Annotated in this window: 96 protein-coding genes and 6 pseudogenes (1 of these 102 running past the window's edge); 46 read left to right on the top strand and 56 right to left on the bottom strand. The window is 65.5% G+C overall.

What is annotated here, in order from left to right; all coding sequences use genetic code 11:
- A protein-coding gene (gene pta, locus AC3IT0_RS17560; RefSeq protein WP_489320955.1) for a phosphate acetyltransferase crosses the window boundary here: on the bottom strand, window positions 1–1,225 show its 5' portion. The gene continues 860 nt to the left of window position 1, outside the view; the window shows 1,225 of its 2,085 coding nt (coding positions 1–1,225); it begins with the start codon at window positions 1,223–1,225; its stop codon lies beyond the left edge, outside the window.
- 273 nt (window positions 1,226–1,498) lie between these two features.
- Between pta and AC3IT0_RS17565 the strand changes: the two genes are divergently transcribed.
- Together AC3IT0_RS17565 and AC3IT0_RS17570 are read left to right on the top strand one after the other, a co-directional pair.
- A complete protein-coding gene (locus AC3IT0_RS17565; protein WP_489320956.1) occupies window positions 1,499–2,836 on the top strand; it encodes an MFS transporter in 1,338 nt (445 codons plus the stop codon).
- Window positions 2,837–3,015: 179 nt separating this feature from the next.
- A pseudogene (locus tag AC3IT0_RS17570) lies at window positions 3,016–3,171 on the top strand (TetR-type transcription factor C-terminal domain-containing protein); the annotation flags it as partial.
- 38 nt (window positions 3,172–3,209) lie between these two features.
- On the opposite strand, the gene AC3IT0_RS17575 reads toward AC3IT0_RS17570, so the two are convergent.
- From AC3IT0_RS17575 to AC3IT0_RS17585, 3 genes are all read right to left on the bottom strand, one after another.
- Complete coding sequence (locus AC3IT0_RS17575) at window positions 3,210–3,605, bottom strand: VOC family protein (RefSeq protein ID WP_489320957.1); 396 nt, start codon at window positions 3,603–3,605, stop codon at window positions 3,210–3,212.
- Window positions 3,606–3,747: 142 nt separating this feature from the next.
- Window positions 3,748–5,802 carry a S1 family peptidase gene (locus AC3IT0_RS17580; RefSeq protein WP_489320958.1) on the bottom strand — a complete coding sequence of 685 codons (2,055 nt, stop codon included), beginning with the start codon at window positions 5,800–5,802 and terminating at the stop codon, window positions 3,748–3,750.
- A gap of 90 nt (window positions 5,803–5,892) precedes the next feature.
- Window positions 5,893–6,588 (bottom strand): tyrosine-protein phosphatase, encoded by a 696-nt coding sequence (locus AC3IT0_RS17585; protein ID WP_489323835.1) that lies wholly within the window; start codon window positions 6,586–6,588, stop codon window positions 5,893–5,895.
- 187 nt (window positions 6,589–6,775) lie between these two features.
- On the opposite strand from AC3IT0_RS17585, the gene AC3IT0_RS17590 reads away from it, so the two are divergent.
- Window positions 6,776–7,594, top strand: a complete 819-nt coding sequence (locus AC3IT0_RS17590) for an SGNH/GDSL hydrolase family protein (protein WP_489320959.1) — start codon at window positions 6,776–6,778, stop codon at window positions 7,592–7,594.
- 33 nt (window positions 7,595–7,627) lie between these two features.
- Here the strand turns inward: AC3IT0_RS17590 and AC3IT0_RS17595 are convergent, their stop codons facing one another.
- From AC3IT0_RS17595 to AC3IT0_RS17625, 7 genes and pseudogenes are all read right to left on the bottom strand, one after another.
- On the bottom strand, window positions 7,628–8,236 hold the full coding sequence (locus AC3IT0_RS17595) for a GNAT family N-acetyltransferase (RefSeq protein WP_489320960.1): 609 nt from the start codon (window positions 8,234–8,236) through the stop codon (window positions 7,628–7,630).
- 171 nt (window positions 8,237–8,407) lie between these two features.
- A pseudogene (locus AC3IT0_RS17600) lies at window positions 8,408–8,701 on the bottom strand (enoyl-CoA hydratase/isomerase family protein); the annotation flags it as partial.
- Window positions 8,702–8,823: 122 nt separating this feature from the next.
- Entirely contained in the window at window positions 8,824–9,582 is a 759-nt protein-coding gene (locus AC3IT0_RS17605) for a GolD/DthD family dehydrogenase (protein WP_489320961.1), read from the bottom strand.
- A gap of 15 nt (window positions 9,583–9,597) precedes the next feature.
- Complete coding sequence (locus tag AC3IT0_RS17610) at window positions 9,598–10,056, bottom strand: ribose-5-phosphate isomerase (protein ID WP_489320962.1); 459 nt, start codon at window positions 10,054–10,056, stop codon at window positions 9,598–9,600.
- A gap of 23 nt (window positions 10,057–10,079) precedes the next feature.
- Window positions 10,080–11,807: a dihydroxyacetone kinase family protein gene (locus tag AC3IT0_RS17615; protein ID WP_489320963.1), complete on the bottom strand. Its 1,728-nt coding sequence runs from the start codon at window positions 11,805–11,807 to the stop codon at window positions 10,080–10,082.
- A gap of 42 nt (window positions 11,808–11,849) precedes the next feature.
- A complete protein-coding gene (locus AC3IT0_RS17620; RefSeq protein WP_489320964.1) occupies window positions 11,850–13,172 on the bottom strand; it encodes an MFS transporter in 1,323 nt (440 codons plus the stop codon).
- Between the two features lie 82 nt (window positions 13,173–13,254).
- Window positions 13,255–14,382 carry a zinc-binding dehydrogenase gene (locus AC3IT0_RS17625; protein WP_489320965.1) on the bottom strand — a complete coding sequence of 376 codons (1,128 nt, stop codon included), beginning with the start codon at window positions 14,380–14,382 and terminating at the stop codon, window positions 13,255–13,257.
- Window positions 14,383–14,541: 159 nt separating this feature from the next.
- Between AC3IT0_RS17625 and AC3IT0_RS17630 the strand changes: the two genes are divergently transcribed.
- Window positions 14,542–15,546, top strand: a complete 1,005-nt coding sequence (locus tag AC3IT0_RS17630) for a sugar-binding transcriptional regulator (protein WP_489320966.1) — start codon at window positions 14,542–14,544, stop codon at window positions 15,544–15,546.
- Here AC3IT0_RS17630 and AC3IT0_RS17635 read toward each other — a convergent pair.
- Complete coding sequence (locus AC3IT0_RS17635; RefSeq protein ID WP_489320967.1) at window positions 15,511–16,173, bottom strand: pentapeptide repeat-containing protein; 663 nt, start codon at window positions 16,171–16,173, stop codon at window positions 15,511–15,513. The genes AC3IT0_RS17630 and AC3IT0_RS17635 overlap by 36 nt on opposite strands.
- Complete coding sequence (locus tag AC3IT0_RS17640) at window positions 16,173–16,631, bottom strand: SRPBCC family protein (RefSeq protein WP_489320968.1); 459 nt, start codon at window positions 16,629–16,631, stop codon at window positions 16,173–16,175. Before AC3IT0_RS17640 ends, AC3IT0_RS17635 begins: the two co-directional genes overlap by 1 nt.
- A gap of 134 nt (window positions 16,632–16,765) precedes the next feature.
- Between AC3IT0_RS17640 and AC3IT0_RS17645 the strand changes: the two genes are divergently transcribed.
- Window positions 16,766–16,939: a CsbD family protein gene (locus tag AC3IT0_RS17645; protein WP_058931408.1), complete on the top strand. Its 174-nt coding sequence runs from the start codon at window positions 16,766–16,768 to the stop codon at window positions 16,937–16,939.
- 151 nt (window positions 16,940–17,090) lie between these two features.
- Complete coding sequence (locus AC3IT0_RS17650; RefSeq protein WP_489320969.1) at window positions 17,091–17,849, top strand: dienelactone hydrolase family protein; 759 nt, start codon at window positions 17,091–17,093, stop codon at window positions 17,847–17,849.
- Between the two features lie 147 nt (window positions 17,850–17,996).
- Here AC3IT0_RS17650 and AC3IT0_RS17655 read toward each other — a convergent pair whose 3' ends face one another.
- The 8 genes and pseudogenes from AC3IT0_RS17655 to AC3IT0_RS17690 all read right to left on the bottom strand — a co-directional run bounded on the left by AC3IT0_RS17655 (window position 17,997) and on the right by AC3IT0_RS17690 (window position 27,595).
- A complete protein-coding gene (locus AC3IT0_RS17655; protein ID WP_489320970.1) occupies window positions 17,997–19,457 on the bottom strand; it encodes an amino acid permease in 1,461 nt (486 codons plus the stop codon).
- Between the two features lie 189 nt (window positions 19,458–19,646).
- Window positions 19,647–19,967: a Rieske (2Fe-2S) protein gene (locus AC3IT0_RS17660; protein ID WP_489323836.1), complete on the bottom strand. Its 321-nt coding sequence runs from the start codon at window positions 19,965–19,967 to the stop codon at window positions 19,647–19,649.
- Window positions 19,968–20,026: 59 nt separating this feature from the next.
- Window positions 20,027–22,323 (bottom strand): annotated as a pseudogene (locus tag AC3IT0_RS17665) (FAD-dependent oxidoreductase).
- Window positions 22,323–22,670, bottom strand: coding sequence for a molybdopterin oxidoreductase (locus AC3IT0_RS17670; RefSeq protein ID WP_489320971.1), 348 nt, complete (start codon window positions 22,668–22,670; stop codon window positions 22,323–22,325). Before AC3IT0_RS17670 ends, AC3IT0_RS17665 begins: the two are co-directional and overlap by 1 nt.
- 239 nt (window positions 22,671–22,909) lie before the next feature.
- On the bottom strand, window positions 22,910–24,646 hold the full coding sequence (locus AC3IT0_RS17675; protein ID WP_489320972.1) for an ABC-F family ATP-binding cassette domain-containing protein: 1,737 nt from the start codon (window positions 24,644–24,646) through the stop codon (window positions 22,910–22,912).
- Between the two features lie 301 nt (window positions 24,647–24,947).
- On the bottom strand, window positions 24,948–25,823 hold the full coding sequence (locus AC3IT0_RS17680) for a metal ABC transporter permease (RefSeq protein WP_489320973.1): 876 nt from the start codon (window positions 25,821–25,823) through the stop codon (window positions 24,948–24,950).
- A gap of 3 nt (window positions 25,824–25,826) precedes the next feature.
- A complete protein-coding gene (locus AC3IT0_RS17685; protein WP_489320974.1) occupies window positions 25,827–26,597 on the bottom strand; it encodes a metal ABC transporter ATP-binding protein in 771 nt (256 codons plus the stop codon).
- The gene (locus AC3IT0_RS17690) at window positions 26,597–27,595 is read right to left on the bottom strand and encodes a metal ABC transporter substrate-binding protein (protein ID WP_489320975.1); all 999 of its coding nucleotides are present in this window, start codon (window positions 27,593–27,595) and stop codon (window positions 26,597–26,599) included. Before AC3IT0_RS17690 ends, AC3IT0_RS17685 begins: the two co-directional genes overlap by 1 nt.
- 133 nt (window positions 27,596–27,728) lie before the next feature.
- On the opposite strand from AC3IT0_RS17690, the gene AC3IT0_RS17695 reads away from it, so the two are divergent.
- The 4 genes from AC3IT0_RS17695 to AC3IT0_RS17710 all read left to right on the top strand — a co-directional run bounded on the left by AC3IT0_RS17695 (window position 27,729) and on the right by AC3IT0_RS17710 (window position 31,652).
- A complete protein-coding gene (locus AC3IT0_RS17695) occupies window positions 27,729–28,490 on the top strand; it encodes a CPBP family intramembrane glutamic endopeptidase (RefSeq protein WP_489320976.1) in 762 nt (253 codons plus the stop codon).
- A gap of 62 nt (window positions 28,491–28,552) precedes the next feature.
- Window positions 28,553–29,518, top strand: coding sequence for a 1,4-dihydroxy-2-naphthoyl-CoA synthase (locus AC3IT0_RS17700; protein WP_489320977.1), 966 nt, complete (start codon window positions 28,553–28,555; stop codon window positions 29,516–29,518).
- Between the two features lie 12 nt (window positions 29,519–29,530).
- The gene (locus AC3IT0_RS17705; protein ID WP_489320978.1) at window positions 29,531–30,694 is read left to right on the top strand and encodes an AMP-binding protein; all 1,164 of its coding nucleotides are present in this window, start codon (window positions 29,531–29,533) and stop codon (window positions 30,692–30,694) included.
- Window positions 30,695–30,770: 76 nt separating this feature from the next.
- Window positions 30,771–31,652: a 1,4-dihydroxy-2-naphthoate polyprenyltransferase gene (locus AC3IT0_RS17710; RefSeq protein WP_489320979.1), complete on the top strand. Its 882-nt coding sequence runs from the start codon at window positions 30,771–30,773 to the stop codon at window positions 31,650–31,652.
- A gap of 18 nt (window positions 31,653–31,670) precedes the next feature.
- Here AC3IT0_RS17710 and AC3IT0_RS17715 read toward each other — a convergent pair whose 3' ends face one another.
- A complete protein-coding gene (locus tag AC3IT0_RS17715; protein WP_489320980.1) occupies window positions 31,671–31,997 on the bottom strand; it encodes a DUF4229 domain-containing protein in 327 nt (108 codons plus the stop codon).
- Window positions 31,998–32,057: 60 nt separating this feature from the next.
- On the opposite strand from AC3IT0_RS17715, the gene AC3IT0_RS17720 reads away from it, so the two are divergent.
- Together AC3IT0_RS17720 and AC3IT0_RS17725 are read left to right on the top strand one after the other, a co-directional pair.
- On the top strand, window positions 32,058–32,504 hold the full coding sequence (locus tag AC3IT0_RS17720) for a PLD nuclease N-terminal domain-containing protein (RefSeq protein ID WP_489320981.1): 447 nt from the start codon (window positions 32,058–32,060) through the stop codon (window positions 32,502–32,504).
- Between the two features lie 6 nt (window positions 32,505–32,510).
- Window positions 32,511–33,134 carry a hypothetical protein gene (locus tag AC3IT0_RS17725; protein ID WP_489320982.1) on the top strand — a complete coding sequence of 208 codons (624 nt, stop codon included), beginning with the start codon at window positions 32,511–32,513 and terminating at the stop codon, window positions 33,132–33,134.
- 24 nt (window positions 33,135–33,158) lie between these two features.
- Here AC3IT0_RS17725 and AC3IT0_RS17730 read toward each other — a convergent pair whose 3' ends face one another.
- The 10 genes from AC3IT0_RS17730 to AC3IT0_RS17775 form a co-directional block, all read right to left on the bottom strand.
- Window positions 33,159–34,652, bottom strand: a complete 1,494-nt coding sequence (locus tag AC3IT0_RS17730; protein WP_489320983.1) for a dynamin family protein — start codon at window positions 34,650–34,652, stop codon at window positions 33,159–33,161.
- The gene (locus AC3IT0_RS17735; protein ID WP_489323837.1) at window positions 34,649–36,595 is read right to left on the bottom strand and encodes a dynamin family protein; all 1,947 of its coding nucleotides are present in this window, start codon (window positions 36,593–36,595) and stop codon (window positions 34,649–34,651) included. The genes AC3IT0_RS17730 and AC3IT0_RS17735 overlap by 4 nt, the downstream gene beginning before the upstream one ends.
- 156 nt (window positions 36,596–36,751) lie before the next feature.
- The gene (locus AC3IT0_RS17740) at window positions 36,752–37,924 is read right to left on the bottom strand and encodes an IniB N-terminal domain-containing protein (RefSeq protein WP_489320984.1); all 1,173 of its coding nucleotides are present in this window, start codon (window positions 37,922–37,924) and stop codon (window positions 36,752–36,754) included.
- A gap of 164 nt (window positions 37,925–38,088) precedes the next feature.
- Window positions 38,089–40,143 (bottom strand): LuxR C-terminal-related transcriptional regulator, encoded by a 2,055-nt coding sequence (locus AC3IT0_RS17745; RefSeq protein ID WP_489320985.1) that lies wholly within the window; start codon window positions 40,141–40,143, stop codon window positions 38,089–38,091.
- Between the two features lie 3 nt (window positions 40,144–40,146).
- On the bottom strand, window positions 40,147–42,225 hold the full coding sequence (locus AC3IT0_RS17750) for an Hsp70 family protein (RefSeq protein ID WP_489320986.1): 2,079 nt from the start codon (window positions 42,223–42,225) through the stop codon (window positions 40,147–40,149).
- Window positions 42,226–42,379: 154 nt separating this feature from the next.
- A complete protein-coding gene (gene ccsB, locus AC3IT0_RS17755; RefSeq protein ID WP_489320987.1) occupies window positions 42,380–43,516 on the bottom strand; it encodes a c-type cytochrome biogenesis protein CcsB in 1,137 nt (378 codons plus the stop codon).
- A complete protein-coding gene (gene resB / locus AC3IT0_RS17760) occupies window positions 43,516–45,252 on the bottom strand; it encodes a cytochrome c biogenesis protein ResB (protein WP_489320988.1) in 1,737 nt (578 codons plus the stop codon). Before resB ends, ccsB begins: the two co-directional genes overlap by 1 nt.
- Window positions 45,252–46,007 carry a cytochrome c biogenesis CcdA family protein gene (locus AC3IT0_RS17765; RefSeq protein ID WP_489320989.1) on the bottom strand — a complete coding sequence of 252 codons (756 nt, stop codon included), beginning with the start codon at window positions 46,005–46,007 and terminating at the stop codon, window positions 45,252–45,254. The genes resB and AC3IT0_RS17765 overlap by 1 nt, the downstream gene beginning before the upstream one ends.
- 15 nt (window positions 46,008–46,022) lie before the next feature.
- Window positions 46,023–46,649: a TlpA family protein disulfide reductase gene (locus tag AC3IT0_RS17770; RefSeq protein WP_489320990.1), complete on the bottom strand. Its 627-nt coding sequence runs from the start codon at window positions 46,647–46,649 to the stop codon at window positions 46,023–46,025.
- Between the two features lies 1 nt (window position 46,650).
- Window positions 46,651–47,331 (bottom strand): histidine phosphatase family protein, encoded by a 681-nt coding sequence (locus AC3IT0_RS17775; RefSeq protein WP_489320991.1) that lies wholly within the window; start codon window positions 47,329–47,331, stop codon window positions 46,651–46,653.
- A gap of 202 nt (window positions 47,332–47,533) precedes the next feature.
- On the opposite strand from AC3IT0_RS17775, the gene AC3IT0_RS17780 reads away from it, so the two are divergent.
- From AC3IT0_RS17780 to AC3IT0_RS17790, 3 genes are all read left to right on the top strand, one after another.
- Window positions 47,534–48,082 (top strand): YceI family protein, encoded by a 549-nt coding sequence (locus tag AC3IT0_RS17780; protein WP_489320992.1) that lies wholly within the window; start codon window positions 47,534–47,536, stop codon window positions 48,080–48,082.
- A 107-nt stretch (window positions 48,083–48,189) separates the two neighbouring features.
- The gene (locus AC3IT0_RS17785; RefSeq protein WP_489320993.1) at window positions 48,190–49,005 is read left to right on the top strand and encodes a hypothetical protein; all 816 of its coding nucleotides are present in this window, start codon (window positions 48,190–48,192) and stop codon (window positions 49,003–49,005) included.
- Window positions 49,006–49,154: 149 nt separating this feature from the next.
- Window positions 49,155–49,952: an AI-2E family transporter gene (locus AC3IT0_RS17790; protein WP_489320994.1), complete on the top strand. Its 798-nt coding sequence runs from the start codon at window positions 49,155–49,157 to the stop codon at window positions 49,950–49,952.
- Between the two features lie 59 nt (window positions 49,953–50,011).
- Here the strand turns inward: AC3IT0_RS17790 and AC3IT0_RS17795 are convergent, their stop codons facing one another.
- Window positions 50,012–50,737, bottom strand: coding sequence for a redox-sensing transcriptional repressor Rex (locus AC3IT0_RS17795; protein WP_489320995.1), 726 nt, complete (start codon window positions 50,735–50,737; stop codon window positions 50,012–50,014).
- A gap of 88 nt (window positions 50,738–50,825) precedes the next feature.
- Window positions 50,826–51,080: a glutaredoxin family protein gene (locus AC3IT0_RS17800; RefSeq protein WP_489320996.1), complete on the bottom strand. Its 255-nt coding sequence runs from the start codon at window positions 51,078–51,080 to the stop codon at window positions 50,826–50,828.
- A gap of 143 nt (window positions 51,081–51,223) precedes the next feature.
- Between AC3IT0_RS17800 and AC3IT0_RS17805 the strand changes: the two genes are divergently transcribed.
- Window positions 51,224–52,042 (top strand): HAD family hydrolase, encoded by an 819-nt coding sequence (locus AC3IT0_RS17805; RefSeq protein ID WP_489320997.1) that lies wholly within the window; start codon window positions 51,224–51,226, stop codon window positions 52,040–52,042.
- A 64-nt stretch (window positions 52,043–52,106) separates the two neighbouring features.
- Here the strand turns inward: AC3IT0_RS17805 and AC3IT0_RS17810 are convergent, their stop codons facing one another.
- The 8 genes from AC3IT0_RS17810 to AC3IT0_RS17845 form a co-directional block, all read right to left on the bottom strand.
- Window positions 52,107–52,205, bottom strand: coding sequence for a 30S ribosomal protein bS22 (locus tag AC3IT0_RS17810; RefSeq protein ID WP_003792170.1), 99 nt, complete (start codon window positions 52,203–52,205; stop codon window positions 52,107–52,109).
- 157 nt (window positions 52,206–52,362) lie between these two features.
- Complete coding sequence (locus AC3IT0_RS17815) at window positions 52,363–52,575, bottom strand: helix-turn-helix domain-containing protein (RefSeq protein WP_058931377.1); 213 nt, start codon at window positions 52,573–52,575, stop codon at window positions 52,363–52,365.
- 144 nt (window positions 52,576–52,719) lie between these two features.
- Window positions 52,720–53,826, bottom strand: coding sequence for a 3-deoxy-7-phosphoheptulonate synthase (locus AC3IT0_RS17820; protein ID WP_489320998.1), 1,107 nt, complete (start codon window positions 53,824–53,826; stop codon window positions 52,720–52,722).
- Window positions 53,827–54,112: 286 nt separating this feature from the next.
- Entirely contained in the window at window positions 54,113–55,114 is a 1,002-nt protein-coding gene (locus AC3IT0_RS17825) for an acetylxylan esterase (protein WP_489320999.1), read from the bottom strand.
- Window positions 55,115–55,523: 409 nt separating this feature from the next.
- Window positions 55,524–57,002 carry a rhamnulokinase gene (locus tag AC3IT0_RS17830; RefSeq protein ID WP_489321000.1) on the bottom strand — a complete coding sequence of 493 codons (1,479 nt, stop codon included), beginning with the start codon at window positions 57,000–57,002 and terminating at the stop codon, window positions 55,524–55,526.
- Window positions 56,999–59,050 (bottom strand): bifunctional aldolase/short-chain dehydrogenase, encoded by a 2,052-nt coding sequence (locus AC3IT0_RS17835; RefSeq protein WP_489321001.1) that lies wholly within the window; start codon window positions 59,048–59,050, stop codon window positions 56,999–57,001. The genes AC3IT0_RS17830 and AC3IT0_RS17835 overlap by 4 nt, the downstream gene beginning before the upstream one ends.
- Window positions 59,051–59,053: 3 nt before the next feature.
- Window positions 59,054–60,220 (bottom strand): L-rhamnose isomerase, encoded by a 1,167-nt coding sequence (gene rhaI, locus AC3IT0_RS17840; protein ID WP_489321002.1) that lies wholly within the window; start codon window positions 60,218–60,220, stop codon window positions 59,054–59,056.
- Between the two features lie 95 nt (window positions 60,221–60,315).
- The gene (locus tag AC3IT0_RS17845) at window positions 60,316–60,672 is read right to left on the bottom strand and encodes an L-rhamnose mutarotase (RefSeq protein ID WP_489321003.1); all 357 of its coding nucleotides are present in this window, start codon (window positions 60,670–60,672) and stop codon (window positions 60,316–60,318) included.
- Window positions 60,673–60,901: 229 nt separating this feature from the next.
- Between AC3IT0_RS17845 and AC3IT0_RS17850 the strand changes: the two genes are divergently transcribed.
- The 5 genes from AC3IT0_RS17850 (at window position 60,902) to AC3IT0_RS17870 (ending at window position 65,575) form a co-directional block, all read left to right on the top strand.
- Window positions 60,902–61,927, top strand: a complete 1,026-nt coding sequence (locus AC3IT0_RS17850; protein WP_489321004.1) for a LacI family DNA-binding transcriptional regulator — start codon at window positions 60,902–60,904, stop codon at window positions 61,925–61,927.
- 107 nt (window positions 61,928–62,034) lie between these two features.
- The gene (locus AC3IT0_RS17855; RefSeq protein WP_489321005.1) at window positions 62,035–62,499 is read left to right on the top strand and encodes an iron chaperone; all 465 of its coding nucleotides are present in this window, start codon (window positions 62,035–62,037) and stop codon (window positions 62,497–62,499) included.
- Window positions 62,500–62,606: 107 nt separating this feature from the next.
- Window positions 62,607–64,004, top strand: coding sequence for an FAD-binding oxidoreductase (locus tag AC3IT0_RS17860; protein ID WP_489321006.1), 1,398 nt, complete (start codon window positions 62,607–62,609; stop codon window positions 64,002–64,004).
- Window positions 64,005–64,029: 25 nt separating this feature from the next.
- A complete protein-coding gene (locus AC3IT0_RS17865; protein ID WP_167349835.1) occupies window positions 64,030–64,191 on the top strand; it encodes a hypothetical protein in 162 nt (53 codons plus the stop codon).
- Window positions 64,192–64,324: 133 nt separating this feature from the next.
- Window positions 64,325–65,575 (top strand): Gfo/Idh/MocA family protein, encoded by a 1,251-nt coding sequence (locus tag AC3IT0_RS17870; RefSeq protein ID WP_489321007.1) that lies wholly within the window; start codon window positions 64,325–64,327, stop codon window positions 65,573–65,575.
- Between the two features lie 69 nt (window positions 65,576–65,644).
- Here the strand turns inward: AC3IT0_RS17870 and AC3IT0_RS17875 are convergent, their stop codons facing one another.
- Genes AC3IT0_RS17875 through AC3IT0_RS17895 form a run of 5 tightly spaced genes read right to left on the bottom strand, consistent with a single transcriptional unit; the run spans window position 65,645 to window position 70,756 of the window.
- Complete coding sequence (locus tag AC3IT0_RS17875; RefSeq protein WP_489321008.1) at window positions 65,645–66,904, bottom strand: MFS transporter; 1,260 nt, start codon at window positions 66,902–66,904, stop codon at window positions 65,645–65,647.
- A gap of 42 nt (window positions 66,905–66,946) precedes the next feature.
- Entirely contained in the window at window positions 66,947–67,549 is a 603-nt protein-coding gene (locus AC3IT0_RS17880) for a Poxvirus protein I5 (RefSeq protein ID WP_489321009.1), read from the bottom strand.
- A gap of 12 nt (window positions 67,550–67,561) precedes the next feature.
- A complete protein-coding gene (locus AC3IT0_RS17885; protein ID WP_489321010.1) occupies window positions 67,562–68,479 on the bottom strand; it encodes a carbohydrate ABC transporter permease in 918 nt (305 codons plus the stop codon).
- Window positions 68,476–69,444, bottom strand: coding sequence for a carbohydrate ABC transporter permease (locus tag AC3IT0_RS17890; protein ID WP_489321011.1), 969 nt, complete (start codon window positions 69,442–69,444; stop codon window positions 68,476–68,478). Before AC3IT0_RS17890 ends, AC3IT0_RS17885 begins: the two co-directional genes overlap by 4 nt.
- A 28-nt stretch (window positions 69,445–69,472) precedes the next feature.
- On the bottom strand, window positions 69,473–70,756 hold the full coding sequence (locus AC3IT0_RS17895; RefSeq protein ID WP_489321012.1) for an ABC transporter substrate-binding protein: 1,284 nt from the start codon (window positions 70,754–70,756) through the stop codon (window positions 69,473–69,475).
- A gap of 179 nt (window positions 70,757–70,935) precedes the next feature.
- Between AC3IT0_RS17895 and AC3IT0_RS17900 the strand changes: the two genes are divergently transcribed.
- On the top strand, window positions 70,936–72,957 hold the full coding sequence (locus tag AC3IT0_RS17900; RefSeq protein WP_489321013.1) for a beta-galactosidase: 2,022 nt from the start codon (window positions 70,936–70,938) through the stop codon (window positions 72,955–72,957).
- A gap of 355 nt (window positions 72,958–73,312) precedes the next feature.
- Window positions 73,313–75,022, top strand: coding sequence for an HNH endonuclease signature motif containing protein (locus tag AC3IT0_RS17905; protein WP_489321014.1), 1,710 nt, complete (start codon window positions 73,313–73,315; stop codon window positions 75,020–75,022).
- A 68-nt stretch (window positions 75,023–75,090) separates the two neighbouring features.
- Here the strand turns inward: AC3IT0_RS17905 and AC3IT0_RS17910 are convergent, their stop codons facing one another.
- The 4 genes from AC3IT0_RS17910 to AC3IT0_RS17925 form a co-directional block, all read right to left on the bottom strand.
- Window positions 75,091–75,549 (bottom strand): hypothetical protein, encoded by a 459-nt coding sequence (locus AC3IT0_RS17910; protein ID WP_489321015.1) that lies wholly within the window; start codon window positions 75,547–75,549, stop codon window positions 75,091–75,093.
- Window positions 75,550–76,077: 528 nt separating this feature from the next.
- Window positions 76,078–77,385, bottom strand: a complete 1,308-nt coding sequence (locus tag AC3IT0_RS17915; RefSeq protein WP_489321016.1) for an ABC transporter substrate-binding protein — start codon at window positions 77,383–77,385, stop codon at window positions 76,078–76,080.
- A gap of 249 nt (window positions 77,386–77,634) precedes the next feature.
- A complete protein-coding gene (locus AC3IT0_RS17920) occupies window positions 77,635–78,585 on the bottom strand; it encodes a carbohydrate ABC transporter permease (RefSeq protein ID WP_489321017.1) in 951 nt (316 codons plus the stop codon).
- Complete coding sequence (locus AC3IT0_RS17925) at window positions 78,575–79,519, bottom strand: carbohydrate ABC transporter permease (RefSeq protein ID WP_489321018.1); 945 nt, start codon at window positions 79,517–79,519, stop codon at window positions 78,575–78,577. Before AC3IT0_RS17925 ends, AC3IT0_RS17920 begins: the two co-directional genes overlap by 11 nt.
- 322 nt (window positions 79,520–79,841) lie before the next feature.
- On the opposite strand from AC3IT0_RS17925, the gene AC3IT0_RS17930 reads away from it, so the two are divergent.
- The 6 genes from AC3IT0_RS17930 to AC3IT0_RS17955 all read left to right on the top strand — a co-directional run bounded on the left by AC3IT0_RS17930 (window position 79,842) and on the right by AC3IT0_RS17955 (window position 86,630).
- Entirely contained in the window at window positions 79,842–81,002 is a 1,161-nt protein-coding gene (locus AC3IT0_RS17930; protein WP_489321019.1) for an acetylxylan esterase, read from the top strand.
- Between the two features lie 16 nt (window positions 81,003–81,018).
- Window positions 81,019–83,118, top strand: coding sequence for a DUF6807 family protein (locus tag AC3IT0_RS17935; protein WP_489321020.1), 2,100 nt, complete (start codon window positions 81,019–81,021; stop codon window positions 83,116–83,118).
- Entirely contained in the window at window positions 83,115–84,275 is a 1,161-nt protein-coding gene (locus tag AC3IT0_RS17940) for a M24 family metallopeptidase (RefSeq protein ID WP_489321021.1), read from the top strand. The genes AC3IT0_RS17935 and AC3IT0_RS17940 overlap by 4 nt, the downstream gene beginning before the upstream one ends.
- Before the next feature lie 216 nt (window positions 84,276–84,491).
- Entirely contained in the window at window positions 84,492–84,818 is a 327-nt protein-coding gene (locus tag AC3IT0_RS17945) for a YegP family protein (RefSeq protein ID WP_489321022.1), read from the top strand.
- 377 nt (window positions 84,819–85,195) lie between these two features.
- On the top strand, window positions 85,196–85,330 hold the full coding sequence (locus AC3IT0_RS17950; RefSeq protein ID WP_489323838.1) for a hypothetical protein: 135 nt from the start codon (window positions 85,196–85,198) through the stop codon (window positions 85,328–85,330).
- A gap of 4 nt (window positions 85,331–85,334) precedes the next feature.
- On the top strand, window positions 85,335–86,630 hold the full coding sequence (locus AC3IT0_RS17955; RefSeq protein WP_489321023.1) for an N-acetylglucosamine-6-phosphate deacetylase: 1,296 nt from the start codon (window positions 85,335–85,337) through the stop codon (window positions 86,628–86,630).
- Here the strand turns inward: AC3IT0_RS17955 and AC3IT0_RS17960 are convergent.
- Window positions 86,586–87,542, bottom strand: coding sequence for a formylglycine-generating enzyme family protein (locus AC3IT0_RS17960; protein WP_489321024.1), 957 nt, complete (start codon window positions 87,540–87,542; stop codon window positions 86,586–86,588). The two genes, AC3IT0_RS17955 and AC3IT0_RS17960, sit on opposite strands and share 45 nt — an antisense overlap.
- 3 nt (window positions 87,543–87,545) lie before the next feature.
- Entirely contained in the window at window positions 87,546–89,003 is a 1,458-nt protein-coding gene (locus tag AC3IT0_RS17965; protein ID WP_489321025.1) for an arylsulfatase, read from the bottom strand.
- Between the two features lie 107 nt (window positions 89,004–89,110).
- Here AC3IT0_RS17965 and AC3IT0_RS17970 point away from each other — a divergent pair, with 107 nt between their 5' ends.
- Window positions 89,111–89,905, top strand: a complete 795-nt coding sequence (locus AC3IT0_RS17970; protein WP_489321026.1) for a DeoR/GlpR family DNA-binding transcription regulator — start codon at window positions 89,111–89,113, stop codon at window positions 89,903–89,905.
- Window positions 89,906–89,950: 45 nt separating this feature from the next.
- Here the strand turns inward: AC3IT0_RS17970 and AC3IT0_RS17975 are convergent, their stop codons facing one another.
- On the bottom strand, window positions 89,951–93,832 hold the full coding sequence (locus AC3IT0_RS17975) for an endo-alpha-N-acetylgalactosaminidase family protein (RefSeq protein ID WP_489321027.1): 3,882 nt from the start codon (window positions 93,830–93,832) through the stop codon (window positions 89,951–89,953).
- Between the two features lie 299 nt (window positions 93,833–94,131).
- On the opposite strand from AC3IT0_RS17975, the gene AC3IT0_RS17980 reads away from it, so the two are divergent.
- The 10 genes from AC3IT0_RS17980 (at window position 94,132) to AC3IT0_RS18025 (ending at window position 104,362) form a co-directional block, all read left to right on the top strand.
- Window positions 94,132–95,157, top strand: coding sequence for an ABC transporter permease (locus AC3IT0_RS17980; protein ID WP_489321028.1), 1,026 nt, complete (start codon window positions 94,132–94,134; stop codon window positions 95,155–95,157).
- A gap of 15 nt (window positions 95,158–95,172) precedes the next feature.
- Window positions 95,173–96,096 (top strand): carbohydrate ABC transporter permease, encoded by a 924-nt coding sequence (locus AC3IT0_RS17985; RefSeq protein ID WP_489321029.1) that lies wholly within the window; start codon window positions 95,173–95,175, stop codon window positions 96,094–96,096.
- Window positions 96,097–96,120: 24 nt separating this feature from the next.
- Window positions 96,121–97,779 (top strand): type 2 periplasmic-binding domain-containing protein, encoded by a 1,659-nt coding sequence (locus tag AC3IT0_RS17990; RefSeq protein ID WP_489321030.1) that lies wholly within the window; start codon window positions 96,121–96,123, stop codon window positions 97,777–97,779.
- Between the two features lie 20 nt (window positions 97,780–97,799).
- Window positions 97,800–98,810: a LacI family DNA-binding transcriptional regulator gene (locus AC3IT0_RS17995; RefSeq protein ID WP_489321031.1), complete on the top strand. Its 1,011-nt coding sequence runs from the start codon at window positions 97,800–97,802 to the stop codon at window positions 98,808–98,810.
- Window positions 98,811–98,922: 112 nt separating this feature from the next.
- Window positions 98,923–100,113 carry a Gfo/Idh/MocA family protein gene (locus AC3IT0_RS18000; protein ID WP_489321032.1) on the top strand — a complete coding sequence of 397 codons (1,191 nt, stop codon included), beginning with the start codon at window positions 98,923–98,925 and terminating at the stop codon, window positions 100,111–100,113.
- Window positions 100,114–100,216: 103 nt separating this feature from the next.
- Window positions 100,217–101,125, top strand: a complete 909-nt coding sequence (locus tag AC3IT0_RS18005; RefSeq protein WP_489321033.1) for an SIS domain-containing protein — start codon at window positions 100,217–100,219, stop codon at window positions 101,123–101,125.
- A gap of 4 nt (window positions 101,126–101,129) precedes the next feature.
- Window positions 101,130–102,050 (top strand): ROK family protein, encoded by a 921-nt coding sequence (locus AC3IT0_RS18010; RefSeq protein ID WP_489321034.1) that lies wholly within the window; start codon window positions 101,130–101,132, stop codon window positions 102,048–102,050.
- Window positions 102,047–103,003 carry a 1-phosphofructokinase family hexose kinase gene (locus tag AC3IT0_RS18015; RefSeq protein WP_489321035.1) on the top strand — a complete coding sequence of 319 codons (957 nt, stop codon included), beginning with the start codon at window positions 102,047–102,049 and terminating at the stop codon, window positions 103,001–103,003. Before AC3IT0_RS18010 ends, AC3IT0_RS18015 begins: the two co-directional genes overlap by 4 nt.
- Window positions 103,003–103,869, top strand: a complete 867-nt coding sequence (locus tag AC3IT0_RS18020) for a class II fructose-bisphosphate aldolase (protein WP_489321036.1) — start codon at window positions 103,003–103,005, stop codon at window positions 103,867–103,869. The genes AC3IT0_RS18015 and AC3IT0_RS18020 overlap by 1 nt, the downstream gene beginning before the upstream one ends.
- A gap of 325 nt (window positions 103,870–104,194) precedes the next feature.
- The gene (locus AC3IT0_RS18025; RefSeq protein WP_489321037.1) at window positions 104,195–104,362 is read left to right on the top strand and encodes a hypothetical protein; all 168 of its coding nucleotides are present in this window, start codon (window positions 104,195–104,197) and stop codon (window positions 104,360–104,362) included.
- Window positions 104,363–104,589: 227 nt separating this feature from the next.
- On the opposite strand, the gene AC3IT0_RS18030 is transcribed toward AC3IT0_RS18025, so the two are convergent.
- Window positions 104,590–106,392 carry a glycoside hydrolase family 35 protein gene (locus AC3IT0_RS18030; RefSeq protein WP_489321038.1) on the bottom strand — a complete coding sequence of 601 codons (1,803 nt, stop codon included), beginning with the start codon at window positions 106,390–106,392 and terminating at the stop codon, window positions 104,590–104,592.
- Between the two features lie 146 nt (window positions 106,393–106,538).
- Between AC3IT0_RS18030 and ngcE the strand changes: the two genes are divergently transcribed.
- The 5 genes and pseudogenes from ngcE (at window position 106,539) to AC3IT0_RS18055 (ending at window position 111,157) form a co-directional block, all read left to right on the top strand.
- Window positions 106,539–107,957: an N-acetylglucosamine/diacetylchitobiose ABC transporter substrate-binding protein gene (gene ngcE / locus AC3IT0_RS18035; RefSeq protein ID WP_489321039.1), complete on the top strand. Its 1,419-nt coding sequence runs from the start codon at window positions 106,539–106,541 to the stop codon at window positions 107,955–107,957.
- Complete coding sequence (locus AC3IT0_RS18040; protein WP_489321040.1) at window positions 107,954–108,958, top strand: carbohydrate ABC transporter permease; 1,005 nt, start codon at window positions 107,954–107,956, stop codon at window positions 108,956–108,958. Before ngcE ends, AC3IT0_RS18040 begins: the two co-directional genes overlap by 4 nt.
- 45 nt (window positions 108,959–109,003) lie before the next feature.
- Complete coding sequence (locus AC3IT0_RS18045; RefSeq protein WP_489321041.1) at window positions 109,004–109,885, top strand: carbohydrate ABC transporter permease; 882 nt, start codon at window positions 109,004–109,006, stop codon at window positions 109,883–109,885.
- Window positions 109,886–110,072: 187 nt separating this feature from the next.
- On the top strand, window positions 110,073–110,294 hold the full coding sequence (locus tag AC3IT0_RS18050) for a hypothetical protein (protein ID WP_489321042.1): 222 nt from the start codon (window positions 110,073–110,075) through the stop codon (window positions 110,292–110,294).
- Window positions 110,295–110,592: 298 nt separating this feature from the next.
- A pseudogene (locus tag AC3IT0_RS18055) lies at window positions 110,593–111,157 on the top strand (recombinase family protein).
- A 208-nt stretch (window positions 111,158–111,365) separates the two neighbouring features.
- Here the strand turns inward: AC3IT0_RS18055 and AC3IT0_RS18060 are convergent.
- Window positions 111,366–112,349, bottom strand: a pseudogene (locus tag AC3IT0_RS18060) (IS110 family RNA-guided transposase); the annotation flags it as partial.
- A 440-nt stretch (window positions 112,350–112,789) separates the two neighbouring features.
- On the opposite strand from AC3IT0_RS18060, the pseudogene AC3IT0_RS18065 reads away from it, so the two are divergent.
- Window positions 112,790–114,231, top strand: a pseudogene (locus tag AC3IT0_RS18065) (IS1380 family transposase).
- The last annotated feature ends 112 nt before the right edge of the window (window positions 114,232–114,343 follow it).

Genomic DNA, 114,343 nt, shown 5'->3' on the forward strand with positions numbered 1-114,343 from the left:
TGAGATCGCAGACGTCGCGGCGGTGCAGGATTTCGGCGGCCTGCAGGATCCGGACGTCCGTTCCTTCCGGCAGCACCACGTGGCGGCGCTGCCCCCGTGCCCGTTCGATGAGGTCGTGCAGGAACCGGAGCGGGGTCATCCGTTCCAGCCGCGGCAGGTGGAGGCGCTCCACAAGTTCGGCCTCGTCCACCCGTTTGGACCACAGGCCCAGCGCGGAAGCCACCTTGCGGCGGTGCCCGGACCAGATTTCGCTGCGGACCTCGGCGACCCTCTTGGCCGTGGTGTATGTGTCCTGGCTGGCGGCAAACACCGGGAACGGCGCCTGCGCCAGGAGCGGGTAGATGTTGGCGTCCGGGGCCAGGCCACCGGTCAGGATCAGCGCGGACGGAACGGGGAATTCCGGCGAGAACGACGACGCCAGGCAGGCCACCATCACATCCGCGCGGTCGCCGGGAACGATCACCAGGGCGCCCTCGTCGAGCACGTTCAGGAAGTTGCCCACGTTCATGGCCGCCACCTTGATGTCCCGGACGTCGCGTTCCATGTCCGCGAGACCCGCGATCTGGCGCACGCCCAGCGCCGCGGCAACCTCGCCCGTGGTGGGCCGGGCGATCTCCTCCAGTTCCGGCAGGACGTACACGGGCCGATTGGAGGCGCCGGGCTTGATCTCGGCAGCAATGTCCTCCACCAGCTCCGGGTCCGCGCGGTTCACCATGATGGCCAGTAGCGTGCACTTCTCCGCCGCCAGTTCCTTGCGGGCAACCTCGACGGCGGCCGCAGCCTCGGCCACGCTGAGGCCCTTGGCGCCCACCACAGCAACCACCGGCGCGGCCAGGTTGTTGGCCAGCCGGGCGTTGAGGTCAAACTCGACGGCGGCGTCCTGGCCGGTGAGGTCCGTCCCCTCCACGATCACCACGTCGCAGTGCTTGGCGATCTCGGCGAAGATCTCCACGCAGCGGGCATCGATGTCGGCGCGTTTTCCGTCTGCCAGGAGAGCACGCACTTCGGCGGACGTCAGACCGCCACGGCAACGGTCGCCGTCGAGCGCGAAGCGTGATTTCATCAGCGCCACCATGGGGTCGTTGGCGGCGTCCGGGCCGTGGACCACCGGCTTGAAGAACCCGATCCGGTCCGCATGTCGGTGGAGCGTGTCCGCGAGGCCCAGGGCCACGAGCGATTTGCCCGAGCCGGGAGTGGTCGCGCTGACGTAGATGCCTTTGGCCATGGTCCGCCCTTTGCTGTGCTGGTGCCGGTACCAACCATCCTTGCACTTCCCTCCTGCGCGAGAGGACACTTAAGCCCCTCACCCCAGCGCGGGAGCGGGCGACCCAAGGGCCTCAAGTGTCCGTTCGCGCCGCCCGGCGGCACACAAGTGGCAATTTGTTGCCAATCTTGGCAACCGATTGTCATCTGGTTGCTTTTCCAGCTAAGGTTGTGTGCGCGCCAACGAAGCCGTGGGCGCTGTCTCAGAACAGGAAAAGCAATGACGCATAGCCCCTTGCCTACGGGTACTCAGACACATGGCGCGCTCCACCCGCCCGCCGTCTCCAAGACCGAACTGCGGCGCGCCGGCTGGGCCGGGTTCATCGGCACAGTCCTGGAAAACTACGACATGGTTGTTTACGGTGTTGGCACTGCCATCATCTTCAACACCCTGTTCTTCCCCAACGTCTCCCCCGCGGTGGGTTTCATCGCCAGCTTCGGTGCGTACGCCGTCGGCTTCGTTGCCCGGCCACTGGGTGGCCTGTTCTTCTCCCGCTACGGTGACAAGATCGGCCGCAAGTTCGTCCTCGTGGCCACTCTGGCCCTGATGGGCACCGCCACCTTCGCCATGGGCCTGCTTCCCACCTACGAATCCGTGGGCATCCTGGCCCCGATCCTGCTGACCGTGCTGCGGTTCATCCAGGGCTTCGGCGCAGGCGCGGAAATGGCCAGCGCCGTGGTGCTGCTGGCTGAATATGCACCGAAAGGCAAACGCGGAGCCATGACCTCGCTGGTCTGGGCCGGTGCTGCCGTGGGCTCCGTGTTCGGCTCCGGCGCCTGGATCCTGGTCCAGATGATGCCGCGCGAAGACCTCGAGTCCTGGGGCTGGCGCCTTGTGTTCCTGTCCAGCGCACTGGTCACAGTCGCCGCGTACCTGATCCGCCGGAACATGAAGGAATCCCCGGTCTTCGCCGAACTCAAGAAGGAACACGTCGAAGCCGCTTCCCCGGTCTCGGAAGTGCTCAAAAAGGGCCGCCGCCCGCTGCGCCAAGTGTTCCTCATCAACATGGGCACACACGCACACTCCTACATCTACCAGGCGTTCCTGGGCACATTCCTGATCTCCGTGGTCAACATCGACAAGGCCCTCATCCCCCAGATGCTGGCCATGGGCGGGCTCTTCGCCATCCCCGCCGCGCTGATCGCAGGACGCGCCACCGACCGCTGGGGCCGCAAGCCCGTCAACGTCTTCATCCTGGGCTTCCTGTTCCTGTTCTCCTTCCCGGCGTTCTGGCTCAGCAGCACCGGCAACGTCTGGCTGATCGCCCTGGTGTACGCCGTGGGCTTCACCTTCGCCGTAGAGGGCGGTATCGCGGCGCAATCCGCCATGTACGCCGAACTGTTCGGTTCCAAGTACCGCTACGCCGGCGTGGCCATTGCCCGTGAGTTCTCGGCGATCTTCGGCGGCGGCATTGCCCCGATCATCTGCTCGGCCCTGCTGGCGTGGGCCACCAACTCGTACTGGCCCATCGCGGTCTACATGATGATCATCGTGGGCATCTCGCTCTTCCAGGCCATCAAGACCCCGGAGACCAAGGACCGCGACCTCACTCTCGAAGAAAACGCCAGCTAAGCGCGAACGGACACTTGCGGCCCGCCCCCTTGAAGCGCGAACCGGCAGCTGATGACCTCAAATCCGCGATTTGACGTCATCAGCTGCCGGTTCGCGCTGCGTATGTGGGGCGCGGCGCGGGCGACTCAATGGCCTCAAGTGTCCGTTCGCGCCAAGGTGCTGGGCCGCCGGCGCTACAGGAGCGCGACGCCCTGGAACGCCGTCGCGCGTTTGATCACGAGGTGGCCGCCCTGATTTCCGCGGCCCGCGACGAAGGCTCGCTGGGCCGGGACATCGATCCGCACACCGTCACACGCTTGCTGTTCGGCACCATCAATTCAATCGTGGAATGGTACACGCGCAGCACTAGGGGAATGCGCGGCCTGCCGATGCGTCAGAGCTGATATTCGACCTGCGTGCCCAACGTCTCGTGAACGCAGAGGATGTTGTGCTCCGTGTCCATGAACCAGGCGCACTTCTCCGAGTCCGTGGTGCAGATGTGGTTCTCGGTCTTCAGGTTGGGCAGGTCGTAATCCTGGAACCGGACGCCCTTGGCCTCCATGTCCTGCACGGTCCGCTCAATGTCACGCACCTCGAAACTGAGGGCGGTATGCTCGGAGTGCTTCCCGTCCGAGACCGGCATCAACTGCAGCATCGGGCCGCCGTCGCTACCGAGTAATTCGCTTCCATCGTCTGTCATTCCATGGTGCGGGAGGCCCAGTTTTTCGGTATAGAAACTGCGGGCGCGCGCCGCGTCATCGACGGGCAGGATGGTTGTGGCTGTGTTCATGGCTAGGTTCATTTGGCCACCTCCTACGGTGGAAATTTTACGCCGCGGCGGCCCGGAAAGACCCCCAAACCCTCTCTCATATATTGCGGGAAAAACCCCGACGCTCTCTCACCAGTGAGAGAGCGTTGCCGGAAAACGTACATTAAGTGAGAGAGGGTCCGGGGTGATCTTCTTGGCGCTGCCGCTTCCGCCGCCGGGACAACGCCAGCAACACACCGCCGACGGCGAGCGCACCAGCCGCTATTCCCGCGGCCAGGATGAGTCCGGACACGCCGGTGTTGGCCAGGCTCGCCGGCCGGGGGTCGCCCAGCGGACGTACGACGGCGGCGCTCTCATCTGCCGGGGGCACCGCACCGGTCGCGGCCGGTACCTCAGCCGGGGGCGGGGATTGCGGGGCCTGCTCGGAGGGCCGGCTGGCTGGGGCGAAGTCGAAGGCCGCGGCACCGGATGTGCTGAAGCCATTGACCGTTTCGGCCGTGAAACGCAGCGGACCGGCCACAGGCGGGGCAGTAAAGGACCACGCGCCGCCGGCGTCCACGGGGACTTCAAGAGGCGCCTGTCCGCTCACCGTGATCCTGACCTTCGAACCAGCCGCGACGGCCGACGCCGGAGCAGCGGCAACCGTCCCGGTGACGATCTGGCCGGCGTCGAACGTTGCACCCGGAGCGGGCGACGTCACCGTCGGCCTGTTGAGGAAGAGTTCCAGCTGGTAGCCGGGGAGAACGGCCATCGCGTCCTGCAGCGTGGCCGCGATGGCGAAGTTCTTGACGAAGTTGCCATTCTCATCGGGAGTGTCCCCGGCCGAGTGTGTGCCCACCGCGTAGTTCCCGCTGACCCAGGGCCCGCCGGAATCTCCGCCGCTGGACTGGACGTCGAAGGACAGGAATCCGTTGAAGGCCCGCAGGTCCGCGGGCGCCGCGGTGATGCCCTGGACCACGTAGATCCCCACCTCGTCGATGGTTCCGCAGGACCATGCTGATGTGCGGCCGGAGCGGCAGACCGGCATGCCCACAACCGGGGCGGCCGTTCCGATGATCTTGACGTCCGGACCCGGCTCGGACGGATGCCCCCACGTACTGGCGGCGGGCAGTGGGTCAACGTCTGCGCGAAGTTGATCAATAACAGCGATGTCCGTGCCGACGTTGCCGGGGTCATTATCGTTGCCAGGGCGCAGGACTGTGGTGTTCCCGGGTCCCCCGAACTGGCTGAAACCGAACTTTCCGAGCAGCCCGGCAGGCACTCCCTGGAATTGAAGCGTGGCCGACTCCGCGGCGCCGTCAGTGCTGCAGTGGCCGGCGGTGAGGACTGCGGACAGCCCGGCGGGGTCAAAGGCCGAGAAACCTGTGGAACAGATAATGCCGTTGTCAGCGGCGTAGCCCAAACCTCCAGGGACGTCCGCCTCGGGCGCCAGCGGCGCTCCGGCGTCGAGCTCCACGTTGGCGTAGCGGGCCACAAACTCGGCGGGCGAGATCTTGCCGTCCGAGCTTGGGCTGGTGTGGCTCGGAGCGGCGGAGTTCGGGCCGGCGGAGTTCGGGCCGGCGCTGTCGGCCGGATCCGGCACCGTCGCCTCGGTCCCGTTGGTTCCGCCCATGCGGACAACGAACCTGCTGCCCCTGTGCGCCACGGCCTGCAACCCCTCCGCGCCCACGTCGCGGAGGTACGCCTGGTACAACTCCTGCGTGCTCCGGGCCAGCTCGGTCCCGGTCGCCTGAGTGCTGGTTGCCGTCTGGGTGCCGCTTGCGGCCGGCTTGTCGGTTCCGTCTGTAGGAGCGTCCGACGGCGGCGCGGCGGGTGCGGGGTCAAGGGCCACAGCCGGGAGAACCGCGCTGAGCCGGGCCACCTCCGCCTCCAACTCGGCCCCGGTGCCGGCAACCAGAATCCTGCCGGGGTGGAGCCGCGTTCCGAGGTAGCCGGGGATGTCCTGCAGAGCGGCCACAACGTCCGCGGCCTGCCTGCCCAGCTGGCCCGCGGCGGCGAACTCGTCGGGGGTGAGGCCAAGATCGCGCACGGCAGCGTCGTGAAGGCCGGCGTCGCTGGGCTGCGCGCCGCCCGGCTGCACGTCGCTGGCTCCGGAACCTCCCGCCGTCGGGCTTTCCACAGTGTCCGGCGACGCGACGACCGGCTGTTCAGCCGCCCAAGCCGGCACGGCCCCGAGCCCCACGGATAGTGCCACTCCGGCAGCCGCTGCTGCTGCCAATACCCGTCTCAAACTGTTTGCCGTCGCTTTCGTTCTATTCATCGGTATCGCCCCGCCGTGCCAGATACGCGGCCACATACGTCATCGGATTCATGGCGCTACCCGGCTGCCGAGCAGGTTCAGGACCGCGCCGAGTTCAACCCCGGACAGGCCGTTGCGCAGCAGGAAGGCACGCGTGTCCAGCTCCCGGACAAACTCCACCACTGTCCGGCCGCGATGCTCCAGCAGGGGTGCCAGTTCGGCGTCGTCGAGGTAGCGTTCGCCCGCGTGCGGCGGGCCGTGCGTCCGGAAGCGTTCGTTGATGCCGCGGGCGGCTTGGGCGTAGCCGTCGGCGATGAGCTCGTCGGAGTCGCCGGCCAGGTCCTGCAGCATGGCCGCCACCATCCCGCTCCGGTCCCGGCCCGCCGCGCAGTGAACGACGACGGCGCCAGCTTCGGCCGCGGCAACGGCGCGGAACACCGCCACGAACTTCTTCGGATAGAGCCGGACGTTGTGCAAATAGTGGGCAGGATCGTTGAGGTACGGACCGCAGACAGTGGTGAGCCGGGGATCATCGGGGTCCTCAGTGGGCGCCGAGATGATCCTGACGCCGGACCAGGCCGATTCGGCCACGGCGGGGTCGGTGTCCCGGCGCTGCGCTTCACGGGAGTTACGCAGATCCACCACGGTGCGGACGCCGTCGTCGTACGCCTGCCGCCAGCCTGCCTCGGTGAGCCATTCGCGGCGGCCCATCCGGTAAACGCGGCCGGCAACATGCCAGGCATTCACGGCCCCGTCCCAGCCCACAGCCCCGCCTGTCGTCTCCACCCGGACAGCTAACCACAAATTCCTGCATGCGCGTGGCAGGTAGTGGGGCAGGTAGCCGCGCGGAAAATCGAGTACCCCGGGTCCGTGACGGGCTTATGTGTGTGGCGTACGGTGGCTGTTACATGCCTGTCTCACATGTCCAATTGATAGTCAAAAGGGGAAATCGATGGCAACTTCAGCAGCACGACGGCGGCGCTCGGCTTTTGCGGCAGGGCTCGCCACGATGGCAATGGCACTGGGTTTCACAGCCATCCCGGCCGAAGCGGCGCCGCCGCCCCAGACCGACTATGTGGCGCTGGGCGATTCCTACGCCGCGGGAGTAGGCGCGGCCCCTTATACGGACCCCACCTGCGATCAAAGCCGTAAGGGATACCCTGTGATAGCTGACAATCTCCGCAACGTAGAACTTACGGCAAACGCAGCTTGTTCGGGTTGGAAAACTTTCCAGGTCAGGGATGCTGCGCTCCTGAAGGTCACTGGTGACACCGACATTGTGACGGTGACGGCCGGCGGGAACGATCTTGAGTCCATCGCCATCCTGATGGCCTGCGTGCCTGCACCGGAATCGGTGGAGTGCGCCACCGCTCAAGGGGTCGCGATAGCAAAACTGACTGACGGCAGCCTCGCCACGGGCCTGGGAGAAATCGTGGCGGCCATCAAGTCCAAGTCGCCTACTGCCAAGGTGGTCTTCACCGGATACCCCCTGCTGTTCGACCCTGCCCACCCGTTCGCCGGGGTGGCAAATCCCTTGGCCGGAGTACTGAATCAGGTCATCGCAGGCGTGGCAGGAGGGACCGGGTCCACATACGTCAACGTCGCGCCCGCTTTCACCGGCCACGGCATTGGCTCGGCGGATCCCTGGATCAACTACAACCCGGCAAATCCGCTCGATAGTGCCAACTTCCACCCCAACGGTGAAGGCTATCGACACGGATACTTTGCATCGTTGGCCAGCCAGGATGCCTTCGTTGTGACGGCGCCTTAGCTCCACCCCGTACGATCTGCTCGCCAAGCATCGCTAGCGGTGCTTGGCGAGCCTGTGCTCCAGCCCGTTCCGGACCATGGGCCACTCGTGCTCCAGGATTGAAAACACCACAGTGTCGCGCAGGACGCCGTCGCTGGTCCGGCGGTGGCTGCGCAGCACGCCGTCCTGCTTCGCACCCAGCCGGGCGATCGCTTCCCGCGACTGGTGGTTCAGCCAATGCGTACAGAACTCCACGGCCACGCAGCCCAGTGTTTCGAACGCGTGCCGCAACAGCAGCAGTTTGGAGTCGGGGTTGGTGCCGGTGCCGTGGACGGACGCGGCGTTCCACGTGTAACCGACCTCCACCCGGGGCGTGCCGGCGTCGATATTGCAGTACGTGGTCATCCCAATGATCCGGTCCGGGTCGCCGGTGGCGGGATCGATCAGCCGCGTGGTGAACGGCAGCATGGACCCCTGCTCCTGCATCGCCAGCCTGCGGTCGATCTCCGCGGCCATCCCGTCCGGCGCGGGCACGGATGTGTACCAGAGCTTCCACAGCTCGCCATCCTGCGCGGCCGCCACCAGACCATCATAGTGTTCTCGCTTCAGCGGCTCAAGAATCACGTGCAGGCCGGTCAGGGTGAGGGGTTCAAAGAGGGTCACCCGGAAATCCTACTCAGCCCAGTCGAAGAATCCCTTGCCGGTCTTTCGGCCCAGCTCGCCGCGGGGCACCGAGGAAGTTCTGCCGGCGTTTGAGTTCGCAGGCCAGGCCGTTGACGGACAGGGGCGACGTGTTGGAGGCCAGGTACGCGTCCTCGGCCAGCCGCTCCTCGATATGGTGGAGTTGATGCCCTGCACGGCGTCGTCCCGGCGCCGCTCGCGCAACTGAGCGATGTCGGCACCCGAGGCGAAAACGCCGTCGACCCCGGCGATGATCAGGACTTTGGGATTCTGCTCCAGGGCCGCGCAGACCACGTGCAGTTCGTCCACCATCTGCTGGTCGATGGCGTTCCGGACCTCCGGGCGGTTGAGCAGGACCACCACCCGGTCATCCCGCTCCTCGACCAGGAGGGTGCTGAAGTCACGGGTGCTTAAGTGTCCGTTCGCGCCGTCTGAGGGGGTGGGCATCAGACACAAATTCTTTACGCCCAGGGAGCCGGGGCCGGACAAGAATTAGTTTCCGACCGATCGTTTTGCAACCACTGCACGGCAGCGCAACGTCTCCCAATGCCCACCCTCCGGGAGGCCGCTCAGATACTTGAGTAGCCGCCGTCGATCAGGATATTCTCTCCGGTGATCATCCCGGCCTGGCTGCCGGCGAGGTACGCGATCAGGGAAGCGACTTCCTCGGGCTGCGCAAAGCGACCCACAGGAATCTGCTTCTTCAAGGCCTCCCCCTTCTCGCCCGCCCAGGCGAGCTTGCCCAGCGGGGTCTCGACGACGGTGGGCGATACCGAGTTGACCGTCACGCCCATCGGCGCCCATTCCATCGACAGCACCCTGCTCATGCCCACCACGGCGGCCTTGCTGGCGCAGTACGCAACGTGGGAGTCGAGGCCGATCACGCTGGCCTGGGAGGCCAGGTTGATGATCCGCCCGTAGCCCTTGGCGGTCATCACGCGGCCGGCGGCCTGGGCCATCTTGAACGTGGCGCCCAGGTTGACGTTTATGGTGGCGTCCCACATTTTCTCGCTGAGTGTGAGCGCCTTGTCCAACAGCGCGATGCCTGCGGAGTTCACCAGGATGTCCACGGTGCCCGCCACGGATACGGCTTCGTCGATCACCTGGGTGGCGGCGCCCGGCGCGGTCAGGTCCTTCGCGATGCCGTGGTGGCCCGCGCCCGGGAGCCCGGCCATGGCTTCCGCCACGGACTCGCTGAGGTCAACTCCCACCACGCGGGCTCCGCGTGCGGCGAAGTAGTGCGCTACGGAGTGTCCGATGCCGCTGGCGGCGCCGGTGATGACGGCCACCTGTCCGGCAAATTCCTGTGTTGCGGTGTTCGTGGTCATAAGTTCAGTCCCTTCTCAGTTCTCGTAGCCGCAGATGGCGGCTACTTTGTCAGCCGAGGCGCCGCTTTCGTCAAATGTGTACTCCACCCACTCGCGGGCGAGCCGGCGGGCCAGTTCCAGGCCGATGACGCGCTGGCCCAGGCAGAGAATCTGGGCGTTGTTGCTCAGGACAGCACGTTCCACGGAGAAGGAATCGTGGGCCGTTACGGCACGCACACCCTTGACCTTGTTGGCCGAAATAGCCACGCCCAGACCGGTGCCGCAAACCAGCAGGGCCCGGTCCGCGCGGCCGTCGGCCACCATGCGGGCTGCCTCGACGGCGATGTGCGGGTACGCGGTGTGGCCGTCTGTACCGACGCCCACGTCCACCACGTCCGCAACCAGCCCATTGGCGGCGAGGTCCTGCTTGAGGGCTTCCTTGTATTCGAATCCGGCGTCATCGCAGCCCACAACGATCCTCAGTTTGTCGCTCATGTCAGGTGTTCCTTTCAAGGGGTTTAAGGTCGGTTGCCGGCGGGCGCGGGCAGTTCGGCGAGTCCGCTGACGAGCATGCCCATCGAGGTTGCCCCGGCGTCCGGGGTGCCCACGGACTTTTCCGCCAGCGGCCGGGCCCGGCCCAGCTTGGGCGTCAGGGCAGCGGTGTCGGCGGCCTTCTGCACGGCAACCGCCGCGGCAGCCTGCCACGAGGCCGGGAACCCGAGGCCGCGTCCGACGCCGGACTTGAGTTCAGCGACGAACGGCAGCAAGGCGTCCACCAGGGTCTTGTCCCCGATGGTTGCCCGGCCCAGGTCCAGGATGGCGCCGGTGAATGCCTCCGCCGCCGCGACATAATCCGCCTCGGAGTACGCGGCGCTGTTATCGCCAAGCGACGCTCCGGCGCCTTCCAGGGCGGCACCCCACAGGACGCCGGAGGTCCCGCCGGCGTATTCCGCCCAGGCCTGGCCCGCTTCCTGCAGCAGGAACGCGACGCCCGCGCCGTCGTCGTACGCTTTTTTCCCCGCCTTCACGGCGGCATCGATGCCTTTGACCATACCCCGGCCGTGGTCGCCGTCGCCGGCAACGGCGTCGATTTCGCCCAGGGTCTGCTCGTTGGCGTGCAGGATCCGGGACATGGTTGCCAAGCCGTCGACGGCGGTGCGCGCCAGGACACGGGCGGCCGGGCTGGCCTCCGGGATAACCCGTTCCTCGAGGACGCTGGTTCCGCTGTCCTGAGCGAAGCCGCCGATCGCAGCAATCGGCGCGCGCTGCTTGCGGTAGGCCGGCGTGTAGGCGTCCGCGGTCCAGAATGTCTCCAGCTCCTCGTCCAGCCACATCAGCGTCAGCGAGGCTCCGCCCATGTCCAGGCTGGTGACGAGCTCGCCCACCTCGACCTCCACCACTTCCAGTCCGGCTTGGCGCAGGAGCCGTGCCACGGTGCCCCACAGGAGGAACAGCTCCTCATATTTGGTGGTGCCCAGGCCGTTGAGGATGGGTGCCACGCGCTTGGTGGCGCCGGCCGGCGCGGCCGCCAGGACGGACCTGACCAGCAGTTCGGCCAGTTCCGCGGCCGGCGGCATGGCCTGGTCGCGGATGCCCGGTTCGCCGTGGATGCCCAGGCCGAGGCCCAGGTGCCCCTCCGGTACTGCGAACAGCGGCTTTTCCGCGCCCGGCATGGTGCAGCCGGAAAAGGCGACGCCGATGGTCCGGGTTGCGGAGTTCGCGGCCCGCCCGGCGCGCTCGACGCCGTCGAGGTCCAGGCCTGCCGCCGCGGCGGCACCCATCACCTTGAAAACGGAGAAGTCGCCGGCGATGCCACGGCGCTTCTCTTCCTCGGGGGCCGAAGCGATGTCATCGGTGACCACCACGATGCGGGTGTCGATGCCTTCCTTGCGGAGACGCTCGGCGGCAATGCCGAAGTTCATGTTGTCCCCGGCGTAGTTGCCGAAGCTGAGGATTACGCCACGGCCCTGGTTGGCGGCCTTGGCCACCGAGTAGACCTGCGCGGCGGACGGTGAGGTGAAGATGTTCCCCACCACGGCGCCGGTGGCGAAGCCGCTGCCTACCAGACCGGCGAAGGCCGGGTAGTGCCCGGAACCGCCGCCGATGACAATGGCCACCTGCGGTTCGCCGGAACGCAGTGTCACCGCGCCGCCGGGCACACCACGCAGGCGGTCGGCGTAGACGTCCAGGAAACCGGTGAACTGGTCCTCGGAGAATTCGGCGGGGTCGTTGTAGATCTTGGTCATGGCAGTGGCTCCAAAGCTTTCATAGTTCTGGTGTTTCTTGGGTCAGTGCTGGCGGCGGCCGGCAGTGTCTTCGGGGACTTTGAGGAAGGAGACCAGCACAAACGCTGCTGCGTACAGGGCTACGAAGGCCCAGACGACGCCCTCGCCCCCGCCCCACGGCAGGACAACAGCGACGACGGCGGCTCCCAGGAAGGCAGCACCCCCGGCGGCGGTGGTGTACATGGCCATGGCGGCGCCCTTGTGGTCCGGGGTGAGCGCGGGCATGATGGCGCCCATCGGGACGAAGCCGGCCAGCATGATGCCAAAGAACATACCGGCGGCACAGCTGAGCGCAAAGCCCAGGTCAGAGCCCGGCTCCACCAGATGCGGCACGTACCACCAGGCCAGCAGACCGATCGCTGAACCGGTGACACCGAACCACTTGACGGTGCGCTGCCATCCCCACTTGTCGCCTATGGCGCCGAAGAGGGCGTTGAAGGCCACGTTGGAGGCGTACACCAGGACGGTCATGGTGAGCCATTGGCTCTGGCTCCAGCCGAGTTCACCGGCGATCACCGCGGGCAGGATGATGAACATGCCGAACTCGGGCGCCGTGTTGATGATCCGGACCAGGAAGCCCATGAGGGTCTTTTTGTTGGTGGCCAGCAGGCGGACCCCGGAGGTCAGGACACGGGCGGCGGATTCGCCGGCGGGTACCAGCCTGGCGCGGCCGCGCTGTTCGCGGACGCCGAACCAGGCGATGAGGAAGCCGGCAGCCACCAACAGGCTCGAAGCCCACATGGTCTGGTATTCGCCCGCCGCGCCGCCACCGAACATGGGGATGGAAAACACGGCGAACAGGGAGCCCAGGGTCGGCAGGCCGCCGGTGAACATGACATAGAACCAGCCGACGGCGGTGCCGTTGCGCTTGCGCGGGACCACCGCGTTGATCCACACCAGGAAGGCGAACGCGAACAGCGGGAAGCCGAAGCCGCGCAGGAAGTAGCTGACGAAGACGCCGGGAACGGAGCCGGCCTGAAGGGCCAGCAGGAAGGCGGCCTCGAACACCATCCACACGCCGAAGCCGAGGGCCATGACTTTCCGGGGGCCCCACAGGTCCGACAGCGCTCCGGAGAGATAGGAGCCCACCAGGACGGCCACCCCGTACATCGTGATGATGTTGGCCACCAGGGCCGGGCCGGTGCCCAGGGCCTGTGCCAGGTGTGGCGAGAGGAAGTTCGACTCCACACCGTTGCCGGTCATAAAGACCAGGACGCCGAGGAAGCCCCAGCGCAGGGAGTGCGGGATGCCGATCCGGTCAAGCCGGGTCTCGTGTGCCGTCTGGGTTGCCTGCAGCGGGGCGGCCGCGGTGGCATGTGAAGTCATGGGAAAACGCCTTTGTTTCGGGGACAGGTTGGACTGGTTGAATTGGAACCTGCGGGGCCCTTGGGGCCCGCAGCGGGCCGGACTAGTGTCCGGTGCCGGGCAGGATGGAAACCTTGACGGAAGCCCCGGCCGTGTCGCCCACAAGATCCAGCGCGTCCTGGAACCTGTCGAGGGGGAACTGGTCGGTGCAGATCTCGTCCATCGGCAGGATGCCGGATTCGATCATCTTGATGGCCGCGGGCCAGCAGTGCGGACCCAGGTGCGCGCCTCGGACGTCGAGTTCCTTGTCGTCGCTGATGATGGACCAGTCCACGGAGACGTTGGCACCAAACACGGAGTACTCGACGTAGGTTCCCAGCTTGCGCAGCAGGTTCAGGCCCTGGCCCACTGCCGAGGGGTGGCCGGTGGCTTCGATGTAGACATCGGCGCCATAACCGTCGGTCATGTCCTTGACCAGCTGGACGGCATCCTCGCGGCCGACGTTGATAACGACGTCGGCTCCGCACTTGCGCGCCAGGTCGAGTTTGGCGTCGGACATGTCCAATGCGACGACCTTCAGGGCGCTCTTGGCCTTGGCGCCGGCGATCATACCGAGGCCGATCGGGCCGCAGCCGGCGATCACCACAACATCGTTGAACTGGATGTCAGCGCGCTCCACCGCGTGCAGCGAACAGGCCAGCGGTTCGGCAAACGCGGCGTGCTGCGGCGCGAGGTCCTTGGCGACTTTGTGCGCCCTGGCGTTAGGCGGAACCACGAGGTACTCGGCCATGGCGCCGTTGTAACCCCGGAAGCCGAACATGTCGTGGGGCCCGCACATCCAGTACTGGCCGCGCTGGCAGTAGCGGCACTCCTCGCAGGGGACGATCTGCTCGCAGGCCACCCTGTCGCCGAGCTCAAGCCCGTGGTGGGCGAGCGCGGTGGCGGTGCCGCCCACGATCGTGCCAACGAACTCATGGCCCGGCGTCACACCCTTCTGCGCCCAGGCCGGACGGTTTTCGTCGCCCCAGAATTTCGGTGCGCCGTGGTAGCACTTGAGGTCGCTGGCGCAGACACCCACAGCCTCGACCTTCATCAGCAACTCATCCTCGGCCGGGACGGGAGTTGCGATTTCCTCCAGGACGTAGTTCTCCGGTCCGTGACAAATGACGGCCTGCATCGTTGCCGGCAAGGTGCTGACGGCTTCGGCAGCCTTTGCGTACGTGATTGACATGGTTCCCCCTCCGGGAAGTGTGACGCGGATCAATGAATCCAGTGTGCTGCGGCGCTGAACAAATGTCAAGAACATCGGTTCACACGCACGTTCTTGTGAAATTATGTTCACGGGCGGCTATCATGGAACCATCTGATACGCGAAGGAGGGGGCGGATTCATGGCGGACACCACTGCGGAGCCAGCGGGAAGCAACAGCAAGTTTGCGCTGGACACGCTCTACCAGGCGGCGCGGATGTACTACCTCGAAGACGCCAACCAGGCGCGCATCGCCGATGCCATGGACGTTTCCCGGCCAACCGTGAGCCGCCTGCTCGCGGAGGCGCGGCGGATCGGCATCGTCAAAATCGAAGTGATCAATCCGTCCAAATCAGCATCCGCCGGACTCGGGTTGGAGCTTGCCTCGGCGCTGGGCCTGCAAAGGGTATATCTGGCGGACGGCGACCAGTCGAATCGGCTCCGGACCGGCCTGCTGGCCCCGGTCACCGAAGCCATCGAAGACATGGATCTGGCTCCGGGCGACGTGCTGCTGGCCTCCTCGGGGCGCACCGTCTACGAACTGAGCCAGGCCGCGCTACCCAAATTGCCTGGGGTGATTGTTGCTCCCTGCAGCGGCGGCCAGACCGAACCGGAGCCCTGGCATCAAACCAATGAGATTGCCCGTTCCCTGGCCGAACGCACCGGAGCGCAGCCGGCCTTCCTCTGGACGCAGGCCTTGCCCTCGCCCGAAATGCACGGTTTCCTTCAGCGGGACCCGGATTTCCAGCGGATCCAGCGGCTGTGGGAAACAGCCAAGGGGGCGCTGCTGGGCGTCGGCGCCCCGCCGACCACCCGAACGTCCATCTCCCGGTTCATCCCCAAGGACGACGACTCACTGGCCCGCGCAGTAGGGGACATCTGCCTGAACTTCTTCGACATTCGCGGAGCCAGGGTGGACTTCCCGGGCAGCGACCGGATTGTGGCCACTCCACCGGACATTCTGCGCCGCATCCCCAACACCGTCGGCGTGGCGGTGGGTGAAGAGAAAGCCAGCAGCCTCGTGGGCGCGGCGCGGGCGGGCTATTTCGGCAGGCTGGTCACGGACACAAACACGGCAAGGGCTGTCCTGAACTACCTCTCGACCGCGAAGCTACACCACCAGGACGCCGAGGTGCCCAGCCAGTAAAGGCGCCAGCAGGCTCAGCTGGTAGTCGTCGATGACCACGCCAGCCAGGCTGCCGAGGCCGCTGATGGTCCGGAAATCGGTGCCGCGAAGGTCAAAGTCCTTCAGCCGGGCGCCGGTGAGATCCAGCGTTCCGATGGTGCAGTTTTTGAGCACCACCCGCGTCCCGGAGGCGGACCCGAGGTCCAGTTCGTTGATGATGCAGTCGCTGATGACGACATCGGTCAGCTTGGACCCGCGCAGATTCAGGAAGTCCAGCTTGCCGCCGTCGATCCTGACCGACTGCCAGCCGGTCTCATACAGCTCAGCCGAGCCCAGCCGCGGATTGTTCAGCTGCACGTCCCGCCACGTGGAGCGGGCGGCCCGGAACACCGGCGCATACAGCTCGGACAGGATGCAGTCCCGGAAGGTGGCCCCGCGGAGCTGGGTGTCATTGAAGGAGACGCCCTGGAACTCACACTCGGCAAAATCCGTGCCGCTCAGCTCCAGACCGTCGGCGGCCGCCCGGCTGTACCGGACGCCGTCGTACCTTTCACCACGCCGGAAGTCCGGGGCGGGATCATCCCTGACATCCTCCAGGCTGACCGGCGAGAGCCGGGGAGCCGTTACCTTATGGACCCTTGCCGCCACTAGAGCGATTCCGCTTTGGCGGCGATTTCCGCCAGGTCCTTGGTGAGCGCCTTGCGGGTGACGCTCATGCCGAACCTGCCGAACAGGGCCATGCTGACCTTGCTGAGCAGAGTGGGCTTGACCACCTCGGCACCGAACGTCACCGTCAGGTCCGTCCCGCCGTCGCGCTCGGCCAGAGTGAAGCGCGTGGTGTAATCGGCGCCGCCTTGGTGGGCCTTGACCGTGGTACTGCGCGGAGCTTCCGCCTGTGCAACCCACATTTCCACCGTTTCCGCCCGGCCCATCATGGTGCGCGTTTCCTTCCAGCGCGTCCCCTCGCCGTAGGGTCCCTCGCTGAGCATCTGCACGGCGTTGATGCTGGACAGCGTGGCGGCGGAGCCTGGGATGTCCGAGATGACGTCCCAGACCTTGTCCGGACTGGCGTGGATGTGCTGGGTCAGGCTTGTGCTGTGTTCCATGCATCGAGCCTAGCCGGGGGCTCCGACATTCGACAGGCATCTCATATCCGAAGTCCCTTGAAATAGTAAGCATGCTTTGTGTTAGGCTGAAAAAACAGTGTTGATCAACGGGGAAACGAAAGGCGGCCAGACTCATGGGCCTCGGAGACAAGATCAGTAACGAAGCAGAGCATCTGGGCGGCAAGGCCAAGGAAGCGGCCGGCAACGCCACGGACAACGACAAACTCAAGGCCGAAGGGCAGGCGGACCAGGTCAAGGCTGACGCCAAGAAGGTCGGCGAAAACGTCAAGGACACGTTCAAGGACTAGTCCTCCCACAGTCGAACGGCGGCGGATTCCCATGGGGGATCCGCCGCCGTTCTTGTGCCTGCCCCCGTCGATTGCTCCGTACGGGCCCTTTTGACGCCCCAAAAGGGCCCGTACGGAGCAGTCGATGGGGAACGGCGGCTACCCTTGGCCCATGACTACCGTGGACCTGAGTGCCCAAAGCGCTGCTTCCGGCGGTTCGCCTTCGCTCGGCGGATATCTCGCCACCCCTGCAGGAGCCGGCCCGTTTCCCGCGGTCCTGATAATCCACGAAGCCTTCGGCCTGAACGACCTCGTCCGCGGCCAGGCGGACCGGATGGCCCGCGCCGGGTACCTGACACTGGCGTTGGACCTGTTCAGCGACGGCGGCCCGCGCCGGTGCCTGGTCAGCACCATGCGCAGCATGCTCAGGGGAACCGGCCGGGCGTTCACCGACATCGCTACGGCCCGGACCTGGCTGGCCACTTCGCCGCTGTCCACCGGCAAAACCGGAGTGATCGGGTTCTGCATGGGCGGCGGCTTCGCGCTCCTGGTGGCACGCGACGGCTTCGACGCCGCCTCGGTCAACTACGGCCGTTTGCCGGGCAATCTCGAGGAAGCCCTCCGCGGCGCCTGCCCCATCGTGGCCAACTTCGGCGGCCGGGATCTCGCCCTCAAGGGCGCGGCCGGCAAGCTCGAGTCCGCCCTGGACAGTCTCGGCATCGAGAACAGCGTCAAGGAATTCCCCAGCGCCGGGCACGCGTTCCTCAACGAAACCGACCTGGGCCCGGCGGTTTTCAGGCCGCTGATGCGGGTCATGGGCATCGGCCCGGACCCGGCGTCCTCCCCCGAGGCCTGGCAGCGGATCGAAGACCACTTCGCCCGGCACCTGAAGAGCGTGGACGCCGCCCGACCCCCATCGATTGCTCCGTAGGCGCCCTTTTGAGCGCTCAAAAGGGCCCCTACGGAGCAATCGATGGGAATTAACGACGACGGCGGGCCGCCCCCGAAAGGGTGACCCGCCGACGTCGGACTTCTTAGCGTTCGGCTGCTGAGCGCCCGGCTGCTGGGGCGAAAAGCCCTAGCAGAAGAGCTCGCTCTTGGGCTCGTTGCTCTTGACCTTCTGCCAGCCCAGCCACAGGACCAGGGCGAAGAACGGGATAGTGGCCAGGGTCCAGAGACCGAGGTGGAAGACCTCGCCGGTCTTGCTGGTCATGGTGTCGAAGCCGATGAGCACGGTGATGGCCAGCAGCGCAATGAGTCCGGCCCAGCTGCTCCACGTTCCGCCGGGCGCGGGCAGGGACGAGACCTTGCCCTTCTTCTTGCGCAGCGCGATCTGGCTGGCGAAGATGGCGCCCCACGTGAAGATCACGCCGATCGATGCCGAGTTGAGCGCGAGGTCGAAGGCGTGTGAGCCGCCCAGCCAGATGTTCAGCAGGATGCCGACGAGGTAGACGGCGCCGATGGCCAGGATGGCGGCGTACGGTACGTGGCTCTTGGACATCTTGGTCAGCCACACCGGGGCATGCCCGTTGTTGGCCATGGTCCGGAAGATCCGGCCGATCGAATACAGGCCGGAGTTACAGGAGGACAGTGCGGCGGTGATGACGATCATGTTCATAACATCGCCCATCCAACCGAGGCCCATCTGGCCGAAAACGGTGACGAACGGCGAGGTGCCGGCCACGTACTGGTCCGAGGGCAACAGCATCGCGAGGAGGGTCACGGAACCGACGTAGAACACCACGATGCGGAAGACCACGGCGCGGATCGCTTTGGGAACTTCCCTGGCCGGATCCTGCATTTCACCGGCCGTGATGCCGACGAGCTCAATGCCGTTGTAGGCGAAAATCACGGCGTTCAGGACCAGGATCATCACCAGCGCACCCTTGGGGAACATCCCGCCCTCGGCTGCGAAGAGGTTGCTGACCGAAGCGTTGCCGTCACCCACCTGGGCGTTGGTGACCACCATGAACGTGCCCACCGCCAGGAAGATCACGATGGCGCCCACCTTGAGGCAGGAGGCCCAGAATTCGAATTCGCCGAACGCCTTGACGCTCAGGAGGTTGACGGCCACGAGCAGCAGCAGCGCTGCGATGGCGGACAGTTCAACAGGCACGTTGGGGAAGAAGAACTGGAAGTACAGCCCGATCGCGATGAGTTCGGCGATGCCGGTCATTGCCCAGTTGATGAAGTACATCCAGCCGGACAGGTACGCGCCCTTCTTGCCGAACATCTCGCCGGCGTAGCTGACGAAGGAACCCGACGTCTGGCGGTACATGATCAGCTCGCCCAGGGCCCGCATCAGCAGATAGGCGATTACGCCGGCAATGGCGTAGGAGAAGATGAGTGCGGGGCCAGTGGAGGCCAGGCGTCCGCCGGCACCCATAAAGAGGCCGACGCCGATGGCGCCGCCCATGGCAATCATGGTGACCTGGCGGCCGCTCAGTGATTTTTTGTAACCCTCGGCGCTGAGGGTGGAGTCGACGACGGCGGATTGCGCCGTCGGGCTCACGAGTTCTGTGGGGGTACTTTGAGGCACAACAATTCCTTGTGGGTAGGGGATTGGCCGGCACCGGAAACCCCGAGTTTTTGTCCAGATAATTCGGGATAATCCCGCATTTGGGGTACTTATGTGGACAAAAACTCTCAGGCGTCGAAGGTTCGCGCGGCCTGTCTATCCTACAAGATCCAAGCCGCGGCAAGTGACGCGGACTACACTCGCCCCCGGTTAAGCCAAACTATTGCCACCGATTTGGGGTCTTTGCAGAACAATATTCTGCTCAGCATTTTCCACAACGCTGTACGTGCGCAGATGTTCGGCCCCGGTGCTGGAGCAGCCCGTTTCCAGGCTGAACGCGTGCTGGTGCAGCGGGCACATCACCACTTGCCGGTCGATAGTGCCGTCCGCGATGGGACCGCCCCGGTGCGGGCAGACGGCGGAAAGCGCCCGAAGTGACCCGTCCCGCAGCCGGAAGACCGCCACCTGTTCACCGTCGACGCCGAAGGCCCGCCCCTCGCCGAAGGGGATCTGGTCCACGGGGCCCAGCATGTGGCTGTTGATGCTGACGGGCCCGGTGCCGACGGGCCCGCTGCTGATCGGATCGGCGCTCATCGGACCGGCACCTGGGGCAGGACGGTGAGCGGCAGGGAGGTGCGGAACTGGCCCGGCGTGAGCGGATCGTCGCGTTCGCTCCAGGGGTCCACGTAGCTGTCCACGGAGGCCTGCATAGCGGCGTCCAGTTGCGCGGCAATACCTTCCGAATCGTCAACGATCACCGCGCGGATATGCTCAATGCCCACCCGCGGCACAAAAGCGTAGGTCCGTTCCAGCCAGTTGGCCTGCTCGCGGTAGTACTGCATGAACCGTCCCGTCAGGACCTTGACCTCCTCCGGATCGTCCACCGTGGCCAGCAGGTCGCCTTTGCGGATATGGGCTCCCGCCGCGCCGCCGACGTAGAGTTCCCAGCGACCGCCCTCCACGGCCACCACGCCCACGTCCTTGACGAGCGACTCCGCGCAGTTCCGAGGGCAGCCGGACACGGCAAGCTTCAGCTTCGCCGGCGACTCGATCCCCTGGAAGCGGGACTCGATCTCGATGCCCAGCTTGGTGGAATCGCCCGTGCCGTACCGGCAGAAGTCCTTGCCCACACAGGTCTTCACGGTGCGGAAGCTCTTGCCGTAGGCGTAGCCGGACGGCATGTCCAGGTCCGCCCAGACCTGCGGGAGGTCCTCCTTGGGAATGCCCAGCAGGTCGATCCGCTGCCCGCCGGTCAGCTTGATAAGGGGAATGTTGTGCTTCTCGGCGACGTCGGCAATGCGGCGCAGCTGCTGCACGGACGTCACGCCGCCCTTCATCTGCGGGACCACGGAGAACGTGCCGTCGCGCTGGATGTTGGCATGGACGCGGTCGTTGATGAAACGGGCGTCGCGTTCGTCGATGTACTGCTCCGCGAGCATCATTTTCAGCAGCGAGGCCAGGCCCCCGCGCGGGTGGCGTCCATCGCGCCGCTAACCGTGGTGCAGCCGCCCTTCACGGCGTCCACGAGTGCCCCTTTCGAAACGCCGTTGCAGTTGCAGACCTGGGCGCCGTCGTCGAGCTCGGCGACGCCCACCTCCTCACCCGGCCCGCCGACGTCGAACAGCAGGGCGATCCGTTCCTCCGGCAGCGGCAGCCCGCGGTCGTAGGCCTGCGTCAGGTAGGCGACCTTCCGGCTGTCGCCCAGGAGCGTGGCGCCCACCATTTTGTTGTCGCGGACCACGATGGACTTGAACACGCCGCGGCTGGGCTCCGAGAAGACGATGTGCTCGTCGGTATCGAGCTCAGGCCCGTGCAGTCCCATGGATGCGACGTCGATGCCGGCAACCTTCAGCTTGGTGGCGGTCCGCGAGCCGAGGTACTCAGCGGAAGTGTCGGCGCCGGTCACGTGGTTGGCCAGCACCACGGCCTGCTCCCACAGCGGCGCTACCAGGCCATAAACCTCACCGCGGTGCTGGACGCACTCCCCCACGGCATAGATATCGTCTTCGTCCTGCACGCGGAGCCTGTCATCCACCACGATGGCCCGCTCCACCGGCAGCCCGCTCAGGACAGCCACGTCCACGTTCGGCCGAATGCCCGCGGCCACCACCACCATGTCGCAGGCGATGTCGTCCCGGTCCCGGAGGCTGATACCGCTGACCGTGTCCCTCCCGAGGACAGCCGTGGTACGGCTGGACGTGTGCACGCGGATGCCCAGCGCCTCCACGCTCTTACGCAGCACCGCACCGCCGTCGGGCCCCATCTGCGCGTTCATGAGGTGCCCGCCGGAGTGGACGACCTCCACCTCGATCCCGTGGCTTATCAGCCCGTAGGCCGCCTCCAGGCCCAGCAGGCCGCCGCCGATCACCACCGCCCGCCGGTGGTGGTCCAGCTGCGCGTGCTGGACCATCCTGCGGGTGTCATCGATGGTGCGGAACCCGAACACGCCGTGTTTCACGGACCCGCCCGGTGTGTAGAGCCCGTCCATCGGCGGCATATGGGAGCGGCTTCCGGTGGCGATGATAAGGGTGTCGTACGGCGTCACGCGGCCGTCGTTGGAGAAGACCTGCTTGGTGAACTTGTCGATCCGGTCCACCCGGACGCCGGCGTGCAGGGTGATGCTGTTCTCGCGGTACCAGGGCAGCGCGTTCAGGAAGATGTCCGCGTCGCTTTCCTCGCCGGAGAGGACGTGGCTGAGCATGATCCGGTTGTAGTTTCCGTACGGCTCGTCCCCGAACATGGTGATGGTGAACTGGTCCGCGCCGCCCCGGGCCAGAATCTCCTCCACGGCGCGGGCGCCGGCCATTCCGTTCCCCACCACCACGAGCCGACGGCGGGGCGCGGCGCCTGCGTGCCTGCCCTGCGGCCGGTCCAGCACGCTGGTCATCAGTGTTCCACCATGCCCAGGTCCACCACCACGGATCCCCCAACACCATCCGGGGCGGCGAGATAGAGCTCCACCACCGAGCCGCCGTCGATGTCTTCGACCACCCGCAGCGGCACATGGACCTCGCTCTTGGCACCGATCGGGAAGTACCGCATGGGCACGCCGTTCCGCATCAGGACCACCGTGATGAGCTCGCTGCTGGAATTGCCGCCCCGGAAATAGAGCGTCTGGTTGATGACACCGTCCGGAATGTAGTGCGAGAGTTCGCTGTGGATGGGTACGGGTTTTTCCAGCCCGGTGCCCACAAACGGGAAGATGCCCTGCAGGAAAAGGTTCTTGGTGATCACGGAAAGATCCTTTCGGCCGGCGGGAAGACTGGCATAGGCCAATCTTCCGCCGCCGATGTTTCCGCCTGCCTGTCGGTGCGTAACTTTTCCTTTGCGGAAAACTCACCGTTTTCAGGGCGGGGCGGGGTGCCCGGTCCTGCGCCGCCGTTTCGACGGTTCCCTGCGGGGACGACGGCGGCCGACGTCGAGTGGGCAGGGAACCGTCGAAACGGGCAGTCGGGGCCACCCGCCCCGGGCACTCAGGCCGGGGCCAGCACGCCTTTGTCCATCGAGTACCGGATCCAGCGGCCGGCGTCGTCCGTCCGCGAAGTGTCGCTCTTCTTCGCACACCGGGCAAACCAGTCCCGGAGGGCACGGTCGTGGCTGACCATAACCAGGGTCCCGGTGAAGCCGGCGAGCGCCTCCTCCAGCTGCTCCACGAGTACGGGAGCCAGGTGGTTGGTGGGCTCATCCACAATCAGCGTGCCGTAGCCGCCCAGCAGCAGGCGCGCCAGGGCAAGCCGGCGCTGCTGGCCCGCGGACAGGCTCCCCACCGGGACGTGGAACTCGCTGGTGCGGAACAGCCCCAGGCGCAGGAGTGCCTCGGCGTGCTCATCGATGTTGCCGCCGAGGCCCGCCGCGAAGGCCGGCAGCAGGCGGAGCGTGGGCCGTTGCGGCAGTTCGAGTTCCTGCTGCAGGTAGCCCACCCGCGCCGGCCGCTGAACGAGTCCTTCGGCGGGCTCCAGGGTTCCTGCCAGCACGGAGAGCAGGGTGGATTTTCCCGCGCCGTTCGGGCCAGTGATGAGGATCTTCTCGCCCATACGGGCCGCGAAATCAGTGACGCCGAGGCGGCCGGGAACTGCGACGCCGCGGGCAACAAGGACCGCCGACGTCGGCACAACGGTGCCGTCCGCGGTTAGGGCGGTTGCCCCAGAGGCCCCCGAGTCCCCCAAAGCCCCGGCGACATACAGAGCCTCCGGATCCACGGTCAGCTCCGCCGCAAGCCGCAGCGGCACGGGCGGACGGTCAATGGGGCTCGCTTCCAGCCGACGGAGCCGTTCCTGGGCGTTGCGGACCTTGCTGCTCGCCGCTTTCTGCCAGGTGCCGGCCTTGAAGTCGAAGCCCATCTTGTCGCCGTCGCGCTTGCGGGCATAGCCCATCCTGTCGGTCACGGTGTCCGCCTGCCGCTGCTCGGCGTCCATCGCGTCGATCCACTCATGGTACTGCTGGACCCAACGTTGGCGTTCGGCGGCCTTCTCGCGGAGGTAGCCGTCGTAGCCGTTCCCATAGCGGGTCACGGCCCGGCGCTCAGCATCAACCTCAATCACGGTGCTGGCCACTTTGCGCAGCAGCACACGGTCGTGGGACACCACTACCACCGTGCCGCGATGGGCGGCCAGCCGGTCCTCCAGCCAGGCGGTTCCGCGGGCGTCGAGGTGGTTGGTGGGTTCGTCGAGGAGCAGGGTGTCCGCCGGATCGGCCAGGACACAGGCCAGCGCCACGCGTTCCTGCTCGCCGCCGGAGAGCGATCCCAGCGTCCGCTTCCGGTCCAGGCCACCCAGACCCAACCGGTCCAGTGCTGCCTCCACGCGGGATTCCGCGGCGTAGCCCTCGCGCAGCTGGTACTCCGTCTGCAGCCTGCCGTACGTTTCCAGCTCGTCATCCTCGGCATCGGCGAGGCCGGCCTCCAGCCGGTCAAGCTCGGCTTCCAGGGCACGCAGCGAGGCCAGGGAAGAGTCGACGGCGGCGCCCACGGTGAAGGATTCGGGCAGGCCGTGCGTCTGCGCGAGGTAGCCCACGCGGCCGTGGCTGACCGCAGTCCCTTCGTCGGGCGCTTCCAGCCCGGCCAGGATCCGGAGCAGGGTGGATTTGCCGGCGCCGTTTTCGCCGACGATGGCAACATGCTCGCCGGCCGCGATGACCAGGCCGATTCCGTCCAGCAACTGCCGGTCGCCGTAGCCGTGGGAGACGCCGGAAAGGTTCAGGTGTTCAGTCAAGGTAAGTCCTCGCAGGATTCCGCAGTGTGGCCGCCGGAACTGGTGCTCGACGGCGGCCCTGGATTCGGGGAAACAGCCCGGCATTGCCGGGCTGCTGCTCAGGACTTCATCGCTCCAGCTTCCCCGCCGGAAGCCGCAGCGTCAAGCCGGGACACCACCGGGAGGCACCAGAGCCGGACGGCGGCACGCAGGCCGGGTGCCGCCGTCGTACGCCAATTCGATGGTTCCCTGCGCACTCGACGGCGGGAGTCATCGAGCGCGCAGGGAACCGTCGAAATGGCGCGCCCTGGAGGACCCAGGCCTACACGGCGACCGCGGCGGCCTTCCTGCGGCGGGCCTTCGCCAGCCGGGTGCCGATCAGTCCCTGCCGGGGGCTGAACAGGTAGACGGCGGCGAACACCACACCCTGCGTGAGCACCACCATGGCGCCCGAAGCCGTGTCCAGGTAGTAGCTGAAGTAAATGCCGGCGATGGAGCACAGGGCTGAAATCACCGGGGCGATCACGAGCATCCGGTTGAAGCGGTCCGTGAGCAGGTAGGCCGTCGCCCCGGGGATGATGAGCATGGCCACCACCAGCACCACGCCCACGGTCTGCAGCGCCACCACCGACGTCAGCGCCAGCAGCCCCATGAGCAGCGCCCCCAGCCGTTTCGGGGAGAGCCCGATCGCGTGGGCGTGCGTGGGATCGAACGCGTAGAGGGTCAGGTCACGGCGCTTCAGGATCAGGATGACGAAGGCGACGACGCCGAGGACCAGCACCTGGATCAGGTCCGGGATGCTGACGCCCAGGAGGTTGCCGAAAATGATGTGGTTCAGGTCAGTCTGGCTGGGCGTGACGGAAATCAGCACCAGGCCCAGCGCAAACAGCGAGGTGAACACAATGCCGATCGCGGCGTCCTCCTTCACGCGGCTGGTGTTGCGGACGACGCCGATCAGGGTCACTGCAATCAGCGCGAACACCAGCGCACCGAGCGCAAACGGGGCGCCAACAATGTAGGCCAGCACAACGCCGGGCAGCACCGCGTGGGAGACGGCGTCGCCCATCAGGGACCAGCCGATCAGCACCAGCCAGCAGCTGAGGACAGCGCAGACGACGGCGGCGAGCGCGGTGGTGATGATGGCGCGGACCATAAAGTCGTAGCTGAGCGGTTCGAGCAGGATGTCGAAGAGTTCCATGGGTCAGCCCCTGCTCTCGGTGGTGGTGGCAGGTTCCGGGAGGTCGCGGTTCAGGACGTCCAGGCCGAACGCCATGGCCAGGTTCTCCGGCTGCAGCACCAGCTCCGGGGCGCCGTGCATCAGGACCCGGCGCATGAGGAGCACGGCTTCGTCACACAGTCCGGGCAGGGCGTGGAGGTCGTGGGTGGAGATCAGGATGGTGCAGCCGTCGGAGGCGAGCTCGCGCAGCAGCCGGGTGATGGTGGCTTCGGAGCGTTTGTCCACGCCCGCGAACGGTTCGTCCAGGAGCATCATGGTGGCGCCCTGGGCGATGCCGCGGGCCACAAAAGCCCGCTTCTTCTGGCCGCCGGACAGCTGCCCGATCTGCCGCTCCGCGTACTCGCCCAGTTCCACGCGGTCCAGCGCCAGGTCGACGGCGGCGCGGTCGGCCTTGGAGGGGCGCCGGGTGAAGCCCTGGTGCCCGTAGCGTCCCATCATCACCACATCGCGGACGGACAGCGGGAACTGCCAGTCAACATCCTCGCTCTGCGGCACGTAGCCGATCCCACCCTCCTTGCGCGCCTTGGCGGGTGACTGTCCGCCGATCAGAACGCGGCCGGCGTCGGGCTTGATCATTCCCATGATCACCTTGAACAGGGTGGATTTCCCGGACCCGTTCATGCCGATCAGGCCGCAGATCCGGGCGGCGTCAAGGCTGAGCGAGGCGGAGTCGAGCGCCAGGACCTCGCCGTAGTGGACCGTGACGTTTTCAACCAGGATGGCTGGGGTGCTCATTACTTCGCCCCTGCTGAGGCGCCGGCCAGGGCCTTGGTGATGACGTCGGCGTCGTGCCTGATCAGGTCCAGGTAGGTGGGTACGGGACCGTCTGCCTCGGACAGCGAATCCACGTAGAGCGTGCCACCGAACTTGGCCCCGGTTGCGCCCACCACCTGCTGCATGGGGGCGTCGGACACCGTGGATTCACAGAACACGGCGGGAACCTGGTTGGCCTTGACGTACTCGATGGCACGCGTGATCTGCTGCGGCGTGGCCTGCTGTTCGGCGTTGACCGCCCAGATATAGACCTCCTTGAGCCCGGCATCGCGGGCCAGGTAGGAGAAGGCGCCTTCGCAGGTCACCAGGGCGCGCTGGTTCTCCGGGAGGCCGGCGAGGCTTGCTTTCAACTCGTCCTGCACACCCTGCAGTTCGGCCTTGTACGCATCACCGTTGGCCTTGAAAGCCGCGGCGTTCTCCGGGTCAAGCTCGCTGAACGCCTTCACCATGTTGTCCACATAGATCTGCACGTTCACGGGCGACATCCACGCATGCGGGTTCGGTTTGCCCTGGTAGGAGTCCTCGCTGATGGACATCACCTCCACACCGTCACTGACAACTGCGTGCGGCACGTCCAGGCCCTCCACGAACTGCCCGAACCAGGCTTCGAGGTTCAGGCCGTTGTCCAGGATGAGGTCCGCCTTGGCTGCCTTGCGTATGTCGCCGGGCGTGGGTTCGTAGCCGTGGATCTCGGCGCCCGCCTTGGTGATCGACTCCACGGTGAGCTTGTCTCCCGCAACGTTCCGGGCGACGTCGGCCAGCACCGTGAAGGTGGTCAGGACCACGGGCTTGTCACTGTCACTGCTGCCCGGAACCGCCCCTCCCGCAGCGCCGCCGCAGGCAGTTACAGAGAGGGACAGGAGGACGACGGCGGCGGCGCCGGCAGCGCGGAACGCCGCCGTTCCCCGGGCGGAGGTTCGGCGGACTACTTTGGCGCACCGAAATAGAAAGTTAGGCATGCCGAACATTCTACGGGACACCGATCTGGCCCCGCAATGTGACGCCCACCCCAACTAGCTGGCACTTAACGTCGTCATTCGCGGTTTTCACGACGTTAAGTGCGAGTCAGTTGGGGGGAGCTAGGCTGAAGACATGGCCACCACGCACCGGAAACCACCTGCCCCGCAGCCCGAGCTGTACCGGTTTTCCGCCCTTGATTTCACCGCCGTCGGCCTCTACGTGGCCGCGGCCGGGCTCTTCGCCGTGGCCGGGGAACTGCTGGCCCCGTTCATCCGCCAGCTTGCCCCCAGCCCGGCCGCGGCGTCGTACGCGGTGAACCTCATCTTTTATGGCTCGATCGGGATCCTGGCGCTGCTCGCCGCCCGCCGGATAGTGGCCCGGGACGTGCGGGTGCTGGCCACCCGTCCGTGGTTCACCCTGCTGATGGTGCCCGCGGCGGTGGTGGCCATGATGATCCTCACGGCAATTGTGGTCTCGGCCAGCGGCGGGGTAGAGACGTCCGCAAACCAGGCAGGACTGCAGGCGCTGATGCAAGAGGTCCCCGCCTGGCTGATGGTGCCGGTCCTGGTGGTAGTGGGCCCGTTTGTGGAGGAGTACATTTTCCGGCACCTGCTGATCGGCAAGCTCAGCCGCCGGCTCAACATCTGGCTGTGCTGCGCCCTCTCAGTGGTCCTCTTCGCCGCCATCCACATCGCGGGCCAGGAAGCCATCACGCTCAATGCGCTGCTCCCCTACCTGGCCATGGGCGCCACCCTGGTGTTTGTCTACGTGTGGACCGGGAAGAACCTGATGTTCTCCTACTTCGTGCACGCGGCGAAGAACCTGCTGGCCGTCATCTTCATCTACGCCATCCCGCCCGAGCTCTTCGAGCAGTTGCAGCAGATCCAGCCCTGACACCTACCGATCCCGAGGGCAACGAGTTCTGCATCAGCTGACCCGATTACTAGACTTGTCCGGTGAGCAACCAAATTCCCGCCAAGGTGTCCGACGTCTTTGACCCCACCCGCTGGCGCACCGTGTCCGGCTTCGACGATTTCCAGGACATGACGTACCACCGGCAGGTTGAGCGCGTCACAACAACCGGACCAACCGGGACGGAAACCAGGGACCTGCCCACCGTCCGCATCGCCTTCAACCGCCCGGAAGTCCGCAACGCCTTCCGCCCCGGAACCGTGGACGAGCTCTACCGCGCCATGGACCACGCCCGCATGACCCCGGACGTCGCCACGGTCCTGCTCACCGGCAACGGCCCCTCCCCCAAGGACGGCGGCCACAGCTTCTGCTCCGGCGGGGACCAGCGGATCCGCGGCCGGGACGGCTACCGCTATGCCGACGGCGAGACCCAGGAAACCATCGACCCCGCCCGCGCTGGCCGGCTCCACATCCTCGAGGTCCAGCGGCTCATGCGGACCATGCCCAAGGTGGTCATCGCCGTCGTGAACGGCTGGGCTGCCGGCGGCGGACACTCCCTGCACGTGGTCTCCGACCTCACCATCGCCTCCCGCCAGCACGGCAAGTTCAAGCAGACCGACGCCACGGTGGGAAGTTTCGACGCCGGCTACGGCTCCGCGCTGCTGGCCCGCCAGATCGGCCAGAAGGCTGCCCGCGAGATCTTCTTCCTGGCCCGCGAGTACTCCGCCGACGACATGGTCCGCATGGGCGCCGTGAACGAGGCCGTGGACCACGAGCGCCTCGAAGAGGTGGCCCTGGAATACGCCGCGGACATCGCCCGGCAGTCACCGCAAGCCCTCCGCATGCTGAAATTCGCCTTCAACCTTGCCGACGACGGCCTGGCCGGCCAGCAGGTCTTCGCCGGCGAAGCCACCCGCCTGGCCTACATGACGGACGAGGCGGTGGAAGGAAAGGAAGCCTTCCTGGAGAAACGGGACCCGGACTGGTCCCGCTTCCCGCACTACTTCTAGGCAGGACGGCACATGAATCTCGGAACCCAGACCACCGGTCCCACGGACATCGACCCGGTGCTCAAAGCCCTGGCCGCCGCCCTCCACGGCGAGGGACCCGCCGTCGAACTTTCCGCGGGCCCCGCCGGCGAACTGGTGGTGGGACACACCGAGACGCCCGGCTGCGATGACGCCGTGGCTGTGGTCCGCACGTCCGGCTCGACGGGCGCGCCGAAGGCCACCATCCTGACCGTCGAGTCGCTGGCGGCCTCATCCATGGCCACCGCCCTGGCGCTCAAGGGCGAGGGCCAGTGGCTCCTGGCGCTGCCCGTGCAGTACGTGGCCGGCGTGCAGGTCCTGGTGCGGTCGCTGTTCGCCGGCACCCGGCCGTGGGTGATGGACATGTCCGGCGGTTTCACCCCCGAAGCCTTCACCGCCGGTGCCCTTGAGCTGACCGACAAGTTCCGCTTCACGTCGCTGGTGCCCACACAGCTCCAACGCCTCCTGGAGGCGCCGTCGCCGGAGACCCTGGCCGTCCTGCGGCGGTTCAACGGCATCCTGCTGGGCGGCGCACCGGCGTCGGCCGAACTGCTGGACGCGGCCCGCCAGGCCGGCGTCAGGGTGGTCACCACGTACGGGTCCGCCGAAACCTGCGGCGGCTGCGTGTACGACGGCGTGCCGCTGGAAGGCGTCCGGGTCCGGGTGGCCGACGACGGCCGGATCCTCCTGGGCGGCGATACCGTGGCCGCCGGATACCTGGACGCGCCGGAAGCCACGGACACCTTTTTCGAGGAGGACGGCGTCCGCTGGTACCGCACCAACGACCTCGGCACGCTGGACACGGAGGGCCGGCTCACCGTGCTGGGCCGCGCCGACGATGTCATCATCACCGGCGGCGTCAAGGTCTCCGCCGCGCATGTGCAGGAGGAGCTGGAAAAGTCCGACGGCGTCGCGGCGGCTTTTGTGGCGGGCGTCCCGTCCACGGAATGGGGCCAGGCCGTGGCCGCCTTTGTTGCGCTGGCCGGCACCCCAACCGGGGATCACGCCGTCGCACTCAAAGAGGAATGGCACCGGCGGCTGGGCCTCCTGGCGCCGAAAACCGTGCTGGCCGGCCCGGAACTGCTGATGCTCCCCAACGGCAAACCGGACCGCCTGGCGATGATCGACCGGCTCAACGCGCTGCATCAGGGAAAGTAGAGTAGAGCTGCACCGGCGGACCGTTCGCGGCCCTCCACTACCGTCCGTTCTCCCGACCCAACACGAGGTACTGACCGTGGCCACAGCCGCACAATGGATCCAAGGCGCCCGCCTCCGCACTTTGCCGGCCGCCATCGCCCCGGTACTGATCGGGACCGCCGCGGCCTACGAGCTGGATTCGTTCCGCCCCGTTAATGCCGTGCTGGCCGCCCTGGTGGCGCTGCTGCTGCAGATCGGCGTGAACTACGCCAACGACTACTCCGACGGCGTCCGCGGCACCGACGAGGACCGAATAGGGCCGCTGCGGCTGGTGGGCTCCGGTGCGGCCCAGCCGGAGCACGTCAAGTATGCAGCGTTCGGCGCCTTCGCCGTGGCCATGGTGTTCGGTCTGGCGCTGGTGGTGATCACCCAGAGCTGGTGGCTGATCCTGGTGGGAGTCGGCTGCGTGATGGCCGCCTGGGGCTACACCGGCGGCAAGAACCCCTATGGCTACATGGGCCTGGGCGACGTTTTTGTGTTTGTCTTCTTCGGCCTGGTGGCAACGCTCGGCACCACCTACACCCAGGCCGGCCAGGTCAGCCTGCCGGCCGTGATTGGTGCGATCGGCACCGGCCTGATTGCCTGCGCCCTGCTGATGGCCAACAACGTCCGCGACATCCCCACCGACATCCAGGCCGGCAAAAAGACGCTGGCCGTGCGCCTGGGCGACAAGCACGCCCGCGAAAGCTACGTGCTGATGCTCGCCGTGGCCATTCTGCTGGTGGTCATCCTGGCACCCGGGCGGCCGTGGATGCTGATTGTGCTGCTGCTGATCCCGGCGTGCCTGATGCCCGCCTGGCTGATGATCAACGGCCGCAAGCGCAAGAGCCTCATTCCCGTGCTCAAGCAGACCGGCCTGATCAACCTCGGCTACAGCCTGCTGTTCTCACTGGGACTGGTGCTCAGCCACGGATTCTAGGCCGAATCCAGGCCGGGGCTAGGACTCGGGGGCCTTCGTCTCGGGTGCCTTCGGTCCGCTGTTGCGGATGGTGACGTCCGGGTTGGCGTCCAGGAGGCTGTCCTCGGCATCGGCGTCGGCCACCTCGCTTTCGCTGCGCAGCGGCTTGGCCTTGCCGGAGAGCCGGCCGTGAATGGCGGCGGCGGCGGCGTCGCGCTGTTTCTGGAAGAAAAGGTAGCTGACCGCGAAGGCGATCAGGGCCGCGCAGATGACTGACAGCACCGCTCCCAACTGCAGGAACATAAAGAGCACAAAGAGCGGCGCGAACAGCGCCAGCCGGATCAGGGAGTATTTCAGAAAAGCCACGGTACAAGTTTAGCCGCCCTGCCTGAACGCCCGCCGCCTCCGGACGATAGACTTAATGGCATGCTCTTCCGTGTGGTTCTGGCCGTCGCAATACTCGTCATCTATGTGTATGGCTTGGTGGACGTGATCCGTACTGACCGCCGTCTCACCCGCGGGATCTCCAAGCCGGCCTGGCTCATCGTGGTGACCGTCCTGCCGGTGATCGGTACCATCCTCTGGCTGCTGATCGGCCGTCCGCGCGCCTCAGCCCCGGTCCGCCAGGCACGCAGCCACCCCACCGCGCCGGATGATGATCCCGATTTCCTCCGCAACCTGCGCCGCCGGAACCAAACCGAAGCCGACCGCCTCAAGAAGCTCAAGGAGGACCTTGAGGCGAAGGCCGACGGCGGTCCCGCTGGCAGCGGACTGGACAACACCGGGCCGGACAGGAAGGGAACAGGCCACGGCGAAACCGGCAGTGCCAGCACGGGAGACGCGGACACCCACGATACCGGCGACATAAAGTAGGCAAACATGGCCCAGCCCCCCGACGGAGAACTCCAACAACCTGCCGCCGCCGGGGCTGCGAGCCCGCCGCCGCGTCCCCCGCGACCGGGCCTGTCCTACGCGGCACCCGCGCCGATCCTGGTCACACTGCCGACGCCGCTGAGTGTCCGCCTCGGGCGGGCATTCTGGCTGTTCAGCTTCGTGGCAGGCCTGGCCGTGCTTATCGGTTCATTCCTGACCCGCGACTCACACCTGGAGCGGCTCCGCACTGTGGTGGAGCAGATGGCTCCCGGCGGTGGAGCGGACGCCGTGACCACATCCGCGGCCATTGTTTTCTGGGGCAGCCTCGGCGCCCTGCTGCTGGTGATGCTGTTTCAAGCGGCGGCGCTGGCTATTTTCTCAGCGCGCCGCGGCTGGTCCCGCTGGCTGATGATCCCGCTGCTGGCCGGGCAGGTGGTGGCCATGGTGGCGGCCGCAGCTTTCCTCGTCCCCGACGGCGACGCCGGCAGCTACGTTGTGATGCTCTGGGGAGCCCAGCTACTCCTTGCGTTCCTCGGCCTTGTGGCGGTTTTCGTGCCGTCGGCCGGCAGGTGGCTCAAGGCCCGGGGGCTCCAGCCGGCGCAGGTCAGGCCGGCGCGGACCCGGCCGTAGGGATGACCTCAGGCGGGGATGACCTCAGGCGGAATGCGCGTGCAGCTGCAGCGCCGAGCATTCAGCCACGACGCCCTCACAGCTGCGCATCACCACGCGGCAGGCCTCCACGGCGGAGCGCTCCGTTAACGGGTTTTCCGATACTGTCCGCCACCGGTCCACGCAGCGGCGGGCTTCGGCCAGGACTTCGTGCGGTCCGGCATCCGGCGCCAGCCCCATCCTCAGGGCAGACGCCGCTCCCCAGCCGCCGACCAGCCTTTCGGCTTCGGCCGCCAGTTCATCGCTGAGGGATACCCCTGTGGTCCGGATCGTGGCGAGCAGGCGGAGCTCACGGAACTCATGGGCGTTGACCTGAAGGCGTTCCAGGGCTGCGGCCAGGTGGCCGGCCCCCTCCCTGGGCACAGTGCGCAGCAGGCTTTCCACTCCCACCAAGGCAGTGCGGGCCTTGAGGGCATCCCCGCGGGCCTGGAACTGTCGCGCCACAAGATGCAGCAGCGGGTCCAGCCCGCTGCGCCGGGCGAGTTCATGCGCCAGTGGCGTGGGTTCGGTGAAGCCACTCCGGATCAGCACCACGCCGAGCCGGATCCCAAACAGGCCAAATCGCTCAAGCAGGGAGGCCCGGGCTTCAACGCCCAGGTTTTGCGGAACAGTGGCCCTGACGAACCTGTCCGCCGAGAGCAGCATCCGTTCCCGGGCAGACCGCTCCATGCCGGCCAGGACCTGCATGGACTCGAAGTCCGACTGGCGCATGCTGCGGGCGCTCTGGGCCAGCAGCCCGGCCACCGGGACCACCCCCAACGCCAGCTTCCGCAGGCTGTGGTCCCGGCGATACCGGTCGGCGATCTCACCGGCTGAGAGAAGTGAATCAATGCGGCCAGCGCCGATCTCGTCGGCCCGGGACAGCACGGCAAGGGCGTTCACGGTTCCCGACCTGCCCGCCTCGGTATCCCTGAAGGATTCGAGGAACCGCAGGTCCGAGGCGTGCATGTGCCGCATCAGGTAGATGATGGCATCGGCCTCGGAGGGCGCATCCGCGGGTGTGAGGAAATCAGTGGACCTAGCCGAGACGTCTTCGGACAGCGAGGCAATTCCCGGGGTGTCTATCAGGGTGAGCTCGCGCAGGGCGGGCGATGGCCACTCCACCACCAGCCGATCCATTTCCTGGGCGCGGGCGTTGCCCAGGACAAAAACCAGGCGGCCGTCCACGCGCTTCAGGGGCAGGACATGCGGTTCACCGGCAAGGGGGTAGGCCGTGATCCGCGGCGTGTGTCCGTAGCGGTACCAGGTCACTATTTTTGTGCATTCCCCTGTGTCCGTCGGGGCGATCTCCTCCCCGATGATCGCGTTCAGCAGCGTGGATTTTCCCGCCTTGACCATGCCAGTCACAGCAATCCTGAGGGGCTCGGACAGGCGCCTGGCGTAGGTTTCCAAGGCCGCGGCCGCAGCGGGGTCGTCCGCATACAGGAGCAGGGCGTCCTGGATCAGGTCCGCCACTCCCGCGCTGATGGACTCCTTCATCTGGCCGCCGCAACCGCCGGCGCCGTCCCCACTGACTGACCGCCCGCCGTCGGACTTCCCGACGCCGGGGTTCCCACCCCCGTGCCGCGCACTGCCGGAGACTGCGCGGCCTGCGGCCCCGGCGATTGGGCCACTTCGGCGGCCACCTGAGAAGCCGCATGGTGCAGGGCGTCCACCTTCTTGAGCTCGGCCTTGATCTCCCGGATGCGGATGTCCTTTTCCAGCGTGTACGTGGTGGCTGCCTTCTGCGCCGCCGACACCGAATCCGCCAGGGAGCGATGGTGTTCGTCCGCGATTTCCGTGAAGTGGTCCCGGGTTGAACGCTGCACCAGCCGGAGCCGGTCCTTGAGCTGCTTGCCCACCTGGAAGGTGACATCGTCCAGCTGGCGGCGGACCAGCGCCTTCGCTTCGGTCTGCCGGCGCTTCAGCCGTGCTTCCTTGTCCTCCCGGTACGCCCTGCGGCCCAGCAGCAGGCCCGCGCCCACTGACAGGGGATTGATCAGGGCCATACCGAAAATCCCGGTCAGGAGCCCGAACATCAGCACGCCGCCGTAGGATCCGCGCATGCCGATCAGGACCTTCTGCAAGGGGTTCACGTGCCCGTCGTCGAGCCCTGGCATGTTGTCCACCGGGTCCAGCGCGTCGCCGGTGTCCGAGACGTGCAGCACCGGCAGGGCCACTTCGTCCTCGGAAAAATGCTCCGCCACCTGCGCGGCCAGCCACTGCGCGCGTTCGCTGGTCCAGACAAACGTGTCCGAGATCGCCGCGGCGGCGCACTCCTCGAGCCACGCGGAAAACTGGGTCCAGGTGGGGCCGGGGTCGCCTTGGTCAATAGCGGCCTCGGCTTCGCGCTGGATGCGGCGCAGGCGGTCCCGGAGGTCGTACTCCATGTCCGCGATCAGGTCGCCGATGCCGTCGTTGAGCGTAATCTGCCAGCGGGCTGAACGTTTGCGCTGCTCATCGGCCTGTGTCTTCGCTTCCTCCAGCCCCGCAATCATCCGGGGCGTCCCCTCAGGATCCTCGAGGGCTCCCAGCTCGGACCGCAGGGACAGGCGCAGGTTCTCGGTCACGGAGAGCAGGTCCTGGCTGACGGAGCGCCGTTGCAGCCGTTCCGCCTTGCCCACAATTTCATTCCGGAGATGGCCGATCAGCCCGGGGAACCCTGACTCGGCGTTGAGTTCGCTGTCCTGCAGGCGGGCGGCCTCGAGTCTGAGGTCCGACGAAACCGCGAACAAAGGAATGTCCGGCGCCACCTGCGCGAGCTGGGCCCGGTCCATGGCCTCCACGCGGCGCCAGTCCGGATACAGGTCCGTTTTGGAAAGGATGCCCACAACGCTCGGCGTGATCCGCATGGCCTGCCGCAGGAACCGCATTTCGGGCTCGGTGTAGTCCTGCGAGGCATCCGAGACCAGCAGCATGGCGTCCGCTGTGGGCAAGGCCGTGAGGGTGGTCAACGTGTGCGAGGAGCCCAGTCCCCCCACGCCTGGGGAATCGATGACCGTCAGTCCGCCGGCCAGGACCTTGCGGGGCAGGAACACCTCGGCCGCTACGAGCTTCTTGACGTTTCCGGGGTTGCCCCGCTCGGAAACGTAAGCCGCCAGGTCCGCTATGTTGATGGGCTGCCGCTCCAGTGCGCCTTCGTCGCCAGGCTCTGTGGCGGCTTTGGGCAGCAGGATGGCGGCGGACGCGGGGTCCCCATGGCGGACCACGGTGGGCACCGAGGTGGCGATGTCGTCGTCGACCGGGCACACCGGGGCGTTGACCAGGGCGTTGATGAGTTTGCTTTTGCCTTGCTTGAATTCCCCCACCACGATCACGCGGATGCTCGGATCTTTCAGCCGGCGCAGGGTCTGGTCCAGGCGTTTGCGAAGGTCCGCCCGGTCTCCTGTCCCCACGAGTTCGATGCCCTGCTCCACCAGCGACGCCAGCTGGCCGGCGTTCATCGGCACCGGCATCCGTCCGGGGCTTCCCGGTCGAGGCGATTCAGCCATTATTTGTCCTTTGCAGCTGGTGCGGGTGGGACGGGGGATAATCCGCGAAGAGCCCGGCAGGAGGCTGATGGCCTCCTGCCGGGCGCTCCCGGTATCCGGAACTGATGCCTACAGCACGATCTCCGAATCTTCGACGGCGATGTCGTTGGTTACGTCAACGTCGGCGTTCGTCGAGTTGTCCTCGGTGGAGTTGTCCTGGAAGGAATCCTCGACCACAACCTCAACCGGGTTGAAGGAATCAACCACCTCCACCTCGGTGGTCTCCGCCTGCGAGTTGTCCTGGAAGGAATCCTCAACCACGACCTCGGTGTTGGTGGTGTTGTCCGAGTTGTCCTCGGAGGAGTTGTCCTGGAAGGAATCCTCGATCACCACATCGGTGGTCTCGGTGTTGGTGGAGTTGTCTTCGATGGAGTTGTCCGAGTTGTCGTTGACTTCGACGGAGTTGTCCGAGTTATCGGAGTTGTCCGAGTTATCGGAGTTGTCCGAGTTATCGGAGTTGTCCGAGTTATCGGAGTTGTCCTGGAAGGAATCCTCGATCACCACCGAGTTGTCCACGGAGTTGTCCGAGTTATCGGAATTGTCTGAGTTGTCGTTGAACGAATCAGCGACATCAAGGTCAACGTCGGTGTTGAACGAATCGGCCACGTCCAGGTCGCTGTTGCCGATGTTGACGTCGCCGTCGGCCGTGATCGAGTTGTCGGTGGAATTGTCAGTGGTGTTGTCCGTGTTGTAGGAGTCCGTGGTGTTGTAGGAGTCCCGGACGACGTTGTCGTCGCCGGCAGCCAGGGCCTGATCGCCGGATGCGATGACAGCCTCGTTGTCGAACCACTGGTTCACATCGCCGTCGGCCCAGATGTTCTGGTTGACGGACTGGTCCGTGATCGTGTCGCGGTCGTCCACCGTTGACGTGTAGGAGTAGTTGTTCACCACGTGGTGCAGCTGCTGGACGGCATGAGCGTGGTCGTCATGGTGATCGTGCCCCGGAATGTGTCCTGAACCGCCGCCTGCAGGAGGCGGAGTGTGGCCTGCGCCGCCGTTGCCGCCGGTCCACGACGTGTTCCCGCCGGTGTTGTAATCCCGGTCGAAGGAGGAAGCGTTGACGGTGATGGGTGCGAAGTCCAGGACAACCGGCATCGCGGCGTCAACATCGGCGGAGCAGACATCGCGCAGGCCGGCACCTTCGAGCGCGCGCTCCGGATCGTTCAGGAACTCCTTGGCTGCGGCGGGGTGATCGAACAGGCTCATGAGGAACTGAACTAGCTGGTTGGCAAGTGTTGGCATTTGATGGTCCTCAAATCTTCTCTGAGTTGTGGATCGCCGGGCCTCAGTGCCGGGCATAAATCAAACCTAGGGTCCTTCGTACGGGCCTGGCATCGGGTTGTGTCCCCGTACCGGATGCCCCGCACTAGGGGTTTGGCTGTTTCGTGGCTAGGGGCAGTAGGGCCTCAATCCGGGCCCTGATGATCTGCCCTTAGCGCCAGCCTCAGGCGCACCAGCAGATCGGAGCGGTTTTCGGCCCCAAGCCTCCGCCGCATCCTGGCGATGTGATGTTCTGCAGTCCGGGGGGAAATGTAGATGGCTTCGCCGATTTCCCGGTAGGTCTTCCCTTCCAGGACCAACCGCGCCACTTCCTTTTCGCGGTCGCTGAGCCCCGAGGCGTCAGGATGCGCGCCATGGTTGTTCTCGGCGGCGCTGCGGCGTACTTCCGGTGACAGCCCGGCGGGTGGCCCGGTGGTTCCGCCCTGCGGGTGGAGATCCCTGGCGCAGGCAAGGAGCCGCACCATGTCCCTGCGCTCGTCTGCCTGCGCGGCCGCATGTCCTGCCAGCCGGGCCCCTTCCCACGGCATGCCCACCAGTTTCAGTCCCCGGGCGGCGTTCTCCACATCCGTCGCCTGGAACCGGCCGGCCAGGACGCTGACCCAGGCCTTGCCGGCGGCGGCGAGCACAGCGGCCATGTGACTATAGCCCGCGGCCCGCACCAGTGCTGATGCATGCGGGGCAAGGTCGGCCGGGCTTTTGTTCAGCAGGGCAGCCTGGACCGCCGCCCAGTGCAGCGGAACGGCCCACAGGGGCGGTTCCCCCAGCTTGGTCAGCAGAGCCCACGCTTCATCCAGATAATGCGCGACGCGCTGTGTCTCCCGCAACCGGGCGGCAGCAATCATCAGTTCGCCCCACGGCAGCAGGCTGTAAAGGTCGACGGCGGTGTGCAGCATCGCTTCGCGGGCGCGCTCCCAGGCCATCACCAGGCCACGGACGTCGCCGCTGCGCCGCGCAAGGCCCACTTCCAGCGCCGCGCACAGGAACTCGTCCCTGGGCACCAGGGGCCAGTGGTTGGCTTTGGAGGCTTCGTTGATGGCCAGCCGTGCTTGCTCAGCATCGTCCTGCTGCATGGCCGACCACGCCTGCAAGAGGTGAAGCCGTGGCTTGGCGGCGTCACCGCCCTGCCTCGCGGCGACGGCGGAGCGGATGATGGTGTCCGCTACGTGGGGTTCACCGCTGTGGAGGGCCAGCAACGCGGCCAATGCTCCAGGGGTGTCCGGAAGGGGCGGCCCCGAACCGGCCGCGTTGAGCATATCCGAAGCATGGATCAGCAGGGGAAGGCCCTTGTGTGGATCCCGCTCCATCGACTCCATCACGCCCTTGCCCGTTTGCGAAAGCGCCACCGCCAGTAGGGTGGGCGACACCGGTGCCGACCCGGCGGGAAAGGCCTCTTCCGCGCCCGTCCGGTTGCCGCTGCCGATCATGGCCACCGCGGCAAGCGGTGCGGACCGGCCCATGTTCGCCGGACCAAGCCAGGCATAGAGGTCGGCGCTGCGGACCAACAGGCCGCGCTGGGCCCAGACGGAAGCGGCAACATCGACGCCCAGCCTGACATCCGGCGGATCGGAGCTCACCAGGAGACCGTCAATAATTCGGCCGGCGGCGTCGAGGTCGCCCGCTGCGGCTGCGGCCTGGGCGCGGCGTGCAGCGGTGCGCAGTTCGTCCGCCCCTGCCAGCAGCGCTTCGCTGTATAACTGGACGGCCAGACCGGGGTTGTGCGGCAGCGCTTTGTCAGCGGCGGATTCGAGTTCGGCGGCGACCTTCGGGTCGGCCAGCCCGCCCCTCGCCAGTTTGCGGGCAAGGTCGCCGAGTGGCCGGCCCTCGGCCGACACAAAACCGACGAGTTGCCGCTGCAATGCATGCACCCGGGCCGTGGGCGTGCTGTTCAGGAGCGCGTGCTGCGCCGGGCCCACGACTGTCCCGTCGGCATGCAGCAGGCCCGAGGACTCGGCACGCTGGATCACCGCGTCCAGGCCCGGACCATCAGGACTTTCGAGCTTGTGGTGGAGCTCCGCTGGCAGCGGGCCGGGCAAGGTGAACCCCACGGACAGTGCCAGCAGGAGTTCCCGGACTGCCGCGTTCTCGCCCCGCAGCTGCTGTGCCATGTGGCTGGTTCCGCCAGGCGCCGACGAATCTGCCTCGGGCAGGTTCCGATCGGGCTGCGTATGTTCGGCCGCCATGACTCAGGCCGCTGGCTCGGTAGTTGGCACCGGATCCACGGTGGGTGCAGGACCTGTCGTCGGGTCAGGCTCCGGCGCGGGGACCGACGACGGCTGCGGAGCCGGGCCGGTGGTCGGATCAGGTGCGGGCTCCGTCGTCGGATCAGGTGCAGGCTCCGACGACGGATCCGGAGCCGGGTCGGTGGTCGGATCCGGGGTAGGCGCCGTCGTAGGATCAGGAGCCGGGCCGGTGGTCGGATCGGGTGCAGGGTCGGTGGTCGGGTCGGTGGTCGGGTCAGTGGTCGGGTCAGTCGTAGGATCGGGGACCGGGTCAGTGGTCGGATCAGGTACAGGATCAACGGGCAATGTGCCAGGGCCCGGGTCCGTCGTCGGGTTGGTCACCGGATCCGGGGTGGAGCCTCCGGTACCCGGTACAGGCTCACCGGAGGTGCCCGTTCCGGCAGCGGCCCCGCCGGCGGCTGGTTGGCCTGCTTCGGTGAGTGGCCTGCTTGTGGGCGGGGCAGCGATGCCCGGTCCCGCGGAACTGGCCAGCGGACTGCTGTTCTCCGGCCAGGCGCTGGCTTCAATCCCCTGCACCGGGGCCTGCGCTGCGCCTGCTCCTGCCGCGGGGCCGCCGGCGCCGGGACCGCCGGTTCCGCCAGGAGGAGCAGCGCCTGGGGTCTCCTTCGCTGCATCTGCTGGCGGCGGGACGAACATCGAGGTGAGGCTGCCGAGTCCGTCCGGGCTCTGGGCTGCCGTCGCCGTGAAGCCCGTGAAGAGCGCGGCTACTGCTGCCACCGCAGTCAGCCGCACGGTCGAGCGGGCTCCGTGCGCGCCGCCATGAGCACCGCCCTTGCGCCCGGCGGCGTGGGCACCGGGCGTGTGTGCTGCAGCACCGGCGTCGGCATGCCGGGACCAGCTGGCTCGTCGGCCGGCAACTCCAGGATGCCCGTAAGCCTGCGCGAGGACGACGGCGGAGGGTGGCTGTTCGGTCAAGGCGGCGGCCTGCGCGGTCGCATCCGGCTGCGCGCGGAGGGCGGCAACGGCGGCGCCGAGGCAGATGGATGACTTGGGATCGGCGTCGACGGCGATGGGCCGGTCCAGCTGCTCCGAAATCAGCTGTGCCACCAGCGGAATACGCGATGAACCGCCGATGAGCAGCACCGCGGACAGGTCGGCCGGGGTGAGCCCCAGGTCCTGCAGGGAACGCTCCAGGGCGTCCACTGTTTCCCCGATGGGCTCGCTGATTATCGCTTCGAAGTCGGACCGGACCAGCCGCACCTGCTGCTGTATTCCCGGCAGCAGCACCGAAATGCTGGCCTCGCTGTCCGCGGACAGTGCCTCCTTGGCTTCCACACACTCCCGGCGCAGGCGCGCCAAGGCTGCCAGCGCGCCGGGCGCCGACGGGTCGAGATTGGCCAGGCCCTGCGCGGCGTGATCGGCAACGTACCGCAGGACGGCTGCGTCGAAGTCGGCGCCGCCCAGCCCCTCGATCCCTTCGGGACGTCCCAGTAGTTCAAAGTGGCCGGCGTCCGTTTTCTTCAGGACTGCGGTGTCGAAGGTCCCGCCACCGAGGTCGTAGACGGCGATGGTGCTGCCATCCTCCACGCGTACCTGGGCGGCGTAGTGCAGCGCCGCCGCTTCCGGCTCGCTGATCAGCGTGACGTTGGCGAGGCCCTTGGCCGTGAGGGCCGCGAGGACAAGCTCCGTCCGGTGCGCGCCCCAGGAGGCAGGATGGGAAAGGATAATGTCTGACGGCGGCGCGCCCTCGCGCTCTTCAGCCCGGTCTGCGACCCAGCGCGCCATGGTAGCGAACACGTCCCCAGCAGGGAGGGAAAGCGTGCCTACCGCAAAGGGGACGTCGTCTCCGACCCGCCTTTTGAACTCCCGCACCACGCGCTCTGGAGAGTCAAGGCCCCGGCGTTCGGCAGCCTCCCCCACCAGGATGGGGCCTTCCTCGGGGTAATACACCACCGAAGGCACGGCCGTTCCGTGGAGCCCCAGCGGCAGGGTCTCCGGAACACGCGAAGCATTCTGATCAATTTGGACTATGGCGGCGGCGGTGAAACTGGTCCCGACATCTACGGCGAGCACATAGCTCATGGGCACCTCGGCAAAACGCAGCTAGCTGTCCGCGAGCTTCATCACTGACAACTCCCACCACGGTAGCATCACCGTCTGCGGGGCAACAGCCTTATTCATACATCGATTGGCGTATTAATCGACCGCTTCCAACGGCATCCGAAGAAACCCCTGCTCAGAGGCCTGAATAGGAGTGCAGACCGTTAAAGAACTGGTTCACGATGGTGAAATTGAAGACCACGCAGAGGTAGCCAACGATCGAGAGCCAGGCGGCGCGGGTGCCGGTCCAGCCACGCGTGGCGCGGGCGTGCAGGTAGCCTGCGTAAACCACCCAGATCACAAACGTCCAGACTTCCTTGGTGTCCCAGCCCCAGAACCTGCCCCAGGCCTTTTCGGCCCAGATGGCACCGAACATCAACGTGAAGGTCCAGCCGATGAAGGCGATTGCGTTGATCCGGTAGGACAGGTTTTCCAGGCTCAGTGCCGAGGGAACCAGGCGCATAAAGCCAAGCTTGTCCGCACCGCCGGCAGCCACCGTTTTTTGCCGGTGGGACTGGACCAGCTGCAGGGCGGACATGGCAAACGTGAGGGTGAAGAGAGCGGAGGAGAGCACAGCGATGGAGACGTGGATGATCAGCCAGTAGCTCTGCAGCGCCGGGACGAGGTGGCCCACCGGGGTCCAGTAGGCCACCGCGGCGGCAACCAGCATGATGATCGACAGGCCCACCACAAACGTGCCGAGGAACCGCAGGTCACGGCGGATCAGAACCAGCAGGAACACGGCCACGGCCACAAAAGCGCCGGTGGTCAGGAACTCGTACATGTTGCCCCACGGCACCCGGCCCGCACCCAGTGCCCGCGTGATGACTCCGGCGGCATGGATCAGCGCACCCAAAACCGTGAGGGCAACGGCGATGCGCGCGGGAACGCGCCGTTCCGCCGCATAGCGCATGTCGGCGTCGGCCGTCTGCCCGGCCCCGGAAGCGTCGCCGCCCCGCTTGGCAACGGACGACGACGGCCGCTCGGCCCGTCCCACCGGCCCGGCCAGGTGCGAGTCCACCCTGTCCGCTGCCACCCTGTCCGCTGCCGCGGCTGAGCCAGCCGAAGCGCCAACGGAAGCGCCGCCGCCGGCCATCGCGGGCACCTTGGTCCCGGCAGCCTCCGCCGCCTTCAGGTCAACGGCGCGCAGCGCCCTGCTGCTCTTCGCGAGGTCCCAGGCGAAGGCGATGAAGGCCACGGTGTACGTGCCAGCGGCGAGCAGCATAAACAGCTCGCTGTACGCGCCCATGGTTTCGTTGATGGCGAACGGCATTACTGGTCCTTTTTCGGCCCGGTGGGGCCAGCTGGGGTGGCGAGGGAGTCTGCGCCATTATCGTTGTGGCGGCTGGGAGTTTGCTGGGGATCGGCGGCGTCGGGATCGGAATCCGAAAGCTGCCACTCTTCGGACAGCAGCTTCCTGATGGCAACCGCCTCCGCGGCGAGCCGGTGGTCCTCACCGCGGGCAAGCAGGCCATACTCCACCATGGTCCGGCCGTCCTCGTGGGTTCCGGTCCGCACCCAGACGCGGCGGCGGTTGATGTAGAGCGAGACGATCAGGCCGCCCACGGCCAGCAGGGCGAAGATGAGGGCGTAGAGCTGGCCGGGGTTGTGGTGGATATCCACGCCCACGTACCGCTTGACGCTGTCAAAGCTGATACTGCCTTTGCCGTCCGGGAGGGTGTAGGTGCTGCCCGGCGCCAAGGTGATACCGCCGGCGTCGAGGTTGCGGGCGTTCAGCGGCGTGAGGTCACTGACATCGAGCTCAAAGACGTTCTGCGGTGCGCCGGCGTCCAGGCCAAGGTCCCCGAAGTAGGAGTTCAGGGTCAGCTGCGGGTTGAACAGGTCCGGATCACCGCTGAAGGACACGCCTTCCTCGGTGATGAACGCGGTGGGCAGGAAGAACCCCACGAAGCCCAGCTGTTCGGGCCGGGCGTCGGGGACTTTGATCACCATGGACGAGTAGTAGTTGTCGCCCTGGAGCTTGGCCACCACGGGACCCTGCATGGCCACGTTGCCGGCGCCGTCGCGGATGGTCACCACGGGCGCGTAGCCGTTGCCGGTGAGGTAGATGCTGGTGCCGCCCAGGGTCACGGGCTCGTTGACCTTCAGGATTTCCTGCTTGGCGGGCGCGTCCGGCGTTTCCCGGGTGGTGACTTCGGCGTTGAAGTCGATGGGCTGACCGATCTTGCCCGGTGATTCGCGGTCGAACGTGACGTCGAATTTGTCCAGCTGGATGGAGTACGGCTGCAGCTGGCTGGACTGGAAGTTGGTGCCGGGCGTGAACTGGTCGTAGCCCACCAGGGTGTTCACAAAGGTGTCCCCCTCCACCAGGATGCGCTGGCCGCTGTAGCCGAACAGGCCGCCCACGGCCACGGACACCAGCACGCCGATCAGCGAGGTGTGGAACACCAGGTTCCCTACCTCCTTGGCAAAGCCGCGCTCGGCGCCCAAAGACGGCCGCGCGCCGTCGTCGTCCCTCACCTCAACGCGGTAGCCGCGCTTCTTGAGCACCCCGGCGGCACTGCGGATGGCGTCCGACGCCGGGAGGCCGGCGTCGGCGGGAACCACCAGGGTGCCGTACTCGGGGAGGCGGGAGAGACGTTTGGGGGTCCGCGGCGGCTGGGAGCGCATGGCCTTGTAGTGCGCGATGGCGCGCGGGACCACGCAGCCGATCAGCGAGATGAACAGCAGGATGTAGATGGCCGAGAACCAGGCCGAGGAGTAGACGTCGTAGAGCTGCAGGGTGTCCAGCAGCTTCCCGTAGTCCGGGTTGTCCTTGATGTACTGCGTCACGATGGACGGGTTGGCCGGGCGCTGGGGGAACAGCGAACCGGGCACCGCGGCGACGGCCAGGAGCAGCAGCAGGAACAGCGCCGTGCGCATGCTGGTCAGCTGGGTCCAGGCCCAACGCAGCATCTCCACCGGCCCCAGGACCGGCAGGGCCGCCTCGGTTTTGGCGGCGGCAACGGCTGCCGGGGACTTCTTTTTTGCTTTCACGCGCTCGCTCATCAGATCGGCAACTTCACATCGGTTTGGAACCAGTACTGCAGCTCGGTGACCCAGGCGCCCCAGACGCCGCTGGCCATCAGCAGGCCCAGCACCACCAGGATCCCGCCGCCGATCCGCTGGATGGCCAGGCGGTGCTTGCGGAAGAAGGACATCACACCCATGCCGCGCCGCACCGCCAAGGCGATCAGCAGGAACGGGATGCCCAGGCCCAGGCTGTAGACAAATGCCAGGAAGGCACCCTTGGCGGCGGAGGAACCGCCGGACAGGCTCAGGAGCTGGACGGCGGAATAGGTGGGGCCGATGCACGGGGCCCAGCCCAGGCCGAACGTGAGGCCCAGCAACGGCGCGCCCCACAGGCCGGCGGGAGGCTTGGCGTGGATTTTCGCATCACGCTGCAGCCAGCCGAAGCCGCCCATAAACACCACGCCCATCAGGATCACCAGGACGCCCAGCAGCTGGGTGATCCAGGCATTCTGCGAGCCGGTGATCAGAGTGCCGAGCTGCCCGAACGCGCCGCCCAGCAGGACGAAAATCACCGAGAATCCCAGCACAAAAAGCCCGATGCCCGCGAGCATCCGGCCACGCTTCTGCTTCTGCAGGTCCACGCCGCTCAGGCCGGTGACGTACCCCAGGTAGCCGGGCACCAGGGGCAGAACGCACGGCGAGAGGAAGGACACCAGGCCGGCGAGCAGCGCCACCGGGATGGCAAGCAGGAGCGAGCCGTTCAGGATGGTTTCGGCGAAGGGGCTGTTCACGGTCCGGGGCCGCCGCTACTCTGCCACGGCGGCGGTGATGAGGGCTTTGAGGGTGCCCTTCTGGATTTCGCCCAGCACGCGCGAGGCCACGCGGCCCTGCTTGTCCAAGACCAGCGTTGTGGGGACTGCTCCCGGCGGGACCAGGCCGGAGACGGCCAGGAGCACGCCGCCGTTCTTGTCGTCGAAGCTGGGATAGGTCAGGTTGAATGTCTTGTCGAAGGCCTCTGCGGTGGCTTTTTCATCGCGGAGGTTGACGCCGAAGAACTGCACGCCCTGGTCCTTGAAATCCTGGTGCAGCTCTTCCAGGATGGGTGCTTCCACGCGGCAGGGTGCACAGGCGGCGAACCAGAAGTTCAGGACCGTCACCTTGCCCTGGAAGTCCGCGGGGGCCACCTGGGTGCCGTTGAACAACGTGCCGTTAATGGCGACGGCGGCTTTGCGGTCCGCCGCGGTGAACTCGGTCACCGAGCCGTCCCCGGCTACGTAGTTCTTGTTGTCGCCGGCCTTTGCCTGCTTGGCGAGGGCGTCTTCCTGCGCACAGGCCGACAGCCCCAGGGTCAAGGCGGTCAGGGCGGCGCCGCCGGCAGCGAGCACGGCACGGCGGGAAGCTGTTTTACTGGGCATGGTGCGGGGGTCAGTCATCTCAGGCTCCGGGGGTGCTGGCGGCACCGGGAAGGAGGGCGGCAGCGGGCTCGCTGTACTCAACGCGCAGGAGCGAGCCGTCGTCGTCGAACACCAGGGAGGTGATGGACGTCAGCGTGCACTCGCGTTTGCGCGGGTCATGCCACAGCGGCCTGCCTTCGGCACTGAGGCGGGTGGCCCAGATGGGGAGCTGGTGGCTGACCATAATGGCTTCCGGACCGTCGGTTCCGTAGTCGCCCGCGGCCAGTTCGATGGCTCGGAGCCGGGCGTCCTCAACTGCTGACCTGACGCGCGCGGCCTGCGCCTTGTACGGTTCGCCCCAGGACGGCCGGAACGGATTGACCAGGTGGGGCCAGTGCTTGGGCTTCCGGAGCTCGGCCTTGGTGACCCTCATGCCCTGGAAGTAGTTTTCGGCTTCGATGATGCGGCCGTCTGTGTGGATTTCCAGGCCAAGCGCCTCAGCAGTGGGAGCGGCCGTCTCCTGGGCCCTGACCAGCGGGGACGCCGCGAGATAGACAATCCTGGCCCCGCGCGCAGCACGCTCGGCGAAGTGGTCGGCCAGTATCTGCGCCATTTCCCGGCCCAGCTCGGAGAGGTGGAATTCGGGCAGCCTGCCGTACAGAACGCGGTCAGGATTGTGGACCTCGCCGTGGCGGAGCAAATGGACAGTGGATTGGGGCATGTTTACCAGTTTCTCAAAGATGGCGTGCTATCCGAAATCTTCTACATCCAGTAGAACTCAAACTTTTGGAAAAATGTTCCGGAACAGGGAACAAAACATGCAAATGCATGTTTATACTGGATGCAGCGGATAGTTGATGATTCAACAGATGAAGCGTCAAGCTATCCGGAAGTACCACCCGACAAAACCCAAGGAGAACACCATGACTCTTCCCGCAGACGTCACCACCGGCACCTGGACCCTCGACAACTCGCACAGCGAGATCGCCTTCACCGTCCGGCACGCCGGCATCAGCAAGGTCCGCGGCCAGTTCAAGGATGCCGTGGCAACCCTGGACCTCGCCGAGAACGTGGCCGATTCCAAGATCAGCGCCACCATCCAGACCGCCAGCTTCGACTCCGGCGATGTCAACCGCGACGGCCACGTCCGCGGCGAAGACTTCTTCGACGTCGAGACCTTTCCGGAAATCTCCTTCGTCTCCAACGGCCTCGTGGCCAAGGGCAACAGCTACGAGCTGACCGGGGACCTCACCATCAAGGGCGTCACCCGACCCGTTGCCCTTGAGACCGAGTTCAACGGCGTGGCCGTGGACCCGTTCGGCCTGACCCGCGCCGGCGTCTCCGCTGAAACCACCATCAGCCGCAAGGACTTCGGCCTGACCTGGAACGCCGTACTGGAAGCCGGCGGCGTGCTGGTCAGCGACAAGGTTGCCATCAACCTGGAACTCGCGTTCATCGCACCCGCAGCCTAGCTTTTCTTCCCGAAGCACCCCGGCCACCATTTCCCCGGAATCTGGCGGCCGGGGTGCTTTGTTTTATCCCCTAGATACACGCGGACACGCGGTCTACAGTGAGACCCATGAGCAACAGTGAAGTACCTCAGCCCCAGCAGCCCCAGCAGCCCGGTGCCGAGCAGCCCGGCGCCCAGCCGCCTGTCACTCAGCCGCCAGTCACTCAGCCGCCCGTCAGCAACGTGCCGCCTGCCGGCACCGTTCCCCCTGCGGGCACCGTGCCGCCTGCCGGCAACGTTCCCCCTGCCGGCAACGTTCCCCCTGCGGGCAATGTTCCGCCCGCGGGCTACCAGCCGCCGCAGGCTTACCCGCAGCCGGGCCAGGCGTATGGCCAACCCGGGCAGCCCTACAACCAGCCGGGCCAGCCGGGCGGCTTCCACTTCGAGATGCCCACAGACGGTCCCCGCAACTTCAACGACGTTATGCCCAAGGGCGGATTCTCCGGGATGTTCCGCGTGACCGGGCTGCCCACCGAGCTCAAGGTCTCGTACTGGATCTGGCTCATCGGCGGCATGCTGGGGGTCCTCGGCGGCCTCTTCGGAATGCTTGCCACCCTTGTATTGTTCACCGTGGCGCCGGGATTGGCTGCGGTTGTCCTCCTTCTGGTCCTGGTGGCACTGGCCCTGGCCGCCGCCCAGATTGTCCTGGTCCTGAAGATGAAAGAGGGCAAGGAATGGGGCCGCCTTGCGCTCACCATCGTGGCCGGCGTTTCGCTGGTTCTCGCCGTGCTCGGCGGCAGCGTGGGCGGCGGCATGGGCGGCGGCGGCATGGGCCAAGGAATCGGCAACAACTGGCTGGGCTTCCTCATCAGCGCCGCGGCAACGGTACTCATGTGGCTGCCCAACTCGCAGGCCTGGTTCAACGCCGTCAAGGGCCGCGCGTAGTCTCGCGCTGAGTACTGCGGGAATACCTCTCCGGAATGATCCCCTGCGGCGCGAGCCGGGGGTACGGTGGGAAGTAAGCCGTACTGGGGGCAGGCCAGTTGGACTGCACCCAGCAGCCGAACTGACATCCGACCTGCAAAGGACCGCTCATGAGCACGCCCGTCCCGCCTCCCGTCCCGAACGAGCCCGAGCCCGGCAACCAGCCGCCAGCGCCCCGATACGGCGAGAACAGCCCGCAGTTCGGGCAGCCGACGCCGCCGGCGCCGCAGTATGGTCAAAACGCCCCGCAATACGGCCAGCAGACTCCCCCTGCGCCACAGTACGGGCAGAACGCCCCGCAGTTCGGGCAGAATAACCCGCCGCAGTTCGGCCAGCCCACTCCGCCGCCCTATGGCCAGCAGCCGTACGGACAGTCCCCTTACGCGCAGTACCCGTCCGAACAGCCGCAGGCCACGGGATCCAACGGGATCCCCCAATTCGTCAATATCTCGTTCTGGCTGCTGATTGCCTCGGGCGTGATCTTTGTGATCAGCCTGCTCATGGGCATCGGCATGCTTGACGATCCTCAGATCCGGAATGCGTTCGACGAGGCCATGCGCAGCAGTGGCGCCACCCCGGCTGACTTCAACTACGACGACTTCAAGAGCGTCCTGGCCGGATTCCTCGTAGTCTTGGCGATCATCGGCGCCGGGCTGTACGCGCTGGTGGCGTTCTTCGTCCGCAAGGGGAAGAATTGGGCCCGGATCCTGGGCACCGTGTTCGCGGCGCTGTCCGTTTTCGGTCTCTTCCAGGTTCCGAACTTCGGAACACTGGGAACCCTCGCGGGGATCGCGGCCATCGTGCTGCTCTACCTGCCGGCGGCGGCACCCTACTTCCGCAAGCAGCAGCCCTTCGCTAACCCGTATGGCACCCCGGGCGCCACGCCTGGCAACCCATACGGCCAGTAGCACCCAGCCAGTCGAATCCACACCGCAACGGGGCGTGGACCCCTCCAACCGCCGAAGAATCAGGCGGTCTGGTCAGGGGTCTGCGCCCGTTGTGCGTGATAGGCGAGGATCTGAAGTTCGGTGGCCATGTCCACCTTGCGGAGGTTGACTCCCTCGGGGACCTGCAGCATAACGGGGGCGAAGCTCAGGATGCTGTGGACGCCGGCCGCCACCACGCGGTCGCACACGGCCTGCGCCACGGCGGCCGGAAGAGCCAGGACCACCATGTTGGCGCCCGTCCGCTGAAGCACGGTCTCCATGTCCGCTGCGTCGCTGACCCGTAGCCAGCCCACCTCATTGCCCACCACCATGGGGTCGGCGTCGAAAATTGCCACCACGTCAAAACCGCGGGACTCGAAGCCGCCGTAGCGGGCCAGGGCTTTGCCCAGGTTACCCGCGCCAACAATGGCAACCTTCCAGTCGTGGGTCAGCCCCATCGCCGCGGAAATGTGGCGGCTCAGGTACTGCACTTCGTAGCCCACGCCGCGCGTGCCGTAGGAACCCACATAGGAAAGGTCCTTGCGAAGGGTTGAGGAGCTGACGCCTGACGCTTCCGCCAGCGATTCCGAAGATACCCGTTCCACGCCGTCGGACAGCAGCGTGTTAAGGGCGCGCAGGTAAATGGTCAACCGGGCCACTGCCGCGGGCGGTATCTGCTTGGCGGCCTCTGTGCCGTGGGCAGGCTGTGCACCGCCAACAGTCTCTGCACCTTGGACAGCCTGGGGAGATGAATCCAGCGAAGTCACTATCCCCTCCATCCCATCGTTTCGTGAGTCCACTCTAGAGCCCCGCCGCTGGTGCCAACAAAGCCGGTGTCATTGCGAGGCCGCTTTCCTATTGAGCCATGGCGCGCTGGAGGACGCGCTCCAGCCGGGCTTCGTCGATCTTCCAGAAATCGCGCTGGATTCCATCCACCAGGACCACGGGGATTTCCTCCGCGTACCGCTCACGCAGTTCCGGCAGGCCGTCCACCTGCTGTTCCGTCCACCCAAGTCCCAGCAAGGCAGTAACGCGTTCGACGGCGTCGCGCGCCTCCGCGCACAGGTGACAGTCGGCTTTGGTGATGAGGACTACCTCGGGTTTTGCCATGCATTAACCGTATCGCCCTTCAGGGCAGAGGACAGCGGCCGGCAGCGGGGCGCGCGGCGACGCGGGCATCAGGGCGGGCCCTAGCGCTGCCCCCCTCGCTGGCACTGAAATCTTGGTCACCGAGTATTGACTAGACTCGTGGAATGCCCGAGGAGAAGTACGTCGCTGTGGTGACCCAGCCGGATGCGTTGATGCAGACCGGCGAAGCCGCCTTCTTCGACGTCGATAACACCCTCATGAAGGGCGCCAGCCTTTTCCACGTTGCCCGAAAGATGCACCAACGCGGCGCCTTCACCCTGACGCAGGCTGCGGGGTTCGCGTGGAAGCAGTTCAAATTTGTGGCGCGCGGCGAGAACATGGACGACGTCCATGCCGTCCGCGATTCCGCCCTCACCCTCGCCGCGGGCATTACCGTGGAAGACGTCAAGGCCTTGGGCGAGGAAGTCTACGACGAAATGATCGCGTCGAGGATCTGGCCCGGCGCCAAGGCACTGGCGCAGCAGCACCTCCGCGTGGGCCGTCGGGTCTGGCTGGTCACCGCCACCCCCATTGAGGTCGCCGCGGTCATTTCCACCAGGCTGGGCCTGACCGGGGCCTTGGGCACGGTGGGCGAGGTTGCCGACGGCATGTACACTGGCCGGCTGGTGGGCGACATCCTGCACGGTTCCGCCAAGGCAGTGGCAGTCCAGGCCCTGGCCGACGCCGAAGGTCTGGACCTCAAGCGGTGCTGGGCCTACAGCGACTCCTACAATGACATCCCGCTGCTGACGCTGGTGGGGCACCCGGTAGCCATCAACCCCGATGCCAGGCTCCGCCGCCACGCGCGGGACAACAACTGGCCGGTCTACGACTTCCGTTCCGGCCGCCGCGCGGCCACCCTGGGGCTCAAGGCAGCAACTGCCGGCGGCGCCGTGTACGGGCTCTGGCGCGGATACTCCCGGATGCGCGGCCCCCGGGCTTAGGGGCGCACAAAAAAATGCCCGCTGCCGGGAAGGCAACGGGCATTTCACGCTTGTCGAAGTATCTCTACTTCTTATTGCGGCGCTGGTGACGGGTCTTACGAAGCAGCTTGCGGTGCTTCTTCTTGGCCATACGCTTGCGACGCTTCTTAATAACTGAACCCACGAAAGTTCCTCACAAACTAGATGCAGTACCTGTCTGATGGAAAAGGTCCGTGGACAGAGCTACAGAACTGAAACAACTGACAGATTCTTACAATGACGTAAAACGTTCCTTAACAGGGTACCGCTTCTTGGCGATGCCCACTGACCGCAGGTAATGCTCAGGCGGTTTCGGAGTGCCCGTCCACCACAGCACCTTTGAGGTACTGCTCGACGGCGCTCTCCGGCACGCGGTACGACCGGCCGAAACGCACCGCGGGCATTTCGCCGGAGTGGACCAACCGATAGACGGTCATTTTGGAGACGCGCATGACCTCGGCCACTTCGGCAACGGTCAGGAACTTCGCGTTTGAGAAGTTCTGTTCTGCGGACATTTCCCTATTCCTTTGCTGATGGATGACGACATTAACCCCAGCTGTGTTTCATTTTGCGGTGTGCCGATGCTGAGCCATCCACCAACCATGTGTTAGATACTCTAGAGGTTCATGGGGCTGTAGTGAAAGTCATCCGGGCAATCATTAAGCAGTCCTGCGCTTCCGGGCGGATGCCGCGAGCTGGTCGAGGACCGAAACGGATACGTCCCAATCCATGCACGCGTCCGTGACACTCTGCCCGTAGACCAGTTCCGAACGGCCCGCCGCGTGCTCGGTGACATCCAGGTTCTGGGCACCGCCCACCAGGAAGCTCTCCAACATGACGCCCGCGATGGCCTGCGCCGCCATTCCGCCGTCTTCCAGCTGCGCGCCGATTTCCAGCGCCACTTCCGCCTGCCGGTGGTGACTCTTGCCGCTGTTGGCGTGGCTGGCGTCCACGATCAGCCGGGGGTTGAGCCCCTTGCCGGCGAGCTTACCGGAGGCACCTTCGACGTCGGCCGCTGAGTAGTTGGGCCCCTTACGTCCGCCGCGGAGGATGACGTGCGTGTCCGGGTTCCCTGCGGTGGCCACCAGCGCGGCCCGGCCGTCGCCGTCGATCCCCAGGAATGCCTGCGCGGCAGCGGCGGCGCCGCACGCGTCGATCGCGACTTGGAGGTCGCCGTCGGTCCCGTTCTTGAAGCCGATGGGCATGGAGAGTCCGGAAGCAAGCTGGCGGTGGATCTGGCTTTCGGTGGTCCGGGCCCCGATGGCTCCCCAGGAGATCAGGTCCGCCATGTACTGGGGGCTGATGGGTTCCAGGAATTCGGTGGCGGTGGGCAGTCCCAGCGCGGTGACCTGCTGCAGGAACTCCCGGGCGGTCCGGAGGCCGGTGACCATGTCATGGCTGCCGTCCAGGCGCGGATCGTTGATCAGGCCCTTCCAGCCCACCGTGGTGCGCGGCTTTTCGAAGTAGGTGCGCATCACGATCAGGAGGTCATCCCGGTGCTTTTCGGCCTGGCTGACCAGCCGGCGGGCGTATTCCAGCCCTGCCTTGGGATCGTGGATGGAGCAGGGGCCCACGATGACCAGCAGCCTGTCGTCCACGCCGTCCATGATGGCGCGGACTTCGTCGCGGCCGCGTTCGACGACGTCGGTCACCCGGGCGTCCAGGGGAAGCTCGGCGATGAGCTCCTGGGGCGTGGGCAGCGGCGTGAATTCGCTGACGCGCAGATTGGACGTGGATTTTGCGGGAGTGATTGTCGCGGTGCTCATGTTCGGGTCCTGTTCCAGATGGGAAGCGGGCCCAGATCAGAACCCGCCGGAGAAACGGCGAAGGGCAGAGAATGATCTCTGCCCTGTTGGCTCTGAAGGTAGTTGGATGCGTGTCAGTTAGACGCGGGCCCCTCCAGAGCCAACGAAAAATACGCATACCAACGGTTTGTCATAGGCAAACCATAACCGCGCCGCGCGGCCGCGGCAAAATCAACTCCCCCAAGTGACTCGCATTTGATGCACTCATTTCGCGATTTGGGTGCGTTAAGTGCGAGTCAGTTGGGTATCAGCCCAGAATCTCGCGGAGGTACCGCAGCTGCCTGATCCAGTGGTGCTCCTGGCCGCCCTCATGGTTGTTGAACCTGTAGACCTCGATCTCCTTTTGTGCTGCGGAGTCGCCGCCGTAGGCGTTGAAGCTGGCGAACACGGTGGAGGGCGGGCAGACATCGTCCATCTGCGCCACCGAGTACAGGGCAGGTGCGGTGGCCGCCCGGGCCAGGTTGACGCCGTCGAAATAGTTCAAGACCGCAAGGATGGGCCTATACCGGTCCCGGTGCCTGCCCAGGAACGCCGCGATTTCCGGATAGGGGCCGCGGGCCGCAATGTCGATCGACCTGGGGAAGTCCTGCAGGAAGGGGACGTCGGGCAGCGCGGCGATGACGCCGTCGAGCCTTCCAGCCACCAGCCCGGCCACCGCCACCGCGATGCCGCCGCCCTGGCTGACTCCGGCCAGGACCACGCGCCGCGGGTCCACCTCCGGGTGGGTCTGCGCCGCTTCCACCGCGCGGAACGCGTCCACGTACACGCGGCGGTAGTAGTAGTCCTCGCGGCTGCCGGCGCCCCTGGTCATGAGCCCCGCGTAGGCCACCTCACCCGCGGACGGGTGGGGATCCGCCGTTTCGCCGAGGATCCCGCCGTAGCCCTGGCCGCGCGTGTCCATGATGAAGTGCGCATAGCCGGCCTGCGCCCACTTAGTGTCCTGGTTGACCAGGCCGCGGCCGCCCGAGTAGCCGATGTACTGCACGACGACGGGAAGCCGGGTTCCGGCGGTCCGGTTCGCCGGGAGGTGCAGCCAGCCCTTGATCGGTGCGCCGCCGTAGCCGGCGAACGTGACGTCGAAGGTGTCGATGACCGACAGCAGGTTCTCAACCGGCTCGAACTTTGCGTTGAGCGGAAACGTCCGGGCCTCGTCGATGGTGGCGTCCCAGAATTCCTGCAGGTCGGCGGGCGGTGTGACCCTCGAGGTGTAGCCGCGGAGCTGGTCAAGGGGAAGGTCGAAGAGGGGCATGCTGCTGTCCGGTCCTGTCTCGTCGGTTTGCTATCGGAGATCCTACGTCATACAACCCAACCGGCGGCACCCGGCGTGAAGCGCGAACGGACACTTGGGGCCCGTCCCTTGGCGCGAAGGGACACTTGGGGCCCTGAATCCCGCCGGCAACGCACGACGGCGTCACGCACGGCACGCTTTCGGCCCACCCGCGGTCCCCCTCCCCCGCAAAACCGGCCTCCCGCCGTCGGCCATCCCCCAAAAATCCGCTCCGCGTGACACGCTCCCCGCACCCAAGGGGACAAGGTTCCAAGGGGCTTAAGTGACCCCTCGCGCCGGGGCACGGGGGCCTCAAGTGACCCCTCGCGCCGCGGCTGGGGGCCTCAAGTGTCCCTTCGCGCTGGCGAGTGGGCACTGGGGTGTTGGGTGGTTACAGCCGGGAGAGCTGGGGCGTGAACGTTTGCAGCTCGTGCGATGTCACCACCAGGCGGCGCAGTTCCGCGAGCCCACCGCCGACGTGCCCGGCGGCACGGGCCTGGACCAGGACATTCCCGACGGCGGTCGCTTCCACTGGCCCGGCCACTACCTTTTTGCCGGTGGTGTCGGCCGTGAGCTGGCAGAGGAGCCCGTTCTGCGAGCCGCCGCCCACCACGTGGACCACGTCCACGGTGCGGTCGGCGAGCCGTTCGGCATCCGCGATGGCCCGCGCGTAGCCCGTGGCGAGGCTGTCCATAATGCAACGCGTGATTGCCGCTGGGTCATCGGGCAGGAGGTCCCCGGTATGGCGGACCGTGGCGCGGATGCGGTGCGGCATGTTGTCCGGGGCGATGAAGGCGGAATCGTCGGGGTTGATCTGCGGCCCGCCCGGGGGCAGCGCCGCGGCGGCATCGAGCAGATCAGCGAGTTCCGGAGTGAAGCCCTCCGCGGCCCAGGTCCGCTGGCATTCGCTGAGCAGCCAAAGTCCGCCCATGTTGCGCAGGTAGCGGATGGTGCCGTCCACGCCGCGCTCGTTGGTGAAGTTCGCTTCCCGGCTGGCCTCGGTCAGGACCGGATGCTTCAGTTCCAGCCCCACCAGGGACCATGTGCCGGAGGAGATGTACGCGAAATTCTCCTCCACAGCCGGGACGGCGGTGACGGCGGAGGCGGTGTCGTGCGAGCCGACGGCCACCACCGTGGTGCCGGCCGGCAGTCCCACCCTGGTCGAGATTTCGGGCAGCAGGGTGCCGATCGTTTCGCCGGGTTCGATCAGCGGCGGGAATAGGTCTTGCCGCAGGCCCAGGGCGGTGAGGAACTCGGTGGCCCACTCCCCCGCGACGGCGTCGAACAGGCCCGTGGTGGAGGCGTTGGTGGATTCCGTGCGCCGCTGTCCCGTCAGGAAGAAGGCGATCAGGTCCGGGATCAGCAGCGCCTGCAGACCGTCCAGGTCCCGCTCGGTGGCCAGCTGGTACAGCGTGTTGAACTGCAGGAACTGCAGGCCCGTGGTGTCGTAGAGCCGGGCCGGGTCCAGTTTCTGATGCACGGGCGCGACGGCGGCACGGCTGCGGTCATCGCGGTAGCTGTACGGCTGGGCCGTCAGTTCCCCGGCGGCGTTGACCAGGCCGTAATCCACCGCCCAGGTGTCGATGCCGATGCTGGTGATCGACTCGCCGTGTTCCCCGGCGACGCGCGCCGCGGCAGCGAGCCCTGCCAGAACCTCCGCGAACAGGGCGTCGAAATCCCAGCGGAGGCCGCCGTCGAGCTCCACCACACCGTTGGGAAAACGGTGCACGGTTTCCAGCTCCACACTGGAACCGCTGACCCGGCCCAGGATGACCCGGCCGGAGGAGGCACCGATGTCGACGGCGGCGAACACCGAGCTCCGAAGGGTCTCCTTGGTCTCGACAAGCTCGACCACCGGCTCGCCCATCATCGCAGGAAGGCTGCGGCCACACCGGCATCCACGGGGATGTGCAGGCCGGTGGTGTGGGACAGTTCGTTGCTGGTGAGCACGGCGGCGGCGTTGGCCACGTGCTCGGGCAGGACTTCGCGCTTGAGCAGGGTGCGCTGGGCGTAGTACTTGCCCAGTTCCTGCTCGTCCACGCCATAGACCGCCGCGCGCTTCGCGCCCCAGCCGCCGGCGAAGATCCCGGAGCCGCGGACCACCCCGTCGGGGTTGATGCCGTTGACGCGGATGCCGTATTCGCCCAGTTCCGCCGCGAGGAGCCGGACCTGGTGCGCCTGGTCGGCCTTGGTGGCGGAGTAGGCGATGTTGTTGGGGCCGGCGAACACGGAGTTCTTGGAGGAGATGTAGATGATGTCCCCGCCCATGTCCTGGGCGATCATGACCTTCGCCGCGGCCTTGGAGACCAGGAAGGAGCCCTTGGCCATGACGTTGTGCTGGAGGTCCCAGTCCTTTTCGGTGGTTTCAAGCAGCGGCTTGGAGATGGACAGGCCGGCGTTGTTGACCACCAGGTCCAGGCCGCCGAACGCCAGTACGGCCGCGTTGATGGCAGCGGCGATCTGGGCTTCGTCGGTCACGTCGGCCTGGACGCCGATGGCGACGTCGGATCCGCCCAGTTCCGCGGCGACCTTTTGTGCGTTCTCCAGGTTCAGGTCGGCAATCACGACGCACGCGCCGTCGGACGCCAAGCGCGTGGCGATCGCCTTACCAATCCCCGACGCAGCCCCCGTCACCAGTGCGATGCGGGAGGCGTGCGACTTCGGCTTCGGCAGGCGGGCCAGCTTGGCTTCCTCCAGGGACCAGTACTCGATCCGGAACTTCTCGGATTCCTCGATCGGCGCGTAGCTGGAGATGGCCTCGGCGCCGCGCATCACGTTGATGGCGTTGATATAGAACTCGCCGGCAACCCGTGCGGTCTGCTTGTTCGCGCCGTACGAGAACATACCCACGCCGGGGACGAGCACAATGGCCGGGTCCGCGCCGCGCAATGCGGGTGAGTCGGCGTCCGCGTGGCGGTCGTAGTAGGCCTGGTAGTCCTCGCGGTATGCGGTGTGGAGTTCCTTCAGCCGGGCGATGGAGTCCTCGATCGAGGCGTCGGCGGGCAGGTCCAGGACCAGGGGCTTGACCTTGGTCCGCAGGAAATGGTCCGGGCAGGACGTGCCCAGCGCGCCGAGGCGCGGGTGCTCGGCGGCTTCGAGGAATTCGAGTACGACGGCGTCATCACTGAAGTGCCCCAGCTGCGGTTTGTCCGTGGAGGCCAGGCCGCGGATCACGGGTGCGAGGGCGGCGGCCTTGGCTTTCCGCTCGGCCTCCGGAAGTGCGCCATAGCCGGCGAGCTTGGCACCGAAGGGCTCGGACTTGCCGTTCTCCGCGATGTAATTCTCGGCCTGCTCGATGATCCACAGCGAGTTGGCCTCGGCTTCTACGCTGGTGTCGCCCCAGGCGGTGATGCCGTGTCCGCCCAGGATGGTGCCGATGGCCTGCGGGTTGGCGTCCTTGATCGCTGCGATGTCCAGGCCCAGCTGGAACCCGGGACGGCGCCAGGGAACCCACACCACTTTGTTGCCGAAGACCTTGGAGGTCAGCGCCTCACCGTCCACCGCGGTGGCAATCGCGATGCCCGAATCCGGGTGCAGGTGGTCCACATGGGCGGCGTCCACCAGGCCATGCATCGCGGTGTCGATCGACGGCGCGGCGCCGCCCTTGCCGTGCAGGCAGTAATCAAAAGCGGCCACCATCTCGTCTTCACGCTCCACGCCCGGGTAGACGTTCTTCAGGGCGTTCAGCCGGTCCAGGCGCAGCACGGCGAGGTTCCCGGCCGTCAGCGTGCCGAGGTCCCCGCCGGAGCCCTTGACCCACAGGAGCTGGACGTCCTCGCCCGTTACCGGGTCCTTTTCGGTGCCCTTCGCGGAAGTGTTGCCGCCGGCGAAGTTGGTGTTCCGCTTGTCCGCGCCGAGGCGGTTGGAACGGGAAATCAGGTCTTCAACAGTCGTGTTGGTTGATTTCTGTGCAGTCATTGTTTATGCGCCCCATCCGGCTTGCTGGCCGCCCGCGCGGTCCTCGTTGATCTGTTTCTGGTAGCCGCTGGCCTTGAACGCGGCCATCGGGCCCGCGGGCAGGCCGCGGGATTCACGCCAATCGGCCAGGATGGGCCGGACGTCGGTGTAGAAGGCATCGTTGAAAATGCCATTGGCGGCCAGGACATCCCCGGTGCGTTGCGCCTCGCCCAGTGCCGCGGTGTCCACCAGCAGGGCGCGGGCCGTCATTTCCTGGACGTTCAGGACCGAGCGGATCTGGCCCGGGATCTTCTCCTCCAGGTTGTGGCACTGGTCCAGCATGAGGGCCACACCGGAATCCTTTCCGAAGCCGCCGCCGCGGATGACCTCGTACATGATCCGGAACAGCTGGAACGGATCAGCTGCACCCACAATCAGGTCGTCATCCGCGTAGAAACGGGAGTTGAAGTCGAACGAGCCCAGCTTGCCAAGGCGCAGCAGCTGCATCACGATGAACTCGATGTTGGTGCCCGGGGCGTGGTGGCCGGTGTCCAGGCAGACCATCGCCTTCTCACCCAGCGCCAGCGTCTGCGCGTACGAAGTACCCCAGTCCGGAACATCGGTGTGGTAGAAAGCCGGCTCGAAGAACTTGTACTCCAGGACCAGCCGCTGGTTTTCGCCCAGTCCCGCGTAGATCTCCTGCAGCGACTCGGCCAACCGGTCCTGGCGTCCGCGGAGATCGTCCTGGCCCGGGTAGTTGGTGCCGTCGGCGAGCCAGATCTTCAGGTCCTGCGAGCCCGTGGCGTGCATGATCTCGATGCACTCAAGGTGATGGGCGATGGCCCGGCGCCGCACCGACCCGTTCGACGACGTCAGGGAACCGAACTTGTACTCGTCATCCTGGAACGTGTTGGAGTTGATGGTGCCCAGGCCCACTCCCAGGCCAGCCGCGTATTCCTTCAGGGCCGCGTAGTCATCCACCTTGTCCCAGGGAATGTGCAGGGCCACCGTGGGGGCCAGACCGGTCAGCTCGTGGACCTTGGCGGCGTCCGCGATCTTCTCCTGCACCGTGCGCGGGGTGCCCGGCGTGCCGAACACCTTAAACCGCGTGCCTGAATTGCCATAGGCCCACGAAGGGACCTCGATGGCAAGCTCTCCGAGCCTGCCCAGCGCCGTTGCTACGTCGTTCATGTTGGTTCTTCCCGGTCTTTCGTGAATTGGCCTGTTGTGCTGTGGTCTGTTGTGAAGTCGTCTTCGTATTTCTGGCCTGCCAACGGGCCAGTGCGTCAGCTGCTGGTGGACTCCGCCGCCGCGAGCTGGTCGTCAAGATTGAAGACTTCCTCAAGGACCTGGAACCCTTCGTCGGGCACCTGGTCGGGGTTCTCTGGACTGTCAAAAAGAGAGGCCATCTCGGCCTGCCAGCGGGCATTGATCTTGGTCAGCGCCATCCGGGCCCGGACGGCGTCGAAGTCGTCGCATTCGAGATACCCGATAAGGAGCCCGTCCGCGCCCAGGAACAGCGAGTAGTTGTGCCAGCCCGCATCCTGGAGCGCCCGGAGCATTTCCGGCCACACAGCCGCGTGCCGCCGTCGATATTCGTCGATCAGCTGCGGCTGGACCGAAGAGCGGAAACACACCCTCATCTGCGACTCTCCTGAACTTTCTCTGCTTTGAATCGTTTCATTAGTACGATTCAAAGTACCCTTGAGACAAGTAGGTGTCAAGCAATTTTCCCGGCCCGCTCACCCAACTGGGTAGCGCTATCTGTCGTTTTGGAGGCTCATAACGACAGATAGCGCTACCCAGTTGGGGCGGGCAGCTGTTACTGAAGCCGGGAAAAGGACCGCACACGGCAAATCAGCACGGAGAAACATGAATCGCTCAGCCAGCATCAAAGATGTCGCCAACCACGCCAGCGTGGCCGTGGGCACGGTCTCCAACGTCCTGAACTACCCGGACAGGGTCTCGCAGCGGACCAAAGACCGCGTGCTGCGGGCCATCGATGAGCTCGGGTTCGTCCGCAATGACGCCGCCCGCCAGCTGCGCGCCGGCCACAGCAGGACCATCGGGCTGATCGTGCTCGACGTCGGCAACCCCTTCTTCACGTCGGTGGTCCGCGCCGCGGAGGATGCCGCGGCGCTCCAGGGCAGCGCCGTACTGCTGGGCGACAGCGGCCACAACGCCAGCCGGGAATCCAACTACATCGACCTCTTCCAGGAGCAGCGTGTGCAGGGTCTTCTGATCTCGCCCGTGGGTGACGTCACCGCCCGCATCGACCAGCTCCGTGAACGCGGTGTCCCCACCGTCCTGGTGGACCGGCTCGCCGATGAGAGCAAGTACAGCTCCGTCTCGGTGGACGACGACGCCGGCGGGTACCTCGCTGCGCGGCACCTGCTGGACACCGGCCGCCGTCGGCTCGCCTTTGTGGGTGGCCCCACGTCCATCCGCCAGGTGGCGGACCGACTCCAGGGCGCAGAACGTGCCGTGAAGGAGGAGCCCGACGCCACTTTGGAGGTCCTCGACTCCGACGGACAAACAGTGCTTGCAGGCCGAAGCGTGGCCAACATGCTCGTGGAGCGTGGGGACCTGCCGGAGGGCATCTTCTGCGCCAACGACCTCTTGGCCCTCGGCGTGATGCAGTCCCTGACCATGACTCACACCCTGCGGATCCCGGAGGACATTGCGCTGATCGGGTACGACGACATCGACTTCGCCGTCTCCGCCGTCGTCCCCCTCTCCTCCATCCGGCAGCCAACCGCGGCCCTGGGGCGCACAGCCATCGAGCTGCTGGCCGAGGAACTCGAGTCCGACAACCCAAAGCACCGGGCCGTCATCTTCACCCCCGAACTGGTGGTCCGGCAGAGCACCGCCCCGGCGAAGGGATCCTCCGCCGGCTAGGGATCTCCGGCTTCGCGCGGTTCTGGATTCGAGCAGTTCTCGAGAAGCCTCCTTGACGCCCGGACACTAGCGTGGACCCCAAGAGGCCGCCAAGGAAGGAACCCGCAATGACGGACACAAACGAGACCGGCACGAGCGCCAAGTCGTACGACGGCTTCGATGCGGACGAACGCGGCGCAATGAAGGAACGGGCCCAGGAGCTCAAATCCGCATCGCGAAAGGGTGCCCGCGCCACCAAGCCGGATGGCGAAAGCGATGTGCTCGGGAAGATCGCCGAGATGTCGGACTCGGACCGCGCAATCGCCGAACGGCTGCATGCCATCATCAAGGGCAACGCGCCGGAGCTCGCGCCGAAGACCTGGTACGGGATGCCTGCCTACGCTTTGGACGGCAAGGTGGTTTGTTTCTTCCAACCCGCCGACAAATTCAAGGCACGGTACCCGACGCTCGGATTCAGCGACCCCGCTAACCTCGATGAGGGCAACATGTGGCCCACCTCCTACGCCCTGACGAAAATCACTGCCGCCGATGAGGCGAAGATCGTCGAGCTCGTGAAGAAGGCTGTCAGCTAGCGGCCCAGCCTGCCCAGGACGGGGGCGCCCGAGCTCCCGCAATTTCCTCTTGCCAGTTCGTGCCAGCGGTGGGACTCTGCTGGAAGAGCGAGAGGTCCGTGAGTCCCATGGCACAAAGGACGGAGATCGACGGCGCTGCTGTCGACGAGTTACAGACATCGTTTCGGGGCGAACTCGTTCGCCCGGACGATGCTGGATACGACGAGCACCGCAAGGTGTGGAACGGGTCGATTGACCGCCGTCCCGCCCTCATAGCCCGCTGCACCGGCGTCGCAGATGTACGCGCTGCCATCCGGCTGGCCCGGACGCATGACCTGCTGGCAGCAGTACGCGGAGGCGGTCACAGCTTCCCAGGACTGTCAGTCTGCGACGACGGCATGCTCATCGATCTGGGCCCGATGAAGGGCATCCGGGTGGACCCCGAGGCGCAGACGGTCCGCGTCCAAGGCGGTGTGCTGCTCGGCGAACTCGATCGCGAGACGCAGGAGTTCGGCCTCGCCGTTCCGTCGGGAATCGTCACACATACCGGGGTTGCCGGCCTGACGTTGGGCGGCGGCATCGGCTGGGTCATGCGGAAGTATGGACTCACGATCGATCAGCTGCTGTCCGTGGACGTGGTCACCGCCGACGGCGAGCTGGTCCGGGCAAGCGAGCATCAGAACACCGACCTCTTCTGGGGCGTGCGGGGCGGCGGCGGGAACTTCGGCATCGTCACCGACTTCGAGTTCCGGCTGAACCCACTGGGCCCGTACGTGATGGCCGGCCCGGTCTTCTGGCCCATGGAAGATGCCCCCAAAGTGCTCCGCTTTTACCGGGACTGGATCGCGGACTGCCCTGACGAGCTCACGACCATCGCCGTGCAGCGGAGGGCGCCGGCGCTGCCGATCGTCCCGCCAGACCTCGTGGGCAAACTCGTCATTGCGGTCACCGCCTGCTACGCGGGGCCGGTCGAGGACGGCGAACGGGTCCTGCGGCCGCTCAAGGAATTCGGTTCGCCCGTGCTCGATCTGTGCCGGCCCAAGCTGTTCCTTGAGCATCAGAGGACGTTTGATCCGTCGTTCCCGCACGGCTGGCATTACTACGTCAGGTCCTGTGATGTCGCGGCCCTCAGCGATGACGTCATCGACGTCGTGGTGGAGCACGGCAGCCGCATCACCTCGCCCGTCACCAGCGTCGCCCTGTGGCAGATGGGCGGCGCGGTGGCCAGGATCGACGACGATGCTACCGCGTTCAACGGCCGCCAGGCCGGGTTCACGTTCAACATCAACGGCAACAGCAGGACCGCCGATGGTTTCGCCGCCGAGCGCCAGTGGGCCCGGGACTATTGGTCAGCCCTGGCGCCCCACCACACCAGCGTCTACGTGAACTTCCTGATGGAAGAGGGTCAGGAGCGCGTGCGGCACGCATACGGCGCCGCCAAGTACGACCGGCTCAAGGCACTCAAGCGCACCTACGATCCCACGAACTTCTTCAAGCTCAACCAGAACATCAGGCCTGACGGATGACCCCGCTATTGGATCGGAGAACATCATGCTCAAAACCCTGCTGTGCAAGATGAACCTGCGCCACGATTGGCACATCCAAACCACGGACGACGGCGGCCGCTATCGGCGCTGCACACGCTGCGGTAAGTACCAGGAAGGCGGCAGTGGCGGCCGGAACGGCAACTGGGCAGCGCCGTTGGGCATGTAGCGGGTCCGCCACCCCTCCGCCGGGAACAACAGCTGCCCTGCCCCGCATGTACGGTGCTGGGCAGCACCGCTCATGCGGGGCAGGGCCGGTCGTGCGACCAGGTCGCAATACACACTGGACTATCACGGTGGTTATGCTGCAAACTGGAGTCGGGAAAGCGCTTGCCCAACCCTTAGTGTCCTCCGGGGCAGGAACGGAGCCCCATGACAACACCACCTTCGGCCGCGTCACAGTCCGGCCAGCCCGGACATGCGGCTTCAGCGGCGAGCGTGGCGCTGGTAGGTTCCACGGCTTCGGCACGCACCACCTGCGCAACCTCGAACGCCTCCAGGCTGCCGGCGTCGTCGAACTCGTAGCGGTAGCCGATCCCCAGCCGCCGGCCCCGGGGTCCGTGCCCGATACAGCCGCCATTTTCCCGGGACTCACCGACCTGCTGGCTGCCACCCCGGACCTGGCAATGATCATCGTGGCCACCCCCATCCAGACCCACGCCCCGCTGGGCCTCGCCGCCCTGGCCACAACAGCGGACCTGTATCTGGAGAAGCCCCCGGTCGCTTCGCTGGCCGATTTCAACATCCTGTGCGACGCCGCCCAGGCGTCCGGGCGCAGCGTGCAGATCGGTTTCCAGAGCCTGGGCTCGCATGCCCTTGCGGCCATCGAGGAACTCGTCGCCAACGGCACCATCGGCACCGTCGAGGGCATCTCGGCCACCGGCCGCTGGGTGCGCGACAGGGCCTATTTCAAGCGCTCCCGCTGGGCCGGGAAACGAAGCATCGACGGCGTTGATGTTGTTGACGGCGTGGCCACCAACCCGCTGGCCCACGCCGTGGCAACCGCCCTGCGGATCGCCGGCGCCCGGACCACGGCCGACGTCACGTCCGTGGAAACAGACCTGTACCGCGCCAACGACATCGAATCCGACGACACATCGGTGATCCGGGTCCGCACCGCGACGGGACTGCCCATCACCTGCGCCCTGACCATCTGCGCCAGCGAATCCGTGGAACCGTACGTGACCGTCCAGGGCTCAGCCGGCAAGGCAGTATTCCACTACACCGAGGACCGCCTCGTGGTGAGCACTCCGGCCGGACAGACGGAGAAGACCTACGGCCGGGACGACCTCACCGCAAACCTGATCGCCCACCGCAACTGGGGTGCCGAGCTAATCAGCCCAATCGAGGACAGCGGCGCTTTTATGCTGGTCCTCGAGGCCATCCGGACGGCGCCGGAGCCCACTCTGATCGGGCCGGAAAATGTGCGGTGGGACGGCGACGGAGACGCGGCACACGCCGTGGTGGTGGGGATCGATGAAACCTTGGAGCGCGCCACGCGGGAGCACGCCACTTTCAGCGAACTCGGGCTTCCCTGGGCTGCCCGCGCCTAATGGCGCCCTGACGCAGGGTGGTTGACCGGCTGGCTGACGGACGCCGGGCAAGGTAGGAACGGACGGGCGTCACTGCCGGGAGCGCCGCGAATTCAGCCACAACAAATGTCCCACGACGGCCGCGGACAGCATGGCCAGCGCACCGGTGACCACCAGGCCTGTCCGCACGCCAAATTCCTCCGTGAGCCAGCCCGCCAGCAGGCCACCCAAAGCATGCCCGCCCAGCAGCAACGGCAGGTAAAGCGCCATCACCCTCCCCCGGACTTCCGGGCCCGCCTCCACCTGCACGGCCGTGGCGGCGCTCGTCAGGAAGACCAGGGTCATCAGGCCCACCACGGCAAGCATCACGGTGAAAGCCACCAGGTTTGGCATCAGCGCGGCAACCAGCTGCGAAAGCCCAAAGAGTCCGGCTGCGGCCACGATTCCCTTGCGGCCCAGGGTCCTGAGCCGCGCGGCCAGCAGCGCACCTGACAGGGCCCCGACGGCACCCACGGTGTTGAACAGGCCGAACCCCGCCGCCCCGTTGTGCCACACCCGCTCGGCGAAGGCTGTCAGCACCACCGGGCCGTTCATGCCAAAGGCCCCCAGCAGGCCGGCAAGGACAATGATCAGCAGCAGCGATGGCCGTTCCCGGACGTACCCGAAGCCAGCCAGCAGCTGTCCGCGTCCCCGAGATGCAGGGGCTGTGAGGTGCAGGAGTGCCGGCCGGACAGCGGCGATCATGACCAGCACCAGCACGGAAAGCAGGGCGTTCGCGGCGAAGGCGGCGGCGGATCCGGCCTGGGCGATCACTACTCCGCCCAGGGCCGGTCCCACCATGGCGCCAAACTGGCCGATCGCGTTGTTGACTCCGATGGCGGGCCTCAGGCCGGCGTCGCCCACCACTTCGTTGATGAAAACCTGGCGCGCCGGACCGTCGACGGCGGACGTCACCCCCAGCGCAATGCAGCTTCCGTACACAGCCCACACGGTGATGCTTCCGCCGGCGTCCCAGACCGCCAGCCCCAGGGCCAGCAGCGCGATCACGGACTGGCACACCATCATGACGCTGCGCTTGGGGAACATGTCCACCAGCAGGCCGCTGAGCGGACCGATGACCAGCATCGGCAGGAACTGCAGCGCCACGGCGATCCCGACGGCGGCCGGACTCCCGGTCAGCTGCAGCACCAGCCAGTCCTGGGCGAGCCTCTGCATCCACACGCCCATGCTTCCGGCGAAGGTCATGCCCATGTACAGGCGGTAGTTGTGCTGCGTCAGCGGCTGGTACCAGCGGACCGGAGATCGGGAGGTCTGAAGGGATTCTGCGGACTGCGGGCTGTCGGAAGACACGTCTGGCTCAACTCGGTAGTAAAGGTGAAATGCAGAGACTTGCTAGGCGCGGCTGGACCGCATCTTGACGGCGGCGGAGGCCAGGAGCAGCATGCCGGGCACCACCACAAACAGGGCCACGAGCATCCAGACAAAGACCACGGACGCGAAGAGCGCCGCGGCAAGGAGGAGCGAGCCCGTCCAGTCACGCAGCGAGAGTGCCTTGGCGGTGTCGAGGGCCGCGGACCAGGTCCCCTCGCGCCAGGCAGCGGCGGTGCGCAGCAGCAGGACCGCTCCGGCCGCCGCCAGGATCAGCGTGGCAGGAAGGACAACCGCACTGCCCGGCAGCTGACCCACTGTTGCGAGCAACAGGTTAAGGACAATCACGACGGCGGCTCCCGCCGTCGTGATTCCCAGCTTCCAGCTGCCCGGGAGGGCGGACCGGAACGTGCCCCAAAGGCCTCGCAGGGAATCGTCGCGGCCGGCGAGGTGGCGTTCCAGGTGGGCGATCCCGGCGGCGTACGCGGCGGGGATGGTGACCAGCGGGATGGACAGCACCAGCACCAGCAGCCCGGCCAGGAGGGTCTCGGAAAACAGGGCGAAGCGGTTTACCGGGATGGGTTCATTGCGGCCGGATGCGGGTGTGGTGCTGTCCATGATGCTCATTTTCTGTATCCGTCAGCCCTTGAGGCCCTGGGTGGAGACGCCCTCAACAATGTAGCGCTGGAACACCAGGAAGAACACCAGCACCGGCAGCAGGGCCAGGACGGACATGGCGATCATGGCGCCGTAGTCCGAGCTCTGCGTCTGGTCCACGAACAGGCGCAGGGCCAGCGGCAGCGGATACTTTTCGGGAGTGTTCAGGTACAGCAGCGGCCCCAGGAAATCGTTCCAGCTCCAGATGAAGGAGAAGATCGACGTCGAGATGAGCGCCGGTTTCATCAGCGGCAGCATGATGGAGCAGAAGATCCGCACGTGGCCTGCGCCGTCGATGCGGGCTGCCTCGTCCAGTTCACCCGGGAGGTTGCGCATGAACTGGACCATCAGGAAGACGAAGAACGCGTCAGCGGCGAGGAACTTGCCGATGAGCAGCGGAACGTACGTGTCGACGAGGCCCAGCTGCTGGAACACGATGTACTGCGGGATGATCACCACGTGGAACGGCAGCAGCAGGGTGGCGATCATCATGCCGAAGAGCACGCTCCGGCCCGGGAACTTGATCCGGGCGAAGGCATAGGCCGAGACGCTGGCCGACAGGATGGTGCCCACCACCGCGCCGATGGCCAGGACCAGGGAGTTGGTGAAGAACTGCAGGGTGGAAACCCCGCCGATCCCGTCCATCGCCGTGACGAAGTTGTCCAAACTGAAGTTGTTCGACCACAGCGACGTGTTGGCGCCGCCGATTTCGGCGTTGGGTTTGAAGGCCGAGGCCACCATCCACAGCGCCGGGTAGAGGACCACGGCTGTCAGGCCGAGCGCCACCACATGGAAAATCAGGCTTTTGATCCGTCTGGCGACGACGGACTCGGACTTCGGGTTGTAGTCCTCCGCCTGGAGCATCGGGGCCGACTGCTTGGGGGTTGCCATAATTGTCATTTCGAATCACCGCTGTAGTGGACCCAGGACTTGGAGGTTTTGAAGAAGATCAGGGTAATGATGCCCACCACGATCACCAGGAGCCAGGCCATCGCCGAGGCGTAGCCCATCCGGAAATCGCTGAAGCCCCGCAGGTACAGGTAGAGCGTGTAGAAGAGGGTGGAACCGGCCGGGCCGCCTTCACCGTTGGAGATGATGTAGGCCGAGGCGAAGATCTGGAACGCGTGGATAGTTTCCATCAGCAGGTTGAAGAAGATCACCGGGGAGAGCATGGGCCAGGTGATGTTGAAGAACTTCCGCACCGGGCCAGCGCCGTCCATGGACGCTGCCTCGTAGAGCTCACCGGGGATCTGCTTGAGGCCGGCCAGGAAGATCACCATCGGGGCACCGAACTGCCAGACCGTCAGCAGGATCATCATGGGCATGGTCATGGAGGGGTTGCCCACCCAGCCGCCCAGGTTGATCCCGAAGAAGGACAGGCCCTGATCCACGGGGCCGGAGTCGCCGAACATGGCCTTCCAGACGATCGCGATGGAAACCGATGCACCGATCAGCGACGGGGCGTAGAACGCGGAGCGGTAGAAGCCCTGCCCCTTGCGCTTGCTGTTCAGGAGCATGGCCACCGCCAGTGCCGCCGCCAGCTTCAGCGGCGTCCCGAAGACCACGTAGGACAGCGTCACGCCCACCGACTGCAGGAACCGTTCGTCCTGGAACAGGGTGGCGTAGTTGTCCAGCCCGATCCACTTGGGCGGTTCGAAGAGGTTGTAGTTGGTGAAAGACAGGTACAGCGAGGAGATCATCGGGCCCACGGTCAGGGCGATGAATCCCAGCAGCCAGGGCAGCAGGAAGGTGTAGCCGGCGCGGGCATCCGCACCGCTCCGCTTTGATTTCAGCTGCCGCGGCTTGCGCGGCGGCGTGGGAGCGGATTGCGTCGAACGCCGGCTCAGGATTGGGCTTTGGGTCACGAGATTAGTCCGTCAGTTGGGGCCTGGATCAGGCGTTCTGCTTGATGAGGTCTTCGGCTTCCTTGAACCAGGCGTCAATGGCGCCGTCCACGGTTACCTTGCCGTAGTTGAGGTCGGAACTGACCCGCTTGAACGACGCTTCCAGCGTGCCGAAACCGACGATGGGCGGCTCGGGGGCGTCCTTGAGGTACTGCTCGATGGACTTCTCGTAGTCAACAACCAGCTTGTCGGTACCTTCGAAGGTGGTTCCGTCGCGCTGGGTCTTGGAGGCCGGGACACCGCGGGAGGTCTTGAAGATCTGGCCCACCTCGGGATCGTTGACCATAAAGTCGATGAAGCGGGCAGCAGCATCCTTGTTCTTGGTCTTGGCGCTGGCCACCATCAGCATGGAGGGCTTCAGGAACAGGCCCAGGTTGTCCGGGTCATCGGACGGAACGGGGACAAGCTTGAGCTCCTTGGCGCCGCTGTCACCGAGGTAACCTGCCATGAAGTTATCCCAGGTGACTTCAGTGGCCGTCACGTTCGAGCCAAAGGGTGACTTGGGCGCCAGCTGGGTCACGCGCTCCTCGGAGACGATGGCGGAGGTACCGCGGAGTTCGCCGGTCAGGTTCCACCACTTCTTCAGGTGGTCCTTGGTGAAGCCGAGCTTGCCGTCCTCGGTGAACGCCTCAATGTTGTTCTGGCGCAGCCAGATGTTGAACATCCACCAGACGGACGTGTAGTCAGTTGACCCGAAGAGTGTGCCGTTGCCCTTGGCTCCGACCTCGGTGAGGAAGGCGTTGAAATCCTTGTAGGTCCAGGTGCCGTCCGGCTCTGCAATGCCGAGGGAGGCGAGTTTGGCGGGATCGTAGTAGACGGCGAACGCGTTGGTGCTGGTGGGGATGCCGTAGGTCTTGCCCTTGATCTGGCCGGACGGCAGGAGTGACTTCTCGAAAGCCGACGTGTCGATCTTCACGGTGCTCAGGTCCAGGAGCTGGTTGCGCTGGCCGTAATCACGGAGGTACGAAAGGTCCCACTGCATCACGTCGGGGAGGCCGCCGCCGGCAGCTTCCGTGGCCCGCTTCTGCCAGTAGCCGGCGAAGTCCGTGAAGTTGCCGTTGACCTTGATGTCCTTGTTCTTTGCCTCGAACAGGGCGATCGCCTTGCGGGTCCGCTCGGCGCGGTCATCGTTGCCCCACCAGGTGTAATTGATGGTGACCGGGTTCTCCGCCGAACCCGTCTGGCTGGGGGCCGGTGAGCCACAGGCCGCCAGCGCTGCCGCGGATGCGGTGCCGATGGCTACGGTAGTGAGGAAATTCCTTCTGTTGATCATGAGAGCCTCCTTGCTCGTGATGTGCAGGCCCATCGCTTCGATGATTACAACGCGAGTTGTGAGTTGGCTTACACGCTTTCTGAAACGATACAATATCGGTATTCCCGGCATTGGGCAAGCGTTTTCCCAAACATCCGGGTTCAGGTACGTTTAGTCCATCCCGTAGACAAAGGAGTCCCATGAGCGTGCAGCGTAATTCCGGCCCGGCCAGCGTCTGGAGCAACGTGGAAGGGATCGCGTACGGCGGCGATTACAACCCCGAGCAGTGGCCCGCCGACGTTCGGCTGGAAGACCTGGAGCTCATGAAGGAAGCCGGCGTCAGCTTCCTCAGCGTGGGCATTTTCTCCTGGGCTCTGCTGGAACCGGCCGAGGGCCAATACAACTTCGGCTGGCTGGATGAGGTGCTGGATAATCTCGCCGCCAACGGGATCAAGGTGGCCTTGGCCACCGCGACGGCGGCTCCGCCCGCGTGGCTGGTACGCAAACACCCCGAAATCCTGCCGGTCACGGCTGACGGAACCGTGCTGGGGCCGGGCTCCCGGCGGCACTACACACCGTCGTCGGCCGTTTACCGCCGGTATGCCACCGGCATCACCCGCGTGATCGCCGAGCGGTACAAGGGCCACCCCGCGCTCGCCTTATGGCATGTGGACAACGAGCTCGGCTGCCACGTCTCCGAGTTCTACGGCGTGGAAGACGCCGCGGCCTTCCGCGCATGGCTGGAGCGCCGGTATGGCAGCATCGAGGCGCTCAACGCCGCCTGGGGCACGGCGTTCTGGTCCCAGAACTACGGTTCCTTCGGGGAGATCCTGCCGCCCGGAGTCGCGCCTTCCACGCTGAATCCGGGCCAGCAGCTGGACTTCCAGCGGTTCAACTCGTGGGCGCTGATGGACTACTACCGCGAGCTGGTGGCGGTCCTGCGGGAGGTCACCCCGAGTGTCCCCTGCACCACCAACCTGATGGCGTCCAGCGCCACGAAGGCCATGGACTATTTTGAGTGGGCCAAGGACATGGACGTGATCGCCAACGACCACTACCTCGTGGCTGCCGATCCCGAACGTCAGATCGAACTCGCGTTCAGCGCCGATCTCACCCGGGGAATTGCGGGCGGTGACCCGTGGATCCTGATGGAACATTCGACGTCGGCCGTCAACTGGCAGCCGCGCAACCAGCCCAAGATGCCCGGCGAAATGCTGCGCAACTCACTGGCCCATGTGGCCCGCGGGGCGGATGCGGTGATGTTTTTCCAGTGGCGGCAGAGCTTTGCCGGGTCCGAGAAATTCCACTCCGCGATGGTCCCGCACGGCGGCCGCGACACGCGGGTGTGGCGCGAGGTGGTGGAGCTCGGAGCTGCGCTGAAACAGCTCGCACCGGTGCGCGGCTCGCGGGTGGAATCGCGCGTGGCGATCGTGTTCGACTACGAGGCCTGGTGGGCCATCGAAATCGACTCCAAACCGAGCGAGGACGTGAAGTATCTCGACGTGCTGCGGGCTTTCCACAGGTCGCTGTTCCTGCGCGGGATCGCGGCGGATCTGGTGCATCCTTCCGCGTCGCTGGAGGGCTACGACCTCGTCCTGGTGTGCACGCTTTATTCGGTGACTGACGCCGCCGCTGCCAACATCGCTGCCGCCGCGTGGGCCGGTGCCACGGTTCTGGTCACGTACTTCAGCGGGATCGTGGACGAGCAGGACCACGTCCGCTTGGGCGGCTACCCCGGCGCGTTCCGCGAGCTGCTGGGGATCAGCGTGGAGGAATTCCACCCGCTGCTGGCCGGCGGGCAATTGAAATTGGGCGACGGCGGCGTGTCCACCATCTGGAGTGAACACGTCCACCTCGCGGGTGCTGAGGCTGTGCAGACTTTCACCGAGTATCCGCTGGAGGGCGTGCCGGCCCTGACGCGGCATGCGGTTGGATCAGGTGCCGGTGCCGCCTGGTATCTCGCGACGTTCCCGGACCGCGATGGCATCGAGGCGCTTGTGGACCGGCTGCTGGCCGAATCCGGCGTCGCTCCCGTTGCCACCGCCGACCGCGGCGTGGAGCTCGTCCGTCGACGGACCGACGACGGCGGCAGCTTCCTGTTCGCGATCAACCACTCACGCTCAGCCGCGGCGGTGGACGCCGCCGGCGTGGACCTGCTGACGGGCGCACCGTTTGAGGGGACTGTTGAGGCTGGTTCGGTTGCGGTGATCGCGGAGGACTGATCCGGGTTCCACCACCGAAGCGTCCGACGCCGGCTTAAATGTCAGACCCCCACTGCAGAGTATTGCCATGGAAGCTTTGACGGATCAGCTCGCGGGGCACAGCGGTACTTCCGCTGTGCTGACGCGCGCCGATTCGTGCGCTGGGGCGGTCTCCACCACCGAAGCGTCCGGCTGCGGCTTAAATGTCATACCCCTACGGCAGAGTATTGCCATGGAAGCTTTGACGGATCAGCTCGCGGACGACGGCGGTACCACCGTCGTTCTGACGCGCGCCGCCTCGTGCGCTGGGGCGGTCTCCACCGCCGAAGCGTCCGGCTGCGGCTTAAATGTCAGACCCCCACGGCAGAGTATTGCCATGGAAGCTTTGACGGATCAGCTCGCGGGGCACGGCAGTAAAACTGCTGTGCTGACGCAGCCGGTGCCGCTGCAGGCCGTGCCAGCGGCCGCCGAGTTGAGGGCGGCGATCGCGTTGGTCAACGCTGCAGCCGCCGCCGCACCGGAGCAGCTGGCGATGGCCGGCTATGCTGAGGCCGCCGAATGCGCGGGCCTGGTCGAGGAACTCTCCCGCAGCGTGGACTACTTCCAAATCCTCTCAGCAGGTTCCGTGGACCGTACCCGGCCCCAGGCCATCACCGCCGCCGCCACAGCCAGGACCTCCCGGACCTGGGTCACCGGCTGGGACAACGGCACCGAAACCCTGAACGAAACCGACGCCAACTGGCCCGCCGGGACCACGCGGACGGTTCCGGGATCCCCGGCCGACGACGGTTGCCGGACCACCGCTGAGTTCCTCCGGCAGCGGCTCCGGATCCCGATCCGGGAAGCGAACCGCCGCCTCCACCTCGCTCACGCCATCCTGCCCGACGCCACCCTCACCGGAGACCCCATACCTCCGGCCAGGGAACACCTCGCCGCAGCATTCTCCCCCACCAGCTCACACAACCCGGACACCAGCACCAGCCTGCCCGAACAGGCCCAGGCAGTCTCGGTGACCGGGCCTGTGGTGTCCTCCCAGGCCGGGACCATCATCAGCGCCACCCTGGACCGACTCAAACACCAGACGACCCCCGAAACCCTGGACCGGATCGAACACGACCTCACCCACACCGCCGCCACCACCGACCCCGACTTCCTCGCCCGCGTCGCCCGCCGCTGGGCCGACACCATCGACGCCGACGGCGCCGAACCCACCGAAGAAGCACTCCGCCACACCCAAGGCGCGTTCATCCGCAAACCCCGCCACGGCCTGCACCACCTCGAAATCTTCGCCACCACCGACCAATACGAACACTTCGCCACCATCATGAACGCCGCCACCAACCCCCGCACCAGCCACACCGCAGAAACCGGCGAACGCGGCCCCGACACCGGCCAGGACACGGACGTCTGGCAGGACATCGACGTGGACCTGGACACGCGGAGCCGGCCACAAAAACAACTCGACGGCATCGTCACCGCCTTCAAAGCCGCCCTCACCACCAACCAACTGCCCACCACAGGCGGAAACCGCCCCCAAATCCTCGCCACCATCAACTACCAAGACCTCTTCCCCCACCGCATCCCCGACACCGGCACAGGCACAGGGGCAGGGGCAGGGGCAGGAAACGGGAGCAGCCAAGACACGGGCACGGGCAGTTTCGTCTTCACCGGGCCCGTCGCCGCCGCCACCCTCCGCAAACTCGCCTGCGACGCCGACATCATCCCCGTCCTCCTCGGCACCCACGGCGAAATCCTGGACCTCGGCCGCAAAACCCGGCTCTTCACCCCCGCCCAACGACTCGCCCTCACCGCCCGCGACCAAGGCTGCACCTTCCCCAACTGCACCGTCCCCGCCCCCTGGTGCGAAGCCCACCACATCACCTACTGGTCACAAAACGGCCCCACCAACACCGATAACGGCACCCTCCTCTGCTCCCATCACCACCACCTGATCCACAAAGAACAATGGACCATCCACACCCGCAACGGCGTCCCCTGGTTCACACCCCCACGCCACATCGACCCCACCCAAAAACCCCGGCAAAACCACTACTTCAAACCACCCCCACCGCCCCAACGCGAATGAAACGCCACGGCACAAGCATCACTGCAGCGCGCGGGAACCCCACGTCACAGCAATTATGGGAAGCAGAACTACTCCTCGGCCGCGGCCAGGACTGCGCCCGCCCGTTCACCCATAGCGCCGCCGGCTGTGAAGCCAATGACCTCTATCAGGACTTCTTCTTCGTGATGCACCTCTGTGACGTTCACGGAGCGGACCGATCCCTCACGCATGCCTGCCGGGATACCGTCAATAGCCACTCCCCATCTGTAAACCGCGGGGTCACTGGATTCCCAAGTGACTCTAACCTCACTGATCGTCCCCACCGTAGAGAGAACCTCGATACGAACGTTTGAGGCTGCTGCCAGATACGGCGGCGGTGTGCTTATGGAAACGGGGGTCTCCAAAACGTCGGTGCCGCCGGCAATCCCTGTCACCCGCAGAATCATGACTCCTTCAAACTCTGCCTCGTAAGTGTGTTTGAGGACAGGATCAGTGGTGGTCCGGTCGTAGCTTCCGTCGCCGTCCAGATCCCATTCGTACTTGACCACGACGCCTGCGGACTCTGAGGCATCGTAGGTAACTACCGAACCCGGAGGCCCGGAAAAGCCGCTGATCGTCAGCCATGCCTCGACACCAGTCTGCTTCTGCTTGCCCAGCGGGATGGTGATCGCTTGAACCGGCGCCCCTGAGGCCTGAGCGGATGAAGTCGGACCGACAGTGGGGACGGCACTGGGCGGACTAACTTCCAGTGTGTTCGGCGTCGGATGCCCGCTGGGCACACCATCTGCGCAACCGGTCAATATCAGTAGTGCTGCCGCAGCGGCGGTCCAAGCGGATGCCTTCATGTTCTCCCCAATGAATTGAATTGATCCCAGTGGACCACGCGGACCGGCACCCGTCTAGCACTCATGGCTGCGGGAAAAGCAGGACCCAGTACACGGACCTTAAAACACCGCCGTCCCGGCCGGAACCCAAAGGTTCCAACCGGGACGGTAGCTGCCTCCCGCCGTCGTGCGCATCCTGCTGATGCTTCCTACAGAAGCTGCATCCGGAAGAGTCCGACGGCGGCGCGGGCGTTAGCTGATCGCGGACTTCATTTCGTCCACGGCCTTCTTGCCGGCCTCGTCAGTGGACAGGCGGTTGAAGAGGACCTCGGAGGTGTAGCGCTTGACGATTTCCTGGATGGCGCCAGCGCCCTTCGGCGGCGGGGCCGGAGCCTCGCCGAGTTCGCCCTTGATCTGGTCGATGAACTTGACCACCTTGATATCAGCGGGCGTCAGCTTTGACGCAATGGCTGTCCGGACGTCGGAGTTGGGGTAGACGCCGCGGTCGGCCAGCAGGGCGGCGCCGGCCTTCTCATTGTTGGCAAGGAAGTTGATGAACTTGGCCGTTTCCTCAGGGTGCTTGGTGCGCGATGAGGCCGACCAGAACTGGGATGCCTTGTACCAGAGCTGGGCGTCGGCAGCCTTGCCGGTGGTGGACGGGAAGCGCAGGATCTGCAGCTCTGTTCCGGCAGCCTTCTCCAGGGCCGGCAGCTGGTTGGACCACCAGAAGGCGAGCCCGTTCTTGCCCGTGGCCAGGCCACTCTGGTCAAGCGCTGCGGCCTCAGCTTCCACAACTTCTGATGCGGACGGCACAGCCTTCTTCTCGCTGAGCTGCTTCAGGAAAGCCCACCAATCGGCGATGTCCGAGGGCTCGAAGCCCAGCTTGCCGTCCGACGTGTACAGGGACTTGCCGTTCTGCCGGAGCCAGACTCCCAGCGAGGCCTCGTCCGTGCCGTAGGCGGCTGAGCCGTACGTACCCTTCGGGGACTTCTCGGTGAGTTCGGCGGAGATGCGGCCGAAGTCTTCCCAGGTCCAGGTCTTGTCGTCGGGAAGTTCAACGCCTGCAGATTTGAAGACCGCGGGGTTGGCCAGGATGGTGGCCGCGTTGATGCCGGCGGCGATGCCGGTCAGGCCATCCTCGCTCTTGCCGGCGTTGAGGGCTGCTTCGTCCAGCTTTGACGTGTCGATCTCGTACTTGGAGAGATCCAGCAGCGCACCGCGGGTTGAGTACTCCGTGATGTATTTTTCGTCCATCTGGATGATGTCCGGGGCATCGTTGGCGGCCACCTGGGTGGCCAGCTTGTCCCAGTATCCGCTCCAGTCGCCGTACTCGGGCTTGATCTTGATGTTGGGATTCTCGGCCTCGAACGCCGCGATGGCGGCCTGCGTCAGCTGGGCGCGTTTGTCGCTGCCCCACCAGGAAAAGCGCAGTTCAACGGGTCCGCCGTCGCTCTGCGGGGAGGCTCCTCCACCACAGGCACTCAGGGCAAGCACGACGGCGGCTGCCGCGGCAACGACGCCCGTCTTGCGGAAACGGCGGCGTGCGCCGGTGGATGGCAACTCTGCCGTTCGGTTTTTGGCATCTGACTCAGTGCGGTGAAAAAGCGCCACTGGGTACTCCGATCTTCATTGACCTGGTTATTGGGGAAAGTAAACGAGAAAGCGTTTTCTTAACTCTCATACTACAAGTGCATGACTTGTATTACAAGGTGTTTTCTTGGCCTGTTTCTCAAGGCCAAGGCGGACACGCCAGTGGCCGGTCCCCGAAGGACAGGCCACTGGCTCTGGAGCAAGGGTGCTTCGCTGGATCTATTTGATACCGGTAGTGGCGATGCCCTTGATGAGGAACCGCTGGCCGAAGAGGAACACGAGGAACACCGGCAGCAGGGACACGATGGACATCGCGAACAGGGATCCCCAACTGGTGGCGGACTGCGAATCCACGAAGGCACGCAGCGCAACCGGTACGGTGAACATGTCCGGATCCGTCAGGTAGATCAGGGCCCCGAAGAAGTCGTTCCACGTCCAGATGAAGGTGAAGATGGTGGTGGTGGCCAGGGCCGGCACCATCAGGGGCAGGATAACCCGCAGGAAGATGCGCGGGTGTCCGGCGCCGTCGATCCTTGCCGCTTCATCCAAGTCCTTCGGGATGCCGCGGATGAACTGGACCATCAGGAACACGAAGAACGCATCGGTGGCCAGCAGCTTCGGCACAATGAGCGGCCAGAACGTGTTGACCCAGCCGATCTGTGAGAACAGGATGTACTGCGGCACGATCACCACGTGGAACGGGAGCATGATGGTCAGCAGCATGATGCCGAAAAACAGTTTCTTGCCGGTGAACTGGAGCCGCGCGAAGGCGTAGGCGGCCATGGAGCAGGAGATCAGGTTTCCAAGGATGGAGCCGATCACCACGATGGCCGAGTTGAGCATGTAGTGGCCGAACGGGTGCGTCAGCGCAGACCAGCCGTCCGTGTAGTTGCTCATCTCCAGGGTGTTGAGCCACAGGCCCGGCTCGCGGAAGATCAGCTCATTGGCCCGGAGGGACGAGACCACCATCCACAGCAGCGGGTAGATCATGAGGCCGCCCGCGAGGATCAGGATGGCATGCTTGATCAGTGCCTTGGTGCGGGCAGCCCTGCTGAAAGCGAGCGTGCCGCGGGACTCGCGGCGCTTCACGGGCTTGCGGTGGTTCGTAGGCTTACCGGCGCCGGCGTTGTTCTTGTCCGGGGCGGGCAGCGTCTCAAGCTTAGTCGTCATAGAAAACCCAATACTTTGCAGCGATGAAGTTGATGGCGGTGAACACACCGATGATGACCAGCAGGAACCACGCCATTGCCGAGGCGTAGCCCATGTCGAACTGGCCGAAGCCCTTCTGGTACAGGTACAGCGTGAAGAACATCGTGGAGTCCGACGGGCCGCCATTGCCGCCGGAAACGATGAACGCCTGGGTGAAGGACTGGAAGGATCCGATGATCTGGAGCACCAGGTTGAAGAAAATGATCGGGCTGAGCATGGGAAGCGTGATCCGCCAGAACTGCTGGAGCGTGCTGGCGCCGTCCACCCTTGCTGCTTCGTAGTACATCACCGGAATCTGGCGGAGGCCGGCCAGGAAGATGATCATCGGGGCGCCGAAGGTCCACACGTGCAGCAGCACGATGGAGCCCAGCGCGGTGCTCGGATCGGAAATCCAGCCAGGCCCCTGGATGCCAAACATGGCCAGTGCCTGGTTGACCAGGCCTGTGGTGCCGAAGATCTGCTTCCACAGGATGGCAACAGCCACGGAACCGCCCAGCAGGGACGGCAGGTAGAAGACCGAGCGGTAGAACGGCAGCCCGCGCAGGCCCTTGTCCAGGACCAACGCGATCAGCAGCGCAACACCGAGCTGCAGCGGGACGCCTACAAAGACGTAGGTGAACGTTACGCCCAGCGAGTTGTGCAGGCGGGCGTCACCAAACATACGGATGAAGTTGTCCAGCCCCACCCATTCCGGCGGCTGGAGCAGGTTGTAATCGGTGAACGACAGGTACAGGGACATCAGCATCGGGCCGACGGTGATGGCAACAAGGCCCACCAGCCACGGCAGCAGGAAGACGTACGCGGCCTTGTTGTCCCGGCCGTTGGCTTTTTTCTCTTCCGCAGTCATCGGGCCCTTGCGGCGCTTGAGGGTGCTCAGTTCACTGATGGCACTCATTGCGGCAACTCCGTTTCAGGCAGCGGACCCGCTGCAGCCGGCATTCCTGCCGGGCGCGGTGTCCTGGGTATGTGTCTAGCGGCCATGTGGCCTCCTTTGGTCATCGTGGCCCCTCCACGTCTGGGTTGATCGCACGGGGCGATCCATTTATGCACCGTCTCCGGCGGCGGACTCACCTGGTGTGCAGCTGTCCGGATCCGGCCTCCGTCACGCGGGACGTTGAAAGCGGCTCCGTACCAAAGTAAACGGTTTCTTGACTCCTGTATAGCCCTACGTTAGTTTTTGAGAAAGCGTTTTCTGAAACCGAACAACAGGCAGGTCAGTGAGCAAGGATTCCCGGCCAGTCCGGCCCAGCGCAATTGCAGGCTACGAGAACTGGCCTGCCTACATCCGTGGCCGCCCGCGCTACCAGGCAGCCACCCCGGCGGCGCAGGAGCTTTCGGACGCCCTGGGGGTTCCGGCAGTTGTTCCTCCGGCGGACATCACCGTCCACTGGGAGGAAACGCACGACGGCGTCACCACCTCCCAGCTCAGCTGGCAGTTGGGCTTCGGCCCCCGCACCACCGGCTGGCTGATGCGGCCGGCCGGGAGTTCCGGGCAGCTGCCCGGCGTACTCGCCCTGCACTGCCACGCGGGCAACAAGTTCGGCGGAGCGGACCGGCTGGTCACGCTTCCCGAGCCCCACCCATCCGTAGTGGAAGCCCGCGCCGGGCACTACGGAGGGCGCGCCCTGGCCACGGAGGTCGCCCGCCAGGGCTTCGCCGTCCTGGCCCACGACGCCTTTGCGTGGGGCAGCCGGCGCTTCGATCTGTCCACCCCGCCGTGGCGGACGGAAGCTGCGCTGGAGGCGAGGAAGTCGCAATGGCGGGAGGCCGGCGTCGTACCTTCCGACGCCGAACTGTACAACGCCGCCGCGGGAATCCATGAGGACACCGTGGCCAAGGCCGCAGGCCTGCTGGGCACCAGCCTGGCGGGGATGGTGGCCCACGATGACCTGGCCGCCTTGGCGATCCTTGCCGGCCTGCCCGGGGTGGACGCGGAGCGGCTGGGCTGCATCGGATTCTCCGGCGGCGGCGGCCGGGCCCTGGCGTTGGCGGTCCTCAGCCCGCGGATCCGGAACTACGTTGTCACATGCATGATGGCCACGTTCGGGTCGCTGCTGCCCGCCTACCTCGATGCCCATTCCTGGCTGCTCCAGACTCCTGGGCTCCGGAAGCTGGGTGACTGGCCGGAACTGAGCGGACGGTCCGGCGCCGACGGATTCCTGGTGCAGTACGCGCTGGGCGACGAACTGTTCCCGGAAGGCGGGATGCTGGACGCCCACGGGATCCTGGAGTCGCTGCACCCGGCCGGCTCCTACACCTGGAGTTTCTGGCCAGGCGGGCACGTCTTCACCGTTGAGATGCAGAATGAAGCAATCAGCTACCTGTCCAGGACCCTGGGCGCAGCGGGCCACAATCTCTCTCCCCTACCCACCCCTTAGCCACCGAGGACTTTTGATGATTCAGCAATCCGACCCCGCGGCATCCGCTAGCGCTGCAGCGGCAGGTGAAGTTCCGGCAGCCCTCCCGCGCGTAGCGCTCGTGGGTGTGCACGGTTTTGGCGAGTCGCACCTGGTCAACCTCGTCAGGCTTGAGAAGGCCGGCGTCCTGGAACTTGTGGCAGTGGCTGACCCCAACCCGCCGGAAACGGGCGCGCTGGCCGGGTCAGTGGCCGTCTTCAACACTCTGGAGCAGCTGTTGGCGGCCGGGCCGGTTCCGGACGTGGTTATCCTGGCCACGCCCATCCAGACGCACGCTCCCCTGGCCCTGGCGGCGCTGGCCGCCGGTGCTGACGTGTACACGGAGAAACCGCCGGTGGCATCCATGGCCCAGTTCCAGGACGTGCTGGCCGCTGCCGAATCCGCCGGCCGGCTCGTTCAGGTGGGCTTCCAGAGCCTGGGCTCGCTGGCCCTGCCGGGAATCCGGAACACCATCGAATCCGGTGACATCGGAGACGTGCTGGGACTCAGCGCCACCGGCATGTGGGTCAGGACCAAAAACTACTTCAAGCGCTCCCGGTGGGCAGGCAAACGCAGCCTGGACGGCATCGACGTGGTGGACGGCGTGGCCACCAATGCCTTGGCGCACGCCGTGGCCACTGCCCTGAACATGGCCGGCGCCCACACTATTGCCGACGTCGCCTCCGTGGAGACGGACCTCTACCGCGCCAACGACACCCAGAGCGACGACACGTCCGCGATCCGGGTCCGGACGGTGGCCGGCCAGAGTCTGCTGTGCGCTCTCACGCTGTGCGCCCCGGAGCAGCAACGACCTTCCGTCACGGTCCATGGGACGCGGGGGGAGATGACGTTCTTCTACACCGAGGACGAGCTGGTCACCACCACGGCGGACGGCGAGCGCCGGGAGACGTTCGGCCGGACCGACCTGCTGAAGAACCTCCTCGCAGCCCGGGCAGCCGGCACTCCCCTGCTCAGTGCGCTGCCGGATACCGGTGCGTTTATGTGCGTGCTCGAAGCCATCCGCACCGCCCCCGCGCCCCGGGAAATCGACGCGGGCCATGTCAGCTGGGAGGGCGACGGCGACGACGCCCACCCGGTGGTCCATGGCATTGCCGACCTGATCGAACGCGCCACCAAGGCACAGGCCACCTTCGCCGAACTGGGCGTCCCCTGGGCCCGCAGTCTGCCCCCGGCCCGGACGTTCGACCTCGCCGGGCATCCCGTGGCGGACTACCAGGACGGCAGCCGCATCCGCGCCGTGTCCTCGCCCCGCCCGTACCTGCACCCCGTCCGCACCCTGGCCGGGACCGTTGTGACGGACCACCAGCCGCTGGACCACGTGTGGCATCTGGGCGTGGGGGTGGCGCTCCAGGATGTGGACGGCGTCAACTTCTGGGGCGGCCGCACCTACACGCGGGCTGCCGGGGAGTACGTCTGGCGGCCGGACCACGGCAGCATCGTCCGGGCCGGCGAACCGTCCGCCGGCGAACCGTCCGAACAGGATGGCGAGCTGACCGAGAACCTGTCCTGGAACGGGCCCGACGGCGCTCCCATCCTGACCGAGCAGCGCACCTGGACGTGGGCCGCCGTCGGGCCTTCCGTGTGGCGCCTCACCCTGGACTTTGCACTCTCCCCCGCCGGCAACCAGCCCGTGAGCCTGGGCAGCCCGGGTTCCAACGGCCGTGTTGGGGGCGGGTACGGCGGGTTCTTCTGGCGCCTTCCCGAATGTCCCGGGGCACGTGTCTGGACCCCTTTGGGGGCGGGCGAGTCCGCCGTGCACGGGAGTGTCGCACCGTGGCTCGCCTGGTCGGGTGGCTTCACGGGGGGAACGTCCAACGGCGGCACTCGCCGTGGCGGCACCCGTCCAGACGGCGGCGACGCCACGCTCGTGTTCGTGGCCGCGGCGGATTCAACGGATCCGTGGTTCGTCCGGGCAGACGGATACGCGGGAGTTGGCCAGTCGCTGGCCTGGGACGCGCCGGTCATTGCCGAACCCGGCGCCCCGGTCCGCCGCAGCGTGACCGTGTTCATCGCCGACGGAATTTTGGGTACGGAAGACATCGAGACATTGATCCAAACACAGGGGGACAACTCATGAGCCAGACAACAATTGCTGCCACGCCGTCGTCGCAGCTGACGGTAGCCGCGACGCTTGCGGGCCAAGGCCGCCGCACGCCGCCAGCATCTACCGCAGACCGGGCCATCAAGCGGCGCCGCGTCCTGGACATCCTGGATGCCAAGGGGCAGGACTCGTTGCTGCTGACCACCCACACGGCGCTGGCCTGGTACCTGGACGGCAGCCGCGTCCACATCAGCCTGGCCGGCGACCCCATCGCCGCGCTGCTGGTGGACCGGGCGGGCGACCACCTGGTGACGTTCAACAACGAGGCCGCGCGGATCGCGGCCGAGGAGCTCCCCGCCGGGGTCGCCCTCCACACCGTGCCCTGGCACGGGAACCTGCACGAGGGCGCCGCCGCCGTCGGACGTTCTTCCGGAGGGGGCGCCCGCACCCCGCTGGCCGAGGCCTCGGTGGCCACCGAATTGAGGGCTGCCCGGCAGCAACTGCTGCCCGGCGAGGCCGCCCGCTACGCCCATCTCAGCGCGGAACTGGCCGGCATCATGACCGATGTGCTATCCACCGCCCGGCCGGACACCACCGAATTCGAGCTCGTGTCCGCCCTGGCCGCCCGCGTGGTTGGAGCGGGCGCGGAGCCGCTGGTACTCCTGTGCAGCGGCAGCTCCCGGAGCGACTTCCGCCACCCGCTGGCCACCCACGCGCCGCTCGGACGCCGCGCCATGGCCGTGGTGTGCGCCCGCCGGGACGGCCTGGTCGCGAACATCACGCGCTGGGTAAGGTTCGACGCCGGCACCCCCGAAGAGCTCGACGCCGAGTCCCGGATCGCTGCGGTGGAGGCGGACATCCTCGACGCAACGGTCCCCGGTACCCGGCTGGACCGCGTCTTCGGCGAGATCAAAGCGGCCTACGTCCGCCACGGTTTCGGCGCGGAGCAGTGGGAGCAGCACCACCAGGGCGGACCAGCGGGCTATGCCGGGCGGGATCCGCGCGTCACCGCGGCAGCCACCGACACCGTCGTCCTCAACCAGCCGTTCACCTGGAACCCGTCGGGACCGGGAGTGAAGATCGAGGACACGGTCCAGCTCACCGAGTCCGGCATGAAAGTCCTGACGGTGGATGACCGCTGGCCCGCTGCTGCGGTGAACGGCCGCAAGCGGCCGGAGACCCTGCAGCTGTAGGCCCCGCCACGGCCGGCGCAAAACTTCGATTGGTGGAGGAGTTGCCTGTTGGGTCTTGTGGGCACTGGCTGTCTTGAGCGAGACTCATTTAGCACATGATGAACCGATCATTTGGATTGCAGGACAAAACCAGCGGGAAAGGGACGCAAGGGCGCGTCCGTTCCGCTCCGTGGCAACGACGCCGCGGGCGGATCCCGCAGACCGGGAGGATTTGCTATGGCCGGAATGTTCGAACTGTTCGTGGACGCGGAGTCGTATATCAGGTTCCGGCTGACAGCACCGGATGGCACCGTGATGGCAGTGTCCAAGGCCTTTGACAACAAGACCGCAGCTGTTGCCGGCATCGCCGCCGTGCGTGAGTACGCCGGCATGGGACTGATTGCCGATATTTCTCCGACGGAGAGGAGGGCCGCGCCGGCGGAGGCTCACGACGTCACTGTTCAAGTTCGCGAAGTCCGGCGAATCCCGACTGCTGACCTTCACGCACGTTCCAGGGAAATCCACCGGGCCGCCAGCGGACCTCGATGGGCCGGCGCAGTTTAACGCTCTCGACTCCGACAACCCTGCCCGGACCCCTTCACGAAGACCGGATCCATTCGTTCGCCGGCTGCCGACCTCGGCTCGTAATATCGTCGCGACCGGTTGTCCCTGCGAGCGGTCCGTGGGGCGCATGGAGCGCTGCGCGAGGCGACGTTGACGTCGCTTTAGTCGCTGGCGCCTCCGTGCACTTGGTCGTGCACGGAGCTGTGCACTTGGCAGCGTCAAGGAATCTACCTGGTTAGTGCGCGCTCCAGCCATCGGGCTGCAAACCATCGATGTCGGTGAATCCGTACTCTCTGGCAAGTTGAGCGGAGCTGACCGACTGCTGATTCCATTTCGCGCGGTCAGGATCGCCGCCGCTGGCTTCGGAGTGCCCCCCCATCGCCGAAGGCCGCCTCCACACTCCCGCCCAGGCCCGGCAGTGCCTCGGCGCCGGCGGGTTCGCCGTCGTCGTCGATACAGCGATCACCCACGAGCCCACCATCACCGGCTGGTTCGCCGAGGCCATAAGGTAAGGTGATGCGCACATTGAATCCGGCCGAATCCGGAACCTACCTGCTGGCCGGCACGGTTCTGAGCGATGGATCAGCCCAGCCCGACTCCGTAGTTGCCGTCTCCGGCGGCCTCATCACGTATGTTGGCCCGCGGTCCGGCCTGGATCCATCCCTGCTGCCCGGATTTGAAGAGCTCGAACTGCCACCCGGCAGCATGATCCTGCCCGGCCTCGTTGACCTGCACTGCCACGGTGCTGCCGGCGGTGACTTCCCCAGCGGGTCCGGCGATGCGGCCCGCACCGCGTTGGATTACCTGCACCGCAGCGGCACCACGACGCTGCTCGCCAGCCTGGTGACCGCGTCGCGCGAAGACCTGCTGCGCGGGATGGGAGCCCTCAGCGTTCTCGCCGATGAGGGTCTCATTGCTGGCATCCACTCCGAGGGCCCGTTCCTCTCCCACGCCCGCTGCGGCGCCCAGGATCCCAGGTTCCTCCTCGACCCGGATCTGGATTTCACCCGGGAGCTGATTGAGGCGGCCGACGGTTACCTGCGGACCATGACGTACGCCCCCGAACTGCCCGGCGCGGATGCCCTGGTGCGGATGCTCGCTGAGCACGGTGTCACCCCGTCCCTGGGGCACACCGACGCGGATGCCTGCACGACGGCGGCGTCCCTCACCAGGGCAGCGGAGCTGTTGGCTGGGCCCGGGGCGCCGGAGACGTCGCGTCCCACCGTCACACACCTCTTCAACGGGATGCCACCGTTGCACCACCGCAGCCCCGGCCCCGTGGCAACTTGTCTCCGCCTGGCCGGAGCGGGCACGGTGGCCGTGGAACTCATTGCCGACGGCGCGCACCTGGATCCGGAAACCGTCCGGATGGTCTTCGAGCTGGTGGGTGCGGAAAACGTGGTCCTGGTCACCGATTCAATGGCAGCCACCGGACTGCCCGATGGCAACTACGAGCTTGGCCCTGCGGCCGTGTCTGTCAACGGCTCCGTGGCACGGCTGAGCAGCAACGGTTCCCTGGCCGGCGGCACGGCGACCCTCCTGGACGTTGTGCGGCGGACCATTAGTGCCGGGGTGGATCCAGCGGCAGCCGTTACCTCGGCTACAGCGGTTCCGGCCGCGATCATAGGTCGGCAGCACGAAATCGGAAGCCTTCGCGCGGGCCTGCGGGCCGACGTCGTGGTGGTCGACCGGGACTTCCGACGGGTTCTGGTCCTGCGTGGGGGCCGCTCACTGGCCCGCCCCGCCGTGGCGCAGGCAGCCCGTACCTCAAGCTCCCCGAACGGTGCGGAAACCACAGTTCGCGGCACCTGAATCAGCAGGCGCAGAGCTGCGTGCCGCCACCCGGTACCGGTTGCAATAGGACTCATGGCACAGGTACGAGCCGCCGCGCAGCACCCGTGACGTCCCGCGGCCGGGGCCTGCCGGATCCCGCTCTGGCGAGTGCGCAAACCAGTCCGGACTGAACCAGTCCCGGCACCATTCCCAAACGTTACCGCTGACCTCGTACAGGCCAAAGCCGTTGGGCGGAAAACTGCGGACCGGGGCGGTAGTGAGGTATCCGTCGTCGCACGTGTTCCGGACCGGAAACGCACCCTGCCAGATATTGCAGCGGGGGGCACCGCCCGGGGTCAGCCCGTCACCCCATGGATACCGCTTCCCCGTCAAGCCGCCCCGTGCGGCGTATTCCCATTCCGCCTCCGTGGGCAGCCGGCGCCCCGTAAAGCGGCAATATGCCTGCGCATCGTCCCAGGAAATATGCACCACTGGATGGTCCGGAACGTCGGACCAGGAGGATCTCGGCCCCGCCGGTTTGGCCCAGCTCGCCCCCCGGACCACGCGCCACCAGGGGGCTCCCTGCGCTTCCCCGATCACGTCCTCCGCCGCCGCGCTAACCGCCAGGTGGAAGACCGCGGACGTTCCGTATGCCTCCGCTGCGGTGCGGTAACCGGTAGCGCCCACGAATGCTGCGAACTGCGCATTGGTGACCGCGGTGGCATCGATCCGGAAGGCATCGAGGGTAACAGGGTGCACTGGACCCTCTCCGTCAGCTGGGTACCCCTCGTCAAAGGAGTCCCCCATCGCAAAGGTGCCGGCAGGGATTGTGACGTCGTCGTGGTGAATTGATCGCGCGGCAGCGGGGATGCTGGTTGGACCGCTACCGCCCTCGGTATGCGCAGGCTGCGGTGAAGGTTCATCGCGCCGGGGTGTGCAGCTACAGGCCACCGGTTACAACCGCTCCCTCGTGTGCTGCAGGACGGTGGTCACCGGCCGGCCCGTGACCAATTCCCCGCCTTCCACAAAGCCTTCCTCCCTGTCCGCAAGATCGGCAATCAGGTGGTTCCGCCATTCAGCCAACAATCCGGCGTGCTCTGGCAGGAACGCCAGATTCTGCATCTCCGTAGGATCGGCGTGGAGGTCAAAGAGTTGTTCAACGCCTTCGGCAGAACCCCAGATGTATTTGTACCTTCCATCCGTCACCCACTGGATGGATTGCCCGAAGTACACATGTTCGCCGTGGAGGCGGTGGCGCGGGGACGGAGGGTGAGCATCGCCGCGCACGTAGGGAGCCAGCGAGACTCCATCCACGCCGTCGGGGATGTCCAGGCCCGCGAGGTCCAGGAGCGTGGGCATGATGTCGCGCAGTTCCACCACCTGGTCCACTGTCCGTGAGGGTAACTGCTTGCTGCGTGAAGCGGAGATGATCAGCGGCACTCTGGCCGAGCCCTCATAGGGCAATGCTTTGCGGAACATGTCGTGGTCCCCCATCATTTCACCGTGGTCGGACGTGAACGCAATGACGCTGTCCTCCGCGAGTCCGAAGTCAGTCAGGGATTCAAGGATGCGGTTGATCTGCTGGTCGATGTGGGTCATGTGCCCGTAGTAGCCTGCCCGGGCGCGGTGGAGCAACTGCGGAGCCAACCGGGCGAACGCAGCCTGGGTATCGCCGTCGCGCCGGTGTCCTTCCCACTGATCACCCCAGTCTCCAGCCACCTGCGGGACCTCGGACTGGCCAAGGTACTGCTCGAAGGCCCAGACCGGAGGGTCATACGGAGGATGCGGGCGGTGGAAGGAGAGGTAAAGGAAGAACGGCTTTGAGGGGTCGCGCCGGTGCATCCAGTCAATGGTCTGCGTGGCGAGCCAGTTGGTGGGGTGGAGGCGCTCAGGCTTGTCCCACGGCCGGGCAATCACCGAATTGCAGTTCACGCCGTTGTCGAAATACTCCTCCTCCGGACCGACGCCGGGTTGACGCCTGAGCCAGGGAACATAGTCGTCGAAAAAGCGAAAGTCCTGCCGGTGCTCGCCGCGGGCGTGGTGCAGGAAGCCGTCATGCAGTATGACGTCGTCGAAGCCCAGCCGTGCGCGTTCGGGGTAGACATGCATCTTTCCGATGGCCTGGGTGTGGTAGCCCGCCTTACGGAATTCTCCGGCGATGCTAACGGGGTGGGCCTTCTCGAAGGGGACCCCCTCCTCATAGCCCACGCGCCCGTGCCGCTCCTGCGACTGACCCGTGAAGAGAGCCACCCGGGCGGGTACGCAGGTGGGCGTCGCGGAGTAGGCCTTACTGAACCTCGTTCCGGTGCGGGCCAGGTCGTCCAGGTGGGGAGTTTGCACCTGTGCGTGGCCTTCGATGGAGAGACAATCGCCGCGCCACTGATCGGCGCAGATCAAGATCACATTCGTCATGTCTAATTATGATTAGAAACAGACCCTAGGATGCAATAATCATCATAGAATGAAGTAAAAGAATCAAAAATGTCACATCGCTGAACCGTATTTGGAGAAAACTGCTTATGATTCGCACTGATCGGCTTGAAGCAGTCCTGGATCTGCTCGCGGAGGCTGGACAAGTGGACATCGACGACATCGTGTCCACGCTGGGGGTCTCTCCGGCCACAGCCAGGCGCGACCTGGACAGCCTAGCAAAGCAGAGATTGCTCACGCGGACACACGGCGGCGCCACAACGGGGACGGTCTCCTATGACCTGCCGGGACGCTATAACCGGGATGACAACGCCGAAGCCAAACACCGGATTGCCGAGGTCGCCTCGGCAATGATCACGCCGGGGTCGGTGATTGGACTCAGCGGCGGAACAACCACCACGGCCCTTGCCCAGGTGCTGTCGACGCGGGCGGACCTCAACACCAAGTCAGATCACCCGCTGCTGACCGTGGTAACCAATGCGATCAATATTGCGGCGCAATTGGCCGTGCGGCCGAATATAAAGATCATCGTCATCGGTGGAGTGCTGAATCCGCGCTCCTACGAGCTGGTGGGGCCATACACAGACCTGGTGATGAACCGGATCGCCCTGGATCTGGCATTCATCGGGGTCAACGGTATCGACCACACGGTCGGTCCCACTGTTTCCGACGAACGTGAGGCCTCGGTGAATGTCCTGATGGCCCAGCGCGCCGCCACCAGTTACGTGCTGGCAGATTCCTCAAAGGTGGGGCGGCGGGCGTTCGCTACGCTGGGCGACTACGCGTTTACCCGGCTGATTACGGATTCAGGAATCACTGCGCGGGACAAGGCGGCTTTCGAGAACCGTGGCGTTGAGGTTACCCTGGCCCCTGCGGAAGCGTAATGCCCGCTCCTGCACTGCAGGAGCGGGCATTACTTCCAGGACTTGCTACGGAGAACAGACAAACTTAGCGTCGGCCCAGTCTGCGTGATCATTGCCATTGCCGTCGGCGGTGGCATCTGCCACCAGGTCAACATACTGCGCCCCCGTGACATCCACAGTGAGTGGCAGGGCGGGGCTCAGGGCACCGAGCACCGGCGTCGTGACCTTTGTAGCGCCGTCGGCCAGCACGGAGAACTTCACGCTCCCGCGCGTACCCTGAGCGTCGTCGATTCCCACCGCTGCACTGAAGCTGGTGCAGTGGCCGCCGAGGTAGTAGCGGATGGTGCCGTTCGCGTGGGCGCCGAGTCCCTTGGCGTAGACCGTGCCGTTCAGCGTCAGCGGAGTGCCGTCGCCGGCACCCTGGGGACCGTTGGACATGTCCTTTTCCACCGGCCCCCAGCCATTGCTGGCACTAACCCAGGGATGGTCGCTGGCGTAGACGGTGGCCTGCGGAGGCTTGGGCAAAGTCCGCACCTGTGTGGTGGTGCTGATAATACGGGTGCCGACCGGATCCGTTGTGGTGGTGTACCTCGCAGTGGCCTTGATGGGGTAATCACCATCGGCGTCTGCCGGGGCGGTCAGCTTCCAGGTCGTGGCCAGCTTTCCGCCTACCGGGAGGGTTGCTGCGTTGGCTGGGGTTGCCGGGGTTGCCGTCCAGCCCTGGGGCAGCTCGAGTTCCACGGCCAGATCTGTGATTGCGGCTGGCTCATCGGAGACGAAGGTGGTCACGAAGTCCTGGGCCTTGCCTTGCTGCACCACGTCGCCCTGGAGGGCTGCGCTGAGCTGGGCGCAGGCGGGAACAGCTTCGGAGACGCCAAGGTCTTCGATCAAGAGATTGTCCAGGGTGAAGTCCGCACCCTTCGCGGACCCGGTGCGCTGCAGCCCCACGAAGTAGTCACCGCAGAATCCGGTGTCCAGGGTCTGCTCAAAGCGGGCAGTGGTGGTCTGTGCACCGATCGGCTGGCTTCCGGTCACGGCCGGTCCCTTTTGTGAGTCGTAGCCGGCCACCCAGGCGTACTGCCCTTCCTTGGAGTTCTGGTAGTCGAAGGAAACCTTGTACTTGTGACCTGCCTGGAACGGCATCGTGTAGCCGGTGGTGCGATAGACCATGCCGGGGGTGCCGCCGGGGCCGCGGTTCTCGTCATGGGCGATCAGCGACCAGGTGCCGTTGAGGACTTCGTCGATGACGTTGGTGTGCCAGCCCTTCTGGGTGAAGGGTTCATGACGTTCGGTGAGGTGGGTGCGGGGGTCCGTGGAACCGCCGGCGTTGCCCTTTACAAATGGGCCCCAACCCTGGTCCACACTTTCGAAATCCTCACTCAGGACACCGTGGGTGGGAACGCGCTTTGTTGCCACAGCCCGGAAGTCGTCGACGCGGACCTTCGCGGCGCCCTTTCCTGCTTCGAGGCTGACAGTGGGACGGATGCCGTTTTCGGGGACGTCAATGAGTACACGCAGACGCTGGAAGTTGGTGCCGGTCTTTTCATCCGCCGCAACGAAGTTCGTTGCGCTGGAACTACTGACGGTTACCGATTCCGTTTTGCCGCCCGGCACTGCCACCTTCAGCGTGGTGGGGCGCTTCTGACCGGGTTCAATCTCGACATTGGCGCTGACGGAGTAGGTGCCGGCCTGGAACGGGAGCAGTTTCTGGGAGAGGGAGGATTTCCCCTCACCGAGTTCGGGGTAGCGGTGGCCCTTGTCATTACGGATGATCGCTGCCGTGCCTGAAGGGTTCCAGCTACCGAGTGCGGCGTCGTTAAAGCCGGGGTCCTTGAACCGGGTCCCCTCGCCGAAGGAAGCATCGGCGGGAATGCTGGCAGTTCCAGCATCCGTGGTCAGGACGTACGGCTGTCCGGGATCGGACGCGAGAGTGATCTGACCGTTGAGAACAGGGATGTCGGCTACCTTGACCCGGCCATTGTCAGTGAGTTTGAACTGCTCCACGCTGGTGGCATTGCTGAAGGCATCCGTGAGTGTCCAGGTGGTGGTGCCACCAGCCGGGTTGTAGTGGTAAAGCTTGTCCTGGCTGCCACCCGGGGCGGAGGCCCAGGGAAGCAGGTACGTGCCGCCCCGGAGCACGGGCGTGCCGGCCACCGTGATTTCCCGTTCGGCGGCGGTGCCTCCGGTGACTGCCACGCCGTCGGCAAGGTCAATACGGTCAGCGGTCCATTTAGTAATCTCGTGGTGCTGGAGATACTTCGTCGGCAGGTTCGCCGTCCAGATGTTGTTGTAGAAAGCGTTGTAGTTGTTCTGGCCGGTCCAGCCTTCGAATTCCACGATATGGGACGTGCCCAGCTTGGCATCCGGGTTCCAGACGTCGGACTGGGTGTTGTTGATGAAGCGCAGGATCTGGGAGTTGACGCCCTTGTTGGTGCTGCCGCCGTACTTCTCGTCGTTGGCCCAGTGCGACCAGGTGTTGTTCCGGCTGAGGTGCGTGGCCCATTCGGATCCGACCCGGAAACCGTTCTTGATCAGTTCGTCCTGAATGGTCTGGGCGAGCCAGCCGTATTCGTAGTAAACGTCAACATAGGCAAAGTCCAGGTTGTCCCCCGTGGCGTCGGCGAGTTCCTTGATGCGCTGGGCGAGCTTGCCGGAATTGATGTCCTTGCGCTGGTCAATGACGTAGGACTGGTCCAGCCAGTTCCAGCCCAGTGCCTTGTTGGCCGTCAGCAGATCCTCCGCGAAGGACTTCGCCTCCGGGTAGATCTCGGTCGCATTGATGTGCACACCGAAACGGGCGTTCCATTCCTTACCGGCCTCGACCAGCTTGTTCAGGTCTTCCAGGCCGCCGGCCCGGGTATTGAAGTTGTTCCCGTAATCGGTGTTGGCGGAATCGTGGCCCTCAGACGTGTAGCCCTTAAGCATGGCCACCTGGCCCAGGCCATCGGTGGCAAGAGAGATGCGCTTGACGTCATCCAGGGTGCGCAGGAACGGGTGCGTTGCCTGGGAGGCAAAGTTGAAGGGGATGTGGGTGATGACGTTGTTCGGGGTCTGTTCGCCCTTGAACGCCTTGACCTCGATGGACCGCATGGCGATTGCCGCGTCCTGCCAGTCCACCGTTGAATCGCCGTTGGCATCGGCCGTAATGGCTACCCGAGTCCAGGGCAGTTCTTCGGTCTTGCTGGAGCCTGCCGCCCGGTAGAGCCACTGGCCGCTGGAAATTCCCATCTTCACCGCGCCCGCGTCACCACTGACTGCCTGGTGCCAAAAACGGCCCTGGTCCTTGTGGCCGGGGCCGGAGGAGGTGTCGTAAAGGGCATTGGATTCGAATGCGGCCGCCAGCTGGTTCGTGTTGGCCAGCGCGTACGCTGAGCTCTTCGGAGCCGGGTCCAGGGGCGTGGCACTGGTGACCGGCGTGAAGCGGTCCCCGCTGACGGCTCGGTCTACGGAGAGGTTGGCGGTGGAGACCTGCGCGCCGGGTTCAGTTGAAGAGACTGTTGCGAGGTTCAGCTTTGGCAGCTGCAGGGTCGAAACCCTGTGCTGCTCGGTGTCATTGATCTTGGTGACGTTGAAGCTGACCACGCGGTTTTCCACAGCAATGCGGGCTTCGAGGGTAATCCCGCCCATTCCCGGGACGGTCAGGACGTAGTCAACGGCGGCCGGGCCGGACTTGGCAAATGCCACGATTACCGGCTGCTCCGAACCATTGATGGTGATGGTGTTCAACGGCTCTGCCGTACCGTTCATGCTTGCCTGCGTCTGCAGGTCGGTATAGCGGATGACCTGCGGAAATGCGGTGGATACCGCGAGGGAAAGCTGTCCCGATGCGATGGTTTCAGTGCCCGTCAGAGGCGCGGCATGCGCGGCCGCGGAGGGCAACAGGACAAGTGAGGATGTGGCCAGGACAGAGACCAGGGCTCCCCCCATCATTCGTCGACGTTGACTCATCTTGCTCCTTTGTGATTTTGATAACAAACAATCGATCACTTTCTACCACAATCTCACGTCAATGTCCCGAACTTCGCCTGAGGACGGAAGGAAGCCGGTGCGCAATCCTTCGCCCGCCAGGGAGCTTTCGCCATCACGGTGAAGTGAGATAAAACGCTCTAATTCCCTGTCAAAACGTCAAGAAATTGCATTTTTCTCGTTCTGCGTTTAGTCTCTTCGTTAATCGTTTAGGTGAGGTGCATCACACGGGCCGTTGTTCCGGCCGGGGGATGCTCCGTTCACATCCGGAAAGGATTCGTATGGCTCTCCGCACACCTGCTGCGCCCGCAGAGGCGCCTGATCTGAAGGGCGGGGGCGGAGCCGCATCCACGGGGCGCCCTTCAACGCGGCGGCCCGCGCCGTCGCGGAACAAGCCGCTCCGCGTCCGGCTCCGCCGCGACTGGCAGATGCTGGCCATGATGGTTCCGGCCGTCATGTTCCTCGTGCTGTTCTTTTACCTCCCGATCCTGGGCAACGTGATTGCCTTCAAGGACTTCCAGCCCTTCCTGGGAATCGCGGACAGTGAATGGGTGGGGTTCGATAACTTCGCCGCCCTCTTCCGGGATCCCGATTTCCTGCGTGCTTTCGGCAACACGCTGTACCTCGCGGCGTGGCAGCTGGTGTTCCTCTTTCCGGTACCACTCGTCCTGGCTGTGATCGTGGACTCCCTGGTCAGCACCCGTTTCCGCCGTATTTTCCAGAGCATCGCCTACATGCCCCATTTCCTGTCCTGGGTGCTCGTGATCGCACTCTTCCAGCAGATGCTCGGCGGCGCAGGCTTTGTCAACAACACCTTGCGCCAATGGGGCATGGATCCCATTCCGTTCATGACCAACCCGGATACCTTCCCGATCCTGGTGGTGGTCCAGATGGTCTGGAAGGACGCCGGCTGGGCCATGATCATCTTCCTGGCCGCGCTGGCCACGATCGATGCAACCCACTATGAAGCCGCAGCCGTTGACGGTGCCGGCCGATGGCGCCGGCTGTGGCACATCACGCTGCCCGGCCTTCGCCCGGTCATTATCCTCCTGCTCATCCTCCGCATCGGAGACATCCTCTCGGTGGGCTTCGAGCAGTTCATCCTGCAGCGCGATGCCGTGGGCCCCGGTGCAGCGGAAGTCCTCGACACCTTCGTCTACTACTCCGGCGTCATCGGCGGCGGATGGAGCACCGGCGCGGCAGCCGGGCTGGCCAAGGGTGTGGTCGGGGCGCTGCTGATCTGGGGTGCCAACAAGCTGGCCCACCGCTTCGGCGAAGACGGCATCCTCACCAAGAAAATCCGTTAGGCGGAAGGACTCTCCATGACACTTCAGTTGACCCGCCGGCGTATCCCCGGCCTTAATTACGATCCGCGCCGCCCCGTCTGGAAGGAACAGCCCTCCCCCCTGTACCAGACCGTCAAGACACTGGTGCTGGTAGGTTTCGCCGCGGCGATCATCCTGCCGTTCCTCCTGGTCGTTTCGACCTCCCTCGCAGACGAGGAACAGCTGCTGCACGCCGGCGGCTTTGTACTGTGGCCGGAGCGGCCCACCCTGGAGGCATACCGGATCATCTTCTCCGGTCCCCTGGTCCTCCGGGCACTCGGGGTAAGCGCACTGGTAACCGCAGTGGGAACGCTCCTGGCACTCTTCGTCACGATCACCCTCGCCTACGCAACGAGCCGGCCCGTCCTCCTCGGCCGGCCGGTCCTTATGGCGGTGCTGTTCACTCTGCTTTTCGCTCCAGGAATGATTCCGATGTTCCTTATGGTCCGGGACCTTGGCCTGCTGGACTCCTTGTGGGCCCTGATCCTGCCGGGCATCTTCGGGGCGTTCAACTTCGTGGTCATGCGCAGCTTCTTTATGGGAATCCCGCAGGAGCTCCTGGAAAGCGCCCGGATAGACGGGGCCAGCGACTGGGCCATCCTCTGGAAAATCGTTCTGCCGCTTTCCAAGGCGGTCGTGGCCGTCGTGGGACTGTTCTATGCCGTGGGGTTCTGGAACTCCTTCTTCAGCGCCCTTCTCTACCTCAACGACCACAGCAAGTGGCCCATCCAGCTGTTGCTGCGCAGCTTCGTCATCCAGGGAAGTTCGACGGCGGATGCGCTGGGCATATCGACGACGCCGCCCCCGCAGTCGCTGCAGATGGCTGTGCTGGTGGTGGCCGTCGTCCCCATCCTGATGATCTATCCATTCCTTCAGAAGCACTTCACCAAGGGCGTCATCACCGGCGCCATCAAGGGTTAGCCCCCACATGAAAGGACAAGCACTATGACTGATCATTCCTCCCCCGGCGGGCTCAACCGCCGCGGCTTCCTGGCCCTGACCGGGCTCAGCGTTGCTGCCCTCGGCCTGAACGCGTGCTCCTCCGGAGGCGGCGCTGCCTCGGGTGCCGGCGCGGCGGCATCGGCCGGGGTCAAGCTGCCCACCTACAAGGAGCTTGCCGGAATCACTCCCGACCTGCCCGGCAACGCCCAGGGCCTCCAGGCGGGCTACCTGAAGATGCCGGCTCCGATGACCACCGTGAAGACCGCGCCGATTACGAGCGGGCGAATCACCGGGCTCACGGAAACCTTCGCCACCATGAGCCCTGGCATGAAGGAAAACCCGTTCTGGCAGCGCCTTAACGAGAAGCTGGGAGGGGAGCTGGACCTCCAGATCGCGGAGGACATCGGAGACGGATATCCGGGCAAATTTGCCACAGTCCTGGCTTCGAACGATCTCCCCGACTTCATGTGGGTGCCGCCGAACCAAGGCATCCCCAGCGTCGGCCCGATGCTCGAGGCGAAGTTCCAGGACCTCACGCCTTATTTGTCCGGCGATGCAGTTCTTGAGTACTCCAACCTTGCCGCCCTCAAACCGGATAGCTGGCGGACCGCCGTCGTCAACGGCAAAATCTGGGGTGCGCCGATCCCCAGCACCCCCTTCGGGCAGGTGTACCTCGGCGGACAGCTGTGGCAGGACGTTGGCGGGTTCAACGCCTCCAACGCGGAGGAATTCCTGGCCAAGGCAAAGGAGATCACCCGGCCCGCCGGACAGAAGTACGCCCTTGAGCCGGCATATATCAACGCCCTGCACATGGTCACAGAGTGGTTCGGTGCGCCCAACGGCTGGCGCGTCAATAAGGACCGCTCACTGACCAACCTGTTCGAAACAGATGAGTATGCTGCCGGTGTCGAGTTCACAGCCAAGATGTTCGCTGCCGGTGTCTTTTACCCCGATACGGGCATCACGGACGCACGCCAGCGCGTGGCATCAGGCTCCCTGGGTGCGCTGGTGGTCTCCGGCCCCCACGAACTGAAGAAGTTCCGGGCCCTCGACGAAGGCGGCAGATTCGAGATCCTGGTACCTTTCGGGGCCAACGGAAACAAGCCCGTCTACGACATGGGCTACGGAACAGTGGGGTTCACGCCGTTCAAGAAGGCCGACGAAGGCCGCATCCGCGAACTGCTGGCACTCTTCAACTACCTCGCCGCCCCCTTCGGCACCACTGAATACCTCCAGAAGAACTACGGCACCGAGGGACAGGACTTCACCCGGGACGCCGCTGGAAACCCCGCGCTTTCCGAATCGGGAAAGCAGAACGCTCCCGGCCTGGTGTCCGCCCTCAACATCATGGCAAGCCCCGAGAACGTTATCTTCAACCCGGGCTTCGATCAGGACACCGAGTACATCCTGGACCAGGAGAAGAGGCTGCTGGAACTGGCTTGGCGCAATCCCACCAACGGATCCTACTCAGACACGAATGCGAAGATCGGCCCCAAGATCACCAAGGGAATGCGCGACAAGGTGGTGGATATTATCACCGGCCGTGCGCAAATGTCCGAACTGAAGGATGCCGTGGCCCGCTGGAAAGCCGACGGCGGGGACAAGATCCGCGGCGAATACGAGGAAGCACTTCCCGCAGACGCCAAGGTCTTCAGCCCGTAACCGAACAGAAGGAGGAGCACATGGCAAGCTCTGGCAGGCCCACAATCCGCACGGTGGCGGAGGCAGCCGGGGTCTCGGCTGCCACGGTCTCCTATGTGCTCTCCGGGCGGACCGGGTCCGCCAGGGGCCCGGGCGTGTCAGCGGCTACGGCGGCGAGGGTCACCGCCGTCGCCGGCACGCTCGGGTACCGGCCTAACCAATCGGCCCGTGCCATCCGCACGGGCCGGACCGACCTCGCCCTCCTCTCGCTCACGATGCTGGCAGACCCGTGGTCTCTGGCCGTGGTGGACGCAGCCAACCGGCACCTGGCGCCGCGCGGCCTCACGCCGTTGATTCTCGCCGATGCCGACTGGCAGAGTGCCGTGCAGCGCCAGACGGCGGACGTTGTATTCATCGACAACCTCAGGGGCCCGGAAGATTATGAGGCCGTCCGGCGCCGCGCGCGCCAGGGCGCCCGACTGGTGGTGTTCGACGAGACGCTTGAGCCGGACGGCTTCGACGTGATCCGGTCCGTCCAACGGCCCGGATGCGACATCCTGCTCGGCCACCTGTTCGAAGCCACCACTGACGTCGCCTGCCTGAGCCCCCAAGGGCTCACAGACAGTCCGCCCACCGCGAGGGTCCATGCGTGGGCGGAGGCGGTTCGGAAGCACGGCGCCGCCGCGCCGCCTGACGCGCTGCAGGTCTTCGACGGGTCACAGGCCGGCGCGTACGAAGCCGCGCTTAAGCTCCTGGACCGGCCGAACCGTCCGGGGGCCGTGTTCGCGACGTCAGATTACTCGGCGGTCAGTGCCGTTCACGCGGCGCTCCGGCTCGGCCTGGAGCCCGGGCGCGACATCCTCATCGCCGGAGTTGGAAACACGGTGGAGGGCGAACGCCTTCACCCGTCATTGACCACCGTAGGACCGGTCGACTTCTTCAACAAGCTTGCAGCCATCATCCTCGACAAAGCCGCGGGGCATGAGGCCGGCCCCGGCGTGCTGCACGAATTCACCTGGCAACTCTTCGCGCGGGAGACCACAGGGCACTGACCCTGCCCGCCCGGGTTACCGGGCACCGCCGACGCCCGGAGAACGCCCGGGCTAAAAGACCACACCGTAGTGACGTCCCCGGGGACGGGACCAGAAAAGAGGATAAGAAACAATGGATGTGAAAGTAGCGATCGTGGGCTTTGGCCTGCGCGCCGGCTTGTGGCGGTATGTCCAGCGGCCAGGTCAGGGCTCCGTGGTTTCGGCCGTATGTGACCTTTCGGCAGCCCGCCGGGCGGACGCGCGGGAGAAGCTGCCCCACGCCGTCGTGACAGAGAGCGTGGCTGAACTCATCGCAACACGTCCGGATGCCGTCCTGGTCCTGACCCCGGACCACCTCCACGCAGAGGTGGCCGCGGCCACCCTGGAAGCGGGGATTCCGACCTTCTGCGAGAAGCCCTTGGACGTTGACCTTGAAGCGGCGGACCGCGTACTGGAAACGGCATACCGCACCGGAACGCGGCTCTACGTGGGGCACAACATGCGCCACATGCCCGTGGTCCGGCAAATGCGGGACCTGATTATCAGCGGCGCGATCGGGGAGGTAAAGGCCATATGGTGCCGCCACTTCGTGGGCCATGGCGGCGATTACTACTTCAAAGACTGGCACGCCGAGCGAAGCAACGTGACCAGCCTCCTCCTGCAAAAAGGCGCTCATGACCTGGACGTGATCCACTGGCTGGCCGGAGGATACTCCCGGAGCGTCTCGGGCATCGGCGCCCTGGCGGTGTACGGCGGCGTCGGGGATCGGCGCGACAACAGTGACCGCCGGATGGGTGACTGGTTCAGCCTGGACAACTGGCCACCGGCCGAGCAAAAGGAGCTGAACCCGGTCATCGATGTTGAGGACATCTCGATGATGCAGATGGTCCTGGACAACGGCGTGCTGGCTTCATACCAGCAGTGCCACTTCACCCCTGACTATTGGCGAAACTATACGGTGATCGGCACCCATGGCCGGCTCGAAAACATCGGGGACGGCCCGGGCGGTGAGATCCGGGTCTGGAACAGGCGCCACAGCGGAGGGCCGGGCGTTCCCGATGCAACCCACCCGATCGAGGACGCCGAGGGCGGCCATGGCGGGGCCGACCCCCGCCTGCTTCAGGAGTTCCTTCGCTTCGCCATGGAGGGTGGAACCACGGACACGTCCCCGCTTGCGGCGCGCGAGGCCGTGGCCGCCGGAATTATGGCCGCGAAGTCGCTCCGGTCAGGCGGCGGCGCTGTAGCCGTGCCTGAACTCGCGCCCCAACTCGTGCAGTACTTCGAATCCGGCCAGCCGGCCCGCGTATCAGGAAGCGTGGCATGAGCGACTGCGATTATTAATGGATGATATGGTTACAAAACGATCATAAACAATCATTCGCCCACTGGTTTGACACCAGTTGTGGGCACAAGATTTGGAGAGACCGATGGACAAACTGACTGCCGGGGCCGGAGCCCACATGGAAGCGGAACTGCTGTCGCAGCCGGAAATCTGGACCCGTGCGATCGAGCAGGCACGCTCCGAATCGCTGGCTCCCGCAGCAGGTGAGCGCGTGGCCGTCGTCGGTTGCGGAACCTCGTGGTTCATGGCCCAGGCCTATGCCGCCTGCCGTGAAACGGCAGGCCTCGGGGTGACCGACGCGTTTGCCGCGTCCGAAGCGTTCCTTGGTGCGGCACGCGGTTACGACCGTGTGGTCGCCATCACCCGCTCCGGAACAACCACGGAGGTCATCGAACTCCTGGAACAGACCCGGGGCACTCTTCCCAGCCTCGCACTTCTTGGCGACCCCGACACTGCCGTCGCCTCACTGGCGGACAGGGTTGTTGCACTTCCGTACGCGGATGAGACCTCCGTTGTCCAGACCCGCTTTGCGACGACGGCACTTGCCTACCTGCTGACCACAATCGGCGCCGACCTCTCTACGGCAGTGGAGGACGCCCGTGAGGCCGTCGCCACACCGGCACCGGAGGAGCTGCTCGCCGCCGAACAGTTCACCTTTGTCGGCCGCAACTGGACGGTAGGGCTGGCCAACGAAGCAGCCCTGAAGATGCGCGAGGCCGTGCAGGGCTGGACCGAGTCCTACCCGGCGATGGAGTACCGCCACGGGCCCATCTCCATTGCAGCACCCGGCCGCGTTACATGGATGATCGGCGATGCCCCGGCCGGGCTTGCCGGCGACGTGGAACGTACCGGCGCGCTCTTCGTGGCCTCCCGCCGGCATCCCCTCGCAGAACTTGCCCGCGTCCACCGCGTAACCCTTGACCGCGCCCGCCAGAAAGGGCTTGACCCTGACCTGCCCCGGAATCTGACCCGTTCCGTCATCCTGAGCAGCTGAGCCAATGCACCAGCCTTTGGAACAGTCGCCGGGGTCCTTGCTGGCGTTTGACGTTGGGGGAACAGAGCTTAAAGCGGTCCTGACGGCGGCCGACGGCACCGAACTGGCAGCCGCCACCATACCCACTCCCGTGGGCGGCAAGGACCCCGGCACCGACGTACTGGCCGCCGTCGCCGGGCTCGTCCCTTCCTTGCTGCGGGGAGTGATGGAGAGTCCGCAAGCGGTGGGCCTTGTGGTTCCGGGGATTGTTGACGAAGCTGCGGGGACCGGCGTGTACTCGGCAAACCTCGGCTGGCGGAACTATCCCTTCCGCGAGCGTGCCGCCGCATTGCTCGGGCTGCCTGTGGGATTCGGGCACGACGTCGGCATGGCTGGGGAGGCGGAAATCGCCGCCGGTTCTGCGCACGGCTCGCGGGACGTTGCCGTCGTCGTCATCGGGACCGGCATAGCGGCCACCCTCTTCGACGGAGGACACCGGATCCGAGGGGCCGGCTTCGCCGGCGAAGTGGGCCATCTCCTCGTCCCTGGGGACGGCGGGCCGGTCTACCTGGAATCTGTCGCATCTGCGGCGGCGATCGCGCGCGCGTACTCTCGCCGTAGCGGACGGTCCGTCTCCGGTGCCCGGGAGGTCTTCGAGGCGGCCGCCGCGGAAGACAATCATGCCGTTGCTGCGCTGGAAGCCGCCTTCGATGCGCTGTCGCATGGATTCCTGCAGCTGAGCACCCTCCTCGGCACGGAGCGCTTTGTCCTGACCGGCGGGCTCGCCCGGGCCGGAGAAGCCCTGCGGAAGCCCGTAGCTGAGCGGCTGGCGCAGGCGGTGGACTTCCAGCGCCCGCCAATTGTCGGGCTGGGCACGCTGGGTGCCCGCGCCGGAATTGCCGGTGCCCTGGTCTGTGCGCGCCGGGCCGCGGAGGGAGCCCTGTGACCGGGCTCGAGGCGCGGGGCCGGATCATTACGGTCACCCCCAATCCCGCACTGGACCTCACCTACACACTCGCCAAAGTGGAACGGGGAGCCAGCCACCGGGTGGACGCCCCCCTTTCGCGTGCGGGCGGCAAAGGCCTCAACGTGGCCCGGGTGGCGTTCGCGCAGGGCTTTGACGTCCTGGCGATCGCTCCTGTTGGCGGGGCCACCGGCGTAGTCTTCCGCTGCGAACTCGAACAGTCGGGCGTTCCGGCGAGCCTGATTGACTCGCCCACGGAAACCAGGCGAAGCATTGCCATCGTGGAAACCGGGTGTGGCGATGAATCCACCCTCCTCAACGAGGCCGGCGGTAGCCAACCTGCGGCTGTCCTGGCAGGCCTCCTGGAGGCCGCCCGTGAGGCTGCGGCCGGAGCGTCCGTGGTGGTTGGCTCCGGATCCATGCCGGGCGGTTCCGCTGCCGGGTTCTACTCCAACCTCGCCCGCCTCGCCGCGGACGCAGGCCTGCCGTGCATCCTGGATACTTCCGGCGCTGCCCTTCTTGATGCAGCAGCGGCCGGGGCGGCGCTGCTCAAGCCGAACCATCACGAACTGCTGGAGGCCACCGGGGCTACCACAGTGGCCTCAGGAGCCGCCGAACTGATGGACCGCGGGGCCAAACAGGTCCTCGTCAGCCAGGGGGCCAAGGGTATGTCCCTCTTTGACGCCGGCCAGCCGGGAATCATGGTCACCGCGCGGCTGCCCTGGGCAATCGCGGGAAACGCCACCGGAGCCGGCGATGCCGCCGTCGCCGCCGTCGCCTCCTGCCTCGCGGACGGTGAGGGTGATCCCGCGGCCATGCTGCGCCGCGCGGTTGCCTGGTCAGCTGCCGCCGTCCTGATGCCGGGGGCCGGGGAGATTTCCCCACGGCACACAGATTTTGCCACGTTGGTTGTCATAGAAAAGGAAAGTTTCTAATGCCGCTAGTTCCCACGCGCCAGCTTATAGATTTCGCAACGTCCGCCGGACACGGGCAGGGCGCGTTCAACGTCCTGCACCTCGAAACGGTGGAGGCGCTTGTCCGCGGTGCAGAGGCTGCCTCCTGCCCACTCATCCTCCAGATTTCCCAGAATTGTGCGTCCTTCCACGGAGGACTGGAACCCCTCGCGGCCGCAAGCCTGGCCCTGGCCCGTTCCGCGGAGGTTCCGGTGGCACTGCACCTGGATCACGCCGAAGACGAAGAGCTCGCCAGGCAGGCCGTGGACCTCGGCTTTGGATCGGTGATGTTCGACGGCGCCGCGCTCAGTTACGAGGAAAACGTCGCCGCTACGGCACGGGTGGTGAGCTACGCCCACGCCGCCGGGGTCTACGTTGAGGCGGAGCTTGGCAAGGTGGGCGGCAAGGACGGAGTACACCTTGGTGCCCACGAGCCCGGGGCGCGCACCGATCCGGTTGAGGCGCTGGACTTTGTTCGGGCCACCGGTGTTGACGCCCTCGCTGTTGCGGTGGGTTCTTCCCACGCAATGCAGGAGCGGACCGCCAGCCTGGACCTGGCGCTCATTGCCGCCCTGAAGTCCACGCTGGATGTGCCGCTGGTGCTCCACGGATCCTCCGGCGTCCCGGACCACGGCCTCACAGACGCTATCGGTGCGGGCATGACCAAAATCAACGTCTCCACCCACCTCAATGGTGTGTTCACCCACGCGATACGGGAATTCCTGGCAGCCAACCCCCGCACCACCGATTCCCGGAAGTACCTCGGGGCCGGACGCGATGCCCTGGTTCCGGAAGTTTCCCGGCTCCTGCAGCTTTTCGCCGGCAGCTTCAGCGGAGCCTTGGCCTAGGAAACTCCTGAATTAGCCGCGGTTGAGCGCGTCGGCTGGAGTCGTGGGGCTGGTGGTTAAGACGGGAGTTAGGCAGGGACGCGAGGACGGGCAACACAGATATTTGAACGTGGAGGCGCTGGCGGGAGAGAGTTGTTGGCTCCCGGCAGCGTCATTCCTTTTCTAGCCAAAGATCGGGGCGCCTGTTTCCGGATTCCATGATGGAGGACCTCTATGAATCCCCCGATCACGGCACCAGCGTGGACGTCCTGACCGGCGCGGCCCACCATTCCGGGGAAACGCCACCGATCAGGCCTTTCAGGCCGAGTACCGCACGCACCGGCCGATGGTCGAGCGGTCCATCGCCTGGCTCAGCCGCGGCAACCGCCGCATGCCCCAACGCGGCATCCGCCGGAACAACGCCTGGCCGCACCTGCTGGTCCAGGGACTGAATCTGCGACGCCTCCACAACCCGGGACTAACCGTGTACGAGGGTTCATGGGCGCTGGGATAAACCATCGCCCGGACGCCGCCAGTCCCACCACTGGATGGCGTTTCAAATCTGAGGCAAAAACAAAAAGAGAGTGGAACGGCCCCGGTGTCGCACCGTAAGGTGCTGACCGGCTAGAACACGCCGCTTGACGGCCATTGGTGGCTTTCCGCACGCCCCACTATCTCGTTGTTCAGCAGCCTCCGAGGCAACTCCTGCCGGACGATGCCCGCCGTGCGGCGTTCAAGAGGTCAATCTGCGAGCCCGGCTACGGCCAGATCGGGCCGGGGTTCTCCGAGGTCGGCGCGCTCTCGAAGCTCGATGCTGGTTCCTGCGAGTTCCAGTTCGAGGACTCGAATCTCGTTGCGGCCTGCGCGCCAGAATCCTGCCGGGACATACAAGGTCTGCTGCGGCCCGATTCCCCAGTATCTTCCGACCAGGGAACCATTGACCCAGAGCAATCCCTTGCCTGACCCGGGGAGTGCCACGTGGGCGTCCGCAGGCCGTTCGACGTCCATGTGTGCCTCCGCCAGCTGCCCGAGTTCCGCCCCACCCCACGCCTCGACGTCCAGCACGGTGTGCTCCCAATCGAAGGTGTAACGCTGGTCCACCAGAACACCTCCGGGCAGGCCTTTGCCCGAGCCTGTCAGGGGGCCATAGTTGATGTGGCCCAGGCTTTCCACGAGGATTTCCAGCACGGCAGGCGCACCCTGCCCCGTCACGGTGAGTCCTTCCGCCGCCGTGGTGTCATCCAGGCGTCCCGTCAGCTCGCCGTCAATCCACACCGTGGCCCGGTCAGCCAGGCCGGGCAGCTTCAGCCGGAATTCGCGGGCTGGCAGTACGGCCGTGCTGCGGTACAGCACCAAGCCGTTGGGCAAGCCAAGTTCTTCGAAAGACAGCGGGTCTGTTGCCTGGACAACCTGCAGCTCCCACGGCTGCCCGCCGCTTCTGGCCAGTTCAAGCAGCCTGGTGCCCCGGGACAGGGGCAGGGTTGCCGCTGGGAGCACCGGCGCGGGCTGCTTCAGGTGCGCGGGCAGTTCGGGGAGATCCCGACCCAACGCGGCGTGGAACAATGGCCGCAGCGCGTGGAATTTCGCCGTGAGGGTGCCATCCTCCGCGATCGGCGCATCGGAATCGTAGCTGGACACGGTGGGTTGGAGGCGCTTCCCGTCGTGGTTGCAGCCGGACCCCAGTCCGAAGTTGCTCCCGCCATGGGCCATGTATAGGCAGATGGAGCCGCCGAGGTCCAGAATCCGGCCCACCTCAGCGGCTACCTCGGCGGCGTCGCGGGTGTGGTGGTTTTCGCCCCAGTGGTCAAACCAGCCGTTCCAGAATTCGACGGCGAAGAACGGCTCGCCCGGGCGTCGGCGCTCCCAGGTTTGAAACGCTTCCGCGCCACGGGACCCCAGCGTTGCGGCAGCCAGGAGCTCCGGGATGCTGCCGCCGTCGAGATAGTAGTCAGTGCCGCCGTCGGCCGTGAACATCAGCTCGGTGATGCCCCGCTGTGCCAGCGCGTCCCGGTTCCACCGGATATAGGAGGCGTCGTCGCCGTAGCTGCCGTATTCATTTTCGATCTGGACAGCCACCACAGGGCCTCCCTGGCTGGCTTGGCGGGAGGCGATGATGGGAATCAGCTGGTCAAACCATTCGCCGACGAGCCGATAGAAGATGTCGTTGCGCCGGCGCAGGCGCAGTCCGGGCGCGGACGTCACCCAAGCCGGGAACCCGCCGTTGTCCCACTCGGCGCAGATGTAGGGACCGGGCCGGACGATCACGTCCAGACCGAGTTCGCCGGCGAGGTCGATGAACCGCCCAAGGTCACACCAGCCGCTGAAGTCCGGTCCTTCTTCCTGGCGGGGCTGGTGGAAGTTCCATGCCACGTAGGTGTCCAAGGTGTTCACACCGAGTGCGACGAGGCGTTCAAGGCGGTCACGCCACTGGGTTGGATGTACGCGGAAGTAGTGGATGGCCCCTGCGATGATCCGGTGGGGAGCGGCATGTCGCAGAAACTTCCCTTCGGACCAGGTAAGGGCAGGTTCGAGCGGCAGGTTCATGCAAGACATGATAACAGTTTGATCTTTATTGATCGATTTAGAGCCAAAACGTTGCATTTGCGTCATTTCTGCGAAAATATGTGTTTGGAAGGTCTGCTAGAGACCGCAGGCCTCGACGTCGAGGCTTTACCTATTTGGAGGCAAAATTGAACCGGTTCCACACACCGTCCGCCCTGGGGCGTCGTAACTTCCTCCGCGGCACTCTTGCAGCTGCGGTACTCGTACCCGCCGCGTCAATGCTTGCAGGCTGTGCCGGCGGCGGCGGCAGCTCGGCCGGGCCTACGGCCCAGGGCGCGGTCAGCGCGGGAAATCCCTTCGGCGTGACAAGCGGCTCAACCGTTGACGCTGTGGTCTTCAAGGGCGGTTATGACGTCAAGTACGTCGAATTCGCTGCCGGCGTCATGGCCAAGGGTGAGGCCAAGGCAACCGCTAAGATCAGCCCGTCCACTGACATCACCGGCGAGCTCCAGCCGCGCTTCGCGGGAGGCACTCCCCCGGACCTGATTGACAACTCCGGGGCCAAGAAGATCGGCATGACCACCATCGTCGGACAGCTTGAGGACCTCCAGAGCGTTGTGGATGCCAAAAACCTTGAAGGCAAGGTTATTAAGGACACCCTCTACCCCGGCGTCCTCACTCCGGGAAACTACGACGGCAAGCTTGTGGCCATCAACTATGTCCTGACCGTGTTCGGCCTCTGGTACTCAGCTTCACTCTTCAAGGAACTGGGACTCACGCCGCCCAAGACCTGGGATGAAATGCTCAAGCTCGGCGAGGATGCCAAGGCCAAGGGCAAATACCTGTTCACCTGGGGCACGGAAGCTGCGACCTACTACCAGGAATTCGCGCTTGCCTCGGCCATCAAAGAAGGCGGCGACGAGGTCCGCCTGGCAATCGAGAACCTCAAGCCGGACGCCTGGAGCCACCCGGCCATCCAGGATGTCTTCAAAGCGCTGGAGACCTGCGTCAAGAACGGATACTTCAAGCCCGGCGGCTCAGGTACCAAATTCACGGCTGCACAGGCCTCGTGGTCCAACGCCCAGGAAGCACTCCTCTACCCGTCCGGGTCCTGGATCGAGAACGAGATGAAAGACCAGACCAAGGCCGGTTTCGAGATGACGGGCATGCCCGTCCCGCACAAGTCATCCTCACCGAAGCTCGGCCCGAATGCGATCCACTCGGCTTCGGATGAGCCGTTCATTGTTCCGACCGCCGCCAAGAACCCGGCCGGCGGCAAGGAATTGCTCCGCACCATGCTCTCCCAGGAGGCTGCGGCCAACTTCGCCAAGTCCATCCTTGCACCGACCATCATCAAGGGCACCGTACCAGCCGACGGCTTCGGTTCCACAGCGCTGGTGTCACAGACCAAAATGCTGGACGCCGCAGGGGAGAACGTCTTCGACATCCGCTTCGGCAATGTCTACGGCCTGAACAAGGGCCAACTGGTCTCTTGGAACTCCTTTCTGGACGGCAAGATTGATGCTGCCGGACTGACCACCGACCTGCAGAAGATCTCCGACAAGGTCGCCAACGACAAGTCCGTAACGAAGATCGAAATCAAATGACCGCTGTTCCACCAGTGCAGACGAAGCCGGGCGGCGGAGCAACCGCAGCCGCCCGGCGCCGCCGGCGCCCCCTGACATTCGATCGAGTGTCCTTCTTCATCGTTTTCCTGGGCGTTCCGCTGGCGGTCTACCTCCTGTTTGTCATCTGGCCGTTCATCCAGGCGGCGTACATCTCCCTCACGGCCTGGAACGGCTTCAGCAATGCGATGCCCTTCATCGGGCTCGAGAACTACGTCACGCTCTTCCAGGATGAGAACTTCCTGCGCGCAATCCTCAACAGCTCAATCCTTGGCCTGGTCCTTCCGCTCATCACCATCGTGCTCGCGCTCTCCCTCGCCTCAGTGATCACCCTCGGCGGACCCAGCCGGGGCCAGGTGCGCGGACTCCACGGCTCGGGCTTCTACCGCGTGGTCTCGTTCTTCCCTTACGTCATTCCAGCCATTGTGGTGGGCATTATGTGGGGCATGATCTTTGACCCGAACGCCGGACTGGTTAATGCCTTCCTGAACGCTGTTGGTGTCCCCATCGGCCAGTTCCCGTGGCTTGGTGATGCCCGTACGGCGCTAGGAACCTCCATGTTTATCATCACGTGGGGCTTTGTCGGCTTCTACATGGTGCTGTTCATCGCCGCCATCAAAGGGATTCCGGCCGAACTTTTCGAGGCTGCGCGGGTAGACGGCGCCGGCCGCATGCGGACCCTGGTGCAGATCACCATCCCGCTCATCCGGGACAACATCCAGACGGCGTACGTTTACATGGGCATCATTGCCCTGGACGCCTTCGTCTATATGTCTGCCCTATATCTGAGCCCGGGCGGTCCGGAAAATTCCACCCTGGTGATGTCCCAGGAGCTCTATTACACGGCGTTCGGCGGCACCGGAAAGTTCGGACTCGCCACAGCTATGGGCGTAGTGCTTTCCCTGATCACCCTTGCCTTTGCCGGGCTGGTCTTCGGCGTCAACAAAATTACGGGTGGCAGCGCCCAGGACGAAAGGCTCTGACCAATGCAGCAGACGCCAACGCTAAAACAAGGAACGGCCGATTCCATGACCGCAGAACCCTCGGCGGTTCCCAATGCACGGCCCCGCAAGGTCAGCACCAAGTCCGACAAAACTGTAGCCGCCGTTTCGCACGCGATGCTGATCATCTGGGCTCTGCTGGTGGTCGTTCCGCTTCTATGGACCTTTATCGCCTCCTTCAAAACCTCGTCGGAAATCTTTTCATCGCCGTTTGGACTGCCGACCCAGTGGAATTTCGATTCCTACGTCCGGGCCTGGAATGAGGCCGGAATCGGCGCGGCATTCCTGAACACCGTGATCGTGGTGGTGGTTGCCATGGCATTGACCATGACGCTCGGCGCCATGTGCGCCTACGTCCTGGCAAGGTTTGCTTTCCCCGGCAGCAAGGCCATTTACTACCTGCTGCTGGCAGGGCTCACGTTCCCCATCTTCCTCGCCATCGTCCCCCTCTTCTCCATCATGAAGAACCTGGGACTGCTGAACACCCTGGTAGGCCTGATTCTCACCTATGTTGCGTTCTCCTTGCCGTTTTCGGTGTTTTTCCTCTTCGCCTTCTTCAAGACCCTGCCGTCGGAAGTGGCCGAGGCAGCCTCTGTCGACGGGGCAGGGGAATGGCGGACGTTCTTCCAGGTGATGTTGCCCATGGCCAAGCCGGGGCTGGCCTCGGTGGCCATCTTCAACTTTCTGGGCCTGTGGAACCAGTACCTCCTACCCACCGCCCTCAGCCCTGCACCGGAAGCCCGGGTGCTCTCACAGGCTGTCCAGGCGTTCGCCGGGCAGATGGGCTACAGGACGGATTTCGGGGCTCTCTTCGCCGCCGTCATCATCACCATCGTCCCGGTGCTGATTGTCTACGTACTGTTCCAGCGCCAGCTGCAGGGTTCAGTGGCCCAGGGTACGTCCCGCTGACAGGGGCCACTTCCGGCCCAAGGAAACCAGAGCGAAACGGCGGGACGCTAGAACCAGCTTGCGTCCCGCCGTCGTCCGTTTAACGTCCGTCGTCAAACGCTGGAGGCGGCCACCCGCACAGCGACCTGACCGCTCCCCTGCGCCACTGAACAACACCGGTCTTGACGACCAACTGAAGGATAGAACCATGCAAACGATCATCGCTGATCTATTAGTCCAGGACTCCGCCGACAAGGAAACCCAGCTGACGTTAGCGCTGGGAACCGCGATTCAGGCGGCCAAGGTCGACAAAGCCTGTGGCGTGCTCGTCACCCGACATCATTACGCCAAATTCACCGTCGCCCTATCTCCGTCGGTGCCGTACGGGCAAACGTATGAACTAGACCTGGTCACCACCCCAGCGGCCTGACAGAAAGCCCAGGGCAGCTGCTGGCCGTCTTCTGCGACTTTGTAGCCAACATGGACCGCCCGGCTGTTGCCCCGCCCCGACCATGACGACGGTGAGGACCACCCACAGGGCGATGGTTTCGACGCTGAGCCTAAAGCCCGCTTGTACGGCGCCCTGCCATTAGAGGGTCTCCATCGTCCCGGGAGCGGTGTTCGTCCAGTTGGGGCACACCCCAACCTGACGACGTACGGCCCGGGTCTTGACTTCGTTGTGGGACGGGTCTAGAACTCAACGTCACAGGCGAAGGATTGGAGCAACAGTGGCCGGACAGCCGATCGGCTATGTGCGCGTGAGCACGCTGGACCAGAACGAGAGGCCCCAGCTGGATGGCCAGGTTCTGGACAGGGTCTTCACGGACAAGGCCTCGGGCAGGGACACTACCAGGCCGGAGCTCACTGAATTACTGCGGTTCGCCCGCGACGGGGACACCGTCGTGATCACAGCATGGACCGGCTCGCCCGGAACCTCGATGACCTCCGTGCTCTTGTCCAAGGCCTGACGCGCAAGGGGGTGCGCGTGGAGTTCGTCAAAGAGAGCCTGGTCTTCACTGGGGAGGACTCCCCCATGGCCAATCTCATGCTCTCCGTCATGGGCGCCTTCGCCGAGTTCGAACGCTCCCTCATCAGGGAACGACAAAGAGAAGGCATTGCCCTGGCCAAACAGCGCGGCGCCTACAAGGGACGGAAAAAGACCCTCACACCGGAACGGTCCGCCGAACTGGTCCAGCGCTCCGGCAACGGCGTCCCAAAAGCCGTCCTCGCCCGTGACTAGGCATCAGCAGGGAGACCGTCTACCAGTGCCTACGCCACGCCAAGCTGGAATGAAACCCCTCCCCCGCCGGCGAGCCGTCACCCCGTGTGGCCGCAAAGTGAGGCCTGGCCACCGGCCCCTGGACCGAAAGGGACCATTATCAACCTCGGAGATGTACACGGCCGCATCATCCCATCAACTCACGCAGCGCCTGACATGAAAATAGCGGTGACGTGTGCTGCTGGCTGGAGGATCTGGCGGGGTCGCCGTCGCGAAGCTGGGTTATCCGGTCTGTCGGAGGGGTTCGAGGGTCACTTGGTAGCCCAGGGATTCGAGCTGTCCGATCGCACGGGCCTTGGTTTTGGCAGGTGCTTGCAGCCTGAAGTAGTCGGCGCCGGGGTCTTTGTAGAGTTCGCCGGTGGTGAGCATGTGCCAGGCTGCGGTAAGCATGGCGTGTTCGACCGCGACGAGTGCCTTCATCGGTCCGCGCCGGGCGGCGAGGCGCCCGTACTTCGCGGAGAAGTAGGTGTTCTTCGAGCGTGACGCCGAGAGCGCGGCGATGCCCAGGGCTCCTTTGAGGTATCGGTTGCCGGGGCGTGTCTTGGTGGACTTGACCCGCCCGGCGGATTCATTGGATCCCGGGGACGTGCCGGCCCAGGACGCCAGCTGGCCCGCCGTGGCGAACACGGTCATATCGGCGCCGGTTTCAGCGATGAAGATCTCCGCGACGGTGGTGCTGAATCCCGGGATACTGATCAGGAGCTCCCGGGCGAGACGAAAGGGTTCGATCGCCGCCTCGATCCTGGCGCTCAGATCCTCGATATCGGCGGTGTGGGCATCGATCCGGTGCAGAAACAGTTCCGCCATGTAGCGGTGATGGCTGCCGAACCTTCCGGTCAGCGCGTCGGTCAGTTCCGGGATCTTTGACCGCATCCTGCGCTGGGCCAGGTCTGCAAGGACCGCCGGGTCCTCTTGCCCCTCGATCAGCGCCTTCAGCATCAGCCGTCCAGAGACCCCCGTGATGTCCGAGGCCACCGAGGAGAGCTTGATGCAGGCGTCCTCGAGGAGCTTCTCCAGCCGCTGGATCTCCCGGGTCCGTTCCCGGGTGATGACGGTCCTGGCCAGGGTGAGATCACGCAGTTCACGGATCGGCGGCGGAGGAACAAACGAGGCACGGACCAGCCCGTGGGCACCCAGATCCGCCAGCCAGGCAGCGTCAGAGACATCGGTCTTGCGGCCCGGGACATTCCTGGCATCACGGGCGTTGAACCATAGCGGATCACCCTTCCCAGTCATTCCGGCAGGAATCAAGGCGCATGCGTTCCGGGGAGGGCGGATAAAACAACAAATCTGACATTCGTGCTCAAAGGCAACAGTCCACGGTCCCGCGGACAACAAAGCTGTGCCCTCCACCACCAAACTAACCCACAGGCTCACCGGCACCATAGACGGATCGGGGTCCACCGAAACACACACATCAAGTGTGTCCCCAGCGCCTCTGCAAGCACCAGAGATCCACCGGAGCCAAGGTGACCCGGCCAAATTTTCCATCCCCACGGCGGAGCGAAGCGCACCTCAGGAACTAACCCGGGGTTTTCATGAGGGTGGCACTCGTTCGGTGTGATTAAGCGACGAAAGGTGCTTCTGAGCTGGGGAAATAGTGTTGTTGACGCACTGTTTCACCGGCTGAAAGAAGCACCTTTCTGATGTCCAAGAATACCGGAGTTTTCCCGGCCCTTCCTGTCGCCACGACGGGGCAGCAACTGGTCTCCCACGCCGGGCTGAATGTGGTGACGTCCCTTGTTGACGCGCTCGGATTCCGGGGCTTGTGCAAGGATCGTTTGGGACAGTTCGTGCCCTCCGGGGCCCGCCATCGGCCCGGCACGATCCTGGGCTCGTTGGCGGTTATGCTCGCCAGCGGCGGAGAACACGTCTCCGATCTGGAAATCCTGCGGACCGGTGCCGGCGTCTTCGGGAACGTTGCTTCGAACGCGACGATCTCGCGGTTCTTCGACCGGACCGTGACCAACCCGGATCTCTTCAGCTACGGCTTCGCGACGTTGACGCGGGAGTTGCGTTCACGGGCGTGGGAAGCCGCCGCGGACCGGAACCCGGCGTTGACAGCCACCACGCTGGAGCCGCTCATAGTGGATCTGGACGCCAGGCTCGTGACTTCCCATAGTGACAAGGAGAAAGCTGTGGGAACTTACAAGGGCGGGTACGGGTTCGCTCCCTTCATCGCCAGCGTCGATTACGGCACGGGCAACGGGGGCGGAGAGATCCTGGCGGCACTCCTGCGTCCGGGTAATGCCGGGGCCAACAGCGCAGAGGACCACATCAAGGTCTTCAACCAGGCCATCGCCCAACTCCCCGATGACTTCTACAACCAGGAGGGAAAGCTCATTGGCGAGAAAATCCTCGTGCGCACCGACAGCGCCGGGGCTTCCCGGAAATTCCTGCACTACCTCTCATCGCTAAATGTGCAGTTCAGTGTTTCCTACCCGGTCCCGGTGATGAAGACCCGCATGGTCGCATGGATCAACGACAAACAGTACTGGCAGCCGGCACTGGACCAGAGCGGCGACGAACGCACCAACGCATGGGTCGTAACGCCACCGACGTCCTCGGGCAAACCGACTACCCGCCTGGCACAAACCTGTATCTGCGCGCTGAGCCGCTGCATCCCAGGGCGCAGGCGACACTGCTGGATGCAGACGGACACCGGGTGACAGCGTTCCTGACCAACTCACCGTCCTGGCACGGGCCTACCCTTGATGCCCGGCACCGGGCCCGCGGACGGTGTGAGAACCGGATCAAAACCCTGAAGAATACCGGGCTCGGTAAGTTGCCCTCCGTTCTTCGACTTTCACGCCAACCAGGCCTGGGCCAACATCGCCGCATTGGCCATGAACCTGGTCGCCTGGCTCCAACTGGCCGCGCTGCCAAACGGCCACACAGCCCGGGGATGGGACATGAAACGGTGGCGCTACCGGCTCTTCGCCACCGCCGGGAAACTCATCACCGGGCACGCCGGACCCGGCTGCTCATCGCTGACCATTGGCCGGAAACCGGCACAATCACCACGCTCCTGACCGCCATTGCAGAGTTGAAAAACGGTCTCCGACAACAGGTCCGGCTCCTGGCCTGAGAACCACCCGGCCACCCCTTCAACCACCAGCACGACCCATCGGAGACGTGGAACCCGACGCCCACCCAGCGACAACCGGCCCAGCCAGCGCGCCCAAAACCACAAAATCAAT

The sequence above is a fragment of the Pseudarthrobacter sp. KH_020_B genome (genome assembly GCF_057840185.1).

What these genes read in the sequence shown, in the direction of transcription:
- AC3IT0_RS17575 (WP_489320957.1), bottom strand. Translation starts at nt 3,605, where the DNA reads ATGAACACAGCCACAACCATCCTGCCCGTCGATGACGCGGCGCGCGCC.
- AC3IT0_RS17590 (WP_489320959.1), top strand. Translation starts at nt 6,776, where the DNA reads ATGGCAACTTCAGCAGCACGACGGCGGCGCTCGGCTTTTGCGGCAGGG.
- AC3IT0_RS17605 (WP_489320961.1), bottom strand. Translation starts at nt 9,582, where the DNA reads ATGACCACGAACACCGCAACACAGGAATTTGCCGGACAGGTGGCCGTC.
- AC3IT0_RS17610 (WP_489320962.1), bottom strand. Translation starts at nt 10,056, where the DNA reads ATGAGCGACAAACTGAGGATCGTTGTGGGCTGCGATGACGCCGGATTC.
- AC3IT0_RS17615 (WP_489320963.1), bottom strand. Translation starts at nt 11,807, where the DNA reads ATGACCAAGATCTACAACGACCCCGCCGAATTCTCCGAGGACCAGTTC.
- AC3IT0_RS17620 (WP_489320964.1), bottom strand. Translation starts at nt 13,172, where the DNA reads ATGACTTCACATGCCACCGCGGCCGCCCCGCTGCAGGCAACCCAGACG.
- AC3IT0_RS17625 (WP_489320965.1), bottom strand. Translation starts at nt 14,382, where the DNA reads ATGTCAATCACGTACGCAAAGGCTGCCGAAGCCGTCAGCACCTTGCCG.
- AC3IT0_RS17630 (WP_489320966.1), top strand. Translation starts at nt 14,542, where the DNA reads ATGGCGGACACCACTGCGGAGCCAGCGGGAAGCAACAGCAAGTTTGCG.
- AC3IT0_RS17640 (WP_489320968.1), bottom strand. Translation starts at nt 16,631, where the DNA reads ATGGAACACAGCACAAGCCTGACCCAGCACATCCACGCCAGTCCGGAC.
- AC3IT0_RS17645 (WP_058931408.1), top strand. Translation starts at nt 16,766, where the DNA reads ATGGGCCTCGGAGACAAGATCAGTAACGAAGCAGAGCATCTGGGCGGC.
- AC3IT0_RS17650 (WP_489320969.1), top strand. Translation starts at nt 17,091, where the DNA reads ATGACTACCGTGGACCTGAGTGCCCAAAGCGCTGCTTCCGGCGGTTCG.
- AC3IT0_RS17660 (WP_489323836.1), bottom strand. Translation starts at nt 19,967, where the DNA reads ATGCTGGGCCCCGTGGACCAGATCCCCTTCGGCGAGGGGCGGGCCTTC.
- AC3IT0_RS17680 (WP_489320973.1), bottom strand. Translation starts at nt 25,823, where the DNA reads ATGGAACTCTTCGACATCCTGCTCGAACCGCTCAGCTACGACTTTATG.
- AC3IT0_RS17685 (WP_489320974.1), bottom strand. Translation starts at nt 26,597, where the DNA reads ATGAGCACCCCAGCCATCCTGGTTGAAAACGTCACGGTCCACTACGGC.
- AC3IT0_RS17690 (WP_489320975.1), bottom strand. Translation starts at nt 27,595, where the DNA reads ATGCCTAACTTTCTATTTCGGTGCGCCAAAGTAGTCCGCCGAACCTCC.
- AC3IT0_RS17695 (WP_489320976.1), top strand. Translation starts at nt 27,729, where the DNA reads ATGGCCACCACGCACCGGAAACCACCTGCCCCGCAGCCCGAGCTGTAC.
- AC3IT0_RS17705 (WP_489320978.1), top strand. Translation starts at nt 29,531, where the DNA reads ATGAATCTCGGAACCCAGACCACCGGTCCCACGGACATCGACCCGGTG.
- AC3IT0_RS17720 (WP_489320981.1), top strand. Translation starts at nt 32,058, where the DNA reads ATGCTCTTCCGTGTGGTTCTGGCCGTCGCAATACTCGTCATCTATGTG.
- AC3IT0_RS17725 (WP_489320982.1), top strand. Translation starts at nt 32,511, where the DNA reads ATGGCCCAGCCCCCCGACGGAGAACTCCAACAACCTGCCGCCGCCGGG.
- AC3IT0_RS17730 (WP_489320983.1), bottom strand. Translation starts at nt 34,652, where the DNA reads ATGAAGGAGTCCATCAGCGCGGGAGTGGCGGACCTGATCCAGGACGCC.
- AC3IT0_RS17735 (WP_489323837.1), bottom strand. Translation starts at nt 36,595, where the DNA reads ATGAACGCCGGCCAGCTGGCGTCGCTGGTGGAGCAGGGCATCGAACTC.
- AC3IT0_RS17740 (WP_489320984.1), bottom strand. Translation starts at nt 37,924, where the DNA reads ATGCCAACACTTGCCAACCAGCTAGTTCAGTTCCTCATGAGCCTGTTC.
- AC3IT0_RS17745 (WP_489320985.1), bottom strand. Translation starts at nt 40,143, where the DNA reads ATGGCGGCCGAACATACGCAGCCCGATCGGAACCTGCCCGAGGCAGAT.
- AC3IT0_RS17750 (WP_489320986.1), bottom strand. Translation starts at nt 42,225, where the DNA reads ATGAGCTATGTGCTCGCCGTAGATGTCGGGACCAGTTTCACCGCCGCC.
- ccsB (WP_489320987.1), bottom strand. Translation starts at nt 43,516, where the DNA reads ATGCCGTTCGCCATCAACGAAACCATGGGCGCGTACAGCGAGCTGTTT.
- resB (WP_489320988.1), bottom strand. Translation starts at nt 45,252, where the DNA reads ATGAGCGAGCGCGTGAAAGCAAAAAAGAAGTCCCCGGCAGCCGTTGCC.
- AC3IT0_RS17770 (WP_489320990.1), bottom strand. Translation starts at nt 46,649, where the DNA reads ATGACTGACCCCCGCACCATGCCCAGTAAAACAGCTTCCCGCCGTGCC.
- AC3IT0_RS17775 (WP_489320991.1), bottom strand. Translation starts at nt 47,331, where the DNA reads ATGCCCCAATCCACTGTCCATTTGCTCCGCCACGGCGAGGTCCACAAT.
- AC3IT0_RS17780 (WP_489320992.1), top strand. Translation starts at nt 47,534, where the DNA reads ATGACTCTTCCCGCAGACGTCACCACCGGCACCTGGACCCTCGACAAC.
- AC3IT0_RS17785 (WP_489320993.1), top strand. Translation starts at nt 48,190, where the DNA reads ATGAGCAACAGTGAAGTACCTCAGCCCCAGCAGCCCCAGCAGCCCGGT.
- AC3IT0_RS17790 (WP_489320994.1), top strand. Translation starts at nt 49,155, where the DNA reads ATGAGCACGCCCGTCCCGCCTCCCGTCCCGAACGAGCCCGAGCCCGGC.
- AC3IT0_RS17800 (WP_489320996.1), bottom strand. Translation starts at nt 51,080, where the DNA reads ATGGCAAAACCCGAGGTAGTCCTCATCACCAAAGCCGACTGTCACCTG.
- AC3IT0_RS17805 (WP_489320997.1), top strand. Translation starts at nt 51,224, where the DNA reads ATGCCCGAGGAGAAGTACGTCGCTGTGGTGACCCAGCCGGATGCGTTG.
- AC3IT0_RS17815 (WP_058931377.1), bottom strand. Translation starts at nt 52,575, where the DNA reads ATGTCCGCAGAACAGAACTTCTCAAACGCGAAGTTCCTGACCGTTGCC.
- AC3IT0_RS17820 (WP_489320998.1), bottom strand. Translation starts at nt 53,826, where the DNA reads ATGAGCACCGCGACAATCACTCCCGCAAAATCCACGTCCAATCTGCGC.
- AC3IT0_RS17825 (WP_489320999.1), bottom strand. Translation starts at nt 55,114, where the DNA reads ATGCCCCTCTTCGACCTTCCCCTTGACCAGCTCCGCGGCTACACCTCG.
- AC3IT0_RS17830 (WP_489321000.1), bottom strand. Translation starts at nt 57,002, where the DNA reads ATGATGGGCGAGCCGGTGGTCGAGCTTGTCGAGACCAAGGAGACCCTT.
- AC3IT0_RS17835 (WP_489321001.1), bottom strand. Translation starts at nt 59,050, where the DNA reads ATGACTGCACAGAAATCAACCAACACGACTGTTGAAGACCTGATTTCC.
- rhaI (WP_489321002.1), bottom strand. Translation starts at nt 60,220, where the DNA reads ATGAACGACGTAGCAACGGCGCTGGGCAGGCTCGGAGAGCTTGCCATC.
- AC3IT0_RS17845 (WP_489321003.1), bottom strand. Translation starts at nt 60,672, where the DNA reads ATGAGGGTGTGTTTCCGCTCTTCGGTCCAGCCGCAGCTGATCGACGAA.
- AC3IT0_RS17850 (WP_489321004.1), top strand. Translation starts at nt 60,902, where the DNA reads ATGAATCGCTCAGCCAGCATCAAAGATGTCGCCAACCACGCCAGCGTG.
- AC3IT0_RS17855 (WP_489321005.1), top strand. Translation starts at nt 62,035, where the DNA reads ATGACGGACACAAACGAGACCGGCACGAGCGCCAAGTCGTACGACGGC.
- AC3IT0_RS17860 (WP_489321006.1), top strand. Translation starts at nt 62,607, where the DNA reads ATGGCACAAAGGACGGAGATCGACGGCGCTGCTGTCGACGAGTTACAG.
- AC3IT0_RS17865 (WP_167349835.1), top strand. Translation starts at nt 64,030, where the DNA reads ATGCTCAAAACCCTGCTGTGCAAGATGAACCTGCGCCACGATTGGCAC.
- AC3IT0_RS17870 (WP_489321007.1), top strand. Translation starts at nt 64,325, where the DNA reads ATGCTGCAAACTGGAGTCGGGAAAGCGCTTGCCCAACCCTTAGTGTCC.
- AC3IT0_RS17880 (WP_489321009.1), bottom strand. Translation starts at nt 67,549, where the DNA reads ATGAGCATCATGGACAGCACCACACCCGCATCCGGCCGCAATGAACCC.
- AC3IT0_RS17885 (WP_489321010.1), bottom strand. Translation starts at nt 68,479, where the DNA reads ATGACAATTATGGCAACCCCCAAGCAGTCGGCCCCGATGCTCCAGGCG.
- AC3IT0_RS17895 (WP_489321012.1), bottom strand. Translation starts at nt 70,756, where the DNA reads ATGATCAACAGAAGGAATTTCCTCACTACCGTAGCCATCGGCACCGCA.
- AC3IT0_RS17900 (WP_489321013.1), top strand. Translation starts at nt 70,936, where the DNA reads ATGAGCGTGCAGCGTAATTCCGGCCCGGCCAGCGTCTGGAGCAACGTG.
- AC3IT0_RS17905 (WP_489321014.1), top strand. Translation starts at nt 73,313, where the DNA reads ATGGAAGCTTTGACGGATCAGCTCGCGGGGCACGGCAGTAAAACTGCT.
- AC3IT0_RS17920 (WP_489321017.1), bottom strand. Translation starts at nt 78,585, where the DNA reads ATGACGACTAAGCTTGAGACGCTGCCCGCCCCGGACAAGAACAACGCC.
- AC3IT0_RS17925 (WP_489321018.1), bottom strand. Translation starts at nt 79,519, where the DNA reads ATGAGTGCCATCAGTGAACTGAGCACCCTCAAGCGCCGCAAGGGCCCG.
- AC3IT0_RS17935 (WP_489321020.1), top strand. Translation starts at nt 81,019, where the DNA reads ATGATTCAGCAATCCGACCCCGCGGCATCCGCTAGCGCTGCAGCGGCA.
- AC3IT0_RS17940 (WP_489321021.1), top strand. Translation starts at nt 83,115, where the DNA reads ATGAGCCAGACAACAATTGCTGCCACGCCGTCGTCGCAGCTGACGGTA.
- AC3IT0_RS17945 (WP_489321022.1), top strand. Translation starts at nt 84,492, where the DNA reads ATGGCCGGAATGTTCGAACTGTTCGTGGACGCGGAGTCGTATATCAGG.
- AC3IT0_RS17955 (WP_489321023.1), top strand. Translation starts at nt 85,335, where the DNA reads ATGCGCACATTGAATCCGGCCGAATCCGGAACCTACCTGCTGGCCGGC.
- AC3IT0_RS17965 (WP_489321025.1), bottom strand. Translation starts at nt 89,003, where the DNA reads ATGACGAATGTGATCTTGATCTGCGCCGATCAGTGGCGCGGCGATTGT.
- AC3IT0_RS17970 (WP_489321026.1), top strand. Translation starts at nt 89,111, where the DNA reads ATGATTCGCACTGATCGGCTTGAAGCAGTCCTGGATCTGCTCGCGGAG.
- AC3IT0_RS17975 (WP_489321027.1), bottom strand. Translation starts at nt 93,832, where the DNA reads ATGAGTCAACGTCGACGAATGATGGGGGGAGCCCTGGTCTCTGTCCTG.
- AC3IT0_RS17980 (WP_489321028.1), top strand. Translation starts at nt 94,132, where the DNA reads ATGGCTCTCCGCACACCTGCTGCGCCCGCAGAGGCGCCTGATCTGAAG.
- AC3IT0_RS17985 (WP_489321029.1), top strand. Translation starts at nt 95,173, where the DNA reads ATGACACTTCAGTTGACCCGCCGGCGTATCCCCGGCCTTAATTACGAT.
- AC3IT0_RS17990 (WP_489321030.1), top strand. Translation starts at nt 96,121, where the DNA reads ATGACTGATCATTCCTCCCCCGGCGGGCTCAACCGCCGCGGCTTCCTG.
- AC3IT0_RS17995 (WP_489321031.1), top strand. Translation starts at nt 97,800, where the DNA reads ATGGCAAGCTCTGGCAGGCCCACAATCCGCACGGTGGCGGAGGCAGCC.
- AC3IT0_RS18000 (WP_489321032.1), top strand. Translation starts at nt 98,923, where the DNA reads ATGGATGTGAAAGTAGCGATCGTGGGCTTTGGCCTGCGCGCCGGCTTG.
- AC3IT0_RS18005 (WP_489321033.1), top strand. Translation starts at nt 100,217, where the DNA reads ATGGACAAACTGACTGCCGGGGCCGGAGCCCACATGGAAGCGGAACTG.
- AC3IT0_RS18010 (WP_489321034.1), top strand. Translation starts at nt 101,130, where the DNA reads ATGCACCAGCCTTTGGAACAGTCGCCGGGGTCCTTGCTGGCGTTTGAC.
- AC3IT0_RS18020 (WP_489321036.1), top strand. Translation starts at nt 103,003, where the DNA reads ATGCCGCTAGTTCCCACGCGCCAGCTTATAGATTTCGCAACGTCCGCC.
- AC3IT0_RS18025 (WP_489321037.1), top strand. Translation starts at nt 104,195, where the DNA reads ATGGTCGAGCGGTCCATCGCCTGGCTCAGCCGCGGCAACCGCCGCATG.
- AC3IT0_RS18030 (WP_489321038.1), bottom strand. Translation starts at nt 106,392, where the DNA reads ATGAACCTGCCGCTCGAACCTGCCCTTACCTGGTCCGAAGGGAAGTTT.
- AC3IT0_RS18040 (WP_489321040.1), top strand. Translation starts at nt 107,954, where the DNA reads ATGACCGCTGTTCCACCAGTGCAGACGAAGCCGGGCGGCGGAGCAACC.
- AC3IT0_RS18045 (WP_489321041.1), top strand. Translation starts at nt 109,004, where the DNA reads ATGACCGCAGAACCCTCGGCGGTTCCCAATGCACGGCCCCGCAAGGTC.
- AC3IT0_RS18050 (WP_489321042.1), top strand. Translation starts at nt 110,073, where the DNA reads ATGCAAACGATCATCGCTGATCTATTAGTCCAGGACTCCGCCGACAAG.